The following is a 110,756-nucleotide window of genomic DNA, read 5'->3' on the forward strand; positions in this document are numbered from 1 at the left end:
GACGAGGTTCTTGCCGATGTCATGGATATCGCCCTTGACGGTGCCGATCACCATCTTGCCGACGCGCGGCGCGCCGGTCTCGGCCAGAAGCGGCTTGAGGATGGCCATGCCGCCCTTCATCGCGTTGGCGGCCAAAAGCACCTCGGGGACGAACAGGATGCCGTCGCGGAAATCCTTGCCGACGATGGTCATACCGCCCACCAGCGCCTGGGTGAGGATCTGGTAAGGCTCCCAGCCGCGCCCCAGAAGGATGTTCACACCTTCCTCGATCTCTTCGCGCAGACCGTCGTAAAGGTCGTCGAACATTTGCTGGACAAGTTCCTCGTCGTCGAGTTCCGACAGGATGATTTCGTCTTCTTGGTCGGACATGGGCATGATCCCTGGTTGTTCTGCGCGCGTGCATTGCGGTGCCGTTGCGCCTCTTTCGTCAATTTGTCGCAGCGCCACTTTGCAAATTGCGACGCTGCCCGCGCTGCTACCGACCTGTAACAGCGATTTGGCCGGGATGTGACTGAATTATCGGCATCATCATTATCGGATCGTTGCATTTGTTCGCGTTATGTTCCATATTTCGATCATGCAAAACGATCCCACCCTTCCGCCGGATCTGCGCCCTCGGGGCCGTGGTGCCGGCAGCAACGCCGCCGGGCGGTTCGAGGCGCATAGCGTGAGCTACGCCGCCGATGATCCCGACCCCGATGCCGAGGCGCGGGTGCTGCGCACCACGGTTTCGGAGGAGCGCGCGGGCCGGGTGATTACCTATAACCGCTCGCCCGACCTGCCGTTTGATCGCTCGATCAACCCCTATCGCGGCTGCGAGCATGGCTGCATCTACTGCTTCGCGCGGCCCAGCCATGCCTGGCTTGGCTTGTCGGCGGGGCTCGATTTCGAAACCCGGCTGATCGCTCGCCCCGATGCCCCCGCCCGGCTCGAGGCGGAATTGCGCGCGCGCAGCTACAAGGTGGCCCCCATTGCCATCGGCACCAATACCGACCCCTACCAGCCGATCGAGCGGCAATATGGTATCACCCGCGCCTGTCTCGAGGTGCTGGAACGGTTCAACCACCCGGTTGCGGTGGTGACCAAGGGCGCGCTGATCGAGCGCGACATTGATCTGCTGGCGGGCATGGCGGCGCGGGGGCTGGCGCGGGTCGGTGTGTCGATCACCACACTGGACGCCACGCTGGCGCGGAAGCTGGAGCCGCGCGCCCCCGCGCCCGAGCGGCGGCTGGCCACGATCCGGCGGCTTGCCGAGGCGGGGGTGCCGGTGCGGCTAATGGTGTCGCCGGTGATACCGGCGCTGACCGATGCCGAGATCGAGACGATCTGCGAGGCGGGGTGTGAGGCCGGGGCGGAGGCGGTAAGCTGGATCATGCTGCGCCTGCCGCGCGAGGTGTTGGGGCTCTTTCGTGACTGGCTGGCACAGCATTACCCCGACCGCGCGGGCCGGGTGATGAACCGGCTGCGCGAGATGCATGACGGGCGCGACTACGCCGCCGATTGGCACCAGCGGATGCGGGGGCAGGGGGTCCATGCGCGGATGATCGCGCGACGATTCGAGCTTGTGGCGCGGCGGTTGCGGCTCGATGCGCCGCAACCCGCCCTGCGCTGCGATGTCTTCGAGGTGCCGCTTGCGCGCGGCGCGCAACTGGCGCTGTTCTAGGGGGCGACACCCGATACAGGGTGCCCGATGCTGCACGGGAGGAACGCTCGGGGGCTTTGAGCCGCCATTCGATATGATGCGATGAGCCGCGCGAGTGCCCGACCGCGGGTGGGCGCTGCAACGGCTGTGGTGGGCGCTTTATGGCGCAAAATACTTGAACGATGATGCAGGATGCCACGTTGCAGAAGCGCCCGCCCGTCCGGGCGCTCGCGCGGCGGCGCCTGCGGCGCCTTGACTCCGCGCGGGGAGCAACATGCCAACGTCTCCTTCATGTCCTCGCGGGAGCCGCGAACCGCATATTCGGTAGGGCCTCAAACCGGCAGGTAATCAACCACCTCACCCGCCGCGCGCGCCGGATCGAGGGGCGGGCGCACCAAGAGTGCGTCGGCATGGGCAAGCACGCTGAGGAGCGCGCTGTCCTGCCGGTTCTCGGGGGTGATCCCCTCGGGGCCAAGGCGCGCGCGCATGTAATGCTCGCGCGGGCCGTTGGCGGGCAGGGCGGTGGCGAGGGCGATGGTGCGGCGCGGCGCAGGCTGCGCCCCAAGCCCCAGCATGGCGCGGAGCATCGGCACAACGAAAACCTGCCCGCAGACCATCGCCGAGACCGGGTTACCCGGCAGCCCGACCACCGCCGCAGCCCCCATGCGCCCCGCCATCAGCGGCTTGCCGGGGCGCATCGCGACCTTGTAGAAGGCGCGCTCGATCCCAAGCTCGGGGCCAAGGCGCGCGACCAGATCGTGATCGCCCACCGACGCGCCGCCGATGGTCACGACAAGATCGCAGCCCGAGGCCAGCCCCAGCGCGGTCTCGAGCGAGGCCCGCGTGTCGCGGGCGATGGGCAGGAGCCGCGCCACCGCGCCCTGCGCCTCGAACATAGCCTTGAGGCCAAAGCCGTTGGAGGCGATGATCTGGTCGGGGCCGGGGGCCTCGCCGGGCATCACCAATTCGTCGCCGGTGGCGATGAGCGCCACCTCCGGGCGGCGGCGCACCGGCACGCGGGCGATATTCATCGCCGCGAGCAGCGCGAGATCGGCGGGGCGCAGGCGGCGGGGGGCGGGGATCACGTCGCCTTTGCGAAAATCCCCGCCTCTGGGGCGGATATTGTCACCCTTGCCGATATTTTCGCCAAGGGTGATCCGCTCGCCCGCGCGCGTCACGTCCTCCTGCATGACCACGCGGGCGGCCCCCTCGGGCACCGGCGCGCCGGTAAAGATGCGCACCGCCTCGCCCGGCCCCACACGACCGCCGAACCCATGCCCCGCCGCCGCCTCGCCGATGACGGTCAGCACCGCGCCGGGGGCGGGGTCATCGGCAATCGCGTAGCCATCCATCGCCGAGGCGGCAAAGGGCGGCTGATCGCGCCCGGCCACCACGTCACGCGCCAACACGCGGCCCGCAGCCTGCGCCAGCGGTACTTCTTCCACCTCTGTCGGCGCGACAAGGTCGAAGAGCGCGCCGAGGGCTTCATCAACGGAAATCATCGCGCCTCATACCGCCCGGATTTGCCGCCATCCTTGAGCACCACGCGCACCCCGCCGATTTCCATCGCGCGGTCCACCGCCTTGGCCATGTCATAGACGGTGAGCGCCGCGACCGAGACCGCCGTGAGCGCCTCCATCTCGACGCCGGTCTGCCCGGTGGTCTTGGCCGTGGCCTCGATCTGCACGCCGGGCAGGGCGGGGTCGAGCGTCAGCTCCACCGCCACCTTTGTCACCGGAAGCGGGTGGCAGAGCGGGATGAGATCGGGCGTGCGCTTGGCCGCCATGATCCCCGCCAGCCGCGCGACAGCCAGCACATCGCCCTTCTTGGCGCGGCCTTCGGCAATGATATCAAAGGTTTCGCGCGCCATGCGCACATGCCCCTCGGCCACGGCGACGCGCGCCGTCACCGCCTTGTCGGAGACATCGACCATATGCGCATCGCCCTTGCCGTCGAAATGCGTCAGCCCCGCCATTCAAAAGCCCCCCGCCGTCAGCGGGTTAGCGAGCAGCGCGCGGGTGGCGGCGGCCACGTCCTCGGCGCGCATCAGCACCTCGCCGATGAGAAAGGCGCGCGCGCCGTAGCGGGCCATATCCGAGAGATCCTCGGGCGTGGAAAGCCCGCTCTCGCTCACGATCATGCGCTCGGGCGGCACGAATTTCGACAGCTTGCGCGTGGTGTCAAGCGAGGTCTCGAACGTGTGCAGGTCGCGGTTGTTGATGCCGATCATGCGCGAGGAAAGCGCGCCCGCGCGGTCAAGTTCCTCGCGGTTGTGCACCTCGATGAGCGCATCCATGCCCCAATGCGTGGCCGCCTCTTCAAGCTCCAGCGCCTGCGCGTCCGAGACGCTCGCCATGATGATGAGGATGCAATCGGCCCCCCAGGCGCGCGCCTCGGCGACCTGATAGGGATCATACATGAAATCCTTGCGCAGCACCGGCAGGTCGCAGGCGGCGCGCGCCTCGCGCAGATAGTCCGGCGCGCCCTGAAAGCTTGGGCCATCGGTCAGCACCGAGAGGCACGCGGCCCCGCCCGTCGCATAGGCCTGCGCCAGCGCGGCGGGGTCGAAATCCGCGCGGATGAGGCCCTTGGAGGGGCTGGCCTTCTTGATCTCGGCGATGAGGCCATAGCCGGTTTTCGACGCCTGCAACAGCGCCGGGCCAAAGGGGCGCACGGACGGCGCCGCGCGGGCGTCGTCCTCGATCTCGGCTTGCGGGCGCGCGGCCTTGGCGGCGGCGATCTCGTCGAGTTTGTAGGCCTTGATCTGCTCAAGGATGGTGGGCGTGGTCATTTGGCCTCCGATGTGGCTTTGGCGAGGACGGCGAGGGTGGTCTTCGCCGCCCCCGAATCGATGCTCTCGGCGGCGATCTCGACGCCCTCGCGCAGGTCATTCGTGCGTCCCGCCACCGTCAGCGCGGCGGCGGCGTTCATCAGCACGGCGTCGCGGTAGGCGGTCCTTGCGCCCTCGAGAAGGGCCTTGAGCGCCGCGCCGTTTTCCTCGGGCGTGCCGCCGAGGATGGCCTCAAACGGGTGCACCGGCAGGCCGAAATCCTCGGGGTGAAGCTCTGCCTCGCGGATGCTGCCATCCTCTTCGAGTGCGGCGAGCCATGTGAGGCCGGTGATGGTCATCTCGTCGGTGCCGTCGCTGCCATGCACCAGCCACGCCCGCTCTGACCCCAACTGCCCCAGCGTTTCGGCCATCGGGCGGATGAGATCGCGCGAGAACGCGCCGGTGAGCTGCCGCTTGACGCCTGCGGGGTTGGTCAGCGGCCCGAGGATGTTGAAGATGGTGCGCGTGCCAAGCTCGGCGCGCACCGGGCCGACATGGGCCATCGCCGGGTGGTGCATGGGGGCCATCATGAAGGCGATGCCCGCCTCGGCCAAGACCTTTTCCACCGCATCCGCGCCGATCATCACCTTGACGCCCAGCACCGTGAGCGCATCCGCCGCGCCGGATTTGGACGACAGGTTGCGGTTGCCATGCTTGGCCACCGGCACGCCCGCGCCCGCCACCACCAGCGCCGCCGCCGTCGAGATGTTGAGCGTGCCCTTGCCGTCGCCCCCCGTGCCGACGATGTCGATCGCGCCCTCGGGCGCGCGCACCTTGTGGCACTTGGCGCGCATCACGGCGGCGGCGGCGGCGTATTCATCCACCGTCTCGCCCCGCGTGCGCAGCGCCATGAGGAAACCCCCCGTTTGCGCGGGCGTGGCCTCGCCCTCGAAGAGGATGGTAAAGGCGGCCTCGGCCTCGGGCCGCGTCAGCGGGCGGTCGGCGGCGGCGGCGATGAGCGGGCGGATATCGCTCATGCCGGCACCTGCATCATGTCGAGGAAATTGCGCAACAGCGCGTGGCCATGCTGCGAGGCGATGGATTCGGGGTGGAACTGCACCCCGTGGATCGGATGCGCGCGGTGGCGCAGGCCCATGATGGTGCCGTCCGTCAACTCGGCGGTGATTTCGAGGCAATCGGGCAGGCTCTCGCGTTCGACCACCAGCGAATGATAGCGCGTGGCGTCAAAAGGCGAGGGCAGGCCCTTGAACACGCTTGTGCCGGAATGGTGGATCTCGCCCATCTTGCCGTGCACGATCTCGGAATGGCGCACCACCCGCCCGCCAAAGGCCTGCCCGATGGTCTGATGGCCAAGGCACACGCCCAGAAGCGGGATATGCGCCTCGGCCGCCGCCAGCGTCAGGGGCAGGCAGATCCCCGCCTGATCGGGATCGCAGGGGCCGGGCGACAGCACGATTGCCGAAGGCCGCAGCGCCAGCGCGCCCGCCACATCCATCGCGTCGTTGCGGATGACGCGCGTTTCGGCCCCCAACTCGCCCAGATAATGCACGAGGTTATAGGTGAAACTGTCGTAATTGTCGATCAAGAGCAGCATCTGCGCCTGTCCTTTGGTCTAAAGGGGGCTGTTGGCCTTGGGGCCGGTCGCGGTATACTTGTTCAGGCTTGCGCCGGACCGTCAAGGGGCGCTAGGCCGGAAACAGCCGCAAACCGGCGGGCAAGACGCGGATCGACGGCGGATCAAAACAAGGGGCGAGGGCGGCAATGCGCGGTGTTCTGGCAGGAATGATAACGGGGTTTGCCGTGTCGGGGCTTGTGCTTGGCGCGGTTTCGGTGGGGCTTGATCTTGCCGGCGGGGCGGCGCTGCGCGAGCGCGCCCCCGAGGCGGATGCCGTCAAGGTGCCGCCCGGCTCGGGCTTTGACGCGGTGCGCGAGGATCGCGCGGCGGCGCTGCCCGCGCCCGGTGACAGCCCCGAGGCCGGGACGGGGGCCGTGCCGCGCGTGCCCGCGCCTGCGCCCGACGACACCCTTGGCCTGAGCGGGGCCGACACCGCCCCGCCCCCCGCCACCGGCACCGCGACCACTCTCGGCACGCCGCCCGTCGAGGCCTCGGACACGGGCAGCGTTGCGGTGCAGGGCGACAGCCCGGTGCTGCCCAGCCCGCAGGCCCTCGCCCCCACCCGGCCCGAGAGCGAGGCGCGGCTGCCGATCTCGACCGAACCGGCGCAGCCGCCGCAGCCCGATCCCGGCGAGAGCGCGGTCGGGCTGGCACCGGGTGCAGGGCAACGGGTGGGCGCAGCCCCCGACGAGACCGGCACCGAGACCAGCCCCGGCGAGAGCATGGCCGCCCCCGCCCCCGACGAGGGCGCGCCCGAGACCGCCCCAGAGACCGCTCCCGCCCCGCGCCGTCTCCAGCCCGAGGGCGGCGGCGCGCTGGTTCAGGACCGCGCCGAGGGCGTGACCACCGACCGCCTGCCGCGCATCGGAGAGGCCCCCGAGGAGGGCGCGGTCGCGCCGCAGGACGAGGCCGCCCCGGCCCCCGCCCCCCCCGAACCCGCGCTTGCGCGCAACGCGGTTGCCGCAGAGGTGCCGCCGGGCAAGCCGCTCATGGCGATCGTGCTGATCGACGATGGCAGCGGCGCGCTTGGCCGCGAGGCGCTCGGCGCCTTTCCCTACCCGCTCAGCATCGCCATTCCCGCCACCCATCCCGATGCAGGCGCGGCGGCGGCGCGCTATCGCGAGGCCGGGTTCGAGGTGCTTCTCGATGTCGATCTGCCCGAGGGGGCAAGTGCCGCCGATGTCGAGGTGGCGATGGCCGCATGGCTTGATCGCGTGCCGCAGGCGGTGGCGGTGATCGAGGGCGACGGCACCGGCCTGCAATCGAGCCGCGAGGCCAGCGCGCAGCTTGCCCCGATCCTGCTCGAGACCGGTCACGGCCTGGTGATGCGGCCCAACGGGCTTGATACCGCGCAAAAGCTCATCGCGCGCGAGGGCGTGCCCTCGGCGACGCTGTTTCGCGATTTCGATGCGCAGGGGCAGAATGCCGCTGCCGTGCGCCGTTTTCTCGATCAGGCGGCGGTGCGCGCGGGCCAGAGGCAGACGGGCGTCATCATGCTGGGCCGGTTGCGCGCCGACACGATCAGCGCGCTGTTGATCTGGGGCCTGCAAGACCGCGCCGCCAGCGTTGCGCTGGTGCCGGTCTCGGCGGTGCTGCGACGGGGGGCGGCGCAGTAGGGCGTAGGGTGATGGGGCAGGCAGCGTGGATGGCCTGGTGGGGACGTTTGCGGTTTCAGAGATGAGCCGCGCGGTCGCTGGGCCGGGGACTAGCGATGCACCGGTTGAAACTGCCGCTTTATGCCAGCCAAGCCTTTATGACACCGATGCATTGCGCGCCGTCTCAAAATCGCTAGGCTGCGGGACGGCCCAGCGATCGCGCGGCGGGCTTCGCCCTTGACTCCGCGCGGGGGACAGGGGGCGAACGGCAGCTCCATGCCAGAAACACGCCCCCGCCCCAACAACACGCACCTTGTATCAGGTGGTGACCCTCAGCCCCCCGCCGCCTGTGCGGTGATTTCGTCGATCACCCGCAGCCACATTTCGGGCGGCTGGCAGCCCGGCACCGCGTGCTGGCCCGCGACGATGAATGTGGGCACGCCGGTCACGCCCATCTGGCGGAACTGCGCATCGCGGGCGGCAACCTCCTCGCGGTCGGCATCCGAGGCCAGCAGCCGCGCGATGAGGGCGGCATCAAGGCCGAGGCTGTCGGCGAGATCGGCCAGCACCTCGGGGTCGGAAATGTCGCGCCCCTCGTGGAAATAGGCACGAAACAGCGCCATCGCCATCGGCGTCTGGCAGCCCTCGACCTCGGACCAGTGCAAGAGGCGGTGCGCATCGAGCGTGTTGGGGGTGCGCGGGATCGCCGCGAAATCAATCTCCAGCCCCGCCGCCTCGGCGCGCTCCAGCACCGGCGCATAGGCGCGCGCCGCGCCCTCGCGCCCGCCGAACTTGGCCTCGAGATAGGCGCGGCGGTCCATCCCCTCGGGAGGCATGTCGGGGTTGAGCTGAAAGGGCTGCCAGTGGATCTCGAACGGGTGGTCGGGGCGCTCTGCCAGCGCCTGATCGAGCAGGGTCTTGCCGATGTAGCACCACGGGCAGATCGGATCGGAGATGATGTCAAGCCGGACCATTGAGGGCCTCGTATATCGGCCGCAGGTCGCGGCGCAGGAGTTTTCCGTTACCGCCCGCAGGCAGGCTTTCGACGTGAAAGAAGCCGCGCGGGCATTTGTAAGCCGCCAGCCGCGCGCGGCAATGCGCGTCAAGGCGGGCAGGGTCGAGCCGTTCGGGACCAGTATAGAAGGCCATGATCACGCGTGCATCCTCTTTCACCTCGATATCGGTCACGGCGACCTCGGTGATGCCGGGATAGCCTGCCAGCGCCGCCTCCACCTCGATCGGCGAGACGCGAAAGCCGCCCGCGTTCATCATGTCATCGGCGCGCCCCAGATAGCGGATCGCGCCGTCGGCCTCCATCGCGCCGCGATCGCCGGTGAGAAACCACGCGCCCGCAAATTTCTCTGCCGTCGCCTGCACTGCGCCCATATAGCCCAGCATCAGGCCGGGATCGTCGCGATGCACGGCGATGGTGCCCTCCTCGCCGCGCGCCACCGGCGCGCCATCGGGGCCAAGGATCGCCACGCGGCGGCCGCGCTGCGGGCGGCCCAGCGTGCCGGGGGCCGCGGGCCGGTCGGGGCTGGCCGAGATGAAGGTAGAACATTCCGACAGGCCATAGGCCTCATGGATCGTGGTGCCGGTAGCGGCGTGCCAGCGGCTGCGGATCGCCTCGGAGAGCTTCTCGCCCGCCGCCAGCCCGTGGCGCAGGCGTGGCAGAGGTGGCAGCGCCCCGCCCGCCAGCAGCTTGCGATAGACCCCCGGCGCGGCGGCGAAAAGCGTGGCGTCGTGGCGCTTGAGCAAGAGCGGCAATTGCGCGGGCTCCACCCCTTGGGCGGGGATGAGCGCGGTCGCCCCCACGCTCCACGGATCGAGCAGCCCGGTGCCGAGCGTGAAGGTCCAGTTGAACGCGCCCGCATGGCAGAGCCGGTCGGCCTCGGTCAGGCCATACCAATCCTCAAACATCATCGCGCGGGCAAGGATGGCGCGATGCGCGTGCATCACCGCGCGCGGGATGCCCGAGGTGCCGGAGGTATAGATGATATAGCCGGGCCGGTTTGGGGCGCCCATGTGCCAGGCGGCGGGGGGCAGATCGCGCATCGCCTCGAGCGCGGTCTCGTCCAGGATCGGCAGATCGGTCTCGGGGCAGGCGATGCCCGCGCCGCGCAGGATCAGGCGGGGCGTGGTGGTGGCGATGATGCCCGCCACCTCGGGGGCGGTCAGCAGGCTCGATGTGGGCACCGGCACCAGCCCGGCGGCGAGCGCGCCGAGATAGGCGAGCGGAAATTCCACCGTGTTGCCCAGCCGCATCAGCACCCGGTCGCCGGGGGCAAGGCCTTGCGCCAGAAGCCCCGTCGCCGTGCCGCGCACCGCGGCCTCGAGGCGGGCATAGCGCCACCGTTCGGCCCCCGACGGCCCGATGATGGCAAGCGCGATCTTGTCGGGCATGCGCGCGGCATGGCCCAGCACATGCGCGGCCATGTTGAAGGGCGCGGGGCAGGGTGGCGGCGGGCCTTGGTCGAGGAGAGCGATCATGGCCCCGGCTTAGGCAGGGATCGGGCCGCGTGCAAGGGGTAGGGTTCGGAGCCTGTTATCTGCGGCCCGAGGCCGTTTACCGTCCTTGATGGCAAGCGGGGTTTGGCTCACCGTAATAAAAAATTAACTTTTTTCTGCGGCTGCATAGTGGTATATGGCACTTCAGGTATCACGGGTTTTTGATTGCCCGTGTCGTGTTGGTTCATGGCTTGGGCCTATGCGGCTTTTTGGGGGACAGTATATTGAAACACGAAGCTTTTGAGATTAATAAATCATCTATCGGATTCCGCCCGTCGCGGCTGGAAGGTGTGTATGCGCGTTGGGGCAAGCCCGCCTTCGACATCGTGATGAGCCTGTGTCTTCTGCCCGTTCTGGCGCTGATCTGCCTTGTGTTGCTCTGCCTCAATCCGTTTTTCAATCGCGGCCCGCTGTTTTACATGCAGCCCCGGATGGGGCGGGGGTGCCGCGCGTTCAGCGCCATCAAGTTCCGCTCGATGACGTCGGCCGAGCGTATCATGCGCAGCGCCGAGGACCCGCTCGAGCATGACCGAATCACACCGCTGGGGCGGATCATGCGGCGCTGTCGCGTTGACGAGCTACCGCAGATCATCAACGTGCTGCGCGGCGAGATGAGCCTGATCGGCCCGCGCCCGGATTATTTCCACCACGCGCGGCGCTACGTTCGCAACGTGGCGGGCTATCGCCGCCGCCACGATGTGCGCCCCGGTATCAGCGGGCTGGCGCAGACCGATCTAGGCTATGTCGATGACAGCGAGGGCACCCGTCGCAAGGTGGTGCTGGACCTGCGTTACGTCGATGAAATGAGCCTGCGGCTTGATCTCTATGTGTTCTGGCGCACGCTGGTAACGGTGTGTGGGCGCAAGGGCTGCTGAGCGCTCAGAGCGCCTCTGCCGCCACCGCCTGCCAATGCCTCATCCGCGCGCGAAACCATGTCCGCTGTCGCTTGGCGTATTGACGCGTGGCGATGAGCGCGGCCTCGCGCGCGGCATCTAGCGTCATCTCGCCGCGCAGATGGGCGATCAGCTCCGGCGCGCCAATGGCTTGCGCGGCCGGGCGCGCGGCATCCCATCCCTCCAGATTGGCGTGCGCCTCGTCGAGCGCGCCGGCACCGAGCATGGCATCGAAGCGGCGGGCAATGCGCGGGGTAAGCCAGTGTTTCGGGGCCTCCACCACAAGCGCCGAGCAGGCATCAAGCGGCAAGAGCGGCGGCGGCGTGGCGTCCTGCCACGCGGCCAGCCCGCGCCCGGTGGCGGCCTGCACCTCCCAGGCGCGCTGCACCCGGCGGGGATTGCCGGTGTCGATGCGCGCGCGCGTCGCCGGGTCGAGCGCGTCCAGAAGGGCCGCAGGCGGCAGCCGGTCGGCCTCGGCGCGAATCGCGGGCGGGGTGGGCGGTATCTCGGCCAGCCCCTCGGTCAGCGCCGTGAAATAAAGCCCGGTGCCACCCACGATGATCGGGCGTGCCTCGGATGCAAGCAGCGGCACCACCTCGCGCAGCCAATGGCCGACGGAATATGCCTGCTCCGGTGCGACATGACCATAGAGCCGGTGCGGGGCGGCGGCCTCGTCCTCGGGGGTGGGGCGCGCCGACAGGATGCGCCAGTTGGCATAGACCTGGAGCGCGTCGGCATTGACGATAACGCCGCCCTGCGCGCGCGCGATCGCGAGTGCCAGCGCCGATTTACCGCTGGCGGTAGGCCCGGCGATCAGCACCGGGCGCACGGGGTCGAGGGCATCAAGGTCGATCATGGCGCGGGCATAGCCTGTGCCCGCGCGATTGGCGAGGGCGCGCGCGGTATCGGCGATTGCACCTGCCGCCCATTTGCGACATTTTGCGCGCAATTTCACAAGAGCAGCCGCGGAGAGCGCCCATGACCCCCCCCGACACCCAGAAGGCCCGGTTTGATCGCGTGATGCTCAAGATATCGGGCGAGGCGCTGATGGGCGACCAGGGCTATGGCCTGCACCCGCCCACCGTCGAGCGAATCGCGCAGGAGGTCAAATCGGTCCACGACATGGGCGTGGAAATCTGCATGGTGATCGGCGGCGGCAATATCTTTCGCGGCCTGCAAGGCAGCGCGCAGGGGATGGAGCGCACCACCGCCGATTACATGGGGATGCTGGCCACGGTGATGAACGCACTTGCGATGCAATCCGCGCTCGAGCGCACCGGCGCGTTCTGCCGCGTGATCTCGGCCATCCGCATGGACGAGGTGGCAGAGCCCTATATCCGCCGCCGCGCCGTGCGCCACCTGGAGAAAAAGCGCATCTGCATTTTCGCCGCCGGCACCGGCAATCCCTATTTCACCACCGACACGGCGGCCACGCTGCGCGCCAATGAAATGGCCTGCCAGGCGATCTTCAAGGGCACCAAGGTGGATGGTGTCTATGACAAGGACCCGGTGAAACACGCCGATGCCAAACGCTATGAGCGGGTGAGCTATGACGAGGTGCTGGCGCAGCATCTGGGCGTGATGGATGCCAGCGCGATTGCGCTGGCGCGCGACAACAACCTGCCGATCATCGTGTTTTCGCTCGACGAGCCGGGCGGCTTTCGCGGTATCGTCTCGGGCGAGGGCACCTATACAACCGTGCACGCCTGAGGTTAAACAGGGCCGAGGACGCGCGACAAAGACATGGGAACGACAATGGCCGACGACATAGAGATAGACCTAGACGACCTTGAGCGCCGGATGCAGGGCGCGATGGGTGCGCTCAAGACTGAATTCGCCTCGCTGCGCACGGGCCGCGCCTCGGCCTCGATGCTCGAGCCGGTGATGGTCGACGCTTACGGCCAGATGACGCCGATCAACCAGGTAGGCACCGTCAACGTGCCCGAGCCGCGCATGGTCACGATCAATGTCTGGGACAAGAGCCTTGTGAACAAGGTGGAAAAGGCGATCCGCGAAAGCGGTCTCGGGATCAACCCGCAGACCAATGGCCCGATCATCATGCTGCCCATCCCGGAATTGAACGAGGAACGGCGGCGCGAGCTGACCAAGGTCGCCTCGCATTATGCCGAGCACGCCCGCGTGGCGGTGCGCAACGTGCGCCGCGACGGTATGGACCAGATCAAGAAGGCCAAGGCCGACGGCATGTCCGAGGACGACCAGAAATTCTGGGAAACCGCGGTGCAGGAACTGACGGACAAGTTCGTCAAGCTGGTGGACGAGGCGCTTGAGCACAAGCAAGCCGAGATCATGCAGGTCTGATGAAACAGGAGGCGCGCATGGCCGGAACCGGTGCCCCCGAGGGCGGGCCGCGCCATGTGGCGATCATCATGGATGGCAATGGCCGCTGGGCGCAGAAACGCGGGCGGCCACGGCTCTTTGGGCATCACGCGGGCGCGCGCCGGGTGCGCGATATCGTGGCGTCCTGCCCCGATCTGGGGGTGAAATATCTGACGATTTTCGCCTTTTCCACCGAGAACTGGAAGCGCACCCAGACCGAGGTGGCCGGGCTGATGAGCCTGTTTCGCCGCTATATCATGAAAGAAATGCAGGAATTCGTGCGCGAGGATGTGCGCGTGCGCTTCATCGGGGATCGCTTTCGGCTGGAGCCGGGGCTGCGCAAGCTGATGGAAGAGACCGAGAAGATGACCGCCCATTGCGCGCGGCTCAACCTCACCATCGCGCTCAATTACGGCGGTCGCGATGAGGTGGCCCGCGCCATGCGCCTTTTGGCGCGCGATGTGGCCGCAGGGCGGCTTGATCCCGAAGCCGTGGACGAGCAGACCCTGCCGCGCTACCTCGACACGCGCGTGTTGCCCGATCCCGACCTGGTGATCCGCACCAGCGGCGAGGCGCGCATCTCGAATTTCCTGCTGTGGCAATCGGCCTATGCGGAATATGAATTCATTGATACGCTGTGGCCCGATTTTACCCCCGAGATATTCGCCCGGCTGCTGGCGCAATACGGCGCGCGCGATCGTCGCTTTGGCGCGGTGGGCGCATGAGCGCGGGGGCGCGCTGGTCCGATCTGGCCCCGCGCGCGGCCTCGGGCGTGGCGATGGCCGCCTTGGGCGCGGGCGCGATCTGGGCGGGGGGGCTTATATTTGCCGCGCTGGTCTGCGTGTTGGGCGGGCTTCTGACATGGGAGGCGGCGCGGCTTTTCGCCTCAACCGCGCCGGGGCGCGCCGGGATCACCGGTGCCGTGGCGCTGGCGCTGGCGCTGGTGCTGCCGGGGATTTTCGTGCTGCCGCTGCTGGCGGCGGCGGTGCTGGTCGCCGCCGAGACGCTGCCGCGCGCGCGTGCGCCCTTTGCCGCGCTGGCGCTCTGGGCGCTCATCGGGGCCTGGGTGATCGGGGTTTTGCGCGCCGATGCGGGGCTTTTGTGGGTGCTGTGGCTGGTGCTGGTGGTGATCGTGTCGGATGTATCGGGCTATTTCGCGGGCAAGGCGCTGGGCGGCCCGAAATTCTGGCCGCGCATCAGCCCGAAGAAAACATGGTCGGGCACGGCGGCGGGCTGGATCGGCGCTGGCATTGTCGGCGCGCTGTTCGCAGGGCCGACCGGGGCAGGGGCGGTGCTTGTGCCGCTGTCGGTGCTGGTGGGGTTTGCCGGGCAGATGGGCGATATCGCCGAAAGCGCGGTCAAGCGGATGCAGGGCGTCAAGGACAGCTCCAACCTCATCCCCGGTCATGGCGGCGTGTTCGACCGGTTCGACGCGATGCTGGGCGCGGCGCTGGCGGTGGGCTTTTTGCGCGCGCTCGGGCTGGTCTGAGCGATGCGGCGGGTGAGCATCCTCGGGGCGACCGGCTCTGTCGGGCAAAGCACCATCGACCTCATTGCCCGCGCGCCCGAGTGCTATGACGTGGTGGCGCTGACCGGCGGGCAGAACATTGCCCGGCTGGCGGCGGATGCGCGCGCGCTCGGGGCAGAGATCGCCGTAACCGCCGACGAGGCGCTGTTGCCCGAGTTGCGCGCGGCGCTCGACGGATCGGGGGTCGAGGCGGCGGCGGGGCGTGCGGCGTTGATCGAGGCGGCGGCGCGGCCTGCCGATTGGGTGATGTCGGCCATTGTCGGCGCGGCGGGGCTGGCACCGGGGCTGGCGGCGCTGGAACAGGGCGCGACGCTGGCGCTGGCCAACAAGGAATCGCTGGTCACTGCCGGGCCGCTGGTGATGGCGGCGGCGCGCAGGTCCGGCGCGCGCATCCTGCCGGTGGATAGCGAGCATTCGGCGATTTTCCAGGCCCTCGTGGGCGAGGAAATAAGCGCCGTCACCCGCGTCATCATCACCGCCTCGGGCGGCGCGTTCCGCGACTGGCCGCTGGAGCGGCTGGCGCGGGCGACGGTGGCCGAGGCGTCATCTCATCCCAACTGGGACATGGGCCAGCGCATCACCATCGATTCGGCCTCGATGTTCAACAAGGCGCTGGAAATGATCGAGGCGCGCGAGTTCTTTGGCCTCACCCCCGCGCAGATCGAGGTGCTGATCCACCCGCAATCGCTGGTGCACGCGCTGGTGGGGTTCAACGATGGCGCGCTGATGGCCCATGTCGGCCCGCCCGACATGCGCCACGCCATCGGCTATGCGCTGCACTGGCCCGAGCGCCGCGCGCTGCCGGTGGCGGCGCTTGATCTTGGTGCCGTGGGCGTGCTCGAATTCCGCGCCCCCGACGAGGCGCGCAGCCCGGCGTTGCGGCTGGCGCGGGTGGTGATGGAAGAGGGCGGGCTGGCGGGCGCAATCTTCAACGCCGCCAAGGAGCGCGCGCTCGATCATTTCATCGTCGGTCGCATCGGGTTTCTGGACATGGCACCGCTGGTGGAGGCGGTGCTGGAGCGGATGCTGGCAGGGCCGGATGCGGCGCGCGGCGATCTGACCCTTGATCGGGTGGCGCATATGGACCATCTGGCAAGGGAGTGCGCCGACGTGGTGGCGCGCGACATCAAACAACAGGGGTAAGGCGTGGATCTGGGTATGCTTCTGCCGCAATTCGGCAGTTTTTTCATGACGATACTGGCCTTCGTGGTGGCGCTTTCGGTGATCGTGGCGGTGCATGAATACGGCCATTATATCGTCGGACGCTGGTCTGGGATCAAGGCCGAGGTGTTTTCGCTGGGCTTTGGCCCGGTGCTGTTCTCGCGCCGGGACCGGCATGGCACGCGCTGGCAGGTGGCGGCGCTGCCCTTTGGCGGCTACGTCAAATTCCTGGGCGATTCGGATGCCGCGAGCGGCAAGGACGGCGCGGCGATGGCCGATCTGTCGCCCGAACGCCTGCGCCAGACCATGCACGGCGCGCCGCTTTGGGCGCGCACGGCGACGGTGGCGGCGGGGCCGGTGTTCAATTTCATCCTGTCGATCGCGATTTTTACCGCCGTGATGATGGCGGGCGGCAAGACCGCCGAGCCGCTGACCGTGGGCGCGCTCACGCCCTTGCCGGTGGAGGGGGTGGCGCTGCGCGAGGGTGACGAGATCCTTGCCATCGCGGGCATGGACCTGCCCGACCGCGAGGCAGACGAGGCTTATGACGATTTCCTCGACGCGCTGCCTGCCACGCCGCTGCTTGACTATACCGTGCGGCGCGAGGGCGCGCGCATGAGCGTGCCCGGCCCGCAACTCATGCCGCCGCTGGTGGGGGGGCTGTCGCCGCAATCGGCGGCGTTTGATGCGGGGCTTGAGGCGGGCGATGTGATTACCGCCGTGAATGACCGCCCCGTCGTGGCCTTTGCCCAACTCAAGGAGATTGTTGAGGGGTCGAACGGTGCGCCGCTGGCGCTCGATGTGTGGCGGCCGGGCGAGGGGGGCGGGCTTGCCCTCACGCTGGTGCCGCGCCGGGTGGACGAGCCGCAGCCCGAGGGCGGGTTTCGCACCGAATGGCGGATCGGCGTGGCGGGCGCGATGGCGTTCGAGCCCGCGACCGTGGCGCTTGGCCCCGTCGAGGCGCTTGGCCAGGCCACGGCGCAGACCTGGGCGATCGTCGAAAGCTCGATCTCGGGGCTCTATCACATGGTCACCGGCGCGATCAGCGCCTGCAACATGTCCGGCCCCATCGGCATCGCCGAAGTCTCGGGCGCGATGGCGAGCCAGGGCGCGCAGAGCTTCATCTGGTTCATCGCGGTGCTGTCGACGGCGGTGGGGTTGCTCAACCTCTTCCCGGTGCCGGTGCTCGATGGCGGGCATCTGGTGTTCTACGCCTATGAGGCCGTCGCAGGCCGCCCGCCGAGCGAGCGTGCGCTGCGGGTGATGATGAGCGTGGGGCTGACGCTGATCCTGTCGCTGATGCTGTTCGCGGTATTCAACGACCTGTTCTGCCCCTGAGCCGGGAGTGGGTAGCGGCGCGCGGGATTTGGGTATTTTCACCAAGAAGAAACGCGTGCGGGGGCTGTTGCGGGCCGCGCATTGGCGGTATCGTGGCGTCCAAAGACCGGAGACCGGCGGATGAGCAGTTTGGTTCGGACAGGGCTGGCGGTGCTGGTCGCGCTGGCCCTTGCAGGGGCGGCGCGGGCCGAGGGTGCGGGATTTTCCGCGCTGGCGCGGTTTGAGGCAGGGGCGAGCACGATCACCCGTGATGGGGCCGGGGTGGCGCTGCGGCTCGCGTTGTCGCAGGGGGTGCCGTGGCGGGTGTTCACGCTTGACGGGCCGCCGCGCCTGGTGCTCGATTTCCGCGAGGTGGTTTGGCGCGGCGCTGAAGCTGCCGGGATCGTCGCGACAGAGCGGGTGCGCGGCCTGCGCATGGGGCAGATCCGGCCCGGCTGGTCGCGGATGGTGGTGGATCTGGCCGGGCCATACCCGCTCGACGAGGCCGCGCTCACGGTCGATCCCGAGAGCGGTGCTGCGGTGCTGCGGGTGCGGCTGGGGCGCGGCGCACCCGAGCGCTTTGCTGCTGCGGCGGGTGTGCCCGATAGTCCCGGCTGGGATCCGGCCCCGGTGCCGCCTGCGGCCTCCACCGCGCCGCCCGAGGCCGACGGGGTGTTGCGGGTGATGATCGACCCCGGCCATGGCGGTATCGATCCCGGTGCCGAGGAGGAGGGGCTTGCCGAGAAGTCGCTGATGCTGGTGCTGGCGCGGGAATTGCGCGAGGCGCTGATGCGCGCGGGCGGCTTTCGGGTATGGCTCACGCGCGAGGGCGACGAGTTTGTGAGCCTCGAGCGCCGCGTGGCGCTGGCGCATGAGGTGGGGGCGGATGTGTTTGTGTCGCTTCATGCCGATGCGCTGTCGGATGCGCGGGCGCGCGGGGCGTCGGTCTATACCCTGTCGGGCACTGCCTCGGATGCCGCCAGCGCGGCGCTGGCCGAGCGCCATGACCGCGCAGACCTGCTGGCGGGGGTGGATCTGAGCGACAGCGATGACGTGGTGGCGGGCGTGCTGATGGATCTCGCGCGGCTCGAGACGCTGCCGCGCGCCGAGGCGCTGGCCGGCACGCTGCTTGAAAGTTTTACCGCGCGCGACATCCCGGTGCTGGGACGGCCCTTGCGCCATGCCGGGTTTTCCGTGCTCAAGGCCGCCGATATCCCCTCGGTGCTGGTCGAGACCGGGTTTCTCTCGGATGCGCGCGACCGGCGCAACCTGAGCGACCCGGACTGGCGCGCGGGGCTGGTGGCGGCGCTGCGCGCGGGGCTGGAGCAGTGGCACGCCTCTGATCGCGCGCGCGCGGGCCTGATGCGGCAATGAGGGCGCGCGCGAAAACCCGCCCCCGTGCCCCGGCTTTGGTTTTGACCGTGGCCCCGATCATCCCTATATCGGGCGCATCTCTTGAAGGGAGCGATCCGTGCTGCGTCCTGTTCTGAGCCTTCTGGGCACCGTGTTCAGCCTGATGACCCTCGTGGTCATGATCTGCGGGCTGTCCATCGGGGCGGTGCTGCATATCTATGGCAAGGATCTGCCAAGCCACGAGAGCCTGGCCAATTATACCCCCCCCACGATAAGCCGGATCTATTCCGCCGAGGGGCGCATTATCGACGAGTTCGCCCGCGAGCGCCGCCTGTTTACCCCCGCCGAGGATATTCCCGATCTGGTGAAACAGGCATTCATCAGCGCCGAGGACAAGAATTTCTATACCCATCATGGCTATGACGCGATGGGGATTGCCTCGGCGATCTATGACGCGGTGAAGTCGCGGGGCCGTAACGTGCGCGGGGCGTCCACGATCACGCAGCAGGTGATGAAGAATTTCCTGCTCTCGGGGGATCGGCGGATGGAGCGCAAGATCAAGGAGATCATCCTTGCCACCCGCATTGAGGAGACGCTGAGCAAGGAGGATATCCTCGAGCTTTACCTCAACGAGATTTTCCTTGGCCAGAACAGCTATGGCGTGACCGCCGCCGCGCAGACCTATTTCAACAAGTCGCTGCGCGATCTGGCCCCGCACGAGGCGGCGATGCTGGCCTCGATGCCCAAGGCCCCGAGCGATTACCACCCGGTGCGCGATACCGAACGGCTGCGCGCCCGGCGCGATTTCGTGCTGCGCGAGATGTGGGAGAATGGCTATCTCGACGAGGCGACCTATCGCGCCGAGCGCGAGATGCCGCTGCGTTCGGTCCAGAATGGCGATTTCGCGCCGTTTAGTGCCGAGTTGCCGCCGCGCGATTATTTCACCGATGAAATCCGGCGGCAGCTCAGCGGCGTGTTCGGCGAGAGCGAGTTCTTTGCCGGCGGTCTGGCCGTGCGCGCCACCATCGACCCGCAGATGCAAAAGGTGGCCGCGCGCGCGCTCCGCCGCCAGCTTGAGGCCTATGATCGCGGGCGGGGGCGCTGGCGCGGCACCGGGCTGGTGCTGCCCGACGAGGCGCTGGGGACCGAGGCCGCGTGGCAGGCGGCGCTGGCGGATCTGCGGGTGCCGCGCGATATCGAGCTTGAGGGCAAATGGTATCCGGCGGTGGTGCTGGAGACCGGCGACCAGGCCATGCGCATCGGCATCGAGGGGGTCGCGGGCGTGCAGGAGGTGCCGCGCAGCGATATAGGCTGGCTGCCCGGCAACTTCCGCGAGACCTTTGAGCGCGGCGAGGTGGTGCATGTGCGCGCCGTCACCAAGGATGGCACTTTCGCCAACTGGAGCCTGCGGCAGGTGCCCGAGGTGCAGGGCGGGTTCATGGCGATGGATGTCAACACCGGCCGGGTGATCGCCATGCAGGGGGGATTTTCCTATCAGGATTCGGTGTTCAACCGCGCCACGCAGGCGATGCGCCAGCCGGGATCGAGCTTCAAGCCCTTCGTTTATGCCGCAGCGCTCGACAGCGGCTATTCGCCCGCCACGATCATCATCGACGCGCCCATCGAGATCGACACGCCACAGGGGCTTTGGCGGCCGCGCAATTCGTCCAACAAGTTCTACGGCCCGACGCCGCTGCGCACCGGGATCGAGCAGTCGCGCAACCTGATGACCATCCGACTTGCGCGCGAGGTGGGCATGGACATCATCGCAGGCTATGCCGAGCGGTTTGGCGTGTATGAGAACATGGGCACCTTCCTGGCCAATTCGCTGGGATCGGAGGAGACCACGCTTTACAACATGGTGGCCGCCTATGCGATGTTCGCCAATGGCGGCGAGCGGGTGCGCCCGAGCCTTGTTGACCGGGTGCAGGATCGTTATGGTCGCACGATCTATCGGCAGGATACGCGGACCTGCGTGGATTGCGACGAGGCAGACCTGCCCGAGGGGCGCGGCCCGCGTATCGTGTCGGATCGCGACCGGGTGATGAACGCGATCACCGCCTATCAGCTCACCTCGATGATGAAGGGGGTGGTGGATCGCGGCACGGCATCGGGGGTCATCAACCTGCCGGTGCCGGTGGCGGGCAAGACCGGCACCACCAATGATGCGCGCGACGTGTGGTTCATCGGCTTTACCAGCAATATCGCGGCGGGCTGCTATATCGGCCATGACCAGCCGCGCGGCCTTGGGCGCGGGGCCTATGGCGCGTCGATGTGCGGGCCGGTGTTCCAGGAATTCATGACGCAGGCGGTCGAGAAATTCGGCGGCGGCCCGTTCGAGGTGCCCCCCGGAGGGCAATTCATCAAGATCGACCGGTTCACCGGCGCGCGCCTTGGCGATGACGCGGAGGGCCCGCATGTGGTGGCCGAATATTTCCGCGAGGGCGAGGAGCCGGTCTTTGGCGTGAGCTTTGACGGCGGGTTCGCGATGGGCAACGATCTCGATTTCTACCAGCCCGGAGAGGGCGAGGCGGTTCAGGACGTGACCACCGCCACCGGCGAGACCAAGCAGGTGGGCGGCAAGGCCACATTCGGCGCGATGAGTTCGGGCGGGCTTTACTAACACCCCCCCCCCTCATGCGCATTCCCGCACCCTGCCTGCGAGCCGCAACGGGGGGCATGTCTGCCCCTCTGTGGAGCATCCCTTGAGGGGTGATCCCGCGGCGGTTGCGAGTTGCAAAGGCACGGCTGAAAACTCGAATTTCGCGCCTGCACCCGCTTGACGCGGGCGCGGGCGGCGCTTAGAAGCGCCACACGCCCGAGGGATCGGGTGGGCAGCGGGCGGTTGTAGCTCAGTTGGTTAGAGTGCCGGCCTGTCACGCCGGAGGTCGCGGGTTCGAGCCCCGTCAACCGCGCCACTGCTGTCCCGAACGATCCCGATGCGTGAGATGCGCGGTTGTAGCTCAGTTGGTTAGAGTACCGGCCTGTCACGCCGGGGGTCGCGGGTTCGAGTCCCGTCAACCGCGCCATTTTCCTCACAATTCAATTGGCACAACCGGTGACCGGTTGTTCAGACCACCAGCACCGGCACCTCCGACAGCCCCGTCACCTTGTGCGAGACGCTGCCCAGAAGATAGCCCTCCATCGAGCCCATGCCACGGCTGCCGATGACGATCAGGTCGTTGCCGTGATCCTTGGCGAACTGGACGATGGTGCGCGAGGTGGGGCCGGATTTGACAAAGGCGCGGACCTCCTTGAACCCCGCATCAATGGCGTGTTTCTTGGCGTAATCGGCCACCTCCTTTGCGTGGGCGGACATGATGTCGTCAAGGTTGCCGGGATCAGAGGGCCGCACCATCGACAGCGACGCCTCGAGCATCGAGTGGTGGCGATAGACCGTCAGGATGGTCAGCGCCGCCTCGGTGAGGCGGGACATTTCCATTGCCGTGTCGAGCGCCTTTTTGGCATTGGGCGAGCCGTCGAAGGGCACCAGGATCGATTTGAACATGGGCGGTCTCCTCAGGGTTACTTGGCAAAGGCCAGATCGCGCAGGAACAGGGCGATCTGCGGGAAGTAGATCAGCGCCACCGACACCGACAACAGGATCGCGATGAAGGGCGGCGTGCCGCGGATCACCTCCCAATAGGGCCGCTTGAAGACGGCGATGGCGGTGAAGATGTCACAGCCAAAGGGCGGCGTGGCCGAGCCGATGGCAACCTGAAGCGTGATGATCGTGCCGACAAGCACCGGGTCAAGCCCCACCGACTGAACCACCGGCGCGAAGATCGGCACCATGACAAGGATCACCACGATGGGATCGACGAACATACAGCCGATGAAGAAGGCCACCGAGATGACGAACAGCACGCCGATCTGTCCCATCTGGTCGATGCCGATGGAGCTGAGGATTTCCTGAGGGATCTGCGCAAACGAGATGACCCAGGAAAACGCAGCCCCCACGCCCACAAGGATGAACACCACCGCCGTAATCAGCCCGGTGGATTTCGCCGTATCATAGACGCCCGAGAGGTCGAGCGAGCGGAACACCAGCACTTCGAGGATGAGCGCGTAGAACACGCAGGCCGCCGCCGCCTCGGTCGGGCTGAAAATGCCGCCATAGATGCCGCCGATGATGATCGCCGGAAAGCCCAAGGGCCAAAGCGCCTGTTGCACGGCGCGGGCGCGGTCGGGCCAGCTTGTCTTGGGTTCGGTGGGCACGTTGTTGCGCACCGCGTAAATCCACGAATAGAACGAGAACAGCACGAGAATCAGCAGCCCCGGCCCGATGCCTGCGATGAACAGTTCAGCAATCGAGGTGTTGGAGACGACGCCATAGATGATCATCCCGATCGACGGCGGGATCAGAAAGGCGATGTCAGAGGAATTGACGATCAGCGCGAGGATGAAGCTGTCATTATAGCCCGCCTTCTGCATCCGGGGCCGCAGCGGCGAGCCGATGGCCACCACCGTGGCCTGGGTCGAGCCCGAGACCGCGCCGAACATCGTGCAGGCCGCCGCCGTCGAGACCGCGAGCCCGCCCTTGAGATGCCCGACAAAGGCCATCACGAGGTCGATGAGCCGCCCGGCCGATTGCCCGCGCGTCATGATATCGGCGGCAAAGATGAACATCGGCACCGCGATAAGCGAGGCAGGCCGGATGCCGGCCATGATCTGCTGGACCATCGTCTCCATCTGGCCGAGCCCGCCAAAGAGCGTGTAAAAGCCCACGAAGGCCCCCACGATCAGCGGAATCATCATCGGAAAGCCCAGAAGCAGCAGGACGATCATGATCGAGAAAATCGTGACAGCCATCGTTCACACCTCCTTCTCGGTGTCGTCGTAACCCTCGAGCACGGCGGTCGAGAGGTAGATATCGCGCGACAGGATATTCTTGATGGCCGTGAGCAGATATTGCAGCCCGGTCATGAAAAACCCCACGGGCACCCAGATCAGCGGCACCCAGACCGGGATTTGCAGCGACGGAAGGACGCGCCCGCGCCCCGCCTGCGTGACGATGTAGTTGAACGAGTAATAGCACAGCCCCAGCATGAACACCGCCGTCACCAGCGAGATGACGATCATCAGCCCCTTGCGCGCCTTGGGCGGCAGCGCGTCGTAAATCGCCGACATGCGGATATGGCGACCCTGCCGCGCGGCATAGCTGATGCCCGCGAAAGTGATCAGGATGATGAGGATGCGGTTGAGTTCCTCAGAAAAGAACAGGCTGTTCTGGAAGATGAAGCGCCCGATCACGTTGGCCACGGTATTGGTGGCCATCAGCAGCACGCCTGCGGCGAGCATGATCGATTCGAGGCGTGCGATGATATTGTCGATCGTGCCAAGAAACCCGGGAAGGGTAGAGGCATAGCTGTCTGCCGAAGGCTTGTCGCATCTCGGCTGGTCCGGCTGCGATGTGCCGGCCTTCTCGGGCGTGTCGTTCACGGCTGGCCCTCCCCGTGAAAATCATTTGTCGGTTGTGTGGCAGCGGGGGCGGCGCGATGGGCCGCCCCCGGATATTGTGCCGCTGTTATTCGGTCACGGCCTTGAGATCGGCCTTCAGTTGGTCAAGGATTTTCTTACCGCTGTCGCCGGTCATCTCGACGAACCGGGCTTCGACCTGTTCACCGGCTTTGATGAACGGCTGGCGCTGCTCTTCGCTCAGCACGTTGATCTCGATCTCGGGCTTGGCCTCCTTGATCTTGGCGATGCTCTCCTCGTGCAGGCCCTTCTGGTAGTCGATGATGTGGTTGAAGGCCACGTCGATGGCATCCTGCACGGCCTGTTGTTCGTCGCCCGACAGGCCGTCATAGAAATCCTGGTTGGCCATCACCGCCGTGGTGAAGTTGCTGTGGCCCATGCAGGTGATGACGTTGGAGACCTCATACATCTTGGCCGACCAGTTCCAGAACATCGGGTTTTCCTGCCCCTGGATGATGCCGGTCTGAAGCGCGCCGTAAACCTCGCCCCAGGGCAGCGGTGTGGGCGTCGCACCGAAGGCCTGATAGCTTTCGACCAGCAGCGGGTTGGTCATCACGCGCACCTTGACCTCGTTGAGGTCGGCAGGTTCGGTGACCGGTTTTTGCGTGGTCACGCAAACCTCGCCCTCGGGGAACATGGTCAGCAGTTCCAGCCCCTGCTCGGCATAAAGCTTGGGGAACATCTCGTTGACCGCCTTGGAGGTGCGGAAAAACTCGCCCAGCGCCTCGGTGTCCTGCGGCAGCAGATAGGGGACAAAGAAGACCTGCGCCTCGGGGATGAGCGAGCCGGTGAAGCCCGGCGACTGGTCCACGAATTGCAGGATGCCGGCCTGCGCCTGTTCCATCGTGTCGGCGGATTCGCCGAGCGTGCCATAGGGGAAGAGCTGCACCGTGTGATCGGTATTGGCCTCGACCTCCTCCTTGAACTTCTGCGCGAACACACCCTGCACATCGGTGAGCGCTTCCTCGAACGCGTAGCGCCACGTATCGGCGGCCGCGGCGGTGGCCCCGAGCGCCAGGATGCTGGTGGTCGCAAGCGCCGCGACTGCGCTTTTGGCGTAGGTGGTCATGATAGTCTCCCTTTAGCTAACTTATGCGTTCGAGAGTGTCGCGAATGACCCTTTGTGTCAAACTGGACTCGTAAGTCATTATATCTATTTGGATTATAGCGTTTTTTTGGGAAGTTAGGCGAGTCGTTTTTCGCCCACAAGCCTGCGCCCCTCCAGGAACCGGCACCGGGGGGGCATATTTCAGAGGGGTTCGGGCGAAGAAAATCAGCCCGCCGGGGGGAGTGCGCGCGCGCCTACCAGCCGATGAAATCGGTGAACTCTTCCAGCGCTATTTCCCACCGGTCCATGAGGCGCTTGAAGGTTGGGGCGGGCATCGCGTCCACGCCTGCCACGAAATGCATCACGACCGGGTCGTCGTCGCTGTCGAGATAGGCCCGCCCCATCAGCTTGGTGCTGTTCCAGCTATTGAGCGACCCCAGCGTGATCGTGTCATCCACGGCAAAGCTGGCGGTGAACGACATATCCTTGCAATCACGATTGTTTTCGCACCCGTAAAAGAAGATCGCGAAGCGTGCGCCGGAGGCGTGGCTGATGATCATAGGATCGCCCTGGCTGTCGGTGGATAATTCCGCGCGATAGCCGTTGTCTTGGAGGGCGTCGGCCACGCTTTGCGGATAGGCCGCCGAAACCGAGCGCGCCGAGACCGAGGTGGCGGCCAATATTGCCGCCGCAGCCAGAGCCGATATTCGTGTCGCGTTCATTTGAAATTCCTTTCGATGGAGAGAGGGGAAGCGTCACCCGCTATGGCTGAGCGCATCCAGCACGCGCGCCCAGCTTCGGATGCCCTTGTGAAAGCTCTGGACGTTGTATTTCTCATTGGGGGAATGGATGGCGTCATCCTCCTGGGCAAAGCCGATCAGCATGGCGTCCAGCCCGAGGATCTGCTTGAAAAATCCCGCGATGGGGATCGAGCCGCCCATGCCGGTGAGCACCGCCTCGCGGTTCCATTCGTCGGAGAGCGCCTGACGCGCGGCCTCGAATTCGGGGCGGTCGGTGTTCATCACCGCCGCAGGCGAGCCGTCGAGATTCTGATCCCAGGTGATCTTGGCGTCGGGCGAGAGGCGATCCTCGACATGTTTGCGGATCCTGGCGCGCAACCTGTCGGGGTCCATGTCGCCGACAAGGCGGCAGGTGAGTTTGCAATGCGCCTCTGCCGGGATCACCGTCTTGGTGCCCGCGCCCTGGTAGCCGCCCCAGAGACCGTTGATTTCCAGCGTCGGGCGCGCCCATTGCTGCACGAGCGTGGAATAGCCCGCCTCGCCATGCGCGCGCGTCATGCCGACAGACGACAGGTATTCGTGCTCGTCGAAACCGCAATTTTCCCACTGGCGCAGCAGGTCGTCGGGCACTTCGTGCACGCCCTCGTAAAAGCCCTCTACCGCGACGCGGCCCGTCTCGTCGTGGAAGGACGCGATGAGGCGTGAAATCTCGCGCAGCGGGTTGAGCGCGGGGCCGCCGTAATGGCCGGAATGAAGGTCGATGCGGGGGCCTTGAATCGTGAATTCATCCTTGAGCATCCCGCGCAGTTGCGAGGCGATGGAGGGGATGCCGGGCGCGACCATCGAGGTATCGCAGATGAGCGCGAGATCGGCGGAAAGCTCGGCGGCATTGGCCTTCATGAAGGGAATGAGCGAGGGCGAGCCGGATTCTTCCTCGCCCTCGAAAAAGAAGGTGATCGCGCAGGGCAGATGCCCGTGCACCGCCTTCCACGCGCGGCACGCCTCGATGAAGGTCATGAGCTGGCCCTTGTCGTCCGAGGCCCCGCGCGCGCGGATCACTTTTCCGTGGGGTGTGTCCTGCACCTCGGGGGCGAATGGATCGGTATCCCACAGGTCCAGCGGATCGACCGGCTGCACATCGTAATGGCCGTAAAACAGCAGGTGCGGGCCATCACCCGCGACATGGCCCACCACCATCGGGCGGCCCGGCGTGGGGCGCTTCTCTGCCTTTACCCCAAGGCTTTGCAGGTCTGCCACCAGCCAATCGGCGGCGGCCTCGCAATCGGCGTTATGGGCCGGATCGGTCGAGATCGACGGGATGCGCAGCAGGCCATCGAGCCGGGCCAGGGCGGTGTCGAGCGTATCGTCGATATGGGCGAGGGTGGCGGTGAGGGTCATGGTGGGCCTTTCGGGATTTGCCAAGTTATGCCAGAGGGTATCAGGCGCGGCTGCGCTGTCCAGAGCTTGACCCATGTCAAGGAGAAGGGGGGCGGCGTTTTGTAGCCTGTTCCTGTGATCCGGGTGCGGTATACATCCGGGCGAAAACGGCTAGATTACGGGCAGGGTGCCGTGGCAGGTATCCGGCACCGAACGGGAAGGGAAGACGATGGATTACGCAGCCGGGCTGGATCGGGCACTTGAGCGTCTGCACGAGGAGGGGCGTTACCGCACCTTCATCGACATCGAGCGGCAGCAGGGGGCCTTTCCGCACGCCGTATGGCGCAGGCCCGACGGGGCCGAGCAGCCGATCACCGTCTGGTGTGGCAACGATTACCTCGGCATGGGGCAGCATCCCCAGGTGCTCGAAGCGATGCACGCGGCGATTGACGCCACCGGCGCGGGATCCGGCGGCACGCGCAACATTTCCGGCACCACCGTCTATCACAAACGGCTGGAGGCAGAGCTTGCCGATCTGCATGGGAAGGAGGCGGCGCTTCTCTTTACCTCGGCCTATATCGCCAATGATGCGACGCTCAGCACGCTGCCCAAGCTCTTTCCCGGCCTCATCATCTATTCCGACGCATTGAACCACGCGAGCATGATCGAGGGCGTGCGCCGCAATGGTGGGGCCAAGCGGATTTTCCGGCACAATGACGTGGACCACCTGCGCGCGTTGATGGCCGCCGATGACCCCGACGCGCCCAAGCTGATCGCGTTTGAGAGCGTCTATTCGATGGATGGCGATTTCGGCCCCATCGAGGCGATTTGCGATCTGGCCGATGAATTCGGCGCGCTGACCTATATCGACGAGGTGCACGCGGTGGGCATGTATGGCCCGCGCGGGGCCGGGATTTGCGAGCGCGACCGGCTGATGCATCGGCTGGATATCATCAACGGCACGCTGGCCAAGGCCTATGGCGTGATGGGCGGCTATATCGCGGCAAGCGCCAAGATGTGCGACGCGGTGCGCTCTTATGCGCCGGGTTTCATCTTTTCCACCTCGCTCGCGCCGGCGCTGGCGGCGGGGGCCACGGCCTCGGTCGCGTTCCTGAAGACCTCGGACGGGCAAAAGCTGCGCGAGCGGCATCAGACGCAGGCGAAAATCCTCAAGACCCGGCTCAAGGGCCTCGGCCTGCCGATCATCGACCATGGCAGCCATATCGTGCCGGTGATGGTGGGCGACCCGGTGCATACCAAGGCGCTGTCGGATATGCTGCTTGAGGGCTATGGCATCTATGTGCAGCCGATCAACTACCCGACCGTGCCGCGCGGCACCGAGCGGCTGCGCTTTACCCCCTCGCCGGTGCATGGGCCGAAAGAGATGGACGCGCTGATACGTGGCATGGATGCACTCTGGAGCCAATGTGCGCTGAATCGCGCCGAAAAGACCGGGTGATGCACGCGAACGTGCAATGCGCCTTGCCTTGTGTTAACGTGTTCTAAAGAACAGGATGGCAGCCGAATCGTAGACTTCGGCGCTTTGGCAGGGACTTGTGAGAGGCTCGTGGCGCATGATTGGTCGCCGTCGGACGGTTAAAGCGGCCTCGGACGAGGCGGATATACGCGGCTTTGACGCGTACGATCTGCGTCTGGGCGACCTGATGCGCGGAGAGCGCGCCACCCTTGGCAAATCGCTGCTGGATGTCGAGCGCGAGTTGCGTATTCGCGCCAATTACGTCGCCGCTATCGAGAACGCCGACCCGTCGGTTTTCGACACGCCCGGTTTCATCCCCGGCTACGTGCGGTCCTACGCGCGCTATCTCGGCATGGACCCCGACAAGGCCTTTGCCGTCTTTTGTGCGGAATCGGGGTTTTCCATCGCGCATGGCATGTCCGAGAAGGCATCGTCGCGCTATCGCCCCGAACGCCGGATCGAGCCGAAACCGGCGCGCAAGGGCGCGGCAGACGCGCTGGGCGGCGGCGGCATGGCCTTTGTTCCCGAGCGCGAAAGCGTGTTTTCGCGGATCGAGCCGGGGGCAGTGGGATCGGCACTGGTGCTTGTGGCGCTGATCGGGGCGATTGGGTATGGCGGCTGGAGCGTGCTTCGCCAAGTGCAGCAGGTGCAGCTTGCGCCGGTGGAAAACACGCCCATGGTGCTGGCCGATCTCGACCCGCTGGATCAGGCCGAGGCAGGGGGCGAAGACGGGACGCAGGCCGGGTTCAAGGCCCCGCGCGAGGATCGTCTCAGCAGGCTTTACCGGCCCAAGGCGCTTGACGTGCCGGTGATGGTGGCCCGCGATGCGCCGATCTCGATGCTGGATCCACGCGAGGTGGGCACGCTCAGCCCCTCCGCGCCAGTGGCCTCTGACCGTGACAGCGCCATCGCGCGCGCGGTGCTGGCCGCGCAGCAGGCCCCGACCGACACGCCGACGGTGCCGCAGGTCGTCGAAGGCGCGCCCGATGCTGTGCAGATCGTCGCCGTGCGCCCGGCATGGGTGCGGGTGCGCGCCGCCGATGGCAGCGTGATCTTCGAGGGGATCATGAACGCGGGCGATACCTATGATGTGCCCGCCACGGAAAACCCGCCAACGCTGCGCGTGGGCGAATCGGGCGCGGTGTATTTCGCGGTCAACGGCGCGCATTACGGGCCAGCAGGCCCAAGCGGCGCGGTGACGGCAAACCTCTCGCTCACCGCCGGGGTGCTCACCGAGCGCTATGCACAGGCCGACCCCGAGGCCGATGCCGACCTTGAGCGCGTGGTGGCCGAACTGACGCAGGATCGGCAATAGCCCCGGTTGCCGCGCGCCTCGCGGCGGGCTATTTCTGGGTGCAGGGATGATCCGAACCGAACGGGGCCACGCGATGTCGCATAATCCAATCCGCCCGTGGCGCAATATCGAGCGCCGCAAATCCCGTCAGATCATGGTGGGGCCGGTCCCGGTGGGGGGCGGCGCGCCGATCACGGTGCAGACCATGACCAACACGGCGACCACCGATGTGGCGGCCACCGTGGCACAGGTGCAGGCCGCCGCCGAGGCGGGGGCCGATATCGTGCGCGTCTCGGTGCCCGACGAGGCGTCTTCAAAGGCGCTGCGCGAGATCGTGCGCGAAAGCCCGGTGCCGATCGTGGCAGATATCCATTTTCACTACAAACGCGGGATCGAGGCGGCAGAGGCGGGTGCCGCCTGTCTGCGGATCAATCCCGGCAATATCGGCGATGCGCGGCGCGTGCGCGAGGTGATCGCGGCGGCGCGCGATCACGGCTGTTCGATGCGCATCGGGGTGAATGCGGGCAGCCTCGAGAAGCACTTGCTCGACAAATATGGCGAGCCGTGCCCCGAGGCGATGGTGGAATCCGGGCTCGATCATATCCGCATTCTTCAGGACAACGATTTTTTCGATTTCAAGATCAGCGTGAAGGCTTCGGACGTGTTCATGTCGGTGGCGGCCTATATGCAACTGGCCGAGGCGACCGACGCGCCGCTGCACCTTGGCATCACCGAGGCGGGTGGCCTCATGTCGGGCACGGTCAAGAGCGCGATCGGGCTGGGCAACCTCCTTTGGGCCGGGATCGGCGACACGATCCGGGTGAGCCTCTCGGCCGACCCGGTGGAAGAGGTGCGCGTTGGCTATGATATCCTCAAATCTCTGGGGCTGCGGCATCGCGGCGTGAATATCATCTCCTGCCCAAGCTGCGCGCGGCAGGGATTTGACGTGATCCGCACGGTGGAGGCGCTGGAGGATCGGCTGTCGCATATCAAGACGCCGATGAGCCTGTCGATCATCGGCTGCGTGGTCAACGGGCCGGGCGAGGCGCTGATGACCGATGTGGGATTTACCGGCGGCGGTGCCGGGCATGGCATGGTCTATCTCGCGGGCAAGGCCAGCCACAAGATGTCGAACGCGACGATGATCGATCATATCGTCGAGCAGGTCGAGGCCCGCGCCGCCGAGATCGAGGCCGAGAACGAGACTGGGGCCCCGCAGGCGGCGGAGTAGGGTAAGGCTTGTTTAGGCTCGACAGGGTATTATCCACCTCGTAAACATAGATATGGCGTGCGAGATGGATCATCCTCCTAGATATGCCGAGTTCTTCTGTGGCGGCGGAATGGTGCGCGCAGCACTTGACGCGGGTTGGCACTGCGCCCTCGCCAATGACATTGATGCGATGAAATGCCGTGTCTACCGCGATAACTGGTCCAGCACCGGGCTTGTCGAGGGGGATGTGGCGGCGCTCGACCCGGATGTGTTGAAACAGCCCATTGATCTTTATTGGGCGTCAAGCCCGTGTCAGGATTTCAGCCTTGCCGGCAAGGGCCTGGGTCTTGGCGGCACGCGCAGCGGTGTCTTTAACCCGTGGTTCGAGAAGGTGCGTGTCGCGGCGATGGCCGGGTTCGCACCACGACTGATTGCGTTTGAAAACGTCACGGGCCTGTTGTCGCGTCATGCAGGCAAAGACCTCGATCACATCCTGATGTCGTTCATATCGCTTGGCTACAAGGTCGGGGCACTCGAGATAGACGCCTGTCATTTCGTTCCGCAAAGCCGACCGCGCCTGTTCGTGATCGCGGTGCGTGGGGAACTGAACGTGGCTGATCTTTGTCAGCCACAAGCGGATGGCGTGTTTTGCTCGACACGCCTGCGCCGGTTTCACGACGGGTCCAGCCCGTTAATAAGAGAGAACTGGTTGTGGTTTCGCCTTCCGCCTCCTGCGTCGTCAGCGGAAAGGTTGTCGACCATTCTGGACGCTGATCCGGATACAGCGTGGTTGTCTGACGAGCAGATCGCGCGGTTGCTTTCGATGATGTCGGCCCCGAGCCTTGCGCGCATTGCTGCGGCGAAGGCGGAAGGCCAGACCGCCGTGGGAACGCTCTACAAAAGAGGGCGCCCCGATGATGCAGGCCGCGTGCGTCAACGGGCGGAGGTGCGATTTGACGGTGTCGCGGGATGTTTGCGAACACCGGCGGGAGGGTCATCCCGGCAAACGATCCTGATTGTTCGCGGCGACAAGATCGAAGCGCGCCTGTTGTCGCGACGCGAGGTTTCCCGCCTCATGGGGCTGCCTGCGTCTTATCGGATGCCTGAGCGTTACAACGATGCCTACCGGATTGCGGGTGATGGCGTGGTTGTTCCCATCGTGAAGCATCTCGACGAGCATCTCTTTCAACCGATTCTTCTCAAAATCGCAGCGGAAAGGGCGGTCGCGTGAGCGACGTTCAGTCTTTCCGGAGCGAATCGCTCAAGGCATTGACCGATGAAATCGGTGTCTACGCGCTTTGCGATCTGGATGGCGTTCCGATCTATGTCGGGCAATCCGTTGACGGAATCCGGACCCGTGTTCGCCGTCATCTGACCTCGGCAAGGTCGGATGTGATTGCCAATCGACAGGTCGATGTTTGGGAAATCGCTTATGTCTGGGCATGGCCCGTTCGGGATGTGACCGATATCATCCGATTGGAAGCCCATCTTTTCAACGAGTTCGACTCATGTGTCAGGCTGATGAACGGCAAGGCAATGGCGGTGCCGGAACACCGGGTTGATGTGCCGAAAAAGCAAATTGTGCAGGTCATTGAGGAGGGTGAGCGCATCAATCGCCAAGACCCCGCGTTGCGATTGCCGCGCCAGATCATGCAATACAATCTGCTGGTGGATTATATTCTGAACGTAAAGGACGCAGGACATCTCAAACGTTCTTTGGATGCTCATTTCGAACGGCTTGTGAGGTATCACCAAACCTTTCTGTAGCGGTCTGCGATACATCAAACCGCCAAACGCCCCCGCTCCTATGTCTTGGTGTCTGTCTCGTCAGCCCCAGCCTCGGGGCTGTCGGTTTCGGGATCATATCCGGCCTCGCCCTCGTCGAGCAGCGTCACATGGGTGGTGTCTGTCTCGGGATCGTAAGCGAGGCCGTAATTGCTGTGCCCGTCCTCGCGGGCGCGGTGCCATTCGTGCCATGCGGCATAGGCAAACACCGCCACGAAAGGCGTGAGCAGCAGCAGGGCGAGCGGGTGTGATGTCACCGGCTGCCCCTTTGCTTGAGAGGCCGCCCGCCGATCATGCGTTGGCTTCGCGGATCTTTTCGGCGGCGGCCTTGTCATAGCTCACGCCGTTCTGCTCGAAAAGCTGGTCAAGCTCGCCCGAAAGCGTCATCTCGGTGATGATGTCGCAGCCGCCCACGAATTCGCCCTTGACGTAGAGTTGCGGGATGGTGGGCCAATCGGAATAGTCCTTGATGCCCTGGCGGATGTCCTCGTCGGCGAGCACGTTCACATCGGCGAAATCGACGCCCATGAAATTGAGCACGCCGGCCACGCGGCTGGAAAAGCCGCATTGCGGCATGTCCTTGGTGCCCTTCATGAAGAGCACCACGGGGTTGGCGGTCACGGTCTCGGTGATGCGGGTCTTGGCGTCGGTCATTTGCTGCGGTCCTTCGGAATGAAGATTTTGGCGTAGGTTTGCGGATCGCGCGAGATGCGGTAGCTCATCGACTGCCCGCCGCTCACGCCGGAGGAATAGAAGGACGAGATCACGCTGTCGCCCTCTCCCGGCTCGGTGCCGCGCCCGGTGGTGCGGTCCTCGCGCAGCGATTGCGCGGCGCGCAGCCCGGCGAGCAGAAGCACAAGGCCCGACAGCGCCGCGATGATCGCCCCGCCCGACATCAGCCGGGGGCCTTGGTGGTCAGCGCGAGCGCGTGAATCGCCCCGTCCGGCCCGTCCATCCGGCCCTTGAGCGCGGCATAGACGGCGCGTTGCTGCTGAACGCGGTTCATGCCGCGAAAGCTTTCGTCGATGACCTCGGCTGCGAAATGCACGCCGTCATCGCCCTCGACGGTGATGCGCGCATTGGGCAGCGCCTCGCGGATGAGCGCCTCGAGATCGGAAGCGAGAAGGGCCATCGGCATATCTCCGGTTGTGTCATCTGGGGCAGATGTAAACCGCGTGGGTGGCGTTCGCAAGGGAGGCTCAGATTTCCTCGCCCTTCTTGAGCAATTCGTCGATGAGCGCGCGTTGCAGCGCGCCGCTATCGCCGCCGCCATATTGCATCGCGCCCGAGGAATAGAGCGTGCCAAAGCTTTGCGCGAGGTTGACCACCTGGCCGATCCCGGAGATGAGCTGATCCTTTTTCAGCGGCGAAAGCGGGTGGATATAGGCCGACCAGAGCACATCGCGGGCGATGGCGTAGCGGGCATCGAGGGCCGAATCGAAATTGGCCTGCATCATGCGGGTCAGTTGTTCGGGCGTGACATCGGCGCTGCGCGCGACCGGGGTCATGGCGCGCATCCGGTCGGCGGTCTTGTCGGTGACGATGAGAACCTGCACCTCGCCCACGGAAAGCTGCCAGACCGCGCCGTTGCCCTGCGCCTCGGGGTCGAGTGCGCGGATGATCGCGTCGAGCCGCTCGAGCGTCATATCCGGCTCGGGCGCGGTTTGCGGTATGGTCTCGCCTTCGGGCGCGGCCTCTTGGGCGAGGGCGGCGAGGGGCAGCAGCGCAAGTGCTGCGCAGAAGGGCAGGCAGAGGGGCAGGCGGGGCATGGCGTGTCTTTCCGTTCTGGGTGCCGTCAGCCTGCCACAGGGCAGCGCAGCGCGCCACGGCGCTCGCTGAAACGTGACCGCGCGTGCCCTTATCCCGCGCCCTTGAGGGCGGCGACGCCGGGCAGGTCCTTGCCCTCCATCCATTCGAGGAACGCGCCACCGGCGGTGGAGATATAGGTGAAATCCTGCGCCGCCCCGGCGCGGTTGAGCGCGGCCACGGTATCGCCGCCGCCCGCTACCGAGATGAGCCGCCCCGCGCGCGAGAGCCGCGCGGCGTGCTGTGCGGCGGCGTTGGTGGCGGCGTCAAAGGGCGCGATCTCGAACGCGCCGAGCGGCCCGTTCCAGATCAGCGTTTTCGCCTGATCGAGCACCTCGGTGATGCGCGCCACCGCCCTTGGCCCCGCGTCGAGGATCATCGCGTCGGGCGGGCAGGCATGGGCCCCCACCACCTCATGCGCCGCGCCTTCGGCAAACTCGCGCGCCACCACCACATCGGCGGGCAAAAGGATCGCGCAACCCGCGGCACCCGCCTTGAGCATGATCTCGCGCGCGGTGGCGGCCATCTCGTGCTCGCAAAGCGACCGGCCAACATCGAGCCCCATCGCGGCGAGAAACGTGTTGGCCATGCCGCCGCCGATCACCAGCGTATCCACCTTCTCCACAAGGTTGCCCAACAGGTCGAGCTTGGTCGACACCTTGGCCCCGCCCACCACCGCCACCACCGGGCGGGCGGGGGTGCCAAGCGCGGCCTCCAGCGCCTGTAATTCCGCCTGCATCAGGCGGCCTGCGCAGGCGGGCAGCAGATGCGCCAGCGCCGTGGTCGAGGCATGCGCGCGGTGCGCCGCCGAGAAGGCATCGTTGCAATAGACATCGCCAAGCGCCGCGAGGCGGGCGGCGAACTCGGGGTCGTTGGCCTCTTCGCCGGGGTGAAAGCGGATGTTTTCCAAGAGCAGAACATCGGCGGCGCGGGCCTCCTCGGTGAGGTTCTCGGCCCCCTCCAGCGTCTCGATCAGCCGCAGCTTGCGGCCCAGCGCCTTTTCCAGCGCGGGCACCGTCACGCGCAGCGACATGGACGGCACCACCTTGCCCTTGGGCCGGTCGAAATGCGCGAAGAGCATCGGCTTGCCGCCGCGCGCCAGAATGTCGTCGATGGTGGGCTTGATCCGCTCGATCCTTGTGGCATCGGTGACCGCGCCGTTCTCGACCGGCACGTTGATATCCACGCGCACCAGCACGCGCTTGCCCTTAAGGTCCATGTCGTCCAGCGTCTTCCAGCCCATCGCGGCGGCCTCCTCATGCAACTCCGTGCCTGTCATGGCGCGCAGTCCCCGCGCCGTCAACCGCCCACCCTTGGCAATCGCGCCGGTTCCCCCTAGACCTGTGGGAAACCGCAACCAGGAGCACCAAATGGCCGAGATCACCGACCCCGAGAACACCATCCTGATCGAATTGAAGGATGGCACTGTCACCATCGAGCTTATGCCCAAGATCGCGCCGGATCATTGCGCGCGGATGAAGGAGCTTGCCCGCGCCGGGGCCTATGACAACGTCGCCTTTCACCGGGTAATCGACGGCTTCATGGCACAGACCGGCGACGTGGAACACGCCAACATGGAAAAGGACTACAACCCCCGCCGCGCGGGCACCGGCGGCAGCGATCTGCCCGATCTCAAGGCCGAGTTCTCCAAGATCCCGCATGATCGCGGCACGCTCGGCGCGGCGCGCAGCCAGAACCCCAATTCCGCTAATTCGCAATTCTTCATTAATTTCGGCGACAACCATTTCCTCAACGGGCAATACACCGTCTATGGCCGCGTGATTGCGGGGATGGAGCATGTCGATGCCATCACCCGAGGCGAGCCGCCCGCGAATCCTGATCGCATGATCAGCGTCAAGGTGGCTGCCGATGCGTAAGCTGGCTCTTGCCGTCGGGCTGCTGGCCTGCGGCCCCGCCCTTGCCACAGGCCTCGAAATCGACGTGAAGGGCGTCGCCAACGGCACCATCACGGTTGACCTGTTCGAGGATGTCGCCCCCAATCATGTCGAACAGATCACCGCGCTTGCCGCCGAAGGGGCCTATGACGGGGTGGTGTTCCACCGCGTGATCGAGGGCTTCATGGCGCAGACCGGCGATGTCGAATTCGGGCGCTCGGGTGGCGATATGCGCCGCGCGGGCAGCGGTGGCAGCACCCGGCCCAACCTTAGGGCAGAATTTTCCGATGTGTCGTTCGAGCGCGGCGTGATCGGCATGGCCCGGAGTAATGACCCCGACAGCGCCAATTCGCAATTCTTCATCATGTTCGCCCCGGCCCCGCATCTCGACGGCAGCTATACCGCCGTGGGGCGCGTCACCGGCGGCATGGAGATCGTGGACAAGATCAAGCGCGGGCGCGGCCCCAATGGCGCGGTCGTGGGCACGCCTGACACGATGACCGCCGTGCGCGTCACCAAGTGACATGAGCGCCGCGCCCGAGATCATGCCGCGCCCGCTGGCCTGAGGGCCGTGGGCGCGGGAGGGCGCGGTGGTGCGACTTGGACGCGGGCGATGATCTGGCGGGCGAGTTGATGCGCGCGATGCGCCGGCCCCTGCGCGACCGGCTCTGCAATCGCGCGCTCTCAGAGGCCAAAAGGTGCTGACGCGCGCTCACATTCGCGTGGGATGGGCTGGCTCCGCGTCACCGCGGCAGGCATGATCGCGGCATTCTTTCCCGCGCGACGAGGTGCCGCACATGACCCGCTTCCTGAGCCTTCTGGCCGCTGTCCTGCTTCTGGCCGGGCTGGCCCATGCCAATCCGGCCGCGTGGCGGCACGAATGGCCCGACACGGATTTCACCAGGACCACCATCACCGACTGGTCCGAGATCATGTCGGGCGGCCCGCCCAAGGACGGCATCCCGGCGATCGACAATCCGCGCTTCCTGCGCGCCGGGGACAAGCGCGGCATCAACGGCAGCGAGCCGGTCATCACCGTCGAGATCGAGGGCGAGACCCCGCGCGCCTACCCGCTCCGCTATCTCATCTGGCATGAGATCGTGAATGACCGCGTGGGCGGTATCCCGCTGGCCGTCACCTATTGCCCGCTGTGCAATTCCGGCATCACCTTTGACCGGCGGGTGCAGGGCCGGGTGCTAAGCTTTGGCGTCTCGGGCAAGCTGCGCCATTCCGATATGGTGATGTATGACCGCCAGACCCAAAGCTGGTGGCAGCAGGCGGTGGGGCAGGGCATCGTCGGCGCGATGACCGGGGTGAAACTGCGGCAATTGCCAAGCTGGATGGAAAGCTGGGATCAGTTTCGCGCGCGCAACCCGCAGGGCCTGGTCATGGCAGAGCCGTCCTTTGATCGCGCCTACGGGCGCAATCCCTATGTCGGCTATGACACCAACGAGCGCCCGTTTCTCTATCGCGGCGAGAACCCGCCGCATGGCATATCGCCGGTGGCGCGCGTGGTGCGGGTGGGCAACCGGGCCTGGCCGCTTACGCGGATTAGGGCCGAGGGCGGCGTGAGCGAGGCGGGCCTGCGCATCTCGTGGGAGCGCGGGCAGGCCTCGGCGATGGATCACGGCACCATCTCACGCGGCCGCGACGTGGGCAGCGTGCGGGTGCGCGACGCGCAGGGGCGCGACGTGGCCCATGACGTGATGTTCGCCTTCGCCTTTCACGCATTCTGGCCCGAGGGCACCTGGATGCTGCGATAAAGCGTCTTAGCCGACCCTCGGTCACAGGTGATCGCGGGGCGGTTGGTCTTATGGAACGGCTTGGTGTTTGATGGAGGCGAGTAGGAGAATCGAACTCCTGTACACGGATTTGCAATCCGCTGCGTAACCACTCCGCCAACTCGCCTTTTCAAGTGCTTGGCCGTGTGTCGTGGTCGTCTGCCACACCGCCTGACGCAATTTCTATTTCCGTTCCGTTCTGTTCGCAAGGGCAGAATCCCGCATCTTCCCCGCAGCGGCGGGGCTTTCTCGGCTCAGCCCGCGCGGGCGGCCTCGATGAAGGCGCGGATGCGCGCGGCATCCTTCTGACCCGGCGCCGCCTCCACCCCCGAGGACACATCCACCTGCCGCGCGCCGGTGCGCGCCACCGCCTGCGCCACGTTCTCGGGCGTCAATCCGCCCGCCAACAGCCACGGCAAGGGCCAGTCGCGCCCCTCGATCAGCCGCCAGTCAAAGGCCAGCGCATTGCCGCCGGGGCGGGTGGCACCGGGCGGCGGCTTGGCGTCGATGAGCAGTTGATCGGCCACGCCAGCATAGGCGTCGATGGCCGCAAGATCCCCCGCACCTGCCACGCCGATGGCCTTCATCACCGGCAGGCCATATCGCGCCTTGACCTGCGCCACCCGTTCCGGGCTTTCGTCCCCGTGCAGTTGCAGCATGTCGAGCGGCACGGCGGCGCAGAGCGCATCGAGCGCCGCATCCTCAGCATCCACCGTCAGCGCCACCTTGGCCACGCCCGGCGGCACCTCGATGGCCAGCGCGCGCGCCGCCTTGATCCCGACATGGCGCGGCGATCTCTCGAAAAAGACGAATCCCACATAGGCAGCGCCCGCCGCCACGGCGGCGGCCACGTCGCGCGCCTCGGTGAGGCCGCAAATCTTTACGCGGATGTCGCGGGGCATGACCGCTCAGCTTGCCTCGTCGAGAAGCGCCAGCACCTCGTCGCTCTCGCGGGTGTCGCGCTTCTTGAGGCGCGCCACTTCGGCGCGCAGGCTGGCCAGCTCGCGCGCCTGGCGCGCGGCGGCGATGCGTTCGCCCGCCTCGCGAATCCACTCCCAGACAAAACCGACGACAAGACCGGCGAGAATCCCGCCGAAGATCACCACGAAGAGCGGAAGATCATAGGTCGGGTTGAGCGCGGCAAACCCTGCAAGCTCGTCAGGCAGCACCCGAAGCGTGACCGTGCCGCGATTGGCCAGCGCGATCAGCACCAGCGCGAGCGCGAAAATGGCGATGGAGACGTAGCGGATATATTTCATGACTTACTTGCCGTTCAGCCGGTCGCGCAAAAGCTTGCCGGTCTTGAAAAACGGGACGTGTTTTTCCTCGACCTCGACGCTTTCGCCGGTGCGCGGGTTGCGCCCGATACGCGCGTCGCGTTTTTTCACCGAGAACGCGCCGAAGCCGCGCAATTCCACCCGGTTGCCGCCGGCAAGCGCGTCGGTGATTTCGTTGAAGATCGTGTTCACGATCCGCTCCACATCGCGGTGAACAAGATGCGGATTGTCGTCGGCGATCTTCTGGATCAGTTCCGATCGGATCATCGGTATCCCCCCCCGAGGTTGAAGTTTGGCCCTCACCTTTGGACCGACTATAGACAGATTGCCGCGAAACCCAAACAGAAAGCCACCGCCAACCGGCGGATAAGGCTTAAAAATTCACGTCCCCAGTGCTTTGACCGCCGCTCGCGGGCGGCGCGCTGCGACTGTGGGCCGCCGGGGCGGCACCGGGGGCGGGCGTGATTCGGGGGGCAGGCGATGGACATTTGCCTGCCCGCCCCTCATGGTGCGCGCCTCAGCCGGGACAGGGGGCGGTGACGGGCATGACAGTCGAGATCGAGATCGGCACGGGCGACATCAAGGCCCCGCGGCAGGGTGGCATGGCGGCGCAGCCATGACGGCGCTGACGCTTGCGCGCGCCGATGATCTCGACCGGCTGTTGCCGATGGTGGCCGCGCGCCGCGCCGAGGCGGGGCAGGCGGCAGAGGCGGCAGCCATGCGCGCCGCGCTTGCCCCCCTGCTTGACGGCACGCCCCACGGCGCGGTCTATCTCATCGGCCCTCCGCGCGCGCCCATCGGCTATGTAGCGCTGTCCTTTGGCTGGTCGCTGGCGGCGGGCGGGCTGACCGGGCGCATCGAGGAAATGCATATCCGCCGCGCCGTGCGCGGTCGCGGCATCGGTGCCGAGGTGCTGGGCAGCCTGCCGCGCGCATTGGCGGGGGCGGGGCTCTGCGCGCTCGATATCGAGATCGGGCGCGACGATGCACGCGCCCGCTCGCTGCTTTCGCGCCAGCATTTTGCCGCTTGCGATGATCGGCTGACCTTGCGTCTCGCGCTGCGCCGGTAACGCCGTTCAGGGCTGGATCAGGCGCACCCCGTCCATCTGCGCGATCTCGGCCACATCCTCGTCATAGAGCGCGCTCAGCGTGGCGATCATGCCCGCGTCCCATTCCGGCACGTCCAACTCTTCCTCGATTGCCGCCTCGTCGGCGAACTTGTCGAGAAACGCCGCCACCACGCGGGCCTTCTGCGCCTCGGTCAGGCCGGGGCGGCCCTGCATATAGACGGTGAACCGCTGGTATCCCGCCGGTGTCATGATCTCGGACAACAGCGCGAATTCGCCCGCGAGCGGCACGCCGTCCTCGACCCCGGCCATCGCGCGCAGGATCTGCGACCAGATCAGCGGCGTATCCTCGTTGCACCACACCGTGACCGGGATATCGGGCAGGGCGGTGCGGATGCGCGCGATCATCTCGGACCAGCGCAGATGCACCGGATCGTCGCCGCGCAAGAGCTCCGTCACCGTGGAAAACGGCGTATCGGGCAAGAGCGCGGGCAACAGCGTCGCCGGGTTGCGCAGCCCGATGAAAAGCCCGATCCCGTCGGGCGCGAATATCTCGTCGAGACAGGCCAGCCGCGCCTCTGCCGCCGGGTAGAAGCGCGCGCCGCCGATGGACATCTTGGGCGTGCCGAAAAAGCCGTGATTGTCGAGCACCAGCCGCGCGGTGTCTTCCGGCGTGCCGGTGGCGGCCATTACCGTGTCGCGGGCGTTTTCGGGCAAGGCAGTCTTTTGCGCGGTACGCATCAGGTCGCGCAGGAGCCGCCGATAACTCTCGGGCTCTGGCACATGGGTGCCGCGCGGGGCCAGCGCCTCGGCATTGTCACGCAAACAGGCGATGAGCCTGTCCTCGTCGGTCATATGTGCGCCTGCATGGATAACGACCTGCATTCCTCGCCTCTGCCTCTCACGGGAGTTTGCGCCACTATAGGCGCTTTGCGGCGGAGGAAAACCGCAATCGTAACCCCCGCGCCGCTTGCCCGACCGCGCGATTGCGATTATGGAGCGTCGCAATGCCGCGTTAGCTCAGCTGGTAGAGCAGCGCTCTTGTAAAGCGAAGGTCGGGGGTTCGATTCCCTCACGCGGCACCACAATTATCCCTCTAATAAGCTGATATTAAACGGTTTTAATGCGGAGGATTGTGCCCACGTATCCACACCCGTATACACGCGGAGATGAGGATATGCGGAGCTTTTCAGTGAAACACGTCAAGATAGATGCGCGGAATGGGCATTACGTCTACCGCCGCCGGGTGCCGAAGGGTCTCAAGGGGCTGGTCATGAAAACTGAATTCATAAAGACAGTTGGGCACACAGAGGCGGAGGCGCTTGCCAACTATGGCAACTATCACCAGCGGGTTGAGCACATGATCGCGCTGGGGCGGGGCGGCGTCGCGGGCCTAAGCCCACGGGAAGAACAGGACCGGCTCAAGGCGCTGCTACTGGAATGGGATGCAGACCCCCACGGCCCCGGACGGGACGACAACGAGCGGACGTGGCGGGGAGAGGCAGCGGACAAGCTGGTGGCCCCATACCAAGACCCGCGCACAGGGGAATATGAGGGGGTGCCGGAGCGCGATGCCGCGATTGCGGGGGCGCTGACGGTGGGCGTGCCCAAAGAAGCCCCCCAGCCCACCATAACGGACGCCTTCCGGTTCTATCTCGAAGAGAAGGACCACCCCCAACCCGAGAAGCACAAGAAGCTGGTGCAGCGGCTTCGGAGGGCGGAGCGGAGGCTTATTGAGGCGGTGGGCGGCGATAAGCAGGTGGCGGAACTGACCCGACAGGACGCCCGCACATGGCGCGACAGGCGGCTTAAGACGGGGGTGGCGGTGACGACGGTGAAGCGCGAGAAAAACGACCTTAGTGCGGTGATCGGGCTGGCGCAGAAGGAACTGGACGCGGGCGGAGATAATCCGTTCCGGGAACTGGGGATGCCAAAGGTAACCAATAGCCGCCAAGCGGAGCGCGAGGCGTTGCCCCCCGAGGTAATCAGCGGGGTCTATGAGGCCCTCGACAAGAGCCACAGGGACCTTTTGCAAATCTGGACGCTACTGGACTTCACCGGGGCGAGGCCGTCCGAGATACGGCAACTCTTGGCGGGCGAGGTCGTCTTGGACCACGCACACCCCCACGCCATAATCCATGAGCGGGCGGATAGGTCACTGAAAACTTCATGGTCTACCCGCACTGTGCCGCTGGTGGGGGAGGCTCTTAAGGTGGTCCAAAGGCTGGTCAAGGGGGTGAACGACCCCAAGGCGCAGCTATTCCCGAGGTTCTATGGCGATGGCGGGATGGATGACCTATCGAAAGCCCTGAACCGCAGGGTCCGCAAGCTGACCAAGAACCCCAAGCACGTCACCTACAGCCTGCGTCACAACATGAAAGACAGGCTCAGGGCGGCGGAGATTTACCCCGATACCCAACAGGCCATTCAGGGGCACGCCTACGCGGGTGGAGAGGCGGCATACTACGGGGGGCCTGTATCGCTTCAACGCAAGCAAGAGGCGCTAGAGAAGGCCCTCAGGGGCTACAGAGGGACGGGGGGCGATGGGGAAGCTTAGCGACATTTTTGGGGCCGAACTTCTGAAACCCTACCCCGCTACAGACGTGGGCGCGGACTTCCCCCCATGCCCGTCCCGGTGCGGAGAGAGGCCACGGGGGGCAGAGCGGCCCAGCGCCTCGGGGTCTTTGCCTGTGGATGATGATGATGGTGGCCACCTTTGATCACGGCAGGGGGGGTGCTTTTGTTTTGTCCGTTAGGGTATAGCCCAAAGGACACTTGGAAAGTGACCGAAAGGGTGTCCGTAGGGGTTGACTTTAATCAACGGACATGCCCATCAGGGGACATAACCCAAACGGACACCCTGAGAGGCCACCATGACACAGACCATCTTCTACGCCCGCGTATCGACCGTTGACCAGCACCTTGACCACCAGATCACACAGGCGCGGGCGGCGGGCTTCACCGTTGACGAGGTGATCGCGGATCACGGGGTGTCAGGCGTGGCCGTCCCCCTTGCGGAGAGGCCAGAGGGGCGGCGGCTTTTCGACAAGCTGCGGCGCGGGGATACGCTCTTGGTGCGCTGGGTGGACCGGCTGGGGCGCAACTATCAGGACGTGACGGACACCATCCGCCATTTCATGCGGCAAGGGGTCGTGATCAAGACGGTGATCAACGGTCTTACCTTTGACGGGGCCACCAAAGACCCCATGCAGGAGGCCGTGAGGGACGCCCTGATAGCGTTCATGGCCGCGACCGCACAGGCGCAGGCAGAGGCCACCAAGGAGGCCCAGAAGGCGGGGATTGAAGCCGCCAAGGCCGATGGGCAACGCTATCGGGGCAAGAAGCCCACCTATGATCGCGAGGGCCTCGGGGTGGTGCAGGACATGCTCGCGGTGGGGGCAGGCACATCCGAGATCGCCAAGGCGGTGGGCGTGTCCCGGCAGACGGTCCTGCGGATCAAGGCCGATCCGGCATCAGCAGAGGCGGCACTGGCACGCTGGGGGATGTAAGAGGCCACCACGGGGGCTGTAGGGGGCCGCACAGGGCCGATAACGCCGTGGGCAGGGAGGGTAGCCCAGCGCAAGGTGGAAGCCTGCGGGCGTCTCTGTGGCCCTGTGTGCCTATATCTGTGTCGGACGATTGCCGGGGCGGGGAGGCCGGGGGATGGCCGGGGGCTGGGTTGCCCTATTGAAGGTAAGCCATACCGGCCCCCTCAAAAGCAACCTTGGAAGGACCCGACATGGAGACGCCCAGCGCAACACTTGACAGGCTCAGATTGGAAAAGGCGGCCAACCCTCAACCGCCCAACAGGACACCCGAACGCCTTCACCTGAGAGAAATCGCGATAGAACCGGCGGTCTTTCAAGTGAGGGCGGATGGGCTGGACATGGAGCGGGTCGCGGAGATCGCGGGGAACGTTTCGGCCCCATGCCTTGATGAGCCGATACACCTCTGGTGGAGCGGTAAGCGATGGATTGTGATAGACGGACACCACCGCCTAGCAGCCCACAAGCTGGCACAGGAGCGCGGCGGCGAAAGCCGCAAGGTGGCCGTGAAGGCGCACCCCGCAATGTCCCTTGAGGAGGCCATTGGCGCAGCATCCCTCATCAACGCCCGCGAGAAAGTCGCGATCACTCGTGAGGAGCGGGGGGAGGCGGCGTGGCGTTTGGTTTGTTGCGGCACCGGCTCGATCAAGGATCAAGCGGCATGGTCGGGCACCAGCAAAAGTCAAATCTCCATCATGCGGGGCGTATTTGAGCGCGAGCGAGCTAGGCGCATCCCTCAGGGGACCCTAATAGACCGGGGATGGGACTGGGCGCGGCGGCGTGACAGGGGTGAGGATCGCCGCGAGTTTCACCCCGATATGATCGAGACACAGGCGCGGGAATGGGCGACGAAACTTGGGAGAATGCTGGGCGGGCAGAGAATGGCGAAAAGCCCCGAGGCGTTGGCACGGGCGTTAGAAATCATTTCACCCGAACTGCCTTCCAACTTGATCCAAACGGAAGCCTTTTGGGCTGCCCTTGATGGAGCGGGTCGGGCACTCTTGTTGGAAGTCGATAGCGAAGACGCAGGGGGCCTTGAGGGGGACATTGATGTGGGTTTCTGAATGATGATGATGCTTCACTGACCTTGCCGGGAACCTGCCCAGCTACCCCCAAAGCTTTGGGCACCCAATTGGGGAGGCGGAAAGCCCCCTTGCTAGCCGGGAAGATGCCGTGTAAGTGATGGGAGGAAAAGGGTTTTCCCACTTGTGGGATGATCCCGAAGGCCCCCTTTCAGCGTGACCCGAAAGGAACGGCCCATGTATCGACTTTCTATCCAGTATTCCCCGCTGATCGCAGGTGAGCGCAAGCTGTCCCTGATCAAGATCGAAAGCGCCCATTACGAGGGGTGGGTGGCCCGCCTAGGGGCAACCCTTTGGATCGCAGAGCGGAGGCGCAAGCGGGCCTTGTGAGGTCCCGAGGGGGCGGTGTCGGCGATGCCGCCCCCAAGGCCAGCCCGCCACGGGGCGGCGAGAGGCTGTATCCACATTTCCCTACACAATCCGGCACGGGGCCTGTATTATGCCTTTGAAATCAAAGGGCAAGGATACGGGGACACCCCCTCACGCGGCACCAAAATCCTCACCGGGATTGACCGGGGAGCCGCAAGACGGTCCTACGGTTTTGTCACCCCGTCCTTCGTGATCGCCGGAAAACGGCTGTATTGGCTTACAGGTCGGCGTGGTATTCCTCGATCAGGTGGCGGACGACGGCGCGCAGCGCGGCTTCGTCATCCGCGCCCCCGGCGCGCGCGGTGTCGCACACGGCGCGCTGTCGCTCGGCGCTGGTGCCGGTCTCGACCATGTCGCGGATGCGGGCCACCTCTGGCAGGGATGAGAAGAATTCGGCATCCTCGGCCACCAGATCGACGATTTCCGCCGCCAGTTCCGCCATCGGCACGATCTCGCCGCGGCCAAGGTCAATCAGCCCCTCGGATGTGCCATAGCGCTGCGCGCGCCAGCGGTTCTCGCTGACGAGAAAGGCATCGTAGATGCGCCAGCGCTGGTTGCGAATGGCCAGCCGCCACAGCATCCGCGCCAGCGCCTGCGTCAGCGCCGCCAGCGTCAGCGCATCCTCGAGCCGGGGCTGCACGTCGCAGATGCGCGATTCCAGCGTGGGAAAGCGCGACGAGGGCCGCAAATCCCACCAGATCTTGCTGGCATCCTCGATCACGCCCATATCCACCAGCACCTGCACCGAGCGCTCGAAACTGCCGAAACTCTCCATCCGGGGTGGCAGGCCGGTGCGCGGCAGGTTGTCAAAGACGGTGAGCCGATAGCTCGCCAGCCCGGTATCGTGGCCCTGCCAGAACGGCGACGAGGCGCTGAGTGCCAGAAGATGCGGCAGGAAATAGCCAAGCTGGTTCATCAGGTCGATGCGCCGGTCGGGCGGCTCGATCCCGACATGGACATGCATCCCGCAGATCAGCATCCGCCGCACCACCCCGGCCAGATCGTGATCGAGCGCGTTGTAGCGCTCTTTGTCGGTATGGGTCTGGTTGCGCCAATCGGCGAACGGGTGGCACGAGGCGGCGATGGGGGCGAGGTTATGGGCGCGGGCGTGGCGCGCCACGGTGCTGCGCAGGCGCTTCAGGTCGTCGCGCGCCTCGGCAATGGTGTGGCAGACGCGGCTGCCGATCTCGATCTGGCAGTTGAGGAATTCCGGGCTGACCTGCCCTTGCAGATCCTGAGCACAGGCCTGCATCAGCGCCTCGGGTGCGGGGGCAAGCGCGAGGCTGTCGAGATCGACGAGAAGGTATTCCTCCTCGATGCCGATGGTGAACTCGGGGTGGGTGATCGCCATGCCGGGCCTCCGCTGTCACATCCCCCCAGCAAACACCGCGCAGGCCGCAGCGCCAAGCATAAATTCGGCGCTGCGTCTTCTTGGTGGAAATACTCCGGGGGGTTACGGGGGGCTGGCCCCCCGTTTCCCGGCCTCTGCGATCAGTCCATCGCCTTGAAGTTGAACTCGCCGCCTTCCTTGATCCCCGAGGGCCAGCGCGCCGTCACGGTCTTGGTGCGGGTGTAGAACTTGAACGCGTCCGGCCCGTGCTGGTTGAGATCGCCAAAGCCCGATTTCTTCCAGCCGCCGAAGGTGTGATAGGCGAGCGGCACCGGAATTGGCACGTTGATGCCGACCATGCCCACGTTGATGCGCGCGGCGAAATCGCGCGCGGCGTCACCGTCGCGGGTAAAGATCGCGGTGCCGTTGCCGTATTCGTGGTCCATCGCCAGTTTCACGGCCTCCTCGTAGCTGCCCGCGCGCACTGTGGACAGGACCGGCCCGAAAATCTCCTGCTTGTAGATGTCCATATCCGGCGTCACGCGGTCAAAGAGGTGCGCCCCGACGAAAAAGCCATCTTCGTAGCCCTGCAATTTGAAATCGCGCCCGTCGACGACCAGTTCGGCACCCTGCGCGATGCCGGATTCCACCAGGCCGAGGATGCGTTGCTTGGCCTCCGCCGTCACGACGGGGCCGTAATCCACGTCATTGCCAGCGGTGTAGGGGCCAACTTTCAGCTTCTCGATGCGCGGCACCAGCTTCTCGATCAGGCGGTCGGCGGTCTCATCGCCCACCGGCACGGCCACGGAAATCGCCATGCAGCGCTCGCCCGCCGCCCCGTAACCTGCACCGATCAGGGCATCGGCGGCCTGATCCATATCGGCATCGGGCATGACGATCATGTGGTTCTTCGCGCCGCCAAAGCATTGCACCCGCTTGCCGTTGGAACATCCGCGCCCGTAGATATATTCGGCAATGGGGGTGGAGCCGACAAAGCCGATCGACTGGATCACCTCATCATCGAGGATCGCATCCACCGCCACCTTGTCGCCGTTGACGACCTGAAGCACGCCCTTGGGCAGGCCCGCCTCTTCCATCAACTCGGCCAGCATCAGCGGCACCGAGGGGTCACGCTCGGACGGTTTCAGGATGAAGGCGTTGCCGCAGGCCAGCGCAGGCGCGAACATCCACATCGGGATCATCGCCGGGAAATTGAACGGCGTGATGCCCGCACAAACGCCAAGCGGCTGGCGCATGGAATAGATGTCGATACCGGGGCCCGCGCCATCGGTGAACTCGCCCTTGAGCAGTTGCGGCGCGCCGATGCAGTATTCGACCACCTCAAGCCCGCGCTGCACATCGCCCTTGGCGTCGGGGAAGGTCTTGCCATGCTCGCGCGAGAGCGCCTCGGCCAGCTTGTCCATGTCGCGGTTGAGCAGCCGCACATATTCCATCATTACGCGCGCGCGGCGCTGCGGGTTTATGGCGGCCCATGCGGGCTGTGCGGCCTGCGCTGCGGCCACGGCCTGCGCCATTTCCTCCGGGCTGGCCAGCGGGCAGCGCGCCTGCACCTCGCCGGTGGCGGGGTTGAACACGTCCGAGAAGCGCCCCGATGTGCCTTTGACATGGGTGCCGTTGATGTAATGGGTCAGCTCTTGCATAGTCATCTCCTCCTGAAAATGCGCGTTGTGCTGAGGGTAGTCTTGCAAAACTCATGAGAAAAGAGGCAAGATTCCAATATGGATTTGCATTAATGCAAAGGGGGCAAGGCAGATGATGCCGCATTGGGACGATTTGCGCATCTTTCTGGCGGTGGCGCGCGCCGAGAGCCTGTCGGGCGCAGGGCGCGCGCTGCGGATCGACCCGGCCACCGTGGGCCGCCGCGTGGCCCGGCTCGAAGAGACGCTGGGCGCGCCGCTTTTCGCCAAATCGCCCTTGGGCTATGCGCTGAGCGAGGCGGGCGCGCGGCTCATGCCCCACGCGATCCGCGCCGAACAGGCGATGGAGGCGGCAGCCGGGGACATGGCCGGGCAGGCGGGGGGCCTCTCGGGGCAGATCCGCGTCGGCGCGCCAGATGGCTGCGCCAATTTCGTGCTGCCGCAGGTCTGCGCGGGGATCGCCGCCGAAAACCCCGATCTCGATATCCAGATCGTCGCGCTACCGCGCGTCTTCAACCTGACCCGGCGCGAGGCGGATATGGTGATCGCGGTCAGCCCGCCCACGGCCGGGCGGCTTTCGGTGCAGAAGATCGCCGATTACCACCTGCATCTGGCGGCCTCGCGCGTCTATCTGCGCGCGCATCCGCCGATCGTGAAATTGGAAGACCTGCGCGACCACCGCATCGTCGGCTATATCCCCGACATGATCTTTGACCGCGAGTTGGATTACCTCAGCGAGGCGGGGATCGCGCGGGTGCATCTCGCGTCCAATTCGGTGTCGGTGCAGCTCAACCTCGTGGCGCGGGGGGCGGGCATCGGGGTGCTTCATGATTTCTCGCTGCCGTGGCTGCGGCGGGGGCAGCGGGTGCTGGCGGATCAGTTCTCGCTCACCCGCAGCTTCTATCTCGTGCGTCATGCCGATGACCGGCGGCTGGAGCGGCAGACGCGCTTCGCCGCAGCTCTGGTTGAGGGGCTGCGCGCCGAGGTGGCACGGCTTGAAGGCGCGACTTGACAGAAATTTTATTGTAGCTCACGCTGGCGTTACTGGAATTTAATTTCGGAGGGTCATCGAATGCTCGTTCAGCAGATTCTGAAATCGAAGGGCGATAGCGGCGTGATCACCGTCAAACCCGCAACGCGTGTGTCGGAGGTGGCCAGTATTCTCGCAGAGCGGCGGATCGGCGGCGTGGTTGTGTCCTCGGACGGCGAGCGGCCCGATGGCATCCTGTCGGAGCGCGATATCGTGCGGGCGCTGGCGGTGCGCGGCGCGGGCTGCCTGTCCGAGACGGTGAGCGAGATGATGACGCGCAACCCGGTTTGCTGCACGCGGCAGGACACATCTGACGCGGTGCTGACGCGCATGACCGATGGCCGGTTCCGCCATATGCCGGTGGTGGAGGAGGGCCGCCTTGTCGGCATCGTGACCATCGGCGACGTGGTCAAGGCGCGGCTGGAAGAGCTGTCGATGGAGAAAAGCGCGCTGGAAGGGATGATCATGGGCCACTGAGGGGCTTGCATCCGCGCGCGCAGTATTGTTGCGTGGCGCGGCATTGCAACAACGGAGTGGCCCGATGCGCATCGCCCTTTATCCCGGCACGTTCGACCCGATCACGCTGGGCCATATCGACATCATCCGCCGCGCCGCCGTGCTGGTCGATCGCCTCGTGATCGGCGTGGCGATTAACCGCGACAAGGGGCCGCTTTTCTCGCTGGAGGAGCGCGTGGCGATGATCGAGGCGGAATGCGTGGCGCTCACCGAGGAGACCGGCACCGAGATCGTCGCGCATCCGTTTGACAACCTGCTCATCCACTGCGCGCATGACGTGGGCGCGCAGCTCATCGTGCGCGGGCTGCGCGCGGTGGCGGATTTCGAATATGAATTCCAGATGGTCGGCATGAATCGCGCGCTCGACAACACGGTGGAGACGGTGTTCCTGATGGCCGATGCCGGCCACCAGGCGATCGCGTCGAAACTGGTCAAGGAAATCGCGCGGCTCGGCGGCGATGTGACGCGTTTCGTTACGCCCCCGGTGCGGGTGGCGCTGGCCGGGAAATTCGCCTGAAAGAGGGGGGGGCGGTTGATATGGGTCTGTGTTGCCGCCCTTCGCCCCAGGTGATGAGCCGCGCGGGGGTAGCAGGCGAACGTCCCCTCCACACCCAAACCCCGCCCCACCTCAGGCCAGCATCACCAGCGGGTTTTCGGGATTGCCGACGATCTGTTCCAGCAGCCCCGCGCCTATCGCCCCGACCACAGCGCCTCGTAGACCGCGCCGATGCCGTCTGCCTCGCGGGTGACGCTGTAGCGCTCTACCGCCACCGCGCGGGCCGCGCGCGCCATCGCGTCAAGACGCCCCGCATCATCCAGCAGCGCCGAGACCGCGCCCGCCGCCTCCCTGGTGACCACCCCGGCGCGCCCCCCGTTCGAGAACTCGGCATAATGCCCGGCATCGGTCGCCACGAAGGGCACGCCGCTCGCCATGCCTTCGAGCGGCACCATGCCATAGCCCTCGTAGCGCGGCAGTTGCACGATGAGGCTCAGCGCGGGCATCAGCGCGCAGAGCGCGTCCGCGCCGATCTCGCCCACGAATAGCAGCCGCTCCGACAGCCCCGCCGCCGCCACCTGCGCCTTGAGCCGGTCGAGAAACGCGCGGTCGGCGGGGCCTGCGCGCCCGATCAGCAGCGCGGTGGTGTCGGGGTGGCGCGGCAGCGCCGCGATCATCGCCGCCACGAAGCGGTCGGTGCCCTTTTCCGGGCGGATGCGCCCGATGGTGGCAATGCCCCGCGCGCCGGGATAGCCCGAGGCGCGCCACGCCGCCGCGCGGTCGGGGGCGGGGGCGAAGCGGTCGCAATCCACCCCGTGCGGCACCACCGCGCGGACATGCGGCACGTAACCCGCCGCCGCATCCGTGGTGGCGATCACCGCATCCATCCTTGATATGAGCCAGCGCGGCCAAGCCGAATGGCGGCGCTGCGCGGCGGAGGTAAAGACGATCCGCACCGGCAGCCGCAACACGTCGCGCGCCCAGAGCGCGGCGCGCATCTCGGGGTTGCGGCGCACATGCCAGATCACGAAGGGCCGCCCCGGCGCGGGCGCGCGCGATAGCTGCCGCGCTGCGGCACGGCTGACCGGTGCGGGGCAGCCGGGCAGGGCGACATCCGCAAGCGCCATGTCATAGCGCCCCGCCTGCACCCGCACCACGCCCGCCGCCGTGGCCGAGACACCGGTGAAGTTGCGGTTGAAATTGGTGACGATGAGCTCGGTCATGGGCGGCGGGATCTGGATATTTCTGGCAAGATGAAGCGGAAGGTCATCGCGCCAGCCCCAGCGCGGTGATGAGATCGTCCGTGAGCGCGGCCAGCGCGCCCGCATCCCCGGCGGCGAAGCCGCGCGCCGCCTCGCGCATCGCATCGCGCGTGCGCGCGTCTTGAAGAAGATGCGACAGCGCGGCGGCGAGGTCTGCGCCGTCCGCCACCTCGCGCCCCGCGCCGCAGGCATCGAGCGCCGGGTAGACCTCGGCGAAATTGGCGTAATGTGGCCCGTGAAGGATTGCCGCGCCGGCATGGGCGGGCTCGTAGGGTGTGTGGCCGCCCACCGGCGTGAACGAGCCGCAAATACAGGTGAGCGGGCAGAGCGCATACCAAAGCCCCATCTCGCCCAGCGTATCGGCGAGATAGACCTGCGTTTGGGCCGAGGGCTGCGCCCCGATGCTGCGCCGCGCGCCGTGGAGCCCCCGTGCCGCGATCAACCCCTCCAGCGCCGCGCCGCGTTCGGGGTGGCGCGGCGCGAGGATCAGCAGCGCCTCGGGCAGATGCGCCAGCAGGCGGCTATGGGCGTCGAGCATGATCTCGTCCTCGCCGGGATGGGTCGAGGCCGCGAGCCAGACCGGGCGCGCGCCGATCAGCCCCTCCAGCGCCGCGCGCGCGCCTTGGTCCACCGGCAGCGCGCCCGAGAGCGCCTTGAGATTCGGCCCCTGCCGGGCCAGATCAAGGCCAAGCGCGCGCAGATTGGCCTCGGTGCGCGCGTCCTGGCAATGGATCAGGCGGAAATGCCCCATCAGGTGCCGCGCGGTGCGGCCCGCGCGCGCCCAGCCCCGCGCCGAGCGGTCCGACAGCCGCGCATTCACCAGCGCCAGCGGCACACCCGCGCGCGCGGTTTGGCGCAGCATCTGCGGCCATAGCTCACTCTCGACGAAAATCCCCGCATCGGGCCGCCAATGCCGCAGGAACCGCCCCAGCGCGGGCCGCGTGTCGAGCGGGGCGAACTGGTGGCGGCAGCGCTTTGGCAGGCGGCGGGCAAGCATCGCCGCCGAGGTGGCGGTGCCGGAGGTGATGAGGAATTCGGTGTCGGGCTGGACCGTGCCCCAATGGGCGATGAGCGGCAGCACCGAGGCGGCTTCGCCCATGCTGGCCGCGTGAAACCAGATGAGCCGCCCCTCGGGCCGGGGCTGGGTGGCGTGGCCCAGCCGCTCGGGCCAGCGCGCGGGGTCGGTGCCCTGGGCCTCGAGCTTGCGCCGCATGCCGCGCCAGATCACCGGCCCCAGAAGATCGGCCGCAGCCCCATAGAGCCGCAGGGTCAGGGGCACGCCCGGCCCCGGCATCAGCCGCCGGTATGGCTCATGTGGCGTGACATGCGGCCCTCGACCGACTGGCGCGAATAGTCGAAATCATGGCCCTTGGGTTTCATCGCGATGGCCGCGCGGATGGCCTCTTGCAGCGGGGCATCGTCGCGGGGATGGTTGCGCAGCGGCGCGCGCAGGTCGGCCATGTCCTCCTGTCCGAGGCACATATACAGCTCGCCGGTGCAGGTGAGCCGCACGCGGTTGCAGCTTTCGCAGAAATTATGCGTGAGCGGCGTGATGAAGCCCACCTTCTGCCCGGTCTCTTCCAGCCGCACATAGCGCGCCGGGCCGCCCGAGCGCTCTGCGAGGTCGGTGAGCGTGTAGGCCTCGGCCAGCCGCGCGCGCAGATCGCTCAGCTTCCAGTATTGATCGAGCCGGTCCTCGTTGCCGATATCGCCCATCGGCATGACCTCAATGAAGGTCAGGTCCATGTCGCGGCTCTTGCACCACTCCACCAGCGTGAACAATTCATCCTCGTTGAAGCCCTTGAGCGCCACGGTGTTGATCTTGACGCGAAGCCCTGCCGCCTGCGCGGCGTCGATGCCTTTGAGCACCTGCCGCAGGCGGCCCCAGCGGGTGATTTCGGCGAATTTCGCCTCGTCAAGCGTGTCGAGCGAGATATTCACCCGCCGCACGCCAGCGGCGTATAGATCACCGGCAAAACGCTCAAGTTGGCTGCCATTGGTGGTGAGCGTCAATTCCTTGAGCGTGCCCGCCTCGAGATGCCGGGTCATGGCGTTGAAAAACGTCATGATCCCCTTGCGCACCAGCGGCTCGCCGCCGGTGATGCGCAGCTTTTCCACCCCCAGCCGGATGAAGGTCGAGCACATGCGGTCAAGCTCTTCCAGCGTCAGAAGCTCTTTTTTCGGCAGGAAGGTCATGTTCTCCGACATGCAATAGACGCAGCGAAAATCGCAGCGATCGGTGACGGAGACGCGCAGGTAAGAGATGGCGCGCTGGAACGGGTCTATGAGGGGTGCATCTTGCATGGCAGGAAACTAGGCCCGCGCGTGGCGCGGGGCAAGGGGCATGTTGCGCGTTGCAGCGCGGCGCGGGCTTGGATAGGCTCCGGCGCATGGTCGGGGTGATACGCGTTCTGGGACTGTCTTTGATGCTGGCGGGCTGTGCGCCGGTGGGGCTGCGCGATGCGCCCGCGCCCGAGGCTGTGCCCGAGACAGGGGCCGCGGCGAAGCCCGAAGCCCGCACCCCCGTATCAAGGCGCGGCCTGCCCGGCACCACCATCGCGTCGCTTGGCGATGTGGCGCGACCGGGGCTGTGGCTGCGCACGCCGCTGGTCTCTGCGCCGATGCGGGGCAGGGTGCGCGACCCGCAGACGGGGCGCGCGGTGGTGCTCGATCTCCTCCCGCTCGACGCCGCGCCGGGGGCCGGCAGCCGGATGTCGCTCGGCGCTTACCAAAAGCTGAACCTGCCGCTCACCGCGCTGCCGCAATTGCAGGTATCGGCGGCGCAGTGATCGCCCTCATTCCACCGTCACCGATTTGGCGAGGTTGCGCGGCTGGTCCACATCGGTGCCCTTGGCGATCGCCGTGTGATAGGCGATGAGCTGCGCGGGCAGGGCGTAGAGGATTGGTGCCATCACCGGATCGACGGCAGGTAGCGTAACCGATTGAAACGTGCCCTCGCCCGCCGCCGCCACCCCTTCGGCATCCGAGATCAGCACGATCTGCCCGCCGCGCGCCATCACCTCCTGCATGTTTGACACGGTCTTCTCGAAAAGCGCATCGCAAGGGGCCATGACGATCACTGGCATGGTCTCGTCGATCAGCGCGATGGGGCCGTGCTTCAACTCGCCCGACGCATAGGCTTCGGCATGTATATAGCTGATTTCCTTGAGTTTCAGCGCGCCCTCCAGCGCGAGGGGATACATCAGCCCCCGCCCGAGGAAAAGCGCGCTCTGCGCGCTGGCCAGATCGCGCGCCACCTCGCGGATACCTGCGTCGATCTCCATCGCGGTGTTGAGCGTGGCGGGCAGGCCGCGCAGGGCCGACAGGAGATCGGCCAGCCGCTCGGCCCCCATTTCGCCCCGCGCCCGCGCCGCCTTGAGCGCCAGCAGCAAAAGCACCGTCAACTGGCAGGTGAAGGCCTTGGTCGAGGCCACGCCGATTTCCGCCCCGGCAAGGATCGGCAGGGCAAGATCGCTTTCGCGCGCGATGGAACTGGTCTCGACATTGACAACCGCGAGGATGCTGTCGCCCCGCGCGCGGCAATAGCGCAGCGCGGCGAGCGTGTCGGCAGTCTCGCCCGACTGGCTGACGAAAATTGCCAGCGTGCCGGGGGCAACCGGCGGCTCACGATAGCGGAATTCCGAGGCGATATCGACCTCGACGGGGATTCGCGCCAGGTGCTCGAACCAGTATTTCGCCGTCAGGCAGGCGTAATAGGCGGTGCCACAGGCGACCAGCACGATGCGCTCCACGCCTGTGAAATCCGGTGCGCCCTCTGGCAGGACGATCTCGTTGCCGTCATCGCTGAGGTAATGACGAAGCGCATTGCCGATCACCATGGGCTGTTCGGCGATTTCCTTGGCCATGAAATGGCGGTGCCCGCCCTTGTCCACCCGCGCGCTGTCGATGGCGATCTGCGTGACGGTTCGATTGGCGATCCGCCCCTCGGCATCGGTGATCGTGGCACCGGCGCGTGTCACCACGGCGATATCGCCCTCGTCCAGATAGGTGATCCGGTCGGTCATCGGTGCGAGCGCGATAGCGTCGGAGCCCACGAACATCTCGCCCGCGCCATGACCGATGGCCAGCGGGCTGCCCGCGCGCGCGGCGATCATCAGATCGCCCTCGCCATCGAACAGAAAGAGCAGCGCATAGGCCCCCCGCAGCCGCGCTATGGTGGCGCGGGCGGCGGCCTCTGGCCCCATCCCCTGCGCCATGTGGTGTTGGGTCAGCAGCGCCACGGTCTCGGTATCGGTGTCGGTCTCGTGGCCGATCCCGGCCTCGGCCAGTTCCGTGCGCAATTCGCGGAAATTCTCGATGATGCCGTTATGCACCACGGCGACCGGCCCGGCCTTGTGGGGGTGCGCGTTGGCCTCTGTCGGCGCGCCGTGGGTGGCCCAGCGGGTGTGGCCGATCCCCGCCTTGCCCGCGAGCGGGTGATGCACCAGCAGGTCCGAGAGGTTGAACAGCTTGCCCACGGCGCGGCGGCGATCAAGCCGACCGTCGTTGACAGTGGCAATGCCCGCGCTGTCATAACCGCGATATTCCAGCCGCTTGAGCGCCTCGACGAGCACCGGCGCGGCCTCGTGATCTCCCAGAACGCCAACGATTCCGCACATGGTTACTCTCCCTTGATCTTTTGCGCCTTGAGCGCGCGCAGCCGCTCGAAAAACCGCGTGGCAAAGCCGGGCTTGTTGTCCTGCCGCGCGCGTCCCACGGCCAGCGCGCCCGCCTCGACATCGCGGGTGATGACCGAACCCGAGGCGGTCATCGCCCCGTCGCCCACGGTGACAGGCGCGACAAGCATCGTGTCAGAGCCGATGAACACGCCCTTGCCGATGGTGGTGCGGTGCTTCATCACGCCGTCATAATTGCACGTCACCGTGCCCGCGCCGATATTGCTGCCCTCGCCGATCTCGGCATCGCCGATATAGCTCAAGTGGTTGACCTTGGCGCCCTCGGCAATGAGCGCATTCTTGACCTCGACGAAATTGCCGATGCGCACATCCTCGGACAGTTCCGTGCCGGGGCGCAGGCGGGCATAAGGCCCCACCACCGCCCCGCGCGAGACATGGCAGCCCTCAAGATGCGAGAAGCTGCGGATCTGCGCGCCGCTTTCCACCGTCACGCCGGGGCCGAACACCACGAAAGGCTCGATCACCGTGTCGCGCCCCACCACCGTGTCGCGGGCGAAATGCACCGTCTCGGGGGCGGGCAGGGTCACGCCCGTCTCCAGCGCCTCGGCGCGCGCGCGCGCCTGAAAGGCGGCCTCTGCCCCGGCCAATTCGGCGCGGGAATTGACCCCCAGCGTCTCGGCCTCGTCGCAGGTGACGGCGGTGGCGGTGAGGCCCCGCGCGCGCGCCAGCGCCACGATATCGGTGAGGTAATATTCGCCCGCCGCATTGTCATTACCGACCGCGCCGACCAGATCGAAGAGGAGCGGCGCAGGGGCCATCACCACGCCGCTGTTGCACAGCCGGATCGCGCGCTCGGCCTCGCTCGCGTCCTTGAACTCGACGATCCGCTCCAGCGCCGCGCCGGCCATCACCAGCCGCCCGTAGCGGCCCGGATCGGCGGCGTTGAATCCCAAGACGACAATATCATGATGCGTCCGCGCCGCCGCCATGCGCTCCAGAGTCTCGGGCCGGATGAAGGGCGTATCGCCATAAAGCACCACCGCATCGCCGGTGAAGCCCTCCAGCGCGGGCGCGGCCTGCGCCACGGCATGGGCGGTGCCCAACTGCTCGGTCTGGAGCACCACCTGCGCGTCGGGCTCATAGGCCAGCGCCGCCTTGCGCACCGCCTCGGCCCCGTGGCCTGCCACCACCACCACCCGTTCGGGATCAAGCGCGGCCCCGGCGGCGATGGCGTGGATCAGCATCGCCTCGCCCGCGACAGGGTGCAGCACCTTGGGAAGCTCCGAGTTCATCCGCGTTCCCTTGCCGGCGGCAAGCACGATGAGGGCAATGGACATGGGGAAAACTCTTCAAATGGATAAAATCAACGTTGTTCTATCGGTTTTGCACTTATACGCAAGGGGCGCACTGGGAAATCCTTGTGACCATATCATGACAGGGCTAAGCGGTCGTTGGCCGATAACAGGAGGGCAGCCGATGCGCACCGTGGTCTTCGATCTCGACGGCACGCTGGCCGATACCAGCGGCGACCTGATTGCCGCCGCCAATGCCTGTTTTCGCGGCATGGGGGCGGGTGATCTGCTATGCCCCGTGGCCGATACCGGCGTCGCGCTGCGCGGCGGGCGGGCGATGCTGCGGCTGGGGCTGGACCGGCTTGGGCGCGGGGAGGACGAGGCCGAGATCGACCGACAATACCCGGTGCTTCTGGCCGCTTATGAGGGCGCGATCGACACCCATACCCGGCTCTATCCCGGCGCGATGGCGGCGGTCGAGGGGTTGCGTGGCGCGGGCTACCGTGTGGCCATCTGCACCAACAAGCCCGAGGCGCTGGCGCGGCTCTTGTTGAGCCGTCTTGGCGTGCTTGGGTCGTTCGATGCGCTGACCGGGGCCGATACCCTGCCGGTGCGCAAACCCCATCCCGAGCACCTGCGCGAGACCGTGCGCCGCGCGGGCGGCGATCCGGGCCGCGCGCTTCTGGTGGGCGATTCGGACACCGACCGCGACACCGCGCGCGCGGCGGGCGTGCCCTCGGTTCTGGTGGGCTTCAGCCCCTCGGGCGCGGATATGGCCGCGCTGGAGCCAGAGGCGATCATCGCCCATTACGACGAGTTGGCCGACGTGGTGACGCGGCTGATCGGGTAGAGCATGTTGCCCAAAATCGGGAACCGATTTCAAGCAACATGCGAAATCAATAGGTTAGCGCAGGGCGCGTGAATGCGACCGAACGCGACATGGTCTAGCGCGCCTCAGGCCAGCATGACCAGCGGGTTTTCGAGGTTGCCCACGATCTGTTCCAGCAATTGCGCACCAAGCGCCCCGTCGATCACCCGGTGATCGACCGATAGCGTGACCGACATGACCGTGGCCACGGCGAGTTCGCCATCCTTGCCCACCACCGGCTTTTTCAGCCCTGCGCCGACGGCGAGGATCGCGCCATGGGGCGGGTTGATGACGGCGTCGAAATTCTCGATCCCGAACATGCCGAGGTTGGAGATGGCAAAGGTGCCGCCCTGGTATTCCTGCGGTGCAAGCTTGCGGTCGCGGGCGCGTTTGGCGAGGTCTTTCATCTCCGCGGACAGCGCCGAGAGCGATTTCATCTCGGCATCCTTGAGGACCGGCGTGAACAGCCCGCCCTCGATGGCGACGGCCACGGCCACGTCCGAGGGCTTCAGTTTCAACACCTTGTCGCCCGCCCAGACCGCGTTGGCATCGGGCACCGCCTGAAGCGCGAGCGCGCAGGCCTTGATGATGAAATCGTTGACCGAGAGCTTGACGCCGCGCGGCTCGAGTTGCGCGTTCAGCTCGGCGCGGAATTTCATCAGCGCATCTAGGCGGATTTCGCGGCGCAGGTAGAAATGCGGCACGGTCTGCTTGGCCTCGGTCAGGCGCGCGGCGATGGTCTTGCGCATCCCGTCAAGCTTGACCTCATCATACTCGCGGCCCTCATACATGGCGGCGACGGCATCCGAGGACGGCCCGGACGGGGCCGCCGGGGCAGGGGCCTTGTCGGCGGGTTTGGCGGCCTCTTTCGCAGCGGCGGCGGGCTTGGCCCCTTCCACATCCGCCTTGACGATGCGGCCATGCGGGCCGGTGCCGGTGACCTGTGTGAGGTCCAGCCCCTTATCGGCGGCGATTCGGCGGGCGAGGGGAGAGGCGAATACGCGGTCGCCATCGGAGGCTTTCGGCGCGGCGGGGGCGGCTTTGGCGGCGCTTTCGGCTTGCGGTGCGGCCTCGGCGGGTTTGGCGGCAGGGGTTTCGGTCTTGGTCTCGTCCTTGGCCGGGGCGCTGCCGATATCGTCGGCGCTTTCGCCCTCCTCCAGCAAAACCGCAATCGGCGTGTTGACCTTTACCCCCTCGCTGCCCTCGGCGACAAGGATCTTGCCGATCACGCCCTCGTCCACCGCCTCGAATTCCATCGTGGCCTTGTCGGTTTCGATCTCGGCCAGCAAATCGCCCGCGTTGACCGTATCGCCCTCCTTAACCAGCCATTTGGCGAGCGTGCCCTCTTCCATCGTGGGTGAGAGGGCGGGCATGAGAATCTCGGTTGGCATCGCGTCTCTCCTTACCGGTAGGTCACTTGGCGCACGGCGTCGATCACCTCGTCGGTCGAGGTCAGCGCCAGCTTTTCGAGATTGGCGGCATAGGGCATGGGCACGTCCTTGCCGGTGCAGTTGATCACCGGCGCATCGAGATAATCGAACGCCTTTTGCATCAGCACCGCCGAGATATGGTTGCCGATGGAGGCCACAGGCCAGCCCTCTTCGACCGTCACGCAGCGGTTGGTTTTCATCACCGATTTGATCACCGTGTCGGTATCCATCGGGCGCAGCGTGCGCAGGTCGATGACCTCGGCGCTGATCCCGTCCTCGGCGAGTTTCTCGGCGGCTTCGAGCGCATAGGTCATGCCGATGCCGAAGCTGACGATGGTGACATCGCTGCCCTCGCGCCAGATCTTGGCCTTGCCGAAGGGGATGGTGAAATCGTCCAGCTTGGGCACCTCGAAGGAGCGACCATAGAGGATTTCATTTTCCAGGAACACCACCGGGTTGGGGTCGCGGATGGCACTTTTCAACAGGCCCTTGGCGCAGGCGGCGGAATAGGGCTGCACCACGCGAAGCCCCGGCACCTGCGCATACCAGGCGGCGTAATCCTGGCTGTGCTGCGCGCCCACGCGCGCGGCGGCGCCGTTAGTGCCGCGGAACACGATGGGGCTGCCCATCTGGCCGCCCGACATATAGAGCGTCTTGGCGGCAGAGTTGATGATCTGGTCGATCGCCTGCATGGCGAAATTCCAGGTCATGAATTCGACAATGGGGCGCAAGCCGCCCCAGGACGCGCCCACGCCGATGCCGGCAAAGCCGTGCTCGGTAATCGGCGTGTCGATCACGCGCTTGGGGCCGAATTCGTCCAGTAGGTTCTGGGTGATCTTGTAGGCGCCCTGGTATTCCGCCACCTCTTCGCCCATGACGAACACCGTGTCGTCGCGGCGCATTTCCTCGGCCATGGCGGAATTGAGCGCCTCGCGCACGGTCATCTTTTGCATGTCCGTGCCGTCGGGCCAGTCGGGGCTGGTGTCGGATTGCGGCGCGGCGGGGGCCTTGGCCTCGGCGGGCGCGGATTTTGCCGCCGTCTCGGCACGGTCCTCGCTGGCCTGCGGGGCAGGGGCGGGCGCTTCGCTGGCAATATCGTCGGCGCTCTCGCCCTCTTCCAGCAGCACGGCGATGGCGGTGTTGACCTTTACCCCTTCGGTGCCTTCCTCGACGAGGATTTTGCCGATGGTGCCCTCATCGACGGCCTCGAATTCCATCGTCGCCTTGTCGGTCTCGATCTCGGCGAGGATATCGCCCGATTTGACGCTATCGCCTTCCTTCACCAGCCATTTGGCCAGCGTGCCCTCCTCCATCGTCGGCGAGAGGGCGGGCATGAGAATTTCGGTTGTCATGGTCGTCTCTCCTGCTCAGGCGTTCTGCGGGGCCACGTCGGCGATGATGTCGGTCCACAGCTCTTCAAGCGCGGGTTCCGGGCTTTCCTTGGCGAAATCGGCGGATTTATTGACGGTATCCTTGATGTCCTTGTCGATGGCCTTGAGGTCGTCCTCCGACGCATGGCCGCCCGACAGGAGCAACTCGCGAACATGCTCGATGGCATCCTTCTCGTCGCGCATTTTCTGCACCTCTTCGCGGGTGCGGTATTTGGCGGGGTCCGACATCGAATGGCCGCGATAGCGGTAGGTCTTGATCTCGAGGATATACGGGCCCTTGCCCGCGCGGCAATGCGCCACCGCCTTGTCGCCCGCCGCCTTGACGGCGAGCACATCCATGCCATCGACCGCCTCGCCGGGGATGCCGAAGGCCGCGCCGCGGGTGTAGATATCGGGGCTGGAGGTGGAGCGTTTCTGCGAGGTGCCCATCGCATACTGGTTGTTCTCGATGACGAAGATCACCGGCAGTTCCCAGAGCGCGGCCATGTTGAAGGTCTCGTAGACCTGCCCCTGATTGGCCGCGCCATCGCCGAAATAGGTGAAGGTCACGCGGTCATTGCCAAAGTATTTGTCGGCGAAGGCCAGCCCCGCACCAAGCGGCACATTCGCGCCGACGATGCCGTGGCCACCATAGAACCGCTTCTCGGTCGAGAACATGTGCATCGAGCCGCCCTTGCCCCCGCTATAGCCGTCCTCGCGCCCGGTGAGTTCGGCCATCACGCCCTTTGGGTCCATCCCGCAGGCGAGCATATGGCCGTGATCGCGGTAGGTGGTGATGCGGCGGTCGCCCTCCTCGGCTGCGGCCTCAAGGCCCACCACGACGGCCTCCTGCCCGATGTAGAGATGGCAGAACCCGCCGATCAGCCCCATGCCGTAAAGCTGGCCGGCCTTTTCCTCGAATCGCCGGATCAGCAGCATGTCGCGGTAATATTGTTTCAGGGCGTCGGCGGAAACATTTGGTTTCGCGGTGCTTTTCCGGGGGGGCATGCGGCGCTCCTCGTTGGTGGCGGAAATGGTTTAGCGTTAAACCATTGATTACACCAATCGCGCTTTTGTGGCGAGGCCGAATTTGCCGGGGGGGCCTCAGCGGATCACGATCTCGTCGCCGCGCAAGAGGCCCAACACGTCGCGGGCCTGCTCGTCGAGAAGATCGAGGTCGAGATAGTCATCCGACAGCCGCCGGGTGAGGTTTTCCATCCGCGCGACCTCGCTTTCCAGCGTGGCAAGCTGGCGCGCAAGCTCGGCATTCTGCGCCTCGATCTCGGCGCGGCGAAACAGGCCGTAATCGCCCTGCACCGCCGCATAAGCGAAATATACCGCCATAAAAAACGCGACGGTCAGCCCGGCAAGGGCGCTCCAAGGACGGCTTTTTGAACTCATGCTCGGCTCCTCAAACGCGGTCTTGTCGCCGCGCTGCAGGTGTAACCATGCCACAGGCGGCGCGGCTTGTGAATCCCCTTTCCTCGCGCGGCGGCGGGGCGTAGCCTTGGCCCCGCGAAGGAGAATGCCGATGCCAGACAGCCCCGCAAGCCCCGCCCGCGCGAACCTGCCCACCCACGAGGTCACCAACCAGCCCGCGCCGCGCGGCGACGTCGATCTGTGGGGCGGCGATCCGGGCTTGCGCGATCACGCGGGGGCGGCGGGAGCGGATGCCGCGCGGCTGGGGGATTTCGGCGCGATGATCGGCACGGGCGAGATGCGCGCCCTGGGCCGCGAGGCCAACCGCCAGCCGCCGGAATTGGCCTTGTTCGATGCGGGCGGGCGCAGGCTGGACGAGGTGCGCTTTCACCCCGTCTATCACCGGCTGATGCAGGCAGGGATCGGCGCGGGCTATGCCGCGATTCCGTGGGAGGGGGCGAAGGGCGGCCACGCCACCCATGCCGCGATGGTCTATCTCATGTCACAGGTCGAGCCGGGCGTGTGCTGCCCGATGACTATGACCTATGCCGCGATCCCAGCGCTCAAGGCCGATGAGGCGCTGTTCCAGACATGGGTGCCCAAGCTCACCTCGCGGCTCTATGATCCAGCGGCAAGGCCGCTGGCGCGCAAGGGCGGGGCCACGATGGGCATGGCGATGACCGAGAAGCAGGGCGGCTCGGATATCCGCGCTAACGCCACCACCGCCGTGCCAGAGGGCGATCATTACTGCCTGACGGGGCATAAATGGTTCTGCTCTGCGCCGATGTCGGACGGGTTCCTGACGCTGGCGCAAACCGGTGAGGGTCTGACGTGCTTTCTGGTGCCGCGCTGGCTGGAAGGGGGGCGCAACGCCATCCATATCCAGCGGCTGAAGGACAAGCTGGGCAATCGCGCGAATGCCTCGGCGGAGATCGAGTATCACGGCGCGCTGGCCTACCGGCTGGGCGAGGAGGGGGCAGGCGTGCGCACCATCATCGAGATGGTGCATCACACGCGGCTCGATACCGCCATCGCGCCTGCCGGGCTGATGCGCGCGGCGCTGGCAGAGGCGCATCACTGGGCACACCACCGCTCGGCGTTTCAGAAGCGGCTCATCGACCAGCCGCTGATGCGCGCCGTTCTGGCCGATCTGGCGCTTGACTGGGAGGGCACGCTGGCGCTGGGTCTGCATGTGGCGCGTGCCTTCGACGGGCGCGGGGCCGAGGCGCGGGCGTTTGCGCGGCTTGGCGTGGCGCTGGCCAAGTTCCTCGGCAACAAGCTCTGCCCCGGCGTGGTCTACGAGGCGATGGAGGCGCTGGGCGGCATGGGCTATGTCGAGGATACGCCCCTGCCGATGCTCTATCGCGAGGCGCCGCTCAACTCGATCTGGGAGGGATCGGGCAACGTGATCTGCCTCGATATCCTGCGCACGCTGCAGCGCGAGCCTGCGGCGGGGGCGGCGCTCAGCGCCGAGCTTGGCGCGGTGGCCGCGCAGGACCGGCGCTTTGACGCGGCGATGCAGGCGCATATGCAGCGCTTTCCCCGGCTGCCCGAGGAGGCGCAGGCGCGCTGGTATGCCGAGAGCCTTGCCACGCTGCTCACCGCCTCGGTGCTGATGCGCCACGCGCCGGGCGCTGTGGCCGAGGCCTATATCGCCACGCGGCTGGACACGTCGCGCGGGCGGGTGGCAGGGGCCATTGCCGGGATCGACACGGGCGCGGTGCTGGCGCGGCTTGGCGGGGATGCGTGAGCGGGCGGGGTGATTGGGGTGCCCCTGTCAGGCCGCCGCGTGCTCTCGCAGCACCGCGAGCGGCACGATATCGAGCGCGCGGGAATGGGTCGCGGAGAGGCGCACCTGCGGCGCGCAGCCCTCGTCATGAGCTTGCAGGAAGCGCGCGGCGCACAGGCACCATTGATCCCCCGGCCTCAACCCGGCAAAGCCGAATTCGGGGCGCGGGGTGCTCAGGTCGTTGCCGACATATTTCGAGAAGGCGAGAAACTCGGCGGTCATCACCGCGCAGACGGTGTGGCTGCCGCGATCCTCGGCGCAGGTGTTGCAATGGCCATCGCGAAAGAAGCCCGTGACAGGCTCCATCGAGCAAGGCGCAAGCGCCCCGCCAAGCACGTTTTCGGGATCGTCCTTTTGCATCGCGCTGTCCTCCCTTGTGGGTGTTGGAGTCCTCTACCACCGTCGCGATCTGCATTCCAGTGCACGCCACCTGGCGCAAGCTGCCCGGTGGCGTGCGGGGGAGTGCTCAGGGTTGGTTCAGGCGTTCGATACCGGGTGCTCTTGCGCGGCTCGGTCGAACGTCTCCTCCACGCCGATTATCCCGAGCGCCCGCCCCCCCCGCGCCAAGCCGTGCTCAGAGCGCGGCGGCAAGCGCGCGCAGCGCGGCGATATTGTCCTCGGCGGTGCCCGCCTCGCGAAACCTGCGATCGGCGGAGGTGACCACGATCACCGCATCGCGCGCGCGGTCGATATAGAGATATTGCCCGTAAATGCCGCGGGCAAAGAATTCGCCCTCGCGCGCATCGGCGGGCATCCACCAATGCAGCCCGTATTGTGTCGCCCCCTTGGGCGTGGGCGCGCTTGGGCGGGTCGAGGCGGCGATCCAGTCCTCGGGCACGATCTGTTGGCCCTGATAGCGGCCCATCTGCGCCACCATCAGCGCAAAGCGCGCGTAATCGCGCGTGGTCACGTTGAGCCCGCCAAGCGCAAAGGCCACCCCCTCGCCATCGGTCAGATAATAGGGCGCGGCCTCCATCCCCAGCGGCGCGATGATCCACTCCGACATCAGATCGGGCAGCGCCCGCCCGGTGGCCCCGCGCAGCGCCATTGCCAGCGCATGGGTGTCGATCGAGACATATTTCCAGCGCGCACCGGGGGCTGCGTCGCGGGCGCTCAGACCGGCGGCAAACCCGTCCATCGTGCCGCCCAGCGCCAGCACCCGGCCCATGCGGTTGATGTCGGACCCGTAGGCGAGGTAATCCTCGTCGAATGCCACGCCGCTGGTCATCTGCAAGAGCTGGCGCAGGGTCACGCCGTCATAGGCGCTGCCGTCGAGACCGGGCGCGTAGCGCGTAACCGGGTCATCAAGCGAGGCGATCTCGCCGCGCTCCAGCGAAATCCCGATGAGCGCCGACAGAAAGCTCTTGGCCACCGACCAGCTTATCCGGCGATCCTGCGCGGTGGTGCCGAGGTGATAGCTTTCATGCGCGATGCGCCCCTCGTGCAGCACCAAAAGCGACGTGACGCGGCGCGCCTTGATCCAGTCGGTGACCGGCGCGGGCAGGGTCATGCGCCCCCCCTCGGGCAGGGGCGAGACCGGCCCCGCGCCGCGCGGCACCGGCGTGGTGAGAAAGGCGCGCTCCATGTTCGAGAAATTCGCGACGATGGTTTCTTGGGAAAAGAGCGAATTGACAGCCAGAAGCCGCGCGATCTCTTCTCGCTTCCAGACGCCCGCAATAACCGCCGCCAGCACAAACGCCAGTGCAATGCGCCCGACCCATTTCACTATCCTGCGCATATCCCCCCCCCGTTTGATCCGAGCAAAGCCCGCAAGAGGCGGAAAATCAAGCGTGACGCAGCGGCGCGCACGAACAGGGCGCAAGCCTGTGCTTGACTTCTGCGCGCGCGCCCACCATATGGCACTCAACCGATATTTCCTGCCGCGTGAGCAGCACGGCCCCGGTGGGGCGTTCAATATGAAATATCGCGTATACGTTCCCAAAATCACGCGTGGGGCCAACGACCTGTCCGGGGACAGGGGGCATTCGGTCCCGTGTTCGCCGTGCCGGTGCAACCACGACGACCGGGCTGCCGCGTTGAGCTATGCGCGCGCGGGCCCCGAAAGGACACGACTTTGAACCTCTTCGACGAGATGGGCCTGCCCCAGTCGCTGACCCGCAAACTGGCGGATCAGGGCATCACCGAGCCGACCCCCATCCAGACCCACGCCATCCCCCATGCGCTTGACGGCCATGACGTGATGGGGCTGGCGCAGACCGGCACCGGCAAGACCATGGCCTTTGGGCTGCCGCTGGTGACGCGGCTGATGGAGGCCCCGGCGCGCCCCGCGCCCAAGGCCGTGCGCAGCCTGATCCTCGCCCCCACCCGCGAGCTTGCGGGGCAGATCCGCGACGCGCTCATGACGCTGGTGAAGGACAGCCCGATCAAGATCGGCCTCGTGGTCGGCGGCGCGGGCATCGGCGCGCAGATCAAGCGGCTGGAGCGCGGCACCGATATCCTCGTGGCGACACCGGGGCGGCTTCTCGATCTCATCGACCGCCGCGCGCTGCGGCTTGATGCGGCGGAGTTCCTGGTGCTGGACGAGGCCGACCAGATGCTCGACCTGGGCTTTATCCACGCGTTGCGGCGCATCGCCGGGCTTCTGCCCGCCGAGCGCCAGACCATGCTGTTTTCGGCCACCATGCCGAAACAGATGGAGGAAATCGCCGCCAGCTATCTCAAGAACCCGCGCCGCGTGCAGGTCAGCCCGCCGGGCAAACCCGCCGACAAGGTCACGCAAGAGGTGCATTTCGTCGCCAAGGCCGCCAAGCCCGAGATGCTGATCGAACTGCTCGACAAGCACCGCGACGAGCTGGCGCTGGTCTTTGGCCGCACCAAGCACGGCTCCGATAAACTCGCCCGCAGGCTGGAACAGGCCGGCTTCGCGGTCGAGACGATCCACGGCAACAAGAGCCAGGGCCAGCGCGAGCGCGCGCTTGCCGCGTTCCGCGACGGGCGGGTCAAGGTGCTGGTGGCCACCGATGTGGCAGCGCGCGGCCTTGATATCCCGGCGGTGATGCATGTCTATAACTACGAGTTGCCGAACGTGGCGGAAAACTATGTCCACCGCATCGGGCGCACCGCGCGCGCCGGGCGCGAGGGCGCGGCCATCGCCTTTTGCGCCCCCGACGAGATGGGCGAGCTGAAGGATATCCAGAAGGTTCTGGGCATGTCCATCCCCGTGGCCTCGGGCCGCGCATGGGAGGTTCTGCCCGACCCCAAGGCCAAGCAGCCCTCGGGCCGCGGCGGTCCGCGCCGGGGTGGCGGCTTCAAGCCCGGCGGCGCGCCGGGGGGCGATGCCAAGCCGGGCGGCCAGCGCCGCAGGCGGCCCCGCCGCGCGGCCTGATCCAAGCCCCCCGCGCTACTTGATAAGGCCGATCACCTCGCGAAACGCGGGGTGATCGGCCCCGCCCAGCCATTCGAAGAGCACCATTTCGGTGGTGACGATCTCGGCCCCGGCGCGGCCCATGCGCGCCAGCGCCGCCGCGCGATTGTCGGGCGCGCGCGATCCGGTGGCGTCCTCGACCACCACCACCTCGCGCCCCGCATCCAGCAGCCCCAGCACGGTTTGCAGCACGCAGACATGCGCCTCGCAGCCCGCCACAACGATCCTGTGCCCCGGCGCGATCCGCGTCGCAAGCCCGGTCTCGGGGCAGGCATCAAAGCGCGATTTCGCCAGCACCTCCTCGCCCTTTTGCGCGGCGAGATCGGCGATGGTGTGGCCAAGCTTGGCCGGGATCTGCTCGGTGAAACTGCGCGCCACGCCCATGATCCGCGCCCCCGCCAGCAGCTTGCCCGCCTGCGCGACAACGCCCGCGCCCCCCGCGATCGCGGGCATCAGGCGGGCCTGAAAGTCGATGAGCAACAGATGGGATGAAGTGACGGAGAGCAGGGGCATGACTTTGATGATAGGGCATGATCCCCGCCGTTTACAAGATCGACAGGGGCGCTTGCGGTTGCAATGACCCTAAATGCCGTCCCGTGCACCCCCGGACATCCCCGCAGCCAAACGAAAAGAGCCGCTTGCGCGACCCTGTTTCAAACCCTGATGTGCTTGGGATTTTTGGCGGAGCGAGGGCGACGTCTTGCATTTTTCTCAATGGTGCACACTAAGTTTTGTGCGGGCCTAGGGCGTTTTCTAAAACCAAAGACCTTTTTGTTATTCCGGGAGTCCTGCCGGTTTGGACTCTTGGTATTCTGTGGCAGACGTTTTTGGGGTGGTTTTCATGGGCCTTTTTTTCGTGAGGCGGCGGATCGGATTGTGGATGTGCTGTCTAAGATCGACGCGCTCGTGGATTAGCGGGCGTTTTCGCCGCTCCTGACGCGCGGTCTGGGCGGTCCGGTGCCTGCTGATTGCACAATGGCATGGGCTGTCTGATCCGAGGCTGGAGCGTGTGCTCAAGGTTTGGCTGGATTTCATGGTGTTCTGCGGGTTTGATCTGCGCGCACCGGTGCCGGATGAGACCGCCCATTGCCGGTTCCGCAATGCGCTGGTCAAAGGGGGTGTCTACGATGATCGGCTGGTCGAGGTCTGCCGTCAGATCGAGGATCACGGGCTAAAGTTTAAAGAGGCCGCGGCGGCGATCATTGATGCGACGCTGATCGAGGCTGCAGCCCGGCCGCGCCGCCATATCGAACCCCCCGCAGGACCGCGCCGAGGGGGACGCGCCCGACCATCCCGAGATGCATTTCAGCGCCGATCCGGACGCGCGTTGGGTGACGAAGGGCAGCAAATCCACGCTGGGCTACAAGGGATTTGCTCGCATCGACGAGGAAGGGTTTGTGGACAAGGTCCACACCACGCCCGCCAACCGCGCCGAAAGTCCGGAATTTGCCACCATGATTGACGGCGCATCCGCGCCCGATACTTCGGACGGGCCAAAACCCATGCCCAAATGGCGATGGCGGCCATCGGACAAAACCTCATCAAGGCCGCGAACAAGATCACACTCAACCCGCAAGACAGGGCTTCGCCCGTCCAGGGCTGAATTCATCCACCGGATCAATTCCGTGACGCCCTTCACCCCCGGCAATCGCATAAACCAAGCCAACACCCTTATCGCTCCGCTGAAAAGACAGCAGGGCGAAAGCGGTCGGCAAATCCGCGCTGAAGCAGAAAACCAGCTCGTCACGCAGAGGTCTTTTATATATAAAAAACAATCTTTTGAGACAGTATTTGCAAGTTCGAATCAGTTTGGTGCGCGCTCTTATGAGTGGTGTACTTATGGTAGTGGCCGCAGGGTCGGCCCGGCCCGATGCGGGCCTTGACAGCGCTGCGCGGCTGGCGCATACGGGTGCGACCGGCGGGAGGACTCGCCGGTTTTGCATTTGAATGATCCCCCAAGGGGACGCTGTCCGAGGTGGGCCACCGGCCCGCAACACCCCGCCAGAGGGGGGCCACAGGACGCGGAAGGAAAAGGAAAGAGCCATGTTCGCGGTCCTCAAGACCGGCGGCAAGCAATACAAGGTGCAGTCGGGCGACCTTCTGCGCGTTGAAAAGCTTGCAGCCGATGCTGGTGAGACAGTGCAGTTCAACGAGGTCCTGATGCTGGGCGGCGATGCCCCCGTCATCGGCGCGCCGCTGGTCGCGGGTGCCGCCGTGCAGGCCGAGGTGATCGACCAGGTCAAGGGTGACAAGGTCATCCACTTCGTCAAGCGCCGCCGCAAGCACGGCTCGCAGCGCACCAAGGGCCACCGCCAGAAGCTGACGCTGCTGCGCGTGACCGAGATTCTCGCCCAGGGTGGCGATGCGACCGGCGTCAAGGCCGCGATCGGGTCGGGTTCCGTGGCTGCCGTGGCCGTGGCCGCCGCCGAGGCGCAGGCCCCGGCGAAAAAAGCCGCGCCCAAGGCCAAGCCCGCCGCCAAGGCAGACGCCCCCGCAGGTGCGGATGATCTCAAGGTGTTGTCGGGCGTCGGCCCCGCGCTGGAGAAAAAGCTGCACGCCGCAGGCGTCACCAGATTCGCGCAGATCGCCGCCTGGACCGAGGCGGATGTCGTGGAGATGGACGAGAAACTGTCGTTCAAGGGCCGGATCGAGCGTGAAGGCTGGATCGAGCAGGCCAAAGAGCTGACCAAGGGCTAAGGAGAGACGAGATGGCACATAAGAAGGCAGGCGGGTCATCCCGCAACGGGCGCGATTCGGCGGGCCGTCGTCTCGGCGTCAAGAAATATGGCGGCGAGGCCGTGATCCCCGGCAACATCATCGTGCGCCAGCGCGGCAACAAGTTCTGGCCGGGCGATGGCGTGGGCCAAGGCAAGGATCACACGCTGTTCGCCGTGACCACGGGGGCCGTGACCTTTCACAAGGGGCTCAAGGGCCGCACGTTCATTTCCGTGCTGCCAATGGCGGAGGCCGCTGAATAAGCCGAACCCGGCACATGACAACGACCATGAGGGGGGATCGGCACGCGCCGGTCCCCCTTGCCGTGTCAGGCAGGTGCCGTGTCAGGCAGGGGATTGGTGGAATTTCGGTAAAATTCGCGTCACGTTCCGGTGCGGAGGGCATCGGCAAGGCTTGTGACAACGGCGCGCCCCCCCATCTGAACGGGGCACGCATCATGCGAAAGGAGGAGCGCATGGCTTACGAGACGGTGATCGACCAGCCGATGATCGCAACCGAGCGGTTCGACCTGCGCCCGCTGCGCGGCTCGGATGCCGGGCTCATTGCGATGAACGCGGGCGATATCCGGGTGGCGCGGGCCACCCCCACAATTCCCCATCCCTATCCGCCCGGTGCCGCCGAGGCGCTGATCGCGCGCGCCCATGCCGAGAACCGGATCGAGGATATCTGGGCCATCGACGGCACCCGCACGGGCGGGGCCACGGGCGGGTCCGAGGTGATGGGGCTTGTCGGCCTCAGCCGCGTCGATACCGGCCAGTCCGAGATCGCCTATTGGGTCGCGCCCGCCTGGTGGAACACCGGTATCGCCTCGGCGGCGGTCGAGGCGCTTTTGTCCGCCAACCCCCACGCCGCGCGCACCGTGTTTGCCAGCGTGTTCCAGGACAACACCGCCTCGGCGCGGGTCTTGACGAATTGCGGGTTTCAGTATCTTGGGGATGCCGAAACCTACTGCGTCGCGCGCGGGGCCTGTGTGCCCACATGGACCTATAGCCGCAAGATGGGCTGAGGGCCGCGCGCGGGCGACGCGGCGAAAGGACAGACGATGAAATTCCTCGACCTCGCGAAAGTATATATCCGCTCTGGCAGCGGCGGCGCGGGCTGTATCAGCTTTCGGCGCGAGAAATATATCGAGTTCGGCGGCCCCGATGGCGGCGATGGCGGCAATGGCGGCTCGGTCCGTGTCGAGGCGGTGGACGGGCTCAACACGCTCATCGACTTTCGCTATCAACAGCATTTCTTTGCCGTGGATGGCCGCCCCGGCATGGGGCGTCAGCGCACCGGGGCGAGCGGCGATGACATCGTGCTGCGCGTGCCCGTGGGCACCGAGATCCTCGAAGAGGACGAGGAGACGGTGATCGCCGACATGACCGAGGTGGGGCAGGTGATCGAACTCGCGCATGGCGGCAATGGCGGCTGGGGCAACCTGCGGTTCAAGACCTCCACCAACCAGGCCCCGCGCCGCGCCAATCCCGGCCAGCCCGGTGTCGAGCGCACGATCTGGCTGCGGCTGAAGCTCATCGCCGATGTCGGGCTTCTGGGCCTGCCCAATGCGGGCAAATCCACCTTTCTCGCCGCCACCTCGAATGCCCGGCCCAAGGTGGCCGATTACCCGTTCACCACGCTGCACCCCAATCTTGGCGTGGTGGGCATCGACGGGGCCGAATTCGTGGTGGCCGACATTCCCGGCCTGATCGAGGGCGCATCCGAAGGGCGTGGCCTTGGCGATCTGTTTCTCGGCCATGTCGAGCGCTGCGCGGCGCTTCTGCACCTGGTGGATGGCTCCTCGGGCGATCCGGTGGCCGATTACCGGACGATTATCGACGAGATCGAGGCCTATGGCGCGGGGCTGGCCGACAAGACGCGGGTGACGGTGCTGAGCAAGATCGACACGCTCGACCCCGAGGAACGCGCCTTTTTGCGCGATGAGTTGCAAGAGGCCAGCGGCGGGCCGGTGATGCTGATGTCGGCGGTGTCGGGCGAGGGGGTTGCGGAGGTGCTGCGCGCCCTGCGCGCCGAGATCGGCGAGAGCCGCACCCGCCGCCGCCGCGACAGCGATGACGAGATCGCCGCAGCCCAGGCAGACGAGGGCACCCCGTGGCAGCCTTAGGCGACGCGCGCCGCGTCGTCGTCAAGATCGGCTCGGCGCTTCTGGTGGATCGCGACAGCGGGGCCTTGCGCGAAGGCTGGCTTGCCTCGCTCGCCGCAGATGTGGCGGGCTTGCGCGGGCAGGGGGCGGATGTGGTGCTGGTCTCCTCGGGCTCGATTGCCCTGGGGCGCGCGCTGCTCGGCCTGCCTGCACGCGCGCTTTCGCTGGAGCAGAGCCAGGCGGCGGCGGCGGTCGGGCAGATCCGCCTTGCCGGGGCTTATGAGGCGGCGCTGGCGCGGCACGATATCCGCGCGGCGCAGGTGCTGGTGACGCTCGAGGATAGCGAGAACCGCCGCCGCTATCTCAATTCGCGCGCCACGCTCGATCAGCTCTTGCGCCTTGGCGTGGTACCCGTCGTCAACGAGAACGACACCGTGGCCACCGACGAGATTCGCTATGGCGACAATGACCGGCTGGCGGCGCAGGTGGCGGTGACGGCGGGGGCGGATGTTCTGGTGCTGTTGTCGGATGTCGACGGGCTTTATACCGCCAACCCGCAGACAGACCCATCGGCGCGCCATATCCCGCAGGTCGCGGGTATCACCGCCGAGATCATGGCGATGGCGGGCGATGCCGGCTCGGGCCTGTCCAAGGGCGGCATGAAAACCAAGGTGATGGCCGCGCGCACCGCCACCGCCGGGGGCTGCGCGATGGCGATCACGCGCGGCGACCTGGATCACCCGCTCGCGGCGCTGGCGCAGGGCGCGCGCGCCACCTGGTTTGCCGCGCAGGGCGACCCGCAGCAAAAGCGCAAGGCCTGGATCGCCGCGATGAAGCCGCGCGGGCGGATCACCGTCGATGCAGGCGCGGCGCAGGCGCTCGGGCGCGGCAGCAGCCTGCTGCCCGCCGGGGTGAGCGCCGTTGACGGCGCGTTCGGGCGCGGCGACCCGGTGGAGCTGGCCGATGAGGCGGGCCGCGTGCTGGGGCAGGGCCTGACCCGCTATGATGCCGCCGATGCCACGCGGATTGCCGGGCTGCGCTCGGACCAGATCGAGGATGCCCTCGGCCACGCCCCGCGCGGGCCGCTCATCCACCGCGACGACATGGCGATCTGAGGGAGAGGGTCAATGGCTTGGAGGGGACACTGGCTTATTGTCCCCCGCGCGGAATCAAGCCCAAAGGGCGCCGCGCGATCGTCATGCCAAAGGCATGCCTGCGGCATGACGCCGTCCCGCGGCCTAGCGATTTGGAGAAGGCGCGCATTCTATCGGTGTCACACGGATTTGGCTGGCATAAAGTGGCATTTACCACTGTTGCATCGCTGGTCCCCGGCCCAGCGACCGCGCGGCTTGTCTCGTGGGGCCAATCTCCCCATCACGCCTCACCGGCTCCATGCGCGGCTTTCCGCGAGTGGTCCCCGCTGCGCGACCGGTCCCGCCTTGCAGGCGGGCCGGTCCATGCCATAAACCGGTCTCATGTTCCACCGCGCCCTTGCCACCGCCGCCGCCCTCGTGATCGCCGCCCCCCTGGACGCGCATCCGCATGTCTTTGTCGATGTGGCGCTCAGGTTCGAGGATGACGGCGCGGGTAATTTGACCGGCGTCGAGGTGACCTGGCGCTATGATGATTTCTTCTCGCTGCTGATCTTTGCCGATATGGGGCTTGATCCCGATGGCGACGGCGCGCTGACCAGCGCGGAACTGGCCCGCCTCAAGGGGTTTGACCTCGTGGAATGGCCCGACGGGTTCGAGGGCGATCTCTACCTGACCGCGGGCGGCGACAAGATCGCGCTCGACCATCCCGTGCCCACCGATATCCGTATCGAGGCAGGCCGGATCGTGGCCAGCCATCGCCGCAGTTTCGGGCCAGTGCCCGCCGACGGGCTGCGGGTAGAGCCCTATGATCCCACCTATTTCGTTGAATATACCCTCGCCGGGCCGGTGGTGCTGCCCGAGGGCTGCGCCTATGCGATCACCGAGCCCGATCTTGACGAGAGCCAGCGCGCGTTTCGCGACATGGTGGCCAAGCTTTCCGCCGAGGAGCAATATTCCGGCGTCGAGGTTGGCAATATTTTCTCCGACATCATGGCGATCTCGTGCCGCGCGCCGTCCTGAGCGGGGCTGCGCTTGCGGTGCTGGCGGCGGCGGTGTGGCTTTGGGGCATGGGCGGCGCGGCAGAGCTTGGGGCATGGGCGCGCGCCGGTCAGGCCGAGACGCAACAGGCGATGGCGCGGCTGTTGCGGGCCTTGCGCGCGGGCGAGCCGGGGGCGATGGCGGGGCTGATGGGGCTGTGTTTCGCCTACGGCTTCTTTCACGCGGCGGGGCCGGGGCATGGCAAGCTTCTGGTGGGCGGCTATGGCATGGCGGCGCGGGTGGGCGCGTGGCGGCTCTCGGCACTGGCTCTGGCGTCGAGCCTTGCGCAGGCGGCAAGCGCGGTGGTGATGGTCTATGCCGGGGTGCTCGTCTTTGACGTGACGCGCCAGCAGATGACCGGGGTCGCCGAGCGGCTGATGGCCCCGGCAAGCTATGCCGCGATTGCGGCGGTGGGGGCGTGGCTTTGCTTGCGCGGGCTGCGGCGCTGGTGGCGTGCGGGGCGGCATGACGACAACCATGGCCACGGCCACGCCTGCGCCACCTGCGGCCATCGCCACGGCCCCACGCCCGACGAGGCCGCGCGCGTGGCCTCCTGGCGCGATGCGGCGGCGCTCATCGCCGCGGTGGCGATCCGGCCCTGCACCGGCGCGCTGTTCCTTCTCATTCTCACCTGGCGGCTGGGGATCGAGGCGGCGGGTATCCTCGGGGCCTTTGTCATGGGGATCGGCACGGCGAGCGTGACGGTGGCGGTGGCGCTAGCCTCGGTCACGCTGCGCGAGGGCGTGCTGGCGCGGCTGGCCACTTCCGAGGGTCAGGGCCTTGCCCGCGCGCTCACGCTGCTGGAGATCGCGGCAGGGCTAGTGATCGCCGCGCTGGCGCTCGGCATGATGCGTGCGGTGCTCTGATCGCGGGGAACGCGTATGGCCTGTTGCCGCCATTCGCAGAAGCCGCGCATCGACGGGCCGCGGTGCGGCGATCCAACGTCGGTTTGGGTGCGCTTTATCGTGCCAAATCCGAAAAACCTCAGAGAATGAGGCAGGTTGCAGCCAAATCGCCGTGCCGGGGGGGCGGCCCGGCGATGCGCGGCGGCGCGCAAGCGCGCCTTGTTCCACGCAAGGGGGCTTTGCCTTGAGCGTCCCCAACAGGCCCTTCACGACGCCTGCCGCCCCGCATTGCGGAGCATGACAGGCCGGATCATCCTTGGGCCACCATCTGTCCGGTGCCGCCCCCTAGATATCCCCGCCCGCACCCTGCTGCCATGGTTTCACCAGATTGCCGAAGCGGGTGAACTGTTCCTCAAAGCTCAGCTCGACCGTGCCGATGGGGCCGTGGCGCTGCTTGCCGATGATGACCTCGGCCTTGCCGTGCAGCCGCGCCATGGCCTCCTGCCACTCGGCCATCTTGTCCATCTCGTGATCACCCGGTTTCTCGCGTTCCTTGTAATAGACCTCGCGGAACACGAACATCACCACGTCGGCATCCTGCTCGATCGAGCCCGATTCGCGCAGGTCCGACAGTTGCGGGCGCTTGTCCTCGCGGCTCTCGACCTGCCGCGAGAGCTGCGACAGCGCCAGAACCGGAATGTCGAGCTCCTTGGCGATGGCCTTGAGACCCATCGAGATTTCGCCGATCTCCTGCACGCGATTCTGGGCGGTGCCGCGCACCAGTTGCAGGTAATCCACGATCAACAGGTCAAGCCCGTGGGTGCGCTTGAGCCGCCGCGCGCGCGCCGCAAGCTGGCTGATCGGGATGGCGGCGGTGTCGTCGATGAAGAGCGGGCAGGATTCGAGCGATTTCGCCGCCTCGACGAAGCGGCGGAACTCGTCCTCGTCCATGTCGCCGCGGCGGATCTTGTGCGAGGGGATTTCCGACGCCTCGGCGAGGATGCGGCTGGCAAGCTGTTCGGCCGACATCTCGAGCGAGAAAAACCCCACCACGCCGCCATCGACGGTGCCGGTGGTGCCATCGGGCAGGGTGCCCTTGCGATAGGCCTTGGCGATGTTGAAGGCGATGTTGGTCGCGAGTGAGGTCTTGCCCATCGAGGGCCGCCCGGCGAGGATCAGGAGGTCGGAGCGGTGCAGCCCGCCGAGCTTCTGATCCATGTCGTCGAGCGCGGTGGCCAGCCCCGCCAGCCCGCCCTCGCGCTGATAGGCGGCATTGGCAACATCGACGGCATCCTTGACCGCTTTGAGGAAGCTTTGAAAGCCGGTATCGGACTTGCCCTGTTCGGCAAGCTGGTAGAGCTTCTGCTCGGCCTCCACGATCTGGTCGGCGGGCTCGCTGCTGATTTCGACGCGGGCGGCGCGGGCGGCGATATCGTGGCCGAGCGCGATCAGCTCGCGCCGGATCGCCAGATCATAGATCATCCGCGCGTAATCGCGCGCGGCATAGGTCGAGATCGCGGCCCCGGCGAGCTTCACGAGATAGGCCGGGCCGCCGAGTTCCTTCAGCCCCTCATCCTCTTCGAGAAAGGCGCGCAGCGTCACCGGCGAGGCCAGCGCGTTGCGGTTGATGCGCGCCGCTGCCGTCTCGAAGATACGGGCATGGACGGGATCGTAAAAATGCTGCGGCCCGATGATCGCGGCCACGCGGTCGAAAATGTCGTTATTGGTCAGGATGGCGCCAAGAAGCTGCTGTTCGGCCTCAATCGAATGCGGCACGCTCTCGGCGGCCTCGATCTCGGCCCCGGTCGGATTGAAGATGCTGATCTCGTTCATGGATGCTGCTCTGTCCTGATCTTTGGCCAAACGGCATAACGCCGGGCGCGGGCGGGGGGCAAAATGTATATCTCTGTGGATAAGCACGCCCCGGTGACGATCACCATATAATGCCACAAACCGGCTGAATGACGCAACATATGGGTGGTGTCACCCCGCGCCGTGGCAACCATGCCGCAGCCAAGGATTTTTGCGCGTGGCCCCGCCCGCGCCCGCGCCGCTCAGCCGCGATGCGCCGCCTGCCAGCCGCGCGGATCGTCGAGAAACGATTCGACCTCCCTTAACGTGGCGGCGTCAAAGCTCGCTTGTGCGCGCGCCTCGGCCAGCACGTCGCGCCATGTGCAGAGATGATGCAGCGCCACACCGTGATCGCCCAGCGTCTTTTCGGTCTCGGGGAAAATGCCGTAATAGAAGATGACGGCGGTGTGCGCGCATGTCGCCCCGGTCTCGCGGATGGCATCGACGAAGCTCAGCTTTGATCCGCCATCGGTGGTGAGATCCTCGACCAAAAGCACGCGCTGCCCCTCCGTCATCGCGCCCTCGATGCGGGCATTGCGCCCGTAGCCCTTGGGTTTTTTCCGCACATAGGTCATCGGCAGCGCCATGCGCTCGGCCACCAGCGCGGCAAAGGGAATGCCCGCCGTCTCGCCGCCTGCGATATTGTCGAACGCCTCGAATCCCGCCTCGCGCATCACGGTGATGGTGAGGAAATCCATCAGCGTGGAACGGATGCGCGGATAGCTGATGAGCTTGCGGCAGTCGATATAGGTGGGCGAGGGCAGGCCGGAGGCGAGCGTGAAGGGGGTGGCCGCGTTGAAATGCACCGCGCCGATTTCAAGCAGCATCCGGGCGGTGAGGCGGGCGATCTCGTCCTTCGGGGGGTAGGTGGCGGGGATCATCGGGCGGTCCTTGTTGCGTAGGGCGAAGAGGTTTGATGCCTCCGGCGGGGATATTTGGGGCAAGATGACGCTTAGCTTACGCGCCAATGCAGCGCGAAGCCGGGATCGAAAACGGTCACGGGGCCGTCGCCGGTCTCGATCTTTGACGGGTAGGTGACACGGTCGCCCTTGGTCAGCGTGATCCGCGCCTCGTTGGCGGGCAGGCGGTAGAAGGCGGGGCCGTTCAGCGAAGTGAAGCCCTCGAGCCGGTCGAGCGCGCCCTCCTGCTCGAACACATGGGCGAGGATCGAGAGGGTGTTGGGCGCGGTGAAGCAGCCCGCGCAGCCGCAGGCGCTTTCCTTCAACGGATCGGTATGGGGTGCGCTGTCGGTGCCGAGGAAAAACATCGCATCGCCCGAGGTTGCCGCCGCGCGCAGGGCGAGGCGGTGTTCCTCGCGCTTGGCCACGGGCAGGCAGTAGTAATGCGGCTTGATCCCGCCCACGAGGATATGGTTGCGGTTGATAACGAGGTGGTGGGTGGTGATGGTGGCGGCGAGGTCGCGGGGCTCCGAGGTGACATAGGCCACTGCGTCCTTTGTCGTGACATGCTCCATCACCACGCGCAGCCCCGGCACGGCGCGGCGGAGGGGATCGAGCACACGGTCGATGAACACCGCCTCGCGGTCGAAAATGTCGATCTCCGGGTCGGTCACCTCGCCATGCACGCAGAGCGGCAGGCCGATCTCGGCCATCGTCTCCAGCACCGGGCGCGCCGCGTTGAAATCGCGCACGCCGCTTGCGGAATTGGTGGTGGCACCTGCCGGGTAGAGCTTGACGGCGGTAATGAGGCCCGACGCATGGGCGGCGGCCACTTCGCGCGCGTCGGTCTCCTCCGTCAGGTAGAGCGTCATCAGCGGGGTGAAGTCTGCGCCCTCGGGCAGGGCGGCCATGATGCGCGCGCGGTAGGCGGCGGCATCCTGTCCCGTGACCACCGGCGGCACGAGGTTGGGCATGATGATGGCGCGGGCGAAGTGGCGCGCGCTCTCGGGCAGGACGGCGGCCAGCATCGCGCCATCGCGCAGGTGCAGGTGCCAGTCATCGGGGCGGCGGATCGTGAGGCTCTGGGTCATGGGCCGAGCGCTTACACAATCGCGCGCGCCTGCGCCAGTGCTAGCCGCGCTGTTCCGCCAGCCGCGCCTCGGCGGCGTTGAGCGCGTTGCGGTAGCGCGGCCCGCCGCGTCGCCGCCCCAGCACGTTGGTGCAGAACGGCACGATGAGCCCGTCGCGCTGCTCGGTGACGAGACGGCGCAGCAGCGGGAAGAGATATCCCTGGTCGTTGCGCCGCGCGCGCCAGAGCTGTGCGAGGCTGTGGCAGCTGAGCTTGTCCGCGCTCAACTGTGCGAGGATACGCGGCAGCACGCCGAGGCGGGCGAGGGTCTCTTCGATGGAATAGCCGAGATGGCGGGTGCGAAAGCGCAGCACATTGGCGCGGTTGAAGAGCGCCGAATGCATGGCATCAAGCTCGATTTCGGGATCATAAAGCAGCACCGCGTTTGCCGCCGCGTCGAGCATGTCGGGGGCATAGCCGTAGCGGTCGGTGAACGAGGTGCGGCGCATCGCGAGGTAACGATCATCCCATTCCGCCACCCGCGGATCGAGCGTCGCCTGCGGGCGTAGCATCAGCACCTTGGCACCGGGTGCGGCGACCGAGAAGGCGGCGGCGGCATAGCCGCAGGCCCCGGCCCCGTAAAAGATCACCTGCTCGAACTCGTCAAAGAACCCGTCATCGACCAGCCGGTCGAAATAGCCATAGACAAGCGCGTCGCGAAACCAGGTATCGCGCCGGCTCAGCAGGCACAGATGCGACCAGCCCAGCGCCTGCATCATGGTCCAGCCAAAGAGCTGGCCCTTGTCGGAGAGAGTATCAAGCCGGTCGAACGTCTCGAAACTGACCAGCAGCACCGGCTTGCGCTCGCAAAAGAGCGCGGCATGGTCAGAGCCGAGCGGCTGCGTGTAGCCCGCATCGCCCACCGCCTCCTCGGCCTGACCGAGCCACTCCTGCCAGTCTAGCCCCGAAAGATCGGTTCTGGTGATGTCGCTGATGTCCTGCATTCGATCTGACCTTGTCTGTAACCCACTGCCCCGGCGCGGGTCTTGGGCCCGCTTGCATCTGCCAACCTGCCGCCCGATTGGGGCGAAACTTTGGAAAATCCGGGGGCATTCTGCGGGCGCATCCGCGCGCGGGGCAGGGCGCGCCCCTTGACCGCACCGGGCAGGCGATGCACGTCTATGCCAAGGCAGGGTGAGCGGAGGGCAGGCAGGTGAACATTCCCCAATCCATCGACGGCGTGCAGGAGATGCTGGGCGCGCAGGGCTATGTCTGTGGGCGCGCGCTGGGCACGGTGGCCTATCTGGCGCTGAAACTGGGCAGGCCCTTGTTTCTGGAGGGCGAGGCCGGCACCGGCAAGACCGAGATCGCCAAGACGCTCAGCGCCGCGCTGGGCCGCCGCCTGATCCGGCTGCAATGCTATGAGGGGCTTGATGCCGCGACCGCCGTCTACGAGTGGAACTTCGCCCATCAGATGATCGCCATCCGCACCGCCGAGGCGGCAGGCGGGGTGGACCGGGGCGAACTCGGAGACGCGCTTTTCACCGAGGAATTCCTGATCGAGCGCCCGCTCTTGCAGGCCATGCGCCCGCAACCCGGCGGCGCGCCGGTGCTGCTCATCGACGAGATCGACCGCACCGACGAGCCGTTCGAGGCGTTCCTGCTGGAGGCGCTCAGCGACTATCAGGTGACGATCCCCGAGCTGGGCACGATCCACGCGCCCGAGCCGCCCATCGTGATCCTGACCTCCAACCGCACCCGCGAGGTGCATGACGCCTTGAAACGCCGCTGCCTCTATCACTGGGTCGATTACCCCGATTTCACCCGCGAGATCGAGATCCTGCGCGCCCGCGCGCCGGAGGCATCCGAGACGCTCAGCCGCGAGGTGGTGGCCTTCGTGCAAGCCTTGCGCACCGAGGATCTGTTCAAGAAACCGGGCGTGGCGGAGACCATCGACTGGGCCAAGTGCCTGCTCGCGCTCGACGTGGTCAGTCTTAGCCCCGAGGTGATCGCCGATACGCTGGGCGCGGTGCTGAAATACCAGGACGACATCGCGCGGATGCAGGGCTCCGAGGCCAAGCGGATACTGGACGAGGCGCGCGCCACGCTCGATCCCGCCTGATGTTTCTTCTTGGCCGAAATACTCCTTGGGTGTGGGGGCAGCGCCCCCACCGCGCGCTATGACAGAATACGCCCCGCTCGATCTGCCGGACGACCCCAAGCTCGTCCACAACATCACCCATTTCGCGCGGGCCTTGCGCGCCGCAGGCCTGCCCGTTGGCCCCGGTCGGGTGATCGAGGCGGTGCGCGCGGTGGCCGCCGTGGGCTTTACCTCGCGGCTGGATTTCTACTACACGCTGCGCGCCTGTCTTGTGACGCGGCCAGAGCATCTGCTTGTTTTCGCGCAAATTTTCCGGCTCTACTGGCGCGATCCGCGCTATATGGAGCATATGATGGCGATGATGCTGCCCGCCATTCGCGGCGTGCAGGAGGATCGCGCCGCCGCCCCCGCCGAGAAACGCGCCGCCGAGGCGTTGCTTGACGGGGTGGACCGCGCCCCGCCCGAGACGGGCGAGGAAGCGGGCGAGGAGACGGTGATCGAGATCGACGCGACGGCCACCATGTCGCGCGAGGAGCGGCTTCGGCGGCTCGATTTCGAGCAGATGTCCACCGCCGAGATGGCAGAGGCCAAGCGGATGCTGGCGCGCCTCACCCTGCCGGTGCGCCCGTTGCCGTCGCGGCGCGGGATTGCCGATCCGCATGGGAGCAGGTTGGACGCGCGCGCGACCCTGCGCGCGGCGCTGCGGCGGGGGGGCGAGCTGCGCCGCCTGCACCGCAAGGCCCCGCGCGAGCGTTGGCCTAATCTTGTGGTGCTTTGCGATATTTCCGGCTCGATGAGCCAATATAGCCGGATGGTTTTGCACTTTCTCCACGCTGTCGCCAATCACAAGGGGGCGGGCTGGGCGCGGGTCCATGCCTTTACCTTTGGCACGCGGCTCACGAATATCACCCGGCATCTGGCCACGCGCGATGTGGATGCCGCCCTTGCCGCCGCCGGGCGCGAGGCGCAGGATTGGGAGGGCGGCACGCGGATCGGCGCGGCGCTGCACGACTTCAACCGCGACTGGTCACGCCGGGTGATGGGCGCGGGCGCGGTGGTTCTGCTGATCACCGACGGACTCGACCGCGAGGAGGCGGGGCAACTCAGCCGCGAGATGGAGCGGCTGCACCTCTCGGCGCGCCGCCTGATCTGGCTCAACCCGCTCTTGCGGTGGGAGGGGTTCGCGCCGCGCGCGGCGGGCATCCGCGCGATGCTGCCGCATGTCGATGCCTTCCGCGCCGGGCATTCGGTGGCCACGCTGGAAGAGCTTGCCGAGGCGCTGTCGCGCGGCGAGGATGGCGGCGAGAAGGCGCGGCTGATGGCCGCGATGGGGGGGTGATGGACCGCTTTGACGACATACCCGAGACGGCGCTTGCCTGGCACCGGGCGGGCAAAGGGGCGGCGCTGGCCACGGTGGTCGAGACCTGGGGCAGCGCGCCGCGCCGGGTGGGGAGCCAATTGGCGATTTCCGGCGCGGGCGAGATCGCCGGGTCGGTCTCGGGCGGTTGTGTCGAGGGCGCGGTGGTGGTCGAGGCGCTGGATGCGATCGAGGCGGGCAAGGCGGTGATGCTGGAATACGGGGTCTCGGATGGCGATGCCTTTGCCGTGGGGCTGGCCTGTGGCGGCACGATAAGGGTGCTGGTGGAGCCGGTGGGTGCCGTGATCCCCGAGGCGCTTCTGGCCCAACTGGTCGCGGCGCGGGCCGCCCGCGAGCCGGTGGCCTATGTGACCGGGCCGGGGGGGCGGCGGCTGGAGCGTGAGGGGTATGCCGAGCGGTTTCGCATGGACCGTTCGGGGATGGAGGCGGATGGCGAGACGTTTGTGGCCATTCACAACCCGCCGCTGCGCCTGATCGTCGTGGGCGCGGTGCATATTGCCCAAGCCCTCGTGCCGATGGCGCGCATCGCGGGGTTTGACCCGGTGGTGATCGACCCGCGCGAGAGCTTTGCCACGCCTGCGCGGTTCCCCGGCACGCGGCTGATGCATGACTGGCCCGACGAAGTGCTGCGCGCGGTTGGGTGCGATGCGCGCACGGCGCTGGTGCTGCTGACCCATGATCCGAAGCTGGATGATCCGGCGATTTCCGAGGGCCTGCGCGCGGGGGTGTTCTATATCGGCGCGCTGGGATCGACGCGGACCCATGCCAAGCGGGTGGCGCGGCTGGAGGCGGCGGGAGTCACCGCAGCCGAGATCGCGCGCATTCATGGCCCCATCGGCCTCGATATCGGGGCGGCGGGACCGGCCGAGATCGCGGTGAGCATATTGGCCGAGATGATCGGCGTGCTGAGGCGCGGGGAATGAGGTTCGGCCCGGTGCCGGTGGCCGAGGCCCAAGGCGCGATCCTTGCCCATTCCGAGCATGTGGCCTCGGGGCGGTTGCGCAAGGGCGCGGTGCTGGGCGCGGCGGAGGTCGCGGCGCTGCGGGCGGCGGGCTACGCCGAAGTCACTGTGGCGCGGCTCGATCCGGGGGACATGCACGAGGACGCCGCCGCCGAACGGCTCGCGCGCGCGCTGGCCGAAGGGGCGGAGGGGCTGACCCTCTCGGCCCCGTTCACGGGGCGGGTGAACCTCATGGCCGCGCGGGCGGGTGTGGTCACGCTCGATGCGGGGAGGGTCAACGCCGCGAACGCGGTCGATCCGATGATCACGGTGGCGACGGTGCCGCCCGCCCACCAAATCCGCGCGGGCGGCATGGTCGCCACGGTCAAGATCATCGCCTATGGCGTGCCCGAGGCCAGCGTGGCGCAGGCGGCGGATGTGGCGGGCGGCGCGGTGCGGCTGGCCGTGGCGCGCTATCGCACGGCGAGCCTCATTGTGACCGACACCCCCGGCGGGCCGGGCACCAAGGGGGTGGAGGCGATCGAGGCGCGAGTCACCAATCTTGGCATGGAGATGGCGGGCACGGTGGTCTGCGCCCATGACGTGGCCCCGCTGGCGCGCGAGATCGCGGCGGCGGCGGGCGAGATCGTGCTGATTCTCACCGCTTCGGCCACGTCCGACCCCCATGATACCGCCCCGCAGGCGCTGCGTGCGGCGGGGGGCGTTGTGGAGCGGTTCGGCATGCCGGTCGATCCCGGCAACCTGCTGTTTCTGGGCCGGATCGGCAACAAGCCGGTGATCGGCCTGCCGGGGAGCGCGCGCTCGCCCGTCCTGCATGGCGCGGATTGGGTGCTGGCGCGAGTGGCCTGCGGGCTGCCTTGCGGCGCAGAGGAAATCGAAGCGATGGGGGTGGGGGGGCTTCTCAAGGAAATCCCCACGCGCCCGCAGCCCCGGCGCGCCCCGCGCGGCTGAGGCGGCACTTAGGCCGAACTATCAATTGAGTTTTGCGAAATCGGCGCTAGGCTCTGCGGCAGGGAGCCACGTAACAAAGCAACCGGGAGGAACCGATGCCAGAGGTCACAATGACCGTGAACGGCAAGCAAGCGAAGGGCCAGATCGAAGGCCGCACGCTGCTTGTGGATTTCATCAGAGAGAACCTGGGCCTGACGGGCACGCATGTCGGCTGTGACACCAGCCAGTGCGGGGCCTGCGTGGTGCATGTGGATGGCAAGGCGGTGAAGGCCTGCACCATGTTCGCCGCCGAGGCCGAGGGCGCGGAAGTGCGCACCATCGAGAGCATGGCCGAGCCCGATGGCACGCTGCACCCGATCCAGGCCGCGTTCCGCGAGCATCACGGGCTGCAATGCGGCTTTTGCACGCCGGGGATGGTGATGTCGGCGGCAGCACTTCTGGCCGAGAACCCGACGCCCACGGAGGCCGAGGTGCGGGACTATCTGGAAGGCAATATCTGCCGCTGCACGGGCTATCATAATATCGTCAAGGCGATCATGGCGGCGTCCGGACAGGATGTGAGCCGGATCGCCGCGGAATAAGCGAAGACATGGGGGCGCTGCCCCCGCGCCTGCGGCGCTCCCCCGGAGTATTTCGGGCAAGATGAAGCGCAACGGGTTTTGACGGGGGAAGCCCCGGAGCATTCAGGGAGGATGAGACATGCCGAAAGACGGAGGCATTGGCGCCAGCACCAAGCGGCGCGAGGACGTGCGGTTTCTGACCGGCACAGGCAATTACACCGATGATATCAACCTGCGCGGGCAGGCCTATGTGCATTTCCTGCGCTCGGACGTGGCGCATGGGCGGCTGACATCGGTCGATACCAGTGCCGCCGAGGCGATGCCGGGTGTGATCCGCATCTTTACCGGCAAGGATTTCGAGGGCGTCGGCGGGCTGCCCTGTGGCTGGCAGGTGACCGACCGCTTTGGCGAGGTGATGCAGGAGCCGGGGCACCCGGTGCTGGCACAGGGCAAGGTGCGCCATGTCGGCGACCCCATCGCCGCCGTGGTGGCCGAGACCCGCGAGCAGGCGCGCGATGCTGCCGAGGCGATTGAATTGGACATCGAGGAATTGCCGGCGGTCGTCGATATGAAGGCGGCGCTCAAGGAGGGCGCGCCCAAGGTGCATGACGAATTGACCAGCAATCTTTGCTACGATTGGGGCTTTGTCGAGGAGAACAAGGCGGCGGTGGACGAGGCCTTTGAGAAGGCCGCGCATGTCACCACGCTGGAACTGGTCAACAACCGCCTCATTGCCAACCCGATGGAGCCGCGCGTGGCGGTGGGCGATTTCAACCGCTCGACGGGCGATTCGACACTCTACACCACCAGCCAGAACCCGCATGTGATCCGGCTGCTGATGGGGGCCTTTGTTCTGGGCATCCCCGAGCACAAGCTGCGCGTGGTGGCCCCCGATGTGGGCGGCGGGTTCGGATCGAAGATTTTCCACTATGCCGAGGAGGCGTTCTGCACCTTTGCCGCCAAGGCGCTCAACCGTCCGGTGAAATGGACCTGCTCGCGCTCCGAGGCGTTCATGACCGACGCGCATGGCCGCGACCATGTGACCAGGATCGAACTCGCGCTTGATGCCGAGAACAACTTTACCGCTATCCGCACCGATACCCATGCGAATATGGGGGCTTACCTCAGCACTTTCGCGCCCTCGGTGCCGACATGGCTGCATGGCACGCTGATGGCTGGAAATTACCGCACGCCGCTCATCTACGTGAACGTCAAGGCGGTGTTCACCAATACCGTGCCGGTCGATGCCTATCGCGGCGCGGGGCGGCCCGAGGCGACCTATCAGCTTGAGCGCGTGATCGACAAGGCGGCGCGCGAATTGGGCGTCGATCCCATCGCGCTCAGGCGGCAGAACTTCATCACCGAGTTTCCCTATGCCACGCCCGTGGCGGTGGAATATGACACCGGCGATTACAACGCCACGATGGACAAGCTCGAAGAGATCGCCGATCTCAAGGGCTTTGCCGCACGGCGCAAGGAGAGCGAGGCCAAGGGCCGCCTGCGTGGACTTGGCGTCAATTGCTATATCGAGGCCTGCGGCATCGCGCCGTCGAACCTTGTCGGGCAGTTGGGCGCGCGCGCAGGCCTATACGAGAGCGCCACGGTGCGGGTGAATGCCACCGGGGGCCTCACGGTCATGACCGGCAGCCACAGCCACGGGCAGGGGCACGAGACCTCCTTTGCGCAGGTCATCTCGGAGATGATCGGCATCGACGCCGACATGGTCGAGATCGTGCATGGCGATACCGCCAATTCGCCGATGGGCATGGGTACCTATGGCTCTCGCAGCCTGGCGGTGGGCGGCAGCGCGATGGTGCGCGCCACCGAGAAGATCATCAACAAGGCGCGCAAGATAGCGGCCCACCTGATGGAGGCCGCCGAGGGCGATATCGAGTTGAAGGATGGCAAATTCAGCGTCGCGGGCACGGATAAATCCGTGGCCTGGGGCGATGTCACGCTGGCGGCTTACGTGCCGCACAACTATCCGCTGGGCGATCTGGAGCCGGGGCTGGAGGAGACGGCGTTTTATGATCCGGCGAACTTTACCTATCCCGCCGGGGCCTATGCCTGCGAGGTGGAGGTCGATCCCGATACCGGCCGCGTGACCATCGAGCGCTTTGCCGCCGCCGACGATTTCGGCAACGTGGTCAACCCGATGATCGTCTCGGGGCAGGTGCATGGCGGGATCGGGCAGGGGATCGGGCAGGCGCTGCTGGAGGCCTGCGCCTATGACGAGAATGGCCAGCTTCTGACCGGCAGCTACATGGATTACGCCATGCCACGCGCCGACGATGTGCCGTTCTACCAGGTGGATCATTCCTGCCAGACGCCCTGCACCCACAACCCGCTGGGGGTAAAAGGCTGCGGCGAGGCGGGGGCCATCGGCAGCCCGCCCGCGGTGGTCAACGCGGTTATCGACGCGCTGCAATCGGGTGGCAAGGATATCACCCATATCGACATGCCGCTGTCGCCGTCGCGCGTCTGGCAAGCGATGCAAGGGTAAGGAGAGCGATCATGTATGCATTCGAAATAGACCGCCCCACGACACTGGCCGATGCGATCAAGGCGCTGGGCGCGGAGGACGCGCAGGCGCTGGGCGGCGGGCAGACGCTCATTCCGTCGCTGAAACAGCGGCTGGCCTCGCCTGCGCGGCTGGTGGCGCTGTCGGGCGTGGCCGAGATCAATGGGATCTGCACCGCCGACGATGGCGCGCTCTGCATCGGTGGCGGCACCACCCACGCGGATGTGGCCGCCGGGGCCGGGGCCTATCCGGCGCTGGCCGCGCTGGCCGCGCATATCGGCGATCCGGCGGTGCGCAATCGCGGCACCATGGGCGGCAGCCTTGCCAATAACGATCCGTCCGCCTGCTATCCGGCGGCGGTGCTGGCATCGGGGGCCACGGTGGTGACATCGAGCCGGCAGATCGCGGCGGATGACTTCTTTGACGGCATGTTCGCCACCGTGCTGGACGAGGGCGAGATCATCACCGAGGTGCGCTTTCCGGTGCCCGAGGCGGCGAGCTATCAGAAGTTCGAGCAACCCGCCTCACGGTTTGCGCTCGTGGGCGTATTCGTGGCCAAATATGCGGGCGGCGTGCGCGTCGCCGTCACCGGCGCGTCGGAGGGCGGCGTGTTCCGCTGGGCCGAGGCCGAGGCGGCGCTATCGGGCAATTTCGCGCCCGAGGCGCTGGATGGGCTGACGCTCTCGGGCGACGGCATGATCGCCGACCTGCACGGCTCGGGCGCCTATCGCGCGCATCTGGTGGGCGTGATGACGCGGCGCGCGGTGGTGGCGGCGCACTGAGCCAAACAGCTTGTAAACAGGAGGCCGCGCTTTCGTATGAAGGCGCGGCTATTCCTTTGTGACAGCCATTATACGCGCTTCTTTTGCTGAGTTTCACCGCTCACAGAATCGTGAGTTGTGATGTCCGCACTGGCGCATAAGTCGGGCGCACGGACAGAAATTTCGCAAATCAGGAGATGATGATGAACACTCTCGGCAAGATGCTGACCGGCATCGCCATGGCAATGACCCTCGCCGCGACAGCGGCGCAGGCAGAGTGGGTGGACTATTCCGGCGACGCCTTTCAGCAGGCCCAGGCGGAGGGCCGGGTGCAACTGGTCGATGTGACCGCGACATGGTGTCCGGTCTGCCGGGTGCAAAAGCCCATCCTGGATGAATTGGAGAGCGAGGCCGCGCTTGACGAGGTGATCTTTGTCAGCCTCGATTACGACACGCACAAGGACTTCCTGCGCAGCCATAACGTGCCGCGCCAATCGACCATCCTGATTTTCGACGGAGCGGCAGAAGTGGACCGCTCGATCGCCGAAACCGACCGCACGCGGCTGCGGGACTTCGTGATGGGCACGGTAGATAGGATCATCGGCGGGGAGAAGTCGGATGGGTAGTGCTGCGCTCGCCTATATTGCGGGGCTGGTCACGATCCTCAATCCCTGCGTCTTGCCGATCCTGCCGATCCTGATCGGCTCGGCGGTCAGTCAGAGCAGATACGGGCCGGCAGCACTTGCTGCAGGGCTGGTATTTTCCTTTTCGACCTTCGGCCTCCTGATCCTCGCCTTCGGGTTCTCCATCGGTCTGGATCAACAGGTGCTGCGCACCGGTGCGGGGATGCTGCTGGTGGCGGCGGGACTGCTGTTTATTGTGCCGCAAGCGCAGATGGCCTTTGCCACTGCCGCCGGGCCGCTGGTGAGCGGGGGCAACCGGATGCTCGACCGGGTGTCGGGCGACGGCGTCGGCGGGCAGTTTGCCATCGGCACGCTTCTGGGGCTGGTCTGGGCACCCTGCGTGGGGCCAACGCTCGGCGTGGCCATCGCGGCTGCGAGCCGGGGCGAGAATCTTGCCGGGGCTTTTGGCATCTTTCTGGTGTTCGGCCTGGGGGTTGCCACCTCCATCCTTGCCTTTGCCTATGGATCGCGCAAGGCGCTGGCCGGACGCAAGGCGCGGCTTCAGGCGGTCGCGCGCTACGCCAAGCCGATTTTCGGCATCACCCTCCTTCTGGTCGGCGTGATGATCCTGAGCGGGGCCGACAAGGTGATCGAAACCGCCATGCTCGATCTCATGCCGCAATGGCTGATCGCGTTCACCACGCGGTTCTGAGCACGGCAGGGCGCATCACCGGGTGGCGGGCATCAGCACCGTCACCCCCACCGCCGCCGCGCGGGCAAGGCCCTCGTCAAGCGACATCGGGATATATTCGCCGCGCCGCCAGAGCTGGGCCATGTCGTCGTAATGGCGGCTCAGGAAATGGCCCGATTGCCCGGTCGAGGTGATGAACACGCTGCTGTCGGGATCGGCAAAATCATAGACCCCGCGATAGCCCGCGCCGTGCACATTGGCAAACGGGTCCGCCCCCGCACCGCCCCGCGTGCGCCCGCGCATCAGCGTGTTGTCGCCCCCCGAGGTGGATTGTCGGATATTGACGAAATAGCGCAGGAGCGGCACCTTGCCCAGGGTCTGGTGGTCATGGGTGGCCTGGTGTGCGTCGCCCCAGCGCAGGCTTTCGAGCGAACGGCCATAGCGCTCCGTTATCCAGATCAGCGCATCGTCGAGCGCCATGCGCGCGATGTCGGTGCAGGTCTCGCGCGCGGTGGATTGCCTGACATCGCACCACGCGGAGGCCCCGTCCACATCGCGGAACACCCGCTCGATAAAGACCGGCTTGGGATGCGTGAACTCGCGCGCCAGTGGCCCGAGATCGTCCTCGATGAGCCGGTCCATCAGCGCCCGCATCCACGCGGCGTAGATCAGCGGCTCGGGCAGGTGCTCGTTCATCTCGCCGTTCCAGTTGGCCAGCAGGTCGAGCGCGCGCTGGCGCAGGCGCTCGGGCGTGCCCTCGGGGGCGGCCTCGCCGGTGAACCACAGATCGGCCCCGATCAGCGGCAGGATCGAGCGCGCGGTAAAGCTCACCGTGTCAAGCTGCGCCTCGATGAAGCTGTCGCGCGTATGCACCGCGCGCCGCTGCATCAATTCGCGCCAGCGATGGATGCGCTGGGTGTCGCCCCAATGGTGGCTGACATGCATCGGGAAGGGGCGATCGACGATCTTGTTGTTGGTATTGCCCAATATGCCGCCCGAGGGGTCGATGAATTCTGGATTGGCGGTCACGGGCAGCATCCCCTGCCAGCGGTTCTCGGCGATCCAGCCACGGCTCGGCATCCGGCCCTCGGTCTCATGGCGGGCATGGCGGCGGGGCATCGCCCCGATGAGGCGCAGCGCGATCCCGCTTTCGTCGGCAAGCGTGAGGTTCTGCGAGGGCGCGACGAACAGCCCGATGATATCGAGCGCGCCTGCCACCGATTGCGCGCGCATCAGCCGCATGGCGGCGGTCATCGTGGTGTCCTCGTCCGAGAGCGCGGTCCAGCCGACGGCGGCGACATGCCCCTGCGGCGTGATCTCGCCGAGGTCATAATGGCTGCCGGGCAGAACCGGGCCGTTCCCGGTCCAGCGCAGGGTGAGGGTGACGGGGTCTTCGCCCTTGACCTCGATGATGGTGCGCGCTGTGCGGAACGGGGCCCAGCCCTCGGGCGTGAGATACTGGCCCGGATCGTCGGGGTTGAGCCGTTCGATGAACACGTCCTGATCGTCGAGATAGGACGAGGTCAGACCCCAGCCAAGCCGCGCGCTGCGCCCCGTGAGCACGGCGGGGATGCCGGGGATGGTGCCGCCGATCACGCCGCCGGTCTCCAGTTCCAGCCGCGCCAGATACCAGATCGCGGGGGCGGAAAACCCCAGGTGAGGATCATTGGCCAGAAGCGTGCCGCCCGAGGCCGAGCGTGCGGGCGCCGCCGCCCAGCCATTCGAGGCCCCGGCAAAGGCGCGCGCGGGAAAGGGCGAGAGCGGATCGGCGGCGGCTTGCCCCCGCGCCGGGGCAAGGCCAGCAAAGCGCGCAGCGGGAAAGAGGCTGGCATAATCGGGAAGTGCGGCGATACCGCTGCCGGGATCGTCGGGCAGGATATCGCCAAGCCGCGCCGAATCATCGAGCGCCAGCGAGGTGCGCGCGCGCAGCACCTCCTCGCTCAGGTGGCCCGAAAGCTGCACCGCCATCAGCTTGATGAGCGCGATGGAATCGGCGGGCTGCCACGGGGCCACGGGGGCGTTGAACAGGAACTGCTCGGGCGCGCCGCGCCCCAAAGCCTCGCGGTTGATCTCGGTGATCCGCGCGTTGACCCCGTCGGAATAGGCCTTGAGCGCGGCGAGCGTCGTGGCGTCCTGCGCCGCCACCGAGGCGCGCGCGAGGTTGTAGAGATCGAACCGCCGCAGCGTGCTGTCGATCTTGACGGTGCGCGCCCCGAACACCTCCGACAGGCGCCCCTGCACGGTGCGGCGCATCATGGTCATCTGCCAAAGCCGGTCCTGTGCATGGGCATAGCCGAGGCCAAAGAACGTGTCGGTATCGCTTGCCCCGAAGATATGCGGCACATTGGCATTGTCGCGCACGATCTCGACCGGTGCGGTGATTCCATCCACGGCAAGCCGCTTGTCATAGTCTGGCAGCGAGCGTGCGAGCAGCATGTAGACGATCGCCACAGCCACCAGCGCCAGCGCCACCAGCCCCCCCGCGACACGCAACAGCCATTTCAGGATCACCGGCATCACTGCCCTTTCCGAGTTTGTGCTTGCATCGCCCTCGGGGATAGTCAGAAATCCGGGGCGAAACAATGGGCACGCAAGAGGAGGAACGCGATATGGCAAAACTGGCATTTCTGGGGCTGGGAGTGATGGGCTATCCGATGGCCGGGCACCTGTCGGCGGCGGGACATGATGTCTGCGTCTACAACCGGACGACGGCCAAGGCGGAAGCCTGGGGCGCCGAGCATGGCGGGCGGCACGCAGCAACGCCGCGCGAGGCCGCGGAGGGGGCCGACTTCGTGATGGCCTGCGTCGGCAATGATGACGATCTGCGCAGCGTCTGCCTCGGCACCGACGGGGCCTTTGCCGGCATGGGCGAGGGCACGGTCTTTGTCGATCACACCACGGTCTCGGCCAAGGTCACGCGCGAGATGTACGACGCCGCCAAGGTGGGGGGGTTCGGCTTTGTCGATGCGCCCGTGTCGGGCGGGCAGGCGGGGGCCGAGAACGGCCAGCTCTCGATCATGTGCGGCGGCGATGCCGCGCATTACGCCGCCGCCGAGCCGGTGATCACCACTTATGCCAAGCTCTGCCGCCGCTTGGGCGAGAGCGGCGCGGGCCAGATGACCAAGATGGCCAACCAGATCGCCATTGCGGGCCTTGTGCAGGGCCTCAGCGAGGCGCTGCATTTCGCCGAGAAGGCCGGGCTTGACGGGCACGCGGTGGTCGAGGTGATCAGCCAGGGTGCCGCCGGGTCGTGGCAGATGTCGAATCGCTACAAGACCATGCTCGACGACCACTGGACCCACGGATTCGCGGTGGACTGGATGCGCAAGGATCTGGGCATCTGCCTCGATACCGCCGACGAGGTGGGGGCGAGCCTGCCGGTCACGGCGCTGGTGGATCAATTCTACAAGGACGTGCAGAAGATGGGCGGCGGGCGCTGGGATACCTCCAGCCTTTTGGCGCGGTTGCGCAAGATGGGCTAACCTTCAGGCGACCGCGCGTTCGCCCCTCAACCACCGCCAGCCGTCGATATAATCAAGCACCAGCGAGACCGTATCGACCGCCAGCAGGATCAGAAGATAGCGCCGGAACCCCGGCGCTGTCTCTTGCCCCAGAAGCCAGATCACAAGGCCCAGCATCGGCGTCCAGATCACTACGTGCGGCAGCGCCATCGCCTTGGAAAACCCGCGCTCGATCAGCATCAGCGCGGCGTTGCACAGCATCGCCCCCACCGCCATCACCGCCAGCCACGCGCCGCCCGGCTGCACCACGAAGGCCAGCGACGCGGCATTGACCGGCACGAGAATCACCGCCACCCAAAGCTGCACCCAAACGGGCAGCCGCCGGTAACTCTGCCATATCTGCAAGATCATGAGGCCCCCCGGTTTCTTCTTGGCAAAAATACCCAAACCCCCGGTGGCGGCCAGTGCTCAGGCCGTGCGGGGCCGCAGCGCCAGCCATATGAGCGCAGCCCCCGCCAGCGTGAGAAACGGGATCATCGCGAGGTTGACGGCGGTCCAGCCCGCCTCTGCCGTGCCGCCCGAGCAATTCATCAGCCCGCCCGAGGCGAGCGAGGCAAAGGTCACGCCGCCGAACACGATGAGATCGTTCATGCCCTGCACGCGGCCCCGCTCATGCGCGCCGTGCTCGCCCGCGAGCATGGCCGTCGCGCCGATGAAGCCAAAGTTCCATCCCAGCCCGAGAAGGGCCAGCGCGACAAAGAAATTCTCCAGCCCCACCCCCGACAGCGCCACCGCGCCCGCGCCTGCAAGGATGACAAGGCCGGTGGCGACGATACGTTCGACCCCGAAGCGCGCGATCAGGTGGCCGGTGAAGAACGACGGGATATACATCGCCAGAACATGCGCCGAGACGATATCGGCGGCATGGCTTGGCGTGAAGCCGCAGCCCACCACGGCGAGCGGCGTCGAGGTCATCACCAGGTTCATCAGCGCATAGGCCACCGTCGCGCAGATCACTGCCACGGCGATGCGGGGGGTCCTCAGCAATTCCATCCGCGAGCGCCCGCGCGGCGCGTCATGGGCGGGCACCGGCGGCTTGGGGATGTCGAGCATCAGGAACAGGAACGCGCCCACGAGGTTCACGCCGATCACCGCAAGATAGGTGCCAAGGAACGGGATAACCATGCTCATCGAGGTGAGCTTGACCAGTTGCGGGCCGACAATGGCGCTCAGCAAGCCCCCCGCCATCACGTAGGAAATCGCCTTGGGGCGAAACGCGTCGCTGGCCGTGTCGGCGGCGGCAAAGCGGTAAAAGCCTTGGGCAGACATGTAAGTGCCGGTGAGCAGACTGCCCAGCAGAAAGATCGGAAAGGAGGCCTCATAAAGCCCCCAGGCCCCGACCGCCCCGCCCATGGCCCCGAAGAGCGCGCCGATGAAAAACCCCACGCGTCGCCCGAACCGCTGCATGATATGTGCCATCGGCGTGGCCGAGAGCATCGAGCCCAGCACGATGAGCGAGATGGGCAGCGTCGCGAAACAGATATTGGTCGCGAGCGACTGCCCCGCCAGCCCGCCCACGACGAAGATCATCGGCAGTTGCGCGCCAAGAATGGCCTGCGCGCCCACCAGAACGGCGACGTTGCGGCGGGCGCGGGCATCGGTGTGGGGCAGGGCGGTCTCGGTCATGGCATCAGTGCTAGACCGGGCCTTGGACGGGCGCAAGTGGCCACGCGCTCAATCGTGATGCGGGCGCACCCGGTGATAATCGCCGCTGAGATAGGTGAGCGGCCTTTCCCCGGCGATCGAGATCGCGCGCACCGCGCCGATGCAGATGGCATGGGTGCCGTGCAGCACATGCTCGCTCAGCGCGCAGGAAAACGCCGTCGCGCGCGGCAGAAGGGGGCCATGCGCGCCCTCGATGATGTCGAGACCGTGAAACCGCGCGGCGGGGTCTTCGGGCGACGGCCCGGCAAAGGCGCGCGCCACGTCGGCGGCATCCTCGGGCAGCACGTTGACGCAGAAGGCGCGGTTGTCCAGCACCGTGCGCGCGATGCGGCTGTCGGCGCGCAGGCACACCAGCACCGAGGGCGGGTCTGCCGAAAGCGAGGTAAAGGCGCTGACGGTGGCCCCCGCGCGCCCCGCCGGCCCCTCGGTCGTGACAACGGTCACGGTCGCCGCGACCTGTCGCATGGCGGCAAGAAAGGCGTCGCGGTCCACAGTGGCGCTTGTAACAGTCACGCGGCTCTCCCTGTCGCTTGCCGGGCATGGGTAGCGGTGAAACGTGATCTGGTAAAGACCGCTGGCCGCCTCGCGGCGCAACTAGCGCGGGCTAGGGCCGGGTCCAGCCCTCTCTCCAGGGATCAGCGCGGATCGCCCTCGGGCGGCCTGATGCGCTGCACCAGAACGCTGCCGGTCTCGACGATGCCTTCCATCCGCTCTTCGAGGCGGATCATTTCCGCCATGGCGCGGGTGAGTTTTTCGCTCTCGTCGCCCAACTCGCCCAGATCGGCAAAGACCCGTTCACTGGTGGCAATCTGCGCCTCGGCATTGGTGACGACGGCGCGCAGGTCCTCGACCAGATCGCCCGCGCCGGTGCCATCGGTCGTGGCCATGCTGCGCGCCTCGAGATCGGCCACCGCGCGGCGCGCGGCGTCGAACCAGGCCTGCGACAGGCGCGGCTCTGCCTTGGCGCTAAGCATGGCGGACCGCTCCAGGTGGCGGATGCGGCGGGTCAGGCAATCGATTCGGTCGCGCAACTCGCCCTGGATGCTGACGATATCGGCATTGACCGCGACCACGCGTTGCAGCACGGCGTCAAGCTCTTCCATCAGGCGGCAGACGCGATCGAGAAACAGGTTGAGATCGCGCGCCAGCACGCCGAATTCATCCGCCGTGCGAATCTCGGCCCGGTGGGTCAGTCCGCCATAAGCGCGCGCCAGCCTGCTGACCACCGAGCGCAGGCCCAAAAGCGGCTCCAGCCGCGCGCGCAGGATGAGAAACAACAACACCGAATGCAGCACGATCTTGCCCAGCGACAGCAGCCCCGAAAGGCGCATATCGGCCACCCATTCCGAGAAATCCGTGGCGAGATCCCGGCGCACGGTGACCTCGCCCAGCACATCGCCCACCTGCGCCTCGGAATGGCACGCAAGGCAGAATGGCTCGGCGGTGACGGGCAGGGTGGCGGTGTTGTTCACGGCCTCGGGCCACTGCCCGCGCGGGATGCCCTCGGCGGTGATGCCGAACCCGGCCTCGATCGAGCGGGTGGTGACCGGCGAGGGGGTGATGGCGATCAGATAGCCGAGATCGTTCCAGTTGCTCTCAAGGATCGGGTAGATGGTGCGCGCAGCGACCGGCCCGCCCTCGTTACGCATGATCGAGCGCACGTTGTCGGCGATGGTCTCGGCGGCGCTCGCCACCTCGTCCGGCCCGTCGGTGCGAAACGCGTAATAGACCATCCCGGCCTTGAGCGCGAATTCCAGCACCGTGACCAGCACCAGAAGCACAAAGAAATCGCGGATCATGTGGATCAGGAAGGATTGATCGAACCGCCCGATCAGGGGGCTGCTCTCGTCGAGGCTCTCGCGCGCCATGTCACTCTCCCGGTGTCATGGACAAGGGGTTAGGCGAAACCGCGTTGATAATAAAGCCACGCATGGCTCACACGGTGACGCGTTCGCGCGAGCGCGCTGTCACATTTCAGGTGCAGGGGCTGCGCGCGGCGATCTCGTCCATCGCCTCGCAGGCCGCCTCGAGCGTGAGCAGGATCGAGGCGTGGCGGTTCTTGTAATCGCGCGCAGGCCGCAGCACCTCCAGCCCGTCAAAGGGCGCGGGCGGGGTAGGCCCCCCCTCCTTGAGCATGGCGCGAAGCGCATCGCGCGCGGCGGTGATCTCGGCGCGGGTGCAGCCGATGATATTGGCCCCCACCACGCTTGCCGCCGCCTGACCGAGGGCGCAGGCCTTGACCTCAGCGGCGTAGTCGCTCACCCGGTCGCCGTCGCAGCACAGATCGACCGTCACCGTCGAGCCGCAGAGCGGCGCGCGGCGGCGCACGCTGGCCTGCGGGTTCGCGAGCCGCCCGTGGCGCGGAATATCCGCCGCAAGCGCCAGGATACGCCCGGAATAAAGCTTGATAAGGTCGGTCTCGCCGCTCATGGCTTTCCCTTTGTGCCGCTGCCCCATAAATAGGCGGCTGAGCTACAGATGCAAAAGGATTTTGCCATGCCGTTCGATCCCGCGACGCTCAGCTATGATGCCAATGGCCTGATCCCCGCGATCGCGCAGGACCACGAAACCGGCGAGGTCTTGATGCTGGCATGGATGAATGCCGAGGCCGTGGCGCGCACGCTTCAAACGGGGCGTGTGACCTATTGGAGCCGGTCGCGGCAAGCCTTCTGGATCAAGGGCGAGACCTCGGGCCATGTGCAGGAGATGGTCGAGATGCGGCTGGATTGCGACCGCGATTGCCTGCTGGTGCAGGTGCGCCAGACCGGGCCCGCCTGTCACACCAACCGGCGGTCGTGTTTCTATACCGCGCTGCGCGGTGGCGAGGAGACCGAGATCATGGGGCCGATGGAAGGCTGAGTATTTATGGAAAGATGAAGCCGCTATAGTCCGACCATGGCGCGGACATCGCGTGGGCTGGCACCCTCGGCGCGGTAGGTCGCGATGGCGCGGGCGTCGTCGCGCTTGGCAAGGCGGCGGCCGCCCTCGTCGCGGATCAGCCGGTGGTGGTGATAGGCGGGCGTGGGTAGGCCAAGCAGGCGTTGTAGCAGAACGTGGATCTGCGTGGCGTCGGCGAGATCCTCGCCGCGGATGACATGGGTGACGCGCTGATCGGCATCGTCGAGCACCACCGCGAGATGATAGGCCGCGCCCATGTCGCGGCGGGCAAGCACCACGTCGCCGACGGTTTGGGGCAGGTTTCGCGGCATTATCGTTTCGGATTTCTCTTTGTATATCAGAGGTGTCGAGAGCGTTTCGCAGGCGCGTGACATGTCGAGGCGCAGCACCGCCTCCTCGGGCATCGCGCCGGTTGGCGGCGTGGCAGGGCGGCAGGTGCCGGGATAGATCACCCCGTCGGGGCCGTGCAGAGGCGCGCCCTCTTGCGGTGCGGAGGCGGCGGCGCGGATATCGGCGCGGCTACATGAGCATTGATATAGAAGACCCTGATTCCAAAACATTTTGAGCGCGTCGCGATAGCGCAGCAGGCGCGTCGATTGGCGCATCACCGGGCGGGGCCAGTCGAGGCCGAGCCAGCCCAGATCGTCGAAAATCTGCGCCTCCCAGTGAGGGCGGCAGCGGCTCTGATCGAGATCGTCGATGCGCAGAAGGAACGTGCCCCCTTCGCGGCACGCCCTGTCATGGGCCGACATCGCCGAGAAGGCATGGCCCAGGTGCAGCGGCCCGGTGGGTGACGGCGCGAAACGGGTTATGAACATCTTGTCAATGGGTTACGAGGCAAGGCTCATGTCCTGCGCCGCGAGCCACGAGGCCCACGCGGCCTTGGCGCGGTCGGTATAGGCCTTGTAGCGATGCACGCGCCCGCGCCGCCCGCCCTTGAGCCCGTCAACGGGACGGAAGAGGCCGAAATTCACGTTCATCGGCTGAAAGCTCCTGGCCTCGGCACCGCCGGTGATGTGGTGCACGAGCGCGCCCATCGCGCTGTCTTGGGGGACCGGAGGCAGGTTCTGCCCGAGGATCTCGGCGGCGGCGAGGCGGCCCGCGACAAGCCCCATTGCGGCGGATTCGACATAGCCCTCGACCCCGGTGATCTGCCCGGCAAAGCGGATATGGGGCCGCGCGTGCAGGCGCAGGCGGTCGTCGAGCAGCGTGGGCGAATTCAGAAACGTGTTGCGGTGGATGCCGCCAAGCCGCGCGAAGCGGGCATTTTCCAATCCCGGAATCATCTTGAAAACAGAGGTTTGCGCGCCATACTTCATCTTGGTCTGAAAGCCGACGATATTGAAGAGCGTGCCGAGCGCGTTGTCGCGGCGCAACTGCACGACGGCGTGGGGCTTGATCTCGGGCTGATGCGGATTGGTCAGGCCCACCGGCTTCATCGGGCCGTGGCGGAGCGTCTCGCGGCCGCGTTCGGCCATCACCTCGATGGGCAGGCAGCCGTCGAAATAGCTGGCCGTTTCCCCCTCGTGAAACTCGGTCTTTTCCGCCGCCAGCAGCGCGTCGATGAAGGCCTCGTATTGGGCGCGGTCCATGGGGCAGTTGATATAGGCGGTGCGTTCCTCCTCGGTTTCGCCCTTGTCATAGCGCGACTGCATCCATGCGCGGGACATGTCGATACTGTCGTAATGCACGATGGGGGCGATGGCGTCGAAAAACGCCAGCGCATCGCGCCCGGTCTCGCGGGCGATGGCCGCGCCGAGGCCCTGCGACGTCAGCGGGCCGGTGGCGATGATCCAGCAACCATCCTTTGGAAGTTCTTTTATTTCAGCGTGTTGCACGGTGATCTTCGGGTGTTGCATGAGGTATGCCGTCACCGACCGGGCAAAGGCCTCGCGGTCCACCGCGAGCGCGCCGCCCGCAGGCAGGCGGTGGCGGTCGGCCATCTCCATGATGAGGCCCCCGGCGGCGCGCATTTCCCAGTGCAAGAGGCCAACGGCGTTCTGCTCGTCATCATCCGAGCGGAAGGAATTGGAGCAGACCATTTCCGCCAGATCTCCGGTGCGATGCGCAAAGGTCTTGATATTGGGGCGCATTTCGTGGATCACCACATCCACGCCCATGCGCGCGGCCTGCCATGCGGCCTCTGCCCCGGCCATGCCGCCGCCGACGATATGAAGCGGGCCGCTCATTGCTGCCAATCCGGTTCGCGCTTTTGCAAGAAGGCGTTGATCCCCTCGTCGGTGTCAGGCTCGAGCATGTTCTCGACCATCACGGCACCGGTATGGGCATAGGCCGCGTCAAGCCCCAGCTCCAACTGCTCATAGAAGGCCCGCTTGCCGATGCGCACGGCGCTGCCCAATTTGGCGGCCACGGTTTCGGCGAGGTGCATGGTCTCATCCGCGAGGCTCTCGGGCGCAACCGCACGGTTGATGAGACCAAGCGCCTGCGCGCGCTCCGGGTCGATGAACGCGCCGGTGGTCAGCATCTCGAAGGCCTGCTTTCGGGTCACGTTGCGCGAGAGCGCCACCATGGGCGTGGAGCAAAAGAGCCCGATATTGACGCCGTTGACGCCGAACCGCGTGCCATGCGCCGCCACCGCCATGTCGCAGCTTGCGACAAGCTGACAGCCCGCGGCGGTGGCGATGCCGTGGGGGGCGGCGATGACCGGCTGCGGCAGGTTGCGGATCGCTGTCATCACGGCGGTGCAGCGGGCGAAAAGATCGGCGAAATAGGCGCGGCCATTGTCCGGCGACTGGCGGGCGGCCTGCATTTCCTTGAGGTCGTGGCCCGCGCAGAAGGCCTTGCCCGCGCCCGCGAGTGTCACCACGCGAATGCTGCGATCCTGCTCCAGCCGTGCGAACTCTGCCGAGAGCGCGGCAAGCATCGCATCCGACAGCGCGTTGAGGTTGCCGGGTGAATTGAGGGTGAGCCGCGCGATTGCGCCGCTGTCGTCACGCTCGAGAATTGCCATCTTGTCTCCCTTTCGATCTTGGGGGCATTCTCGCACGAAACGGGGCAGGGAGGAAAGCATGACCGTTATCATGGGCGCGCAGGAGTTGAGCGAATTTCTGGGCCGGGAATTCCCGCAGGTGGCCGGGGATTTCGCCATCGAGGAGGTGGGCGACCGGCGCATCCGGGTGCGGCTCGTGGTGGGCGAGCGGCATTTGCGGCCCGGCGGCACGGTGTCGGGGCCGTCGATCTTTGCGCTGGCGGATGTGGCGATCTATCTTGCGCTGCTGGCGATGATCGGGCCGGAGGCGCTGGCGGTGACGACGAATTGCGCCATCGACTTCATGCGCAAGCCCGCCGCCAATACCGACCTGATCGCCGAGTGCCGCTTGCTCAAGCTGGGCCGGGTGCTGGCGATTGGCGATGTGCTGATCTATTCCGACGGCGCGCCGGAGCCGGTGGCGCGCGCCAGCCTGACCTATTCGATCCCGCCGAAATGAGCCTGATAAGCTGAGTCTGCGTTAAATATTTGCGCGCGCTGCGGGCGTGGCTAAGCTGCGTGGAAAACGGGAGGGAAAAAATGACGCAGACGCGGCCCGAGGGCGTGCCGGAACTGGGCGAGGTGCGCATGGCCATGCTGGGCGAGGCGCTGCGGCGGGGCTGGGCCGATATGGCCCGCGCGCCGGGCTATGCGGTGCTCTTTGCCGGGGTCTATGTGGCGATCGGGCTGGCGATGGCGGGGATTACATGGGCCACCGGCAAGAGCTATTGGCTGGTTTTCGCCGCCGTCGGCTTTCCGCTGGTGGGGCCGTTCGCGGCGGTGGGGTTTTACGAGGTGAGCCACCGGCTGAGCGAGGGGCGCGCGCTGGTGGCGGGCGAGATCATGGGCGTGATCGCGCATCAGCGGCGGCGGCAACTGCCCTCGATCTGCGCCATCATCATCATGGTGTTCCTGTTCTGGTTTTTTCTCGCGCATATGATTTTCGCGCTGTTTCTTGGCCTTTCGACGATGACGAATGTATCGTCGTCCTTCGATATCTACTTCACCTCGCAGGGCGTGAGCATGTTGGCGGTGGGCAGCGGCGTGGGGGCCTGTTTCGCGCTGCTGATCTATGCGATCACGGTGATCGCGCTGCCGCTGCTCCTGGATCGCGAGGTGGATTTCGTGACCGCCATGCTCACAAGCTTCACCGTGGTGACGGAAAACCCGGTGCCGATGCTGGCCTGGGCGGCGTTGATCGCCGTTCTGACATTTCTCGCGCTACTGCCGGCGTTCCTGGGGCTGTTCGTCGTGCTGCCGCTTCTGGGGCACGCGACATGGCACCTTTACCGGCTGTTATGCGAGGCGGGGGCGGCGAGCCCCGAGAGGTAGGTATCGAGCGCGCGCGCGAGCAGGGCGCGGGCCTCGGGCGGGTGGTTCAGCCCGGCGGAGTTGCGCAGATATAGCTCGACCACGCCGTGGCTGAGCGACCAGATATGCGCGGCGATCTCGCCCGTGTCGGGCCCGAGACCGGCGCAGCCCGCGTGCAGCAGGTCGCGCGCCTCGCCCGCCGCGCGCGCCAGCGCCGGGCGGCGGGCGATGTCGATGCCGCTCTCGAACATGGCGATGTAATGGCCGGGATGGTCCTCGGCAAAGGCGAGATAGGCGCGCGCCATGGCCCGAACGCGCAGGCCGGGGGCGGTCTCGTCCAGATCGGCCAGCATTGCGGCAAAGAGGCCATAGCCCTGCCGCGCCACCTCGGCGATAAGGTCGTCACGGCCTGCGAAATGGCGATAGATGGCGGCGGGGGTCACGCCCGCCTGTCGGGCGGCCTCCGAGAGGGTAAAACCCTGCGGCCCTTTCTGCACGATGAGCGCGAGCGCCGCCCCGGTCAGGGCCTCGCGCAGGTTTCCGTGGTGGTATCCGCGCTTGGCCATGGCCGGTCTCAGGTTCTAAGATCGGTCGTCTCGACGCCGATTTTCGTGCTGTCATAGGGGGTTGTCTGGTAAATCTCGGACAGCCAGTTGCCGTAGAGCAGATGCGCATGGCTGCGCCAGCGGTTTTGCGGGGCGCGCGCCGGATCGTCGCCGGGATAGTAGTTGCAGGGCACGTTTATGGGCGTGCCGGCGTCGATGTCACGGTCGTATTCCTGTTTGAGCGTGTCGCTGTCATATTCGAAATGGTTGAAGATATAGAGCGCGCGATGCGCGGTATCCTCGACCAGGCAGGGGCCGACCTCGTCGCTGTCCAGAAGGATGCGCAGCCCCGGAACGGCCTCGATCTCGGCGCGCTTCATCTCGGTCCAGCGGCTGACGGGGATCACGCATTCATCGGAAAACCCGCGCAGATAGGGCGAAGCGGGGGCCATGTTACGGTGGCGGAAACAGCCGAAGGCCTTGGCTTGCAGCATGTGTTTCTTGACGCCGTGGAAATGATTCACCATCGCCATGCCGCCCCAGCACACGCCGAAGGTGGAATGGACATGGGTTTGTGTCCACGCGAAGACGCGGGCCAGCTCGTCCCAATAGGTCACGGCGTCGAACGCCAGATGCTCGATCGGCGCGCCGGTGATGATGAGCCCGTCATATTTGTCGCCCGACTCTGCTACCTCGTCAAAGGGGCGGTAAAAGCTCTCCATATGCTCGGCGGCGGTGTTCTTGGCCTGGTGCTCGGACATGCGGATGAGGTCGAACTCGATCTGCAAGGGCGTGGCCCCGATGAGGCGGGCGAATTGCGTCTCGGTCTGGATTTTCTTGGGCATCAGGTTCAAGAGCCCGATGCGCAGCGGGCGGATATCCTGCCGCGCGGCCTGGTCCGGGTCCATCACCATGACGCCCTCGCGCTTGAGCACGGCATGGGCGGGCAGGGTGGCGGGGATCTTGATGGGCATGGGGCGTAGTCCTTGGGCGTCAGGTCTGGCGGCGGGTGATGGCCGCGGCGATGAGGGCGTCGAAGCGTTGCGCGTCGGTGGCCTGCGACACCTCGTCGGCGGTGACGCGCACGCCCCATTTCGCCATCGCCGCGTAGCGCGGCTGTCGGTGGGCGAGCGCGCGCGCATAGGTCCAGCGGATAAAGGCATCTGGATCAACTTCACCCGGCAGACATTTGTTTTCGCGAAGATATTCCTCCCATACGCGGGCGAGGAACTCGGGCTGATAGGCCATCGGCTTGGGCGCGCGGTCAAAGCGGCGGATGAGCTCGGCGGTGTGCGCCTCCGACCCCTCAATATAGACCAGCAGGCAGTGGCGTGACAGCTCTGACAGGATCGGGTCGGCGGGATCGTCGCCATCCACCCATTCGCAGATCGAGCCGCCGGTATCGCAGATGAAATGCGGATAGCCATAGAGCCGCTCGGCGCGCTCGATGAAATAGCCGGTGTCATGCAGCGCGTTGATCTCGGCCTGGCGGAACTGTTCCTGGCGGCGGCGATACTCGTCGATGGGCATGCCGCCCTTGGCCGGATTGCCGGGTTTACCCAGATAGGTGGAGACCGGGGCAAGGTTGTGAAAGGTGATGTTGGAGCCGATATAGATCGAATCCGACAAGAGCAGATCGCGCAGGAACGGCACCTGCATGGCGTGCGCCTTGGCGTTATCGACGATCAACTCTCCCATGTAGCGGGTGCCGATGCGGTAATCTATCGAGTAGTGAAACCAATCACCCGCGTCGCGCAGCATCTGCGAAACATGGGTCTTGCCCAGGCCTGACATGCCGTAGAACAGCACCCGTTTATGCGTCGCCTCACGCCAGTCCTGCGCGTTGTGGTAGATCATCGCCGGTCCCCTTTGATCACGGTGCTACAAAGCGCGCGCGGGGGCGTCAAATGGCAAAATACGCGAGGCCCACGAAAAAACCCGCCCCGGTGAGGGGGCGGGGGCATGGCCGTGATCCTGCGGCTTGCGCCGGGTCAGTAGCGATAGGCGATCTTGAAGCCGACGCCGATGGCATCGTTATCCTTGAACTCGGTCCGAAGCGCACCGATTTCGGTCGGGGCATCCCCGATCCACGTATAGTTCACCCCGCCGGAAAGGATCATCCCGCTCTCGTTCTCGTAACGCGCGCCCACGGTCACGCCGAACTTGCCATCCGTGGGGCCGAGGTTGGACACCGGCGTATTGTCGTCGTTTTCCTCGTAGGTGAACGAGACCGAGCCCGAGAATTTCGGCGTGAACCGCCGCCCGACGCCGATGGTATAGGTATAGGCATCGTCGGTGTAGGACAGGAATGGCCCGCCGGTCAGGATCTGATAGTCACGGGGCGTGATCGTGAAGCCGGACCAATCGACCCAGCGCACGCTGCCGAAGACCAGCGTGTTCTGGGCAACGCCGGACTGGAATTCCAGGTTGATCGACTCGGGCGTGTTGATCTCGGTCGTGCTGGTTGTCGTTCCGAAAGCGACCGTGGTTTCAGTGGTCTTGTGGTTGGTCTCGATGGACGAGTTGTAGGTGAGCGATACCCGCAGGGCGATTTCGGGCTTTTCATAGGAAATACCCACGACATGACCGACACCCTCATCGGTTTCGCCTTCTACCGAATAGGCGGCAACGATCGGCACATCGGAATCAGCGGAAATTTTCTGCAAGCGCAGCCCGCCATGAACGCCAAACCCGTTGGCGAAGCGATAGTTCAGCAATCCGGTGATGGCATCCGCATCGAGCGTCGCATTCGTGCCCGCGATCGGCCATTGGCCCGCCGCGATATTGCCGCCGGCGGTTGCCGCCGCGGTTCCGGCGAACGGAACAGACGTGCCCGAATAGGTGATATCGGCGCCAAACGGCTGGTCATAGATGATGGCGGCGCTCAGGCGATCGTTGAACTGATACTTGTAGGCCGCGCCCACCTGCCAATAGCTGTCTGCCACTTCGCCGGATTGGCGTGAGACGCCGGGCGCGACCGCGACGGTGCCCGATACCGAGGGGTTGACCACACCAAAGCTCAGCTCCGCGTAGTTGCCCTTCTCAAACAGCGCCTGAATGGATTGCCCTGAACGGTCGATACCACCGGCCCCGGCCCCCCCTGCGGATACGACCAGACCGGTCGCAACCAGTGCGAGATATTTCATGATGTCCCTCTCCTCCAGAAGATTTGATGTCACATTACCGTCATCGCGAAACCCGTCAATCTTTGACGCGACGTCACGAAGGCACATCGCGCGCCCGGTGGCGTAATGGCCACAGGCCGGGTGCGCGCATGGTCGACGCGTATGGCCGATCAGCGGCGTTTGCGCGTCTCGACCCAGAGGTTGAGGTAATTCGCGCCAAAGATCACGCCCGCGCCCACAAGCACCAGCGCATCAATGCCCTCGCCATAGACCATGAGGCCGATCACCGCGATGAGCGGCAGGCGCAGGAAATCCACCGGCGTGACCACGGTGGCGGGCGCGATGGAAAGCGCCGTGGTCAGGCAGACATGCGCCAGAAGCCCGGCACAGCCGATGACGATAAGCCATGGCAGAGCGGCGGGCGAGGGCAGGGCGATATCGCCGTCGATCCCGGCACAGACCAGGCCAAAGATGATCTGCGTGAGCGTCATCCAGAAGAGGATACAGGTGAGGCTCTCGGTCCGGGTGAGCCGCTTGGTTGCCAGGATCGAGCCGGCAAACCCGATAGCGGCGGCGGCGGCGGCAAGCGTGCCTGCGTTGATCGTGTCGGGCGAAGGGCGCGCGACGATCACGATGCCGACAAATCCGATCAGCGCGGCCAGCGCGCGCACCCGCGTCATCCGCTCGCCCAGCACCAGCGGCGAGAGCACCAGCACCCACAGGGGCGAGGTGAATTCCAGCGCAAAGACCTGCGCCAGCGGGATCGCGGTGATGGCGTAGAACCACAGGTTCTGGCCTGTGAAATGGCTGAGGTTGCGAATAAGGTGCAGGCTAGGCGAGCGGGTGGTGATGGAGCGGATATGGCCGGTGGCACGCGCCACGACAAGCACAAGGACAAAACCCACAACGCTGCGATACATCATGATCTCGAAAGTATCGAGCTCAATGCTGACCGCGCGCCCAGCCACCGCCATCGAGGAAAACGACAGCACCGCCCCCAGCATCCACAGCGCCGCGCGCAGCACGGCTGCGGGATCGGTGCGGGGCGGCGCGGGGGCGAGGCTCATTCTTCGGTCAGGGTGAAATCGCGCGGCAGATGCTGGCTGATGCGCCACCAGTCGCTGGCCCGCGTGCGGGCCTGATGGGCGTCAAAGGCGGCGCGGTCGGCAAAGCGCTCGGAGACCGTGAACACCCCCGGCGCGGTCTCGGTCACGTCAAAGGCAATGCAGCCCGACTCTGCCCGCGTCAGGCGGATATGCTCTTGCACGGCGATGCGAATTGTCGCGGCCTCATCGCTTGGACAGGTCATCGTGCCGGTCAGGCGGATCACTCCCATTCGATGGTCCCCGGTGGCTTCGAGGTCACGTCATAGGTGACGCGGTTGATGCCCTTGACCTCGTTGATGATGCGCGTTGCGGTCTCGCCGAGGAAATCATGGGTGAAGGGGTAGTAATCGGCGGTCATGCCGTCCACGCTTGTGACCGCGCGCAGCGCGCAGGCGAAATCATAGGTGCGCCCGTCGCCCATCACGCCCACGGTGCGCACCGGCAGGATGGCGGCGAAAGCCTGCCAGATGTCGTCATAAAGGCCGTGACGGCGGATCTGGTCGATGAACACCGCATCGGCGCGGCGCAGGATGTCGAGCTTCTCGCGGGTGATCTCGCCGGGGCAGCGGATCGCGAGGCCGGGGCCGGGAAACGGGTGGCGGCCGATGAAATGATCAGGCAGGCCAAGCTCGCGGCCAAGCGCGCGCACCTCGTCCTTGAAAAGCGCGCGCAGCGGCTCGACAAGTTTCAGGCCCATCTTTTCGGGCAAGCCGCCCACATTGTGGTGCGATTTGATCGTCACGCTTGGGCCGCCCGAGAAGCTGACGCTTTCGATCACGTCCGGGTAAAGCGTGCCCTGGGCAAGGAATTCCGCGCCCTCGATGGCGTTCGCGTGTTTCTGGAACACGTCGATGAAGAGCCGCCCGATGATCTTGCGCTTGGTCTCCGGGTCGCTTACGCCGTCAAGCTCGCCCAGGAAAAGCTCTGCCTCATCGGCATGAATGAGCGGGATGTTGTAATTGTCGCGGAACATGGCCACGACCTCTTCGGCCTCGTTCTGCCGCAAGAGGCCGTGATCGACGAAGACGCAGGTCAGTTGATCGCCGATCGCCTCGTGGATCAGAACGGCGGCGACCGAGCTGTCGACGCCGCCCGAAAGGCCACAGATCACGCGGCGGTCTCCCACCTGTTCGCGGATCTTGGCGATTGCCTCCTCGCGATAGGCGCCCATCGTCCAGTCGCCGGTAAAGCCCGCGAGGCGCACGAAATTCTGATAGAGCCGCGCGCCGTTCGGGGTGTGGTGCACCTCGGGGTGGAACTGCACGGCATAGAACCGGCGGTCGCGGTCGGCGGTGATGGCAAAGGGCGCGCCGGGCGAGGTGGCCAGCGTCTCGAAACCGGGGGCGATCTCGGACACGTGATCGCCGTGGCTCATCCAGACCTGCTCGCGCGCGCCCTCGGCGAACCAGCCCTCCAGCAGCTCGCTGTGCAGCCCCGTGGGGGTGACAAAGGCGCGACCGAACTCGGCGGTGGCGGTCTCGCCCGCCTCCACGCGCCCGCCAAGGTCGTGCATCATCACCTGCTGGCCATAGCAGATGCCGAGGATCGGCACGCCGAGATCATAGACCGCACGGGGCGGGCGGGGGCTGCCCTCGCGCATAACGCTGTCGGGGCCGCCCGAGAAGATCACCGCACGCGGGCGCATCTCGTGCAAGAGCGCCTCGGTCACCGCCTGATAGGGGTGGATTTCGCTATAGACGTTCAATTCGCGCAGGCGCCGCGCGATAAGCTGCGTCACCTGGCTGCCGAAGTCGATGATAAGAAGGCGGTCATGCATGGGCTTTGTCATGGCCAGCCTGTTAGAGCGCGCGCCCCTTCTGCGCAAGAGGATGTGTGGCTGTTGTTCGCCACCTGGGACAAGGTGCCCGCTGTTATGGAAGGGGGGGCGGTCAGGGGTTGGCGCGGGCGCTGCGCGGCTCCCTCAACGTCCGCTCCAGGCCCTTCACACCGCCTGCCGCACCGCATTGCACAGCATGGCAGGCCCGATCATCCTCTTGCAATACCTGCTACCGATAGCCCGGCCCGGTGGTGATCTCGTTCTGGTGCATCGCGATGCGCACCGCTGCGGCGCGCCATGTCGCTTTTCCCCCCAACGCGACGCTATCCGCCACCGCGGCAGGAACCTGACGCGTTAGAACGGCTGAAACCCCCGCATGTTCGCGGGGATCACACGATTCCGACCGGTCTCGAAGGAAAAGGGGGCTTTCATGGCAGAAGCAGCAACGCAGGGCAGGCGGGCACGGGGCGGCGGCGGGGCCGCGCGCCGGGCCGAGCGCACCGCCGTGAGCGTCGAGACCGCGCGCTATATCGAGCGCAACATCCCCAATTTCGAGGTGCTGACCGAAGAGGCGCTCGAGATCATCGAGACGAATGCCGAGATCATCCTCGAGGAGATCGGCGTCAATTTCGTGCAGAACCCCGCCGCGCTGGAGCGTTGGCGGCAGGCGGGGGCGGATGTGCAGGGCGAGCGGGTGCGCATCCCGCGCGGCCTTGCGCGGCAGCTTTGTTCCACCGCGCCGTCAAGCTTTACCCAGCACGCCCGCAACCCCGCGCGCAATGTCGAGATCGGCGGGCGCAACCTGGTGCTGGCCCCGGTCTATGGCCCGCCCTTCGTGCACGATATGGAAGGCGGGCGGCGTTACGCCACCATCGAGGATTTCCGCAATTTCGTGCGGCTGGGCTATATGTCGAAATGGCTGCACCATTCCGGCGGCACGGTCTGCGAACCGACCGATATTCCCGTCAACAAGCGCCATCTCGACATGTTGCTGGCGCATATGACGCTCTCGGACAAGCCGTTCATGGGATCGGTGACAGAGCCGTCGCGCGCGCAGGACAGCGTGGATATGGCGTCGATCCTCTTCGGGCAGGATTTCGTGCAGGCCAACACGGTGATGACCAGCCTCATCAACGTCAACTCGCCGATGACCTTTGACGACACGATGATGGGATCGCTTGAGATCTATGCCGCCAACAACC

111 protein-coding genes, 4 tRNA genes and 1 pseudogene (2 of these 116 only partly in view) are annotated in these 110,756 nt (G+C 66.3%); 56 read left to right on the top strand and 60 right to left on the bottom strand.

What is annotated here, in order from left to right:
- Positions 1–369, bottom strand: partial view of a cobalamin B12-binding domain-containing protein gene (locus ABIE58_RS00835; protein ID WP_354542776.1) — the 5' portion only. 336 nt of this gene lie to the left of the window's left edge; 369 of the gene's 705 nt are visible here — the first part of the coding sequence; it begins with the start codon at positions 367–369; its stop codon lies beyond the left edge, outside the window.
- Between the two features lie 208 nt (positions 370–577).
- Here ABIE58_RS00835 and ABIE58_RS00840 point away from each other — a divergent pair, with 208 nt between their 5' ends.
- Positions 578–1,663 (top strand): PA0069 family radical SAM protein, encoded by a 1,086-nt coding sequence (locus tag ABIE58_RS00840; RefSeq protein ID WP_354542777.1) that lies wholly within the window; start codon positions 578–580, stop codon positions 1,661–1,663.
- Positions 1,664–1,974: 311 nt separating this feature from the next.
- Here ABIE58_RS00840 and ABIE58_RS00845 read toward each other — a convergent pair whose 3' ends face one another.
- The 5 genes from ABIE58_RS00845 to ABIE58_RS00865 are packed head-to-tail and all read right to left on the bottom strand — an operon-like array spanning position 1,975 to position 6,027.
- Positions 1,975–3,144 carry a molybdopterin molybdotransferase MoeA gene (locus ABIE58_RS00845; RefSeq protein WP_354542778.1) on the bottom strand — a complete coding sequence of 390 codons (1,170 nt, stop codon included), beginning with the start codon at positions 3,142–3,144 and terminating at the stop codon, positions 1,975–1,977.
- Complete coding sequence (gene moaC / locus ABIE58_RS00850; protein ID WP_354542779.1) at positions 3,141–3,617, bottom strand: cyclic pyranopterin monophosphate synthase MoaC; 477 nt, start codon at positions 3,615–3,617, stop codon at positions 3,141–3,143. Before moaC ends, ABIE58_RS00845 begins: the two co-directional genes overlap by 4 nt.
- Entirely contained in the window at positions 3,618–4,433 is an 816-nt protein-coding gene (gene trpC, locus ABIE58_RS00855) for an indole-3-glycerol phosphate synthase TrpC (RefSeq protein WP_354542780.1), read from the bottom strand.
- Positions 4,430–5,449 carry an anthranilate phosphoribosyltransferase gene (trpD, locus tag ABIE58_RS00860; RefSeq protein WP_354542781.1) on the bottom strand — a complete coding sequence of 340 codons (1,020 nt, stop codon included), beginning with the start codon at positions 5,447–5,449 and terminating at the stop codon, positions 4,430–4,432. The genes trpC and trpD overlap by 4 nt, the downstream gene beginning before the upstream one ends.
- Complete coding sequence (locus tag ABIE58_RS00865; RefSeq protein WP_354542782.1) at positions 5,446–6,027, bottom strand: anthranilate synthase component II; 582 nt, start codon at positions 6,025–6,027, stop codon at positions 5,446–5,448. Before ABIE58_RS00865 ends, trpD begins: the two co-directional genes overlap by 4 nt.
- 167 nt (positions 6,028–6,194) lie before the next feature.
- Here ABIE58_RS00865 and ABIE58_RS00870 point away from each other — a divergent pair, with 167 nt between their 5' ends.
- Positions 6,195–7,664, top strand: coding sequence for a divergent polysaccharide deacteylase family protein (locus ABIE58_RS00870; RefSeq protein ID WP_354542783.1), 1,470 nt, complete (start codon positions 6,195–6,197; stop codon positions 7,662–7,664).
- Between the two features lie 311 nt (positions 7,665–7,975).
- Here the strand turns inward: ABIE58_RS00870 and ABIE58_RS00875 are convergent, their stop codons facing one another.
- Together ABIE58_RS00875 and ABIE58_RS00880 are read right to left on the bottom strand one after the other, a co-directional pair.
- Entirely contained in the window at positions 7,976–8,617 is a 642-nt protein-coding gene (locus tag ABIE58_RS00875; RefSeq protein ID WP_354542784.1) for a DsbA family oxidoreductase, read from the bottom strand.
- Positions 8,604–10,133: a class I adenylate-forming enzyme family protein gene (locus ABIE58_RS00880; RefSeq protein WP_354542785.1), complete on the bottom strand. Its 1,530-nt coding sequence runs from the start codon at positions 10,131–10,133 to the stop codon at positions 8,604–8,606. The genes ABIE58_RS00875 and ABIE58_RS00880 overlap by 14 nt, the downstream gene beginning before the upstream one ends.
- Positions 10,134–10,375: 242 nt before the next feature.
- Between ABIE58_RS00880 and ABIE58_RS00885 the strand changes: the two genes are divergently transcribed.
- Positions 10,376–11,026: a sugar transferase gene (locus ABIE58_RS00885; protein WP_502950049.1), complete on the top strand. Its 651-nt coding sequence runs from the start codon at positions 10,376–10,378 to the stop codon at positions 11,024–11,026.
- 4 nt (positions 11,027–11,030) lie between these two features.
- Here ABIE58_RS00885 and miaA read toward each other — a convergent pair whose 3' ends face one another.
- Positions 11,031–11,900 carry a tRNA (adenosine(37)-N6)-dimethylallyltransferase MiaA gene (gene miaA, locus ABIE58_RS00890; RefSeq protein WP_354542787.1) on the bottom strand — a complete coding sequence of 290 codons (870 nt, stop codon included), beginning with the start codon at positions 11,898–11,900 and terminating at the stop codon, positions 11,031–11,033.
- Positions 11,901–12,022: 122 nt separating this feature from the next.
- Here miaA and pyrH point away from each other — a divergent pair, with 122 nt between their 5' ends.
- The 10 genes from pyrH (at position 12,023) to ABIE58_RS00940 (ending at position 21,769) form a co-directional block, all read left to right on the top strand.
- The gene (pyrH, locus tag ABIE58_RS00895; RefSeq protein WP_354542788.1) at positions 12,023–12,754 is read left to right on the top strand and encodes a UMP kinase; all 732 of its coding nucleotides are present in this window, start codon (positions 12,023–12,025) and stop codon (positions 12,752–12,754) included.
- 45 nt (positions 12,755–12,799) lie between these two features.
- On the top strand, positions 12,800–13,363 hold the full coding sequence (frr, locus tag ABIE58_RS00900; protein ID WP_354542789.1) for a ribosome recycling factor: 564 nt from the start codon (positions 12,800–12,802) through the stop codon (positions 13,361–13,363).
- The gene (gene uppS / locus ABIE58_RS00905; RefSeq protein ID WP_354542790.1) at positions 13,363–14,106 is read left to right on the top strand and encodes a polyprenyl diphosphate synthase; all 744 of its coding nucleotides are present in this window, start codon (positions 13,363–13,365) and stop codon (positions 14,104–14,106) included. Before frr ends, uppS begins: the two co-directional genes overlap by 1 nt.
- The gene (locus tag ABIE58_RS00910; RefSeq protein ID WP_354542791.1) at positions 14,103–14,870 is read left to right on the top strand and encodes a phosphatidate cytidylyltransferase; all 768 of its coding nucleotides are present in this window, start codon (positions 14,103–14,105) and stop codon (positions 14,868–14,870) included. Before uppS ends, ABIE58_RS00910 begins: the two co-directional genes overlap by 4 nt.
- A 3-nt stretch (positions 14,871–14,873) precedes the next feature.
- The gene (gene dxr / locus ABIE58_RS00915; protein ID WP_354542792.1) at positions 14,874–16,052 is read left to right on the top strand and encodes a 1-deoxy-D-xylulose-5-phosphate reductoisomerase; all 1,179 of its coding nucleotides are present in this window, start codon (positions 14,874–14,876) and stop codon (positions 16,050–16,052) included.
- Positions 16,053–16,055: 3 nt separating this feature from the next.
- Positions 16,056–17,408, top strand: coding sequence for an RIP metalloprotease RseP (gene rseP / locus ABIE58_RS00920; protein ID WP_354542793.1), 1,353 nt, complete (start codon positions 16,056–16,058; stop codon positions 17,406–17,408).
- 120 nt (positions 17,409–17,528) lie between these two features.
- The gene (locus ABIE58_RS00925; protein WP_354542794.1) at positions 17,529–18,761 is read left to right on the top strand and encodes an N-acetylmuramoyl-L-alanine amidase; all 1,233 of its coding nucleotides are present in this window, start codon (positions 17,529–17,531) and stop codon (positions 18,759–18,761) included.
- A 97-nt stretch (positions 18,762–18,858) separates the two neighbouring features.
- On the top strand, positions 18,859–21,363 hold the full coding sequence (locus ABIE58_RS00930) for a penicillin-binding protein 1A (protein ID WP_354542795.1): 2,505 nt from the start codon (positions 18,859–18,861) through the stop codon (positions 21,361–21,363).
- 218 nt (positions 21,364–21,581) lie between these two features.
- A tRNA-Asp gene (locus ABIE58_RS00935) sits at positions 21,582–21,658 on the top strand.
- Between the two features lie 34 nt (positions 21,659–21,692).
- Positions 21,693–21,769: transfer RNA gene (locus ABIE58_RS00940), tRNA-Asp, on the top strand.
- 41 nt (positions 21,770–21,810) lie between these two features.
- Here ABIE58_RS00940 and ABIE58_RS00945 read toward each other — a convergent pair.
- The 6 genes from ABIE58_RS00945 to ABIE58_RS00970 all read right to left on the bottom strand — a co-directional run bounded on the left by ABIE58_RS00945 (position 21,811) and on the right by ABIE58_RS00970 (position 27,404).
- The gene (locus ABIE58_RS00945) at positions 21,811–22,248 is read right to left on the bottom strand and encodes a universal stress protein (RefSeq protein WP_354542796.1); all 438 of its coding nucleotides are present in this window, start codon (positions 22,246–22,248) and stop codon (positions 21,811–21,813) included.
- Between the two features lie 17 nt (positions 22,249–22,265).
- Positions 22,266–23,552 (bottom strand): TRAP transporter large permease, encoded by a 1,287-nt coding sequence (locus ABIE58_RS00950; protein WP_354542797.1) that lies wholly within the window; start codon positions 23,550–23,552, stop codon positions 22,266–22,268.
- Between the two features lie 3 nt (positions 23,553–23,555).
- Positions 23,556–24,074: a TRAP transporter small permease gene (locus ABIE58_RS00955; RefSeq protein ID WP_354542925.1), complete on the bottom strand. Its 519-nt coding sequence runs from the start codon at positions 24,072–24,074 to the stop codon at positions 23,556–23,558.
- A 193-nt stretch (positions 24,075–24,267) separates the two neighbouring features.
- The gene (locus ABIE58_RS00960) at positions 24,268–25,287 is read right to left on the bottom strand and encodes a TRAP transporter substrate-binding protein (protein WP_354542798.1); all 1,020 of its coding nucleotides are present in this window, start codon (positions 25,285–25,287) and stop codon (positions 24,268–24,270) included.
- Positions 25,288–25,520: 233 nt separating this feature from the next.
- Complete coding sequence (locus tag ABIE58_RS00965) at positions 25,521–25,988, bottom strand: YbjN domain-containing protein (protein ID WP_354542799.1); 468 nt, start codon at positions 25,986–25,988, stop codon at positions 25,521–25,523.
- A 33-nt stretch (positions 25,989–26,021) separates the two neighbouring features.
- Complete coding sequence (locus ABIE58_RS00970; RefSeq protein WP_354542800.1) at positions 26,022–27,404, bottom strand: dipeptidase; 1,383 nt, start codon at positions 27,402–27,404, stop codon at positions 26,022–26,024.
- Positions 27,405–27,612: 208 nt separating this feature from the next.
- Between ABIE58_RS00970 and hemA the strand changes: the two genes are divergently transcribed.
- The 5 genes from hemA (at position 27,613) to ABIE58_RS00995 (ending at position 33,131) form a co-directional block, all read left to right on the top strand.
- On the top strand, positions 27,613–28,842 hold the full coding sequence (hemA, locus tag ABIE58_RS00975; protein ID WP_354542801.1) for a 5-aminolevulinate synthase: 1,230 nt from the start codon (positions 27,613–27,615) through the stop codon (positions 28,840–28,842).
- Positions 28,843–28,957: 115 nt separating this feature from the next.
- Entirely contained in the window at positions 28,958–30,175 is a 1,218-nt protein-coding gene (locus tag ABIE58_RS00980) for a helix-turn-helix domain-containing protein (RefSeq protein ID WP_354542802.1), read from the top strand.
- A gap of 73 nt (positions 30,176–30,248) precedes the next feature.
- Positions 30,249–31,385 carry a flavodoxin-dependent (E)-4-hydroxy-3-methylbut-2-enyl-diphosphate synthase gene (gene ispG / locus ABIE58_RS00985; RefSeq protein ID WP_354542803.1) on the top strand — a complete coding sequence of 379 codons (1,137 nt, stop codon included), beginning with the start codon at positions 30,249–30,251 and terminating at the stop codon, positions 31,383–31,385.
- 64 nt (positions 31,386–31,449) lie between these two features.
- The gene (locus ABIE58_RS00990) at positions 31,450–32,595 is read left to right on the top strand and encodes a DNA cytosine methyltransferase (RefSeq protein ID WP_354542804.1); all 1,146 of its coding nucleotides are present in this window, start codon (positions 31,450–31,452) and stop codon (positions 32,593–32,595) included.
- Complete coding sequence (locus tag ABIE58_RS00995) at positions 32,592–33,131, top strand: GIY-YIG nuclease family protein (protein ID WP_354542805.1); 540 nt, start codon at positions 32,592–32,594, stop codon at positions 33,129–33,131. Before ABIE58_RS00990 ends, ABIE58_RS00995 begins: the two co-directional genes overlap by 4 nt.
- 38 nt (positions 33,132–33,169) lie before the next feature.
- Here ABIE58_RS00995 and ABIE58_RS01000 read toward each other — a convergent pair whose 3' ends face one another.
- The 6 genes from ABIE58_RS01000 to ABIE58_RS01025 form a co-directional block, all read right to left on the bottom strand.
- Positions 33,170–33,406 (bottom strand): hypothetical protein, encoded by a 237-nt coding sequence (locus tag ABIE58_RS01000; RefSeq protein WP_354542806.1) that lies wholly within the window; start codon positions 33,404–33,406, stop codon positions 33,170–33,172.
- A 34-nt stretch (positions 33,407–33,440) separates the two neighbouring features.
- The gene (gene grxD / locus ABIE58_RS01005; protein WP_354542807.1) at positions 33,441–33,803 is read right to left on the bottom strand and encodes a Grx4 family monothiol glutaredoxin; all 363 of its coding nucleotides are present in this window, start codon (positions 33,801–33,803) and stop codon (positions 33,441–33,443) included.
- Positions 33,800–34,045 carry a hypothetical protein gene (locus tag ABIE58_RS01010; RefSeq protein WP_354542808.1) on the bottom strand — a complete coding sequence of 82 codons (246 nt, stop codon included), beginning with the start codon at positions 34,043–34,045 and terminating at the stop codon, positions 33,800–33,802. Before ABIE58_RS01010 ends, grxD begins: the two co-directional genes overlap by 4 nt.
- Complete coding sequence (locus ABIE58_RS01015) at positions 34,045–34,281, bottom strand: BolA family protein (protein ID WP_354542809.1); 237 nt, start codon at positions 34,279–34,281, stop codon at positions 34,045–34,047. The genes ABIE58_RS01010 and ABIE58_RS01015 overlap by 1 nt, the downstream gene beginning before the upstream one ends.
- A gap of 67 nt (positions 34,282–34,348) precedes the next feature.
- Positions 34,349–34,918: a type III secretion system chaperone gene (locus tag ABIE58_RS01020; RefSeq protein ID WP_354542810.1), complete on the bottom strand. Its 570-nt coding sequence runs from the start codon at positions 34,916–34,918 to the stop codon at positions 34,349–34,351.
- Positions 34,919–35,007: 89 nt separating this feature from the next.
- Positions 35,008–36,198, bottom strand: a complete 1,191-nt coding sequence (locus tag ABIE58_RS01025) for a phosphoglycerate kinase (protein WP_354542926.1) — start codon at positions 36,196–36,198, stop codon at positions 35,008–35,010.
- Between the two features lie 127 nt (positions 36,199–36,325).
- Here ABIE58_RS01025 and ABIE58_RS01030 point away from each other — a divergent pair, with 127 nt between their 5' ends.
- The 3 genes from ABIE58_RS01030 (at position 36,326) to ABIE58_RS01040 (ending at position 38,613) form a co-directional block, all read left to right on the top strand.
- Positions 36,326–36,832: a peptidylprolyl isomerase gene (locus ABIE58_RS01030; RefSeq protein ID WP_354542811.1), complete on the top strand. Its 507-nt coding sequence runs from the start codon at positions 36,326–36,328 to the stop codon at positions 36,830–36,832.
- The gene (locus tag ABIE58_RS01035) at positions 36,825–37,373 is read left to right on the top strand and encodes a peptidylprolyl isomerase (protein WP_354542812.1); all 549 of its coding nucleotides are present in this window, start codon (positions 36,825–36,827) and stop codon (positions 37,371–37,373) included. The genes ABIE58_RS01030 and ABIE58_RS01035 overlap by 8 nt, the downstream gene beginning before the upstream one ends.
- 274 nt (positions 37,374–37,647) lie before the next feature.
- Positions 37,648–38,613: a DUF3179 domain-containing protein gene (locus ABIE58_RS01040; protein WP_354542813.1), complete on the top strand. Its 966-nt coding sequence runs from the start codon at positions 37,648–37,650 to the stop codon at positions 38,611–38,613.
- A 71-nt stretch (positions 38,614–38,684) separates the two neighbouring features.
- On the opposite strand, the gene ABIE58_RS01045 is transcribed toward ABIE58_RS01040, so the two are convergent.
- The 4 genes from ABIE58_RS01045 to ihfB all read right to left on the bottom strand — a co-directional run bounded on the left by ABIE58_RS01045 (position 38,685) and on the right by ihfB (position 40,211).
- Positions 38,685–38,758, bottom strand: a tRNA-Cys gene (locus ABIE58_RS01045).
- A gap of 127 nt (positions 38,759–38,885) precedes the next feature.
- On the bottom strand, positions 38,886–39,533 hold the full coding sequence (locus ABIE58_RS01050; RefSeq protein WP_354542814.1) for a phosphoribosylanthranilate isomerase: 648 nt from the start codon (positions 39,531–39,533) through the stop codon (positions 38,886–38,888).
- Positions 39,534–39,539: 6 nt separating this feature from the next.
- A complete protein-coding gene (locus ABIE58_RS01055) occupies positions 39,540–39,890 on the bottom strand; it encodes a LapA family protein (protein WP_354542815.1) in 351 nt (116 codons plus the stop codon).
- Positions 39,891–39,893: 3 nt separating this feature from the next.
- The gene (ihfB, locus tag ABIE58_RS01060) at positions 39,894–40,211 is read right to left on the bottom strand and encodes an integration host factor subunit beta (RefSeq protein ID WP_354542816.1); all 318 of its coding nucleotides are present in this window, start codon (positions 40,209–40,211) and stop codon (positions 39,894–39,896) included.
- 313 nt (positions 40,212–40,524) lie between these two features.
- Here ihfB and ABIE58_RS01065 point away from each other — a divergent pair, with 313 nt between their 5' ends.
- Complete coding sequence (locus ABIE58_RS01065) at positions 40,525–40,977, top strand: GNAT family N-acetyltransferase (RefSeq protein WP_354542817.1); 453 nt, start codon at positions 40,525–40,527, stop codon at positions 40,975–40,977.
- A 6-nt stretch (positions 40,978–40,983) separates the two neighbouring features.
- Here the strand turns inward: ABIE58_RS01065 and ABIE58_RS01070 are convergent, their stop codons facing one another.
- Positions 40,984–41,859: a hypothetical protein gene (locus ABIE58_RS01070; protein ID WP_354542818.1), complete on the bottom strand. Its 876-nt coding sequence runs from the start codon at positions 41,857–41,859 to the stop codon at positions 40,984–40,986.
- Between the two features lie 124 nt (positions 41,860–41,983).
- Between ABIE58_RS01070 and ABIE58_RS01075 the strand changes: the two genes are divergently transcribed.
- The 4 genes from ABIE58_RS01075 to ABIE58_RS01090 all read left to right on the top strand — a co-directional run bounded on the left by ABIE58_RS01075 (position 41,984) and on the right by ABIE58_RS01090 (position 45,583).
- Positions 41,984–42,059 (top strand) — tRNA-Thr (locus ABIE58_RS01075).
- Between the two features lie 107 nt (positions 42,060–42,166).
- Positions 42,167–43,531 (top strand): site-specific integrase, encoded by a 1,365-nt coding sequence (locus ABIE58_RS01080; protein WP_354542819.1) that lies wholly within the window; start codon positions 42,167–42,169, stop codon positions 43,529–43,531.
- A gap of 316 nt (positions 43,532–43,847) precedes the next feature.
- Positions 43,848–44,483 (top strand): recombinase family protein, encoded by a 636-nt coding sequence (locus ABIE58_RS01085; RefSeq protein ID WP_354542820.1) that lies wholly within the window; start codon positions 43,848–43,850, stop codon positions 44,481–44,483.
- A 230-nt stretch (positions 44,484–44,713) separates the two neighbouring features.
- Positions 44,714–45,583 carry a ParB N-terminal domain-containing protein gene (locus ABIE58_RS01090; RefSeq protein WP_354542821.1) on the top strand — a complete coding sequence of 290 codons (870 nt, stop codon included), beginning with the start codon at positions 44,714–44,716 and terminating at the stop codon, positions 45,581–45,583.
- A 604-nt stretch (positions 45,584–46,187) separates the two neighbouring features.
- Here ABIE58_RS01090 and ABIE58_RS01095 read toward each other — a convergent pair.
- Positions 46,188–47,321, bottom strand: coding sequence for a carboxylate-amine ligase (locus ABIE58_RS01095; protein ID WP_354542822.1), 1,134 nt, complete (start codon positions 47,319–47,321; stop codon positions 46,188–46,190).
- 140 nt (positions 47,322–47,461) lie between these two features.
- Positions 47,462–48,961, bottom strand: coding sequence for a CoA-acylating methylmalonate-semialdehyde dehydrogenase (locus tag ABIE58_RS01100; protein ID WP_354542823.1), 1,500 nt, complete (start codon positions 48,959–48,961; stop codon positions 47,462–47,464).
- Positions 48,962–49,073: 112 nt separating this feature from the next.
- Here ABIE58_RS01100 and ABIE58_RS01105 point away from each other — a divergent pair, with 112 nt between their 5' ends.
- The 3 genes from ABIE58_RS01105 to coaD all read left to right on the top strand — a co-directional run bounded on the left by ABIE58_RS01105 (position 49,074) and on the right by coaD (position 51,021).
- Positions 49,074–49,970 carry a LysR family transcriptional regulator gene (locus ABIE58_RS01105; protein ID WP_354542824.1) on the top strand — a complete coding sequence of 299 codons (897 nt, stop codon included), beginning with the start codon at positions 49,074–49,076 and terminating at the stop codon, positions 49,968–49,970.
- A 60-nt stretch (positions 49,971–50,030) separates the two neighbouring features.
- Positions 50,031–50,465 (top strand): CBS domain-containing protein, encoded by a 435-nt coding sequence (locus ABIE58_RS01110; RefSeq protein WP_354542825.1) that lies wholly within the window; start codon positions 50,031–50,033, stop codon positions 50,463–50,465.
- 64 nt (positions 50,466–50,529) lie between these two features.
- Positions 50,530–51,021, top strand: coding sequence for a pantetheine-phosphate adenylyltransferase (gene coaD, locus ABIE58_RS01115; RefSeq protein ID WP_354542826.1), 492 nt, complete (start codon positions 50,530–50,532; stop codon positions 51,019–51,021).
- A gap of 173 nt (positions 51,022–51,194) precedes the next feature.
- Here the strand turns inward: coaD and ABIE58_RS01120 are convergent, their stop codons facing one another.
- The 3 genes from ABIE58_RS01120 to moaA are packed head-to-tail and all read right to left on the bottom strand — an operon-like array spanning position 51,195 to position 54,566.
- The gene (locus ABIE58_RS01120) at positions 51,195–52,223 is read right to left on the bottom strand and encodes a glycosyltransferase family 4 protein (RefSeq protein WP_354542827.1); all 1,029 of its coding nucleotides are present in this window, start codon (positions 52,221–52,223) and stop codon (positions 51,195–51,197) included.
- A 43-nt stretch (positions 52,224–52,266) separates the two neighbouring features.
- Entirely contained in the window at positions 52,267–53,541 is a 1,275-nt protein-coding gene (locus ABIE58_RS01125; RefSeq protein WP_354542828.1) for a 3-deoxy-D-manno-octulosonic acid transferase, read from the bottom strand.
- Positions 53,542–53,555: 14 nt separating this feature from the next.
- Positions 53,556–54,566 (bottom strand): GTP 3',8-cyclase MoaA, encoded by a 1,011-nt coding sequence (moaA, locus tag ABIE58_RS01130; protein WP_354542829.1) that lies wholly within the window; start codon positions 54,564–54,566, stop codon positions 53,556–53,558.
- 86 nt (positions 54,567–54,652) lie between these two features.
- Between moaA and ABIE58_RS01135 the strand changes: the two genes are divergently transcribed.
- Positions 54,653–55,051 carry a hypothetical protein gene (locus tag ABIE58_RS01135; RefSeq protein ID WP_354542830.1) on the top strand — a complete coding sequence of 133 codons (399 nt, stop codon included), beginning with the start codon at positions 54,653–54,655 and terminating at the stop codon, positions 55,049–55,051.
- A 6-nt stretch (positions 55,052–55,057) separates the two neighbouring features.
- On the opposite strand, the gene glmS is transcribed toward ABIE58_RS01135, so the two are convergent.
- Positions 55,058–56,881: a glutamine--fructose-6-phosphate transaminase (isomerizing) gene (gene glmS / locus ABIE58_RS01140; protein ID WP_354542831.1), complete on the bottom strand. Its 1,824-nt coding sequence runs from the start codon at positions 56,879–56,881 to the stop codon at positions 55,058–55,060.
- A gap of 2 nt (positions 56,882–56,883) precedes the next feature.
- Positions 56,884–58,236: a bifunctional UDP-N-acetylglucosamine diphosphorylase/glucosamine-1-phosphate N-acetyltransferase GlmU gene (glmU, locus tag ABIE58_RS01145; RefSeq protein ID WP_354542832.1), complete on the bottom strand. Its 1,353-nt coding sequence runs from the start codon at positions 58,234–58,236 to the stop codon at positions 56,884–56,886.
- Positions 58,237–58,375: 139 nt separating this feature from the next.
- Here glmU and ABIE58_RS01150 point away from each other — a divergent pair, with 139 nt between their 5' ends.
- Positions 58,376–59,041 carry an HAD-IA family hydrolase gene (locus ABIE58_RS01150; protein ID WP_354542833.1) on the top strand — a complete coding sequence of 222 codons (666 nt, stop codon included), beginning with the start codon at positions 58,376–58,378 and terminating at the stop codon, positions 59,039–59,041.
- A gap of 104 nt (positions 59,042–59,145) precedes the next feature.
- On the opposite strand, the gene ABIE58_RS01155 is transcribed toward ABIE58_RS01150, so the two are convergent.
- The 4 genes from ABIE58_RS01155 to ABIE58_RS01170 all read right to left on the bottom strand — a co-directional run bounded on the left by ABIE58_RS01155 (position 59,146) and on the right by ABIE58_RS01170 (position 63,260).
- Positions 59,146–60,450 (bottom strand): pyruvate dehydrogenase complex dihydrolipoamide acetyltransferase, encoded by a 1,305-nt coding sequence (locus ABIE58_RS01155; RefSeq protein ID WP_354542834.1) that lies wholly within the window; start codon positions 60,448–60,450, stop codon positions 59,146–59,148.
- A gap of 11 nt (positions 60,451–60,461) precedes the next feature.
- Entirely contained in the window at positions 60,462–61,841 is a 1,380-nt protein-coding gene (locus ABIE58_RS01160) for a pyruvate dehydrogenase complex E1 component subunit beta (RefSeq protein WP_354542835.1), read from the bottom strand.
- Between the two features lie 15 nt (positions 61,842–61,856).
- Entirely contained in the window at positions 61,857–62,867 is a 1,011-nt protein-coding gene (pdhA, locus tag ABIE58_RS01165; protein WP_354542836.1) for a pyruvate dehydrogenase (acetyl-transferring) E1 component subunit alpha, read from the bottom strand.
- 96 nt (positions 62,868–62,963) lie between these two features.
- Entirely contained in the window at positions 62,964–63,260 is a 297-nt protein-coding gene (locus ABIE58_RS01170) for an FtsB family cell division protein (protein WP_354542837.1), read from the bottom strand.
- Between the two features lie 130 nt (positions 63,261–63,390).
- Here ABIE58_RS01170 and ABIE58_RS01175 point away from each other — a divergent pair, with 130 nt between their 5' ends.
- On the top strand, positions 63,391–65,028 hold the full coding sequence (locus tag ABIE58_RS01175) for an acyl-CoA dehydrogenase family protein (RefSeq protein ID WP_354542838.1): 1,638 nt from the start codon (positions 63,391–63,393) through the stop codon (positions 65,026–65,028).
- Positions 65,029–65,055: 27 nt separating this feature from the next.
- Here ABIE58_RS01175 and ABIE58_RS01180 read toward each other — a convergent pair whose 3' ends face one another.
- Complete coding sequence (locus tag ABIE58_RS01180) at positions 65,056–65,427, bottom strand: DUF2237 family protein (protein WP_354542839.1); 372 nt, start codon at positions 65,425–65,427, stop codon at positions 65,056–65,058.
- Between the two features lie 214 nt (positions 65,428–65,641).
- Positions 65,642–66,805 carry a serine hydrolase domain-containing protein gene (locus ABIE58_RS01185; protein WP_354542840.1) on the bottom strand — a complete coding sequence of 388 codons (1,164 nt, stop codon included), beginning with the start codon at positions 66,803–66,805 and terminating at the stop codon, positions 65,642–65,644.
- Between the two features lie 354 nt (positions 66,806–67,159).
- Between ABIE58_RS01185 and ABIE58_RS01190 the strand changes: the two genes are divergently transcribed.
- On the top strand, positions 67,160–68,413 hold the full coding sequence (locus tag ABIE58_RS01190) for a DEAD/DEAH box helicase (RefSeq protein ID WP_354542927.1): 1,254 nt from the start codon (positions 67,160–67,162) through the stop codon (positions 68,411–68,413).
- 15 nt (positions 68,414–68,428) lie between these two features.
- On the opposite strand, the gene ABIE58_RS01195 is transcribed toward ABIE58_RS01190, so the two are convergent.
- Entirely contained in the window at positions 68,429–68,965 is a 537-nt protein-coding gene (locus ABIE58_RS01195) for an isochorismatase family protein (protein ID WP_354542841.1), read from the bottom strand.
- A gap of 448 nt (positions 68,966–69,413) precedes the next feature.
- On the opposite strand from ABIE58_RS01195, the pseudogene ABIE58_RS01200 reads away from it, so the two are divergent.
- From ABIE58_RS01200 to ABIE58_RS01240, 9 genes and pseudogenes are all read left to right on the top strand, one after another.
- Positions 69,414–69,542: pseudogene (locus ABIE58_RS01200) on the top strand (transposase); the annotation flags it as partial.
- A gap of 208 nt (positions 69,543–69,750) precedes the next feature.
- A complete protein-coding gene (locus ABIE58_RS01205; protein WP_354542842.1) occupies positions 69,751–70,335 on the top strand; it encodes a hypothetical protein in 585 nt (194 codons plus the stop codon).
- Positions 70,336–70,495: 160 nt separating this feature from the next.
- Positions 70,496–71,149, top strand: coding sequence for a 50S ribosomal protein L21 (locus ABIE58_RS01210; RefSeq protein ID WP_354542843.1), 654 nt, complete (start codon positions 70,496–70,498; stop codon positions 71,147–71,149).
- A gap of 11 nt (positions 71,150–71,160) precedes the next feature.
- A complete protein-coding gene (rpmA, locus tag ABIE58_RS01215) occupies positions 71,161–71,430 on the top strand; it encodes a 50S ribosomal protein L27 (protein ID WP_354542844.1) in 270 nt (89 codons plus the stop codon).
- Between the two features lie 212 nt (positions 71,431–71,642).
- Positions 71,643–72,194 carry a GNAT family N-acetyltransferase gene (locus ABIE58_RS01220; RefSeq protein WP_354542845.1) on the top strand — a complete coding sequence of 184 codons (552 nt, stop codon included), beginning with the start codon at positions 71,643–71,645 and terminating at the stop codon, positions 72,192–72,194.
- A 36-nt stretch (positions 72,195–72,230) separates the two neighbouring features.
- Positions 72,231–73,295, top strand: coding sequence for a GTPase ObgE (gene obgE, locus ABIE58_RS01225; protein WP_354542846.1), 1,065 nt, complete (start codon positions 72,231–72,233; stop codon positions 73,293–73,295).
- Positions 73,283–74,389 (top strand): glutamate 5-kinase, encoded by a 1,107-nt coding sequence (proB, locus tag ABIE58_RS01230; RefSeq protein WP_354542847.1) that lies wholly within the window; start codon positions 73,283–73,285, stop codon positions 74,387–74,389. The genes obgE and proB overlap by 13 nt, the downstream gene beginning before the upstream one ends.
- A gap of 360 nt (positions 74,390–74,749) precedes the next feature.
- Entirely contained in the window at positions 74,750–75,388 is a 639-nt protein-coding gene (locus ABIE58_RS01235) for a DUF1007 family protein (protein ID WP_354542848.1), read from the top strand.
- Entirely contained in the window at positions 75,370–76,272 is a 903-nt protein-coding gene (locus tag ABIE58_RS01240; protein ID WP_354542849.1) for a nickel/cobalt transporter, read from the top strand. The genes ABIE58_RS01235 and ABIE58_RS01240 overlap by 19 nt, the downstream gene beginning before the upstream one ends.
- 324 nt (positions 76,273–76,596) lie before the next feature.
- Here the strand turns inward: ABIE58_RS01240 and ABIE58_RS01245 are convergent, their stop codons facing one another.
- The 4 genes from ABIE58_RS01245 to ABIE58_RS01260 all read right to left on the bottom strand — a co-directional run bounded on the left by ABIE58_RS01245 (position 76,597) and on the right by ABIE58_RS01260 (position 81,074).
- Entirely contained in the window at positions 76,597–78,084 is a 1,488-nt protein-coding gene (locus ABIE58_RS01245) for a replicative DNA helicase (protein WP_354542850.1), read from the bottom strand.
- Positions 78,085–78,305: 221 nt separating this feature from the next.
- A complete protein-coding gene (locus ABIE58_RS01250) occupies positions 78,306–78,983 on the bottom strand; it encodes an orotate phosphoribosyltransferase (RefSeq protein WP_354542851.1) in 678 nt (225 codons plus the stop codon).
- Positions 78,984–79,054: 71 nt separating this feature from the next.
- The gene (gene pyrC, locus ABIE58_RS01255) at positions 79,055–80,092 is read right to left on the bottom strand and encodes a dihydroorotase (RefSeq protein ID WP_354542852.1); all 1,038 of its coding nucleotides are present in this window, start codon (positions 80,090–80,092) and stop codon (positions 79,055–79,057) included.
- A gap of 40 nt (positions 80,093–80,132) precedes the next feature.
- Positions 80,133–81,074 (bottom strand): phosphoadenosine phosphosulfate reductase, encoded by a 942-nt coding sequence (locus tag ABIE58_RS01260; protein WP_354542853.1) that lies wholly within the window; start codon positions 81,072–81,074, stop codon positions 80,133–80,135.
- Positions 81,075–81,283: 209 nt separating this feature from the next.
- Between ABIE58_RS01260 and ABIE58_RS01265 the strand changes: the two genes are divergently transcribed.
- The 9 genes from ABIE58_RS01265 (at position 81,284) to ABIE58_RS01305 (ending at position 90,638) form a co-directional block, all read left to right on the top strand.
- Entirely contained in the window at positions 81,284–82,192 is a 909-nt protein-coding gene (locus ABIE58_RS01265) for an AAA family ATPase (protein WP_354542854.1), read from the top strand.
- 58 nt (positions 82,193–82,250) lie between these two features.
- Positions 82,251–83,510 carry a vWA domain-containing protein gene (locus ABIE58_RS01270; protein ID WP_354542855.1) on the top strand — a complete coding sequence of 420 codons (1,260 nt, stop codon included), beginning with the start codon at positions 82,251–82,253 and terminating at the stop codon, positions 83,508–83,510.
- On the top strand, positions 83,510–84,472 hold the full coding sequence (locus ABIE58_RS01275; RefSeq protein ID WP_354542856.1) for an XdhC family protein: 963 nt from the start codon (positions 83,510–83,512) through the stop codon (positions 84,470–84,472). The genes ABIE58_RS01270 and ABIE58_RS01275 overlap by 1 nt, the downstream gene beginning before the upstream one ends.
- Complete coding sequence (locus tag ABIE58_RS01280; protein WP_354542857.1) at positions 84,469–85,461, top strand: molybdopterin-binding protein; 993 nt, start codon at positions 84,469–84,471, stop codon at positions 85,459–85,461. The genes ABIE58_RS01275 and ABIE58_RS01280 overlap by 4 nt, the downstream gene beginning before the upstream one ends.
- A 95-nt stretch (positions 85,462–85,556) precedes the next feature.
- Positions 85,557–86,042 carry a (2Fe-2S)-binding protein gene (locus ABIE58_RS01285; RefSeq protein ID WP_354542858.1) on the top strand — a complete coding sequence of 162 codons (486 nt, stop codon included), beginning with the start codon at positions 85,557–85,559 and terminating at the stop codon, positions 86,040–86,042.
- A gap of 118 nt (positions 86,043–86,160) precedes the next feature.
- The gene (locus ABIE58_RS01290) at positions 86,161–88,524 is read left to right on the top strand and encodes a xanthine dehydrogenase family protein molybdopterin-binding subunit (protein ID WP_354542859.1); all 2,364 of its coding nucleotides are present in this window, start codon (positions 86,161–86,163) and stop codon (positions 88,522–88,524) included.
- Positions 88,525–88,535: 11 nt separating this feature from the next.
- Positions 88,536–89,324, top strand: coding sequence for an FAD binding domain-containing protein (locus ABIE58_RS01295; protein WP_354542860.1), 789 nt, complete (start codon positions 88,536–88,538; stop codon positions 89,322–89,324).
- Positions 89,325–89,503: 179 nt separating this feature from the next.
- Positions 89,504–89,929: a thioredoxin family protein gene (locus ABIE58_RS01300; protein ID WP_354542861.1), complete on the top strand. Its 426-nt coding sequence runs from the start codon at positions 89,504–89,506 to the stop codon at positions 89,927–89,929.
- Positions 89,922–90,638, top strand: coding sequence for a cytochrome c biogenesis CcdA family protein (locus tag ABIE58_RS01305; protein ID WP_354542862.1), 717 nt, complete (start codon positions 89,922–89,924; stop codon positions 90,636–90,638). Before ABIE58_RS01300 ends, ABIE58_RS01305 begins: the two co-directional genes overlap by 8 nt.
- 15 nt (positions 90,639–90,653) lie before the next feature.
- Here ABIE58_RS01305 and ABIE58_RS01310 read toward each other — a convergent pair whose 3' ends face one another.
- Positions 90,654–93,134, bottom strand: coding sequence for a penicillin acylase family protein (locus tag ABIE58_RS01310; protein WP_354542863.1), 2,481 nt, complete (start codon positions 93,132–93,134; stop codon positions 90,654–90,656).
- A 92-nt stretch (positions 93,135–93,226) separates the two neighbouring features.
- Between ABIE58_RS01310 and ABIE58_RS01315 the strand changes: the two genes are divergently transcribed.
- Positions 93,227–94,099 carry an NAD(P)-dependent oxidoreductase gene (locus ABIE58_RS01315; RefSeq protein ID WP_354542864.1) on the top strand — a complete coding sequence of 291 codons (873 nt, stop codon included), beginning with the start codon at positions 93,227–93,229 and terminating at the stop codon, positions 94,097–94,099.
- A gap of 3 nt (positions 94,100–94,102) precedes the next feature.
- On the opposite strand, the gene ABIE58_RS01320 is transcribed toward ABIE58_RS01315, so the two are convergent.
- The 5 genes from ABIE58_RS01320 to ABIE58_RS01340 form a co-directional block, all read right to left on the bottom strand.
- On the bottom strand, positions 94,103–94,489 hold the full coding sequence (locus ABIE58_RS01320) for a hypothetical protein (protein WP_354542865.1): 387 nt from the start codon (positions 94,487–94,489) through the stop codon (positions 94,103–94,105).
- A gap of 57 nt (positions 94,490–94,546) precedes the next feature.
- Positions 94,547–95,764 (bottom strand): MFS transporter, encoded by a 1,218-nt coding sequence (locus ABIE58_RS01325; protein ID WP_354542866.1) that lies wholly within the window; start codon positions 95,762–95,764, stop codon positions 94,547–94,549.
- Positions 95,765–95,812: 48 nt separating this feature from the next.
- Complete coding sequence (locus ABIE58_RS01330; protein ID WP_354542867.1) at positions 95,813–96,316, bottom strand: flavin reductase family protein; 504 nt, start codon at positions 96,314–96,316, stop codon at positions 95,813–95,815.
- 122 nt (positions 96,317–96,438) lie between these two features.
- Positions 96,439–97,671 carry a HAMP domain-containing protein gene (locus ABIE58_RS01335; protein WP_354542868.1) on the bottom strand — a complete coding sequence of 411 codons (1,233 nt, stop codon included), beginning with the start codon at positions 97,669–97,671 and terminating at the stop codon, positions 96,439–96,441.
- 106 nt (positions 97,672–97,777) lie between these two features.
- Entirely contained in the window at positions 97,778–98,233 is a 456-nt protein-coding gene (locus ABIE58_RS01340) for an iron-sulfur cluster assembly scaffold protein (RefSeq protein WP_354542869.1), read from the bottom strand.
- 66 nt (positions 98,234–98,299) lie between these two features.
- Between ABIE58_RS01340 and hisI the strand changes: the two genes are divergently transcribed.
- Positions 98,300–98,662, top strand: a complete 363-nt coding sequence (gene hisI / locus ABIE58_RS01345; protein ID WP_354542870.1) for a phosphoribosyl-AMP cyclohydrolase — start codon at positions 98,300–98,302, stop codon at positions 98,660–98,662.
- 23 nt (positions 98,663–98,685) lie between these two features.
- Here the strand turns inward: hisI and gluQRS are convergent, their stop codons facing one another.
- From gluQRS to ABIE58_RS01360, 3 genes are read right to left on the bottom strand one after another with little or no spacing between them, the layout of a single operon-like run.
- Positions 98,686–99,519, bottom strand: coding sequence for a tRNA glutamyl-Q(34) synthetase GluQRS (gene gluQRS / locus ABIE58_RS01350; protein WP_354542871.1), 834 nt, complete (start codon positions 99,517–99,519; stop codon positions 98,686–98,688).
- A 12-nt stretch (positions 99,520–99,531) separates the two neighbouring features.
- Positions 99,532–100,890, bottom strand: a complete 1,359-nt coding sequence (trmFO, locus tag ABIE58_RS01355; RefSeq protein WP_354542872.1) for a methylenetetrahydrofolate--tRNA-(uracil(54)-C(5))-methyltransferase (FADH(2)-oxidizing) TrmFO — start codon at positions 100,888–100,890, stop codon at positions 99,532–99,534.
- On the bottom strand, positions 100,887–101,672 hold the full coding sequence (locus ABIE58_RS01360; protein WP_354542873.1) for an enoyl-CoA hydratase: 786 nt from the start codon (positions 101,670–101,672) through the stop codon (positions 100,887–100,889). Before ABIE58_RS01360 ends, trmFO begins: the two co-directional genes overlap by 4 nt.
- Before the next feature lie 58 nt (positions 101,673–101,730).
- Here ABIE58_RS01360 and ABIE58_RS01365 point away from each other — a divergent pair, with 58 nt between their 5' ends.
- Positions 101,731–102,150 carry a PaaI family thioesterase gene (locus ABIE58_RS01365; RefSeq protein ID WP_354542875.1) on the top strand — a complete coding sequence of 140 codons (420 nt, stop codon included), beginning with the start codon at positions 101,731–101,733 and terminating at the stop codon, positions 102,148–102,150.
- Positions 102,151–102,230: 80 nt separating this feature from the next.
- Entirely contained in the window at positions 102,231–103,022 is a 792-nt protein-coding gene (locus tag ABIE58_RS01370; protein ID WP_354542876.1) for a DUF2189 domain-containing protein, read from the top strand.
- On the opposite strand, the gene ABIE58_RS01375 is transcribed toward ABIE58_RS01370, so the two are convergent.
- From ABIE58_RS01375 to guaA, 7 genes are all read right to left on the bottom strand, one after another.
- Entirely contained in the window at positions 102,977–103,567 is a 591-nt protein-coding gene (locus ABIE58_RS01375) for a TetR/AcrR family transcriptional regulator (protein ID WP_354542877.1), read from the bottom strand. The genes ABIE58_RS01370 and ABIE58_RS01375 overlap by 46 nt on opposite strands.
- 8 nt (positions 103,568–103,575) lie before the next feature.
- Positions 103,576–104,520: a homoserine O-acetyltransferase MetA gene (gene metA, locus ABIE58_RS01380; RefSeq protein ID WP_354542878.1), complete on the bottom strand. Its 945-nt coding sequence runs from the start codon at positions 104,518–104,520 to the stop codon at positions 103,576–103,578.
- 19 nt (positions 104,521–104,539) lie between these two features.
- Entirely contained in the window at positions 104,540–105,403 is an 864-nt protein-coding gene (locus tag ABIE58_RS01385) for an ATPase (protein WP_354542879.1), read from the bottom strand.
- 134 nt (positions 105,404–105,537) lie between these two features.
- Complete coding sequence (locus ABIE58_RS01390) at positions 105,538–106,692, bottom strand: hypothetical protein (protein ID WP_354542880.1); 1,155 nt, start codon at positions 106,690–106,692, stop codon at positions 105,538–105,540.
- A gap of 149 nt (positions 106,693–106,841) precedes the next feature.
- Positions 106,842–107,738: a DMT family transporter gene (locus ABIE58_RS01395; RefSeq protein WP_354542881.1), complete on the bottom strand. Its 897-nt coding sequence runs from the start codon at positions 107,736–107,738 to the stop codon at positions 106,842–106,844.
- Complete coding sequence (locus ABIE58_RS01400; RefSeq protein WP_354542882.1) at positions 107,735–108,007, bottom strand: putative quinol monooxygenase; 273 nt, start codon at positions 108,005–108,007, stop codon at positions 107,735–107,737. The genes ABIE58_RS01395 and ABIE58_RS01400 overlap by 4 nt, the downstream gene beginning before the upstream one ends.
- The gene (gene guaA, locus ABIE58_RS01405; RefSeq protein ID WP_354542883.1) at positions 107,998–109,566 is read right to left on the bottom strand and encodes a glutamine-hydrolyzing GMP synthase; all 1,569 of its coding nucleotides are present in this window, start codon (positions 109,564–109,566) and stop codon (positions 107,998–108,000) included. The genes ABIE58_RS01400 and guaA overlap by 10 nt, the downstream gene beginning before the upstream one ends.
- 418 nt (positions 109,567–109,984) lie before the next feature.
- Between guaA and ABIE58_RS01410 the strand changes: the two genes are divergently transcribed.
- A protein-coding gene (locus ABIE58_RS01410; protein ID WP_354542884.1) for a trimethylamine methyltransferase family protein crosses the window boundary here: on the top strand, positions 109,985–110,756 show its beginning. It continues 776 nt past the right edge of the window; 772 of the gene's 1,548 nt are visible here — the first part of the coding sequence; its start codon is at positions 109,985–109,987; the stop codon falls past the right edge of the window.

The sequence above is a fragment of the Roseovarius sp. MBR-78 genome (assembly GCF_040547535.1).
GTDB lineage: Bacteria > Pseudomonadota > Alphaproteobacteria > Rhodobacterales > Rhodobacteraceae > Roseovarius.

Excerpts from the sequence above, each read along its gene's own strand:
- ABIE58_RS00840 (WP_354542777.1), top strand. The coding sequence starts at position 578 with ATGCAAAACGATCCCACCCTTCCGCCGGATCTGCGCCCTCGGGGCCGT.
- ABIE58_RS00845 (WP_354542778.1), bottom strand. The coding sequence starts at position 3,144 with ATGATTTCCGTTGATGAAGCCCTCGGCGCGCTCTTCGACCTTGTCGCG.
- moaC (WP_354542779.1), bottom strand. The coding sequence starts at position 3,617 with ATGGCGGGGCTGACGCATTTCGACGGCAAGGGCGATGCGCATATGGTC.
- trpC (WP_354542780.1), bottom strand. The coding sequence starts at position 4,433 with ATGACCACGCCCACCATCCTTGAGCAGATCAAGGCCTACAAACTCGAC.
- trpD (WP_354542781.1), bottom strand. The coding sequence starts at position 5,449 with ATGAGCGATATCCGCCCGCTCATCGCCGCCGCCGCCGACCGCCCGCTG.
- ABIE58_RS00865 (WP_354542782.1), bottom strand. The coding sequence starts at position 6,027 with ATGCTGCTCTTGATCGACAATTACGACAGTTTCACCTATAACCTCGTG.
- ABIE58_RS00870 (WP_354542783.1), top strand. The coding sequence starts at position 6,195 with ATGCGCGGTGTTCTGGCAGGAATGATAACGGGGTTTGCCGTGTCGGGG.
- ABIE58_RS00875 (WP_354542784.1), bottom strand. The coding sequence starts at position 8,617 with ATGGTCCGGCTTGACATCATCTCCGATCCGATCTGCCCGTGGTGCTAC.
- ABIE58_RS00880 (WP_354542785.1), bottom strand. The coding sequence starts at position 10,133 with ATGATCGCTCTCCTCGACCAAGGCCCGCCGCCACCCTGCCCCGCGCCC.
- miaA (WP_354542787.1), bottom strand. The coding sequence starts at position 11,900 with ATGATCGACCTTGATGCCCTCGACCCCGTGCGCCCGGTGCTGATCGCC.
- pyrH (WP_354542788.1), top strand. The coding sequence starts at position 12,023 with ATGACCCCCCCCGACACCCAGAAGGCCCGGTTTGATCGCGTGATGCTC.
- frr (WP_354542789.1), top strand. The coding sequence starts at position 12,800 with ATGGCCGACGACATAGAGATAGACCTAGACGACCTTGAGCGCCGGATG.
- uppS (WP_354542790.1), top strand. The coding sequence starts at position 13,363 with ATGAAACAGGAGGCGCGCATGGCCGGAACCGGTGCCCCCGAGGGCGGG.
- ABIE58_RS00910 (WP_354542791.1), top strand. The coding sequence starts at position 14,103 with ATGAGCGCGGGGGCGCGCTGGTCCGATCTGGCCCCGCGCGCGGCCTCG.
- dxr (WP_354542792.1), top strand. The coding sequence starts at position 14,874 with ATGCGGCGGGTGAGCATCCTCGGGGCGACCGGCTCTGTCGGGCAAAGC.
- ABIE58_RS00925 (WP_354542794.1), top strand. The coding sequence starts at position 17,529 with ATGAGCAGTTTGGTTCGGACAGGGCTGGCGGTGCTGGTCGCGCTGGCC.
- ABIE58_RS00945 (WP_354542796.1), bottom strand. The coding sequence starts at position 22,248 with ATGTTCAAATCGATCCTGGTGCCCTTCGACGGCTCGCCCAATGCCAAA.
- ABIE58_RS00950 (WP_354542797.1), bottom strand. The coding sequence starts at position 23,552 with ATGGCTGTCACGATTTTCTCGATCATGATCGTCCTGCTGCTTCTGGGC.
- ABIE58_RS00960 (WP_354542798.1), bottom strand. The coding sequence starts at position 25,287 with ATGACCACCTACGCCAAAAGCGCAGTCGCGGCGCTTGCGACCACCAGC.
- ABIE58_RS00965 (WP_354542799.1), bottom strand. The coding sequence starts at position 25,988 with ATGAACGCGACACGAATATCGGCTCTGGCTGCGGCGGCAATATTGGCC.
- ABIE58_RS00970 (WP_354542800.1), bottom strand. The coding sequence starts at position 27,404 with ATGACCCTCACCGCCACCCTCGCCCATATCGACGATACGCTCGACACC.
- hemA (WP_354542801.1), top strand. The coding sequence starts at position 27,613 with ATGGATTACGCAGCCGGGCTGGATCGGGCACTTGAGCGTCTGCACGAG.
- ABIE58_RS00980 (WP_354542802.1), top strand. The coding sequence starts at position 28,958 with ATGATTGGTCGCCGTCGGACGGTTAAAGCGGCCTCGGACGAGGCGGAT.
- ispG (WP_354542803.1), top strand. The coding sequence starts at position 30,249 with ATGTCGCATAATCCAATCCGCCCGTGGCGCAATATCGAGCGCCGCAAA.
- ABIE58_RS00990 (WP_354542804.1), top strand. The coding sequence starts at position 31,450 with ATGGATCATCCTCCTAGATATGCCGAGTTCTTCTGTGGCGGCGGAATG.
- grxD (WP_354542807.1), bottom strand. The coding sequence starts at position 33,803 with ATGACCGACGCCAAGACCCGCATCACCGAGACCGTGACCGCCAACCCC.
- ABIE58_RS01010 (WP_354542808.1), bottom strand. The coding sequence starts at position 34,045 with ATGTCGGGCGGGGCGATCATCGCGGCGCTGTCGGGCCTTGTGCTTCTG.
- ABIE58_RS01015 (WP_354542809.1), bottom strand. The coding sequence starts at position 34,281 with ATGGCCCTTCTCGCTTCCGATCTCGAGGCGCTCATCCGCGAGGCGCTG.
- ABIE58_RS01020 (WP_354542810.1), bottom strand. The coding sequence starts at position 34,918 with ATGCCCCGCCTGCCCCTCTGCCTGCCCTTCTGCGCAGCACTTGCGCTG.
- ABIE58_RS01025 (WP_354542926.1), bottom strand. The coding sequence starts at position 36,198 with ATGGGCTGGAAGACGCTGGACGACATGGACCTTAAGGGCAAGCGCGTG.
- ABIE58_RS01030 (WP_354542811.1), top strand. The coding sequence starts at position 36,326 with ATGGCCGAGATCACCGACCCCGAGAACACCATCCTGATCGAATTGAAG.
- ABIE58_RS01035 (WP_354542812.1), top strand. The coding sequence starts at position 36,825 with ATGCGTAAGCTGGCTCTTGCCGTCGGGCTGCTGGCCTGCGGCCCCGCC.
- ABIE58_RS01040 (WP_354542813.1), top strand. The coding sequence starts at position 37,648 with ATGACCCGCTTCCTGAGCCTTCTGGCCGCTGTCCTGCTTCTGGCCGGG.
- ABIE58_RS01050 (WP_354542814.1), bottom strand. The coding sequence starts at position 39,533 with ATGCCCCGCGACATCCGCGTAAAGATTTGCGGCCTCACCGAGGCGCGC.
- ABIE58_RS01055 (WP_354542815.1), bottom strand. The coding sequence starts at position 39,890 with ATGAAATATATCCGCTACGTCTCCATCGCCATTTTCGCGCTCGCGCTG.
- ABIE58_RS01065 (WP_354542817.1), top strand. The coding sequence starts at position 40,525 with ATGACGGCGCTGACGCTTGCGCGCGCCGATGATCTCGACCGGCTGTTG.
- ABIE58_RS01070 (WP_354542818.1), bottom strand. The coding sequence starts at position 41,859 with ATGCAGGTCGTTATCCATGCAGGCGCACATATGACCGACGAGGACAGG.
- ABIE58_RS01085 (WP_354542820.1), top strand. The coding sequence starts at position 43,848 with ATGACACAGACCATCTTCTACGCCCGCGTATCGACCGTTGACCAGCAC.
- ABIE58_RS01090 (WP_354542821.1), top strand. The coding sequence starts at position 44,714 with ATGGAGACGCCCAGCGCAACACTTGACAGGCTCAGATTGGAAAAGGCG.
- ABIE58_RS01095 (WP_354542822.1), bottom strand. The coding sequence starts at position 47,321 with ATGGCGATCACCCACCCCGAGTTCACCATCGGCATCGAGGAGGAATAC.
- ABIE58_RS01100 (WP_354542823.1), bottom strand. The coding sequence starts at position 48,961 with ATGCAAGAGCTGACCCATTACATCAACGGCACCCATGTCAAAGGCACA.
- ABIE58_RS01105 (WP_354542824.1), top strand. The coding sequence starts at position 49,074 with ATGATGCCGCATTGGGACGATTTGCGCATCTTTCTGGCGGTGGCGCGC.
- ABIE58_RS01110 (WP_354542825.1), top strand. The coding sequence starts at position 50,031 with ATGCTCGTTCAGCAGATTCTGAAATCGAAGGGCGATAGCGGCGTGATC.
- coaD (WP_354542826.1), top strand. The coding sequence starts at position 50,530 with ATGCGCATCGCCCTTTATCCCGGCACGTTCGACCCGATCACGCTGGGC.
- ABIE58_RS01120 (WP_354542827.1), bottom strand. The coding sequence starts at position 52,223 with ATGACCGAGCTCATCGTCACCAATTTCAACCGCAACTTCACCGGTGTC.
- moaA (WP_354542829.1), bottom strand. The coding sequence starts at position 54,566 with ATGCAAGATGCACCCCTCATAGACCCGTTCCAGCGCGCCATCTCTTAC.
- ABIE58_RS01135 (WP_354542830.1), top strand. The coding sequence starts at position 54,653 with ATGGTCGGGGTGATACGCGTTCTGGGACTGTCTTTGATGCTGGCGGGC.
- glmS (WP_354542831.1), bottom strand. The coding sequence starts at position 56,881 with ATGTGCGGAATCGTTGGCGTTCTGGGAGATCACGAGGCCGCGCCGGTG.
- glmU (WP_354542832.1), bottom strand. The coding sequence starts at position 58,236 with ATGTCCATTGCCCTCATCGTGCTTGCCGCCGGCAAGGGAACGCGGATG.
- ABIE58_RS01150 (WP_354542833.1), top strand. The coding sequence starts at position 58,376 with ATGCGCACCGTGGTCTTCGATCTCGACGGCACGCTGGCCGATACCAGC.
- ABIE58_RS01155 (WP_354542834.1), bottom strand. The coding sequence starts at position 60,450 with ATGCCAACCGAGATTCTCATGCCCGCCCTCTCACCCACGATGGAAGAG.
- ABIE58_RS01160 (WP_354542835.1), bottom strand. The coding sequence starts at position 61,841 with ATGACAACCGAAATTCTCATGCCCGCCCTCTCGCCGACGATGGAGGAG.
- pdhA (WP_354542836.1), bottom strand. The coding sequence starts at position 62,867 with ATGCCCCCCCGGAAAAGCACCGCGAAACCAAATGTTTCCGCCGACGCC.
- ABIE58_RS01170 (WP_354542837.1), bottom strand. The coding sequence starts at position 63,260 with ATGAGTTCAAAAAGCCGTCCTTGGAGCGCCCTTGCCGGGCTGACCGTC.
- ABIE58_RS01175 (WP_354542838.1), top strand. The coding sequence starts at position 63,391 with ATGCCAGACAGCCCCGCAAGCCCCGCCCGCGCGAACCTGCCCACCCAC.
- ABIE58_RS01180 (WP_354542839.1), bottom strand. The coding sequence starts at position 65,427 with ATGCAAAAGGACGATCCCGAAAACGTGCTTGGCGGGGCGCTTGCGCCT.
- ABIE58_RS01185 (WP_354542840.1), bottom strand. The coding sequence starts at position 66,805 with ATGCGCAGGATAGTGAAATGGGTCGGGCGCATTGCACTGGCGTTTGTG.
- ABIE58_RS01190 (WP_354542927.1), top strand. The coding sequence starts at position 67,160 with ATGGGCCTGCCCCAGTCGCTGACCCGCAAACTGGCGGATCAGGGCATC.
- ABIE58_RS01195 (WP_354542841.1), bottom strand. The coding sequence starts at position 68,965 with ATGCCCCTGCTCTCCGTCACTTCATCCCATCTGTTGCTCATCGACTTT.
- ABIE58_RS01205 (WP_354542842.1), top strand. The coding sequence starts at position 69,751 with ATGCATTTCAGCGCCGATCCGGACGCGCGTTGGGTGACGAAGGGCAGC.
- ABIE58_RS01210 (WP_354542843.1), top strand. The coding sequence starts at position 70,496 with ATGTTCGCGGTCCTCAAGACCGGCGGCAAGCAATACAAGGTGCAGTCG.
- rpmA (WP_354542844.1), top strand. The coding sequence starts at position 71,161 with ATGGCACATAAGAAGGCAGGCGGGTCATCCCGCAACGGGCGCGATTCG.
- ABIE58_RS01220 (WP_354542845.1), top strand. The coding sequence starts at position 71,643 with ATGGCTTACGAGACGGTGATCGACCAGCCGATGATCGCAACCGAGCGG.
- obgE (WP_354542846.1), top strand. The coding sequence starts at position 72,231 with ATGAAATTCCTCGACCTCGCGAAAGTATATATCCGCTCTGGCAGCGGC.
- ABIE58_RS01235 (WP_354542848.1), top strand. The coding sequence starts at position 74,750 with ATGTTCCACCGCGCCCTTGCCACCGCCGCCGCCCTCGTGATCGCCGCC.
- ABIE58_RS01245 (WP_354542850.1), bottom strand. The coding sequence starts at position 78,084 with ATGAACGAGATCAGCATCTTCAATCCGACCGGGGCCGAGATCGAGGCC.
- ABIE58_RS01250 (WP_354542851.1), bottom strand. The coding sequence starts at position 78,983 with ATGATCCCCGCCACCTACCCCCCGAAGGACGAGATCGCCCGCCTCACC.
- pyrC (WP_354542852.1), bottom strand. The coding sequence starts at position 80,092 with ATGACCCAGAGCCTCACGATCCGCCGCCCCGATGACTGGCACCTGCAC.
- ABIE58_RS01260 (WP_354542853.1), bottom strand. The coding sequence starts at position 81,074 with ATGCAGGACATCAGCGACATCACCAGAACCGATCTTTCGGGGCTAGAC.
- ABIE58_RS01270 (WP_354542855.1), top strand. The coding sequence starts at position 82,251 with ATGACAGAATACGCCCCGCTCGATCTGCCGGACGACCCCAAGCTCGTC.
- ABIE58_RS01275 (WP_354542856.1), top strand. The coding sequence starts at position 83,510 with ATGGACCGCTTTGACGACATACCCGAGACGGCGCTTGCCTGGCACCGG.
- ABIE58_RS01280 (WP_354542857.1), top strand. The coding sequence starts at position 84,469 with ATGAGGTTCGGCCCGGTGCCGGTGGCCGAGGCCCAAGGCGCGATCCTT.
- ABIE58_RS01285 (WP_354542858.1), top strand. The coding sequence starts at position 85,557 with ATGCCAGAGGTCACAATGACCGTGAACGGCAAGCAAGCGAAGGGCCAG.
- ABIE58_RS01290 (WP_354542859.1), top strand. The coding sequence starts at position 86,161 with ATGCCGAAAGACGGAGGCATTGGCGCCAGCACCAAGCGGCGCGAGGAC.
- ABIE58_RS01295 (WP_354542860.1), top strand. The coding sequence starts at position 88,536 with ATGTATGCATTCGAAATAGACCGCCCCACGACACTGGCCGATGCGATC.
- ABIE58_RS01300 (WP_354542861.1), top strand. The coding sequence starts at position 89,504 with ATGATGAACACTCTCGGCAAGATGCTGACCGGCATCGCCATGGCAATG.
- ABIE58_RS01305 (WP_354542862.1), top strand. The coding sequence starts at position 89,922 with ATGGGTAGTGCTGCGCTCGCCTATATTGCGGGGCTGGTCACGATCCTC.
- ABIE58_RS01310 (WP_354542863.1), bottom strand. The coding sequence starts at position 93,134 with ATGCCGGTGATCCTGAAATGGCTGTTGCGTGTCGCGGGGGGGCTGGTG.
- ABIE58_RS01315 (WP_354542864.1), top strand. The coding sequence starts at position 93,227 with ATGGCAAAACTGGCATTTCTGGGGCTGGGAGTGATGGGCTATCCGATG.
- ABIE58_RS01320 (WP_354542865.1), bottom strand. The coding sequence starts at position 94,489 with ATGATCTTGCAGATATGGCAGAGTTACCGGCGGCTGCCCGTTTGGGTG.
- ABIE58_RS01325 (WP_354542866.1), bottom strand. The coding sequence starts at position 95,764 with ATGACCGAGACCGCCCTGCCCCACACCGATGCCCGCGCCCGCCGCAAC.
- ABIE58_RS01335 (WP_354542868.1), bottom strand. The coding sequence starts at position 97,671 with ATGGCGCGCGAGAGCCTCGACGAGAGCAGCCCCCTGATCGGGCGGTTC.
- ABIE58_RS01340 (WP_354542869.1), bottom strand. The coding sequence starts at position 98,233 with ATGAGCGGCGAGACCGACCTTATCAAGCTTTATTCCGGGCGTATCCTG.
- hisI (WP_354542870.1), top strand. The coding sequence starts at position 98,300 with ATGCCGTTCGATCCCGCGACGCTCAGCTATGATGCCAATGGCCTGATC.
- gluQRS (WP_354542871.1), bottom strand. The coding sequence starts at position 99,519 with ATGTTCATAACCCGTTTCGCGCCGTCACCCACCGGGCCGCTGCACCTG.
- trmFO (WP_354542872.1), bottom strand. The coding sequence starts at position 100,890 with ATGAGCGGCCCGCTTCATATCGTCGGCGGCGGCATGGCCGGGGCAGAG.
- ABIE58_RS01360 (WP_354542873.1), bottom strand. The coding sequence starts at position 101,672 with ATGGCAATTCTCGAGCGTGACGACAGCGGCGCAATCGCGCGGCTCACC.
- ABIE58_RS01365 (WP_354542875.1), top strand. The coding sequence starts at position 101,731 with ATGACCGTTATCATGGGCGCGCAGGAGTTGAGCGAATTTCTGGGCCGG.
- ABIE58_RS01370 (WP_354542876.1), top strand. The coding sequence starts at position 102,231 with ATGACGCAGACGCGGCCCGAGGGCGTGCCGGAACTGGGCGAGGTGCGC.
- ABIE58_RS01375 (WP_354542877.1), bottom strand. The coding sequence starts at position 103,567 with ATGGCCAAGCGCGGATACCACCACGGAAACCTGCGCGAGGCCCTGACC.
- metA (WP_354542878.1), bottom strand. The coding sequence starts at position 104,520 with ATGCCCATCAAGATCCCCGCCACCCTGCCCGCCCATGCCGTGCTCAAG.
- ABIE58_RS01385 (WP_354542879.1), bottom strand. The coding sequence starts at position 105,403 with ATGATCTACCACAACGCGCAGGACTGGCGTGAGGCGACGCATAAACGG.
- ABIE58_RS01390 (WP_354542880.1), bottom strand. The coding sequence starts at position 106,692 with ATGAAATATCTCGCACTGGTTGCGACCGGTCTGGTCGTATCCGCAGGG.
- ABIE58_RS01395 (WP_354542881.1), bottom strand. The coding sequence starts at position 107,738 with ATGAGCCTCGCCCCCGCGCCGCCCCGCACCGATCCCGCAGCCGTGCTG.
- ABIE58_RS01400 (WP_354542882.1), bottom strand. The coding sequence starts at position 108,007 with ATGGGAGTGATCCGCCTGACCGGCACGATGACCTGTCCAAGCGATGAG.
- guaA (WP_354542883.1), bottom strand. The coding sequence starts at position 109,566 with ATGACAAAGCCCATGCATGACCGCCTTCTTATCATCGACTTCGGCAGC.